Annotated in this window: 104 protein-coding genes and 1 tRNA gene (2 of these 105 cut by a window edge); 75 read left to right on the forward strand and 30 right to left on the reverse strand. The window is 52.9% G+C overall.

Features of this window, described 5'->3' with window-relative positions; all coding sequences use genetic code 11:
- The 3 genes in view from FCS97_RS09900 to FCS97_RS09910 are tightly spaced (at most 13 nt apart) and all read left to right on the forward strand, a layout consistent with a single transcriptional unit that may run on beyond the window.
- Window positions 1-2,335 carry the final stretch of a two-partner secretion domain-containing protein gene (locus FCS97_RS09900; protein ID WP_138518284.1) on the forward strand. The gene continues 2,924 nt to the left of window position 1, outside the view, so 2,335 of the gene's 5,259 nt are visible here — the last part of the coding sequence; its start codon lies off the left edge, out of view; the stop codon is at window positions 2,333-2,335.
- An 11-nt stretch (window positions 2,336-2,346) separates the two neighbouring features.
- Complete coding sequence (locus FCS97_RS09905) at window positions 2,347-3,801, forward strand: FecR family protein (RefSeq protein ID WP_171035259.1); 1,455 nt, start codon at window positions 2,347-2,349, stop codon at window positions 3,799-3,801.
- Between the two features lie 13 nt (window positions 3,802-3,814).
- Window positions 3,815-6,079 (forward strand): CHASE2 domain-containing protein, encoded by a 2,265-nt coding sequence (locus FCS97_RS09910; RefSeq protein ID WP_138518286.1) that lies wholly within the window; start codon window positions 3,815-3,817, stop codon window positions 6,077-6,079.
- 30 nt (window positions 6,080-6,109) lie between these two features.
- Here FCS97_RS09910 and FCS97_RS09915 read toward each other — a convergent pair whose 3' ends face one another.
- The 7 genes from FCS97_RS09915 to FCS97_RS09945 form a co-directional block, all read right to left on the reverse strand.
- Window positions 6,110-8,572 (reverse strand): cyclic nucleotide-binding domain-containing protein, encoded by a 2,463-nt coding sequence (locus FCS97_RS09915; protein WP_138518287.1) that lies wholly within the window; start codon window positions 8,570-8,572, stop codon window positions 6,110-6,112.
- Window positions 8,573-8,575: 3 nt separating this feature from the next.
- The gene (locus tag FCS97_RS09920; RefSeq protein WP_138518288.1) at window positions 8,576-9,910 is read right to left on the reverse strand and encodes a multiheme c-type cytochrome; all 1,335 of its coding nucleotides are present in this window, start codon (window positions 9,908-9,910) and stop codon (window positions 8,576-8,578) included.
- A 3-nt stretch (window positions 9,911-9,913) separates the two neighbouring features.
- Entirely contained in the window at window positions 9,914-13,813 is a 3,900-nt protein-coding gene (locus tag FCS97_RS09925) for an LVIVD repeat-containing protein (RefSeq protein ID WP_171035260.1), read from the reverse strand.
- Window positions 13,814-13,829: 16 nt separating this feature from the next.
- Window positions 13,830-16,055, reverse strand: coding sequence for an SH3 domain-containing protein (locus FCS97_RS09930; protein WP_138518289.1), 2,226 nt, complete (start codon window positions 16,053-16,055; stop codon window positions 13,830-13,832).
- On the reverse strand, window positions 16,052-18,034 hold the full coding sequence (locus FCS97_RS09935) for a heme-binding protein (RefSeq protein ID WP_212746474.1): 1,983 nt from the start codon (window positions 18,032-18,034) through the stop codon (window positions 16,052-16,054). Before FCS97_RS09935 ends, FCS97_RS09930 begins: the two co-directional genes overlap by 4 nt.
- 103 nt (window positions 18,035-18,137) lie before the next feature.
- Window positions 18,138-19,604 (reverse strand): cytochrome c3 family protein, encoded by a 1,467-nt coding sequence (locus FCS97_RS09940; protein ID WP_138518290.1) that lies wholly within the window; start codon window positions 19,602-19,604, stop codon window positions 18,138-18,140.
- Window positions 19,605-19,610: 6 nt separating this feature from the next.
- Entirely contained in the window at window positions 19,611-20,426 is an 816-nt protein-coding gene (locus FCS97_RS09945; protein WP_138518291.1) for a hypothetical protein, read from the reverse strand.
- Window positions 20,427-20,555: 129 nt separating this feature from the next.
- Here FCS97_RS09945 and FCS97_RS09950 point away from each other — a divergent pair, with 129 nt between their 5' ends.
- Genes FCS97_RS09950 through FCS97_RS09980 form a run of 8 tightly spaced genes read left to right on the forward strand, consistent with a single transcriptional unit; the run spans window position 20,556 to window position 27,352 of the window.
- On the forward strand, window positions 20,556-21,803 hold the full coding sequence (locus FCS97_RS09950) for a tetratricopeptide repeat protein (RefSeq protein ID WP_212746475.1): 1,248 nt from the start codon (window positions 20,556-20,558) through the stop codon (window positions 21,801-21,803).
- Window positions 21,800-23,116, forward strand: a complete 1,317-nt coding sequence (locus FCS97_RS09955) for a heme exporter protein CcmB (protein ID WP_138518293.1) — start codon at window positions 21,800-21,802, stop codon at window positions 23,114-23,116. The genes FCS97_RS09950 and FCS97_RS09955 overlap by 4 nt, the downstream gene beginning before the upstream one ends.
- 2 nt (window positions 23,117-23,118) lie before the next feature.
- Window positions 23,119-23,811, forward strand: coding sequence for a heme ABC transporter permease CcmC (gene ccmC, locus FCS97_RS09960; protein ID WP_138518294.1), 693 nt, complete (start codon window positions 23,119-23,121; stop codon window positions 23,809-23,811).
- Window positions 23,812-23,829: 18 nt separating this feature from the next.
- Entirely contained in the window at window positions 23,830-24,003 is a 174-nt protein-coding gene (locus FCS97_RS16550; RefSeq protein WP_171035261.1) for a hypothetical protein, read from the forward strand.
- Complete coding sequence (ccmE, locus tag FCS97_RS09965) at window positions 23,996-24,403, forward strand: cytochrome c maturation protein CcmE (protein WP_138518295.1); 408 nt, start codon at window positions 23,996-23,998, stop codon at window positions 24,401-24,403. The genes FCS97_RS16550 and ccmE overlap by 8 nt, the downstream gene beginning before the upstream one ends.
- Entirely contained in the window at window positions 24,400-26,391 is a 1,992-nt protein-coding gene (locus FCS97_RS09970; protein ID WP_138518296.1) for a heme lyase CcmF/NrfE family subunit, read from the forward strand. The genes ccmE and FCS97_RS09970 overlap by 4 nt, the downstream gene beginning before the upstream one ends.
- Entirely contained in the window at window positions 26,388-26,957 is a 570-nt protein-coding gene (locus tag FCS97_RS09975) for a DsbE family thiol:disulfide interchange protein (RefSeq protein ID WP_008251126.1), read from the forward strand. The genes FCS97_RS09970 and FCS97_RS09975 overlap by 4 nt, the downstream gene beginning before the upstream one ends.
- The gene (locus tag FCS97_RS09980) at window positions 26,954-27,352 is read left to right on the forward strand and encodes a cytochrome c-type biogenesis protein (RefSeq protein WP_138518297.1); all 399 of its coding nucleotides are present in this window, start codon (window positions 26,954-26,956) and stop codon (window positions 27,350-27,352) included. The genes FCS97_RS09975 and FCS97_RS09980 overlap by 4 nt, the downstream gene beginning before the upstream one ends.
- Before the next feature lie 12 nt (window positions 27,353-27,364).
- Here FCS97_RS09980 and FCS97_RS09985 read toward each other — a convergent pair whose 3' ends face one another.
- Together FCS97_RS09985 and FCS97_RS09990 are read right to left on the reverse strand one after the other, a co-directional pair.
- Complete coding sequence (locus FCS97_RS09985) at window positions 27,365-28,693, reverse strand: type II toxin-antitoxin system HipA family toxin (RefSeq protein WP_138518298.1); 1,329 nt, start codon at window positions 28,691-28,693, stop codon at window positions 27,365-27,367.
- Entirely contained in the window at window positions 28,690-28,992 is a 303-nt protein-coding gene (locus tag FCS97_RS09990; protein WP_212746476.1) for a helix-turn-helix domain-containing protein, read from the reverse strand. The genes FCS97_RS09985 and FCS97_RS09990 overlap by 4 nt, the downstream gene beginning before the upstream one ends.
- A 721-nt stretch (window positions 28,993-29,713) precedes the next feature.
- On the opposite strand from FCS97_RS09990, the gene FCS97_RS09995 reads away from it, so the two are divergent.
- From FCS97_RS09995 to FCS97_RS10015, 5 genes are all read left to right on the forward strand, one after another.
- Window positions 29,714-30,190, forward strand: a complete 477-nt coding sequence (locus FCS97_RS09995; RefSeq protein WP_138518299.1) for a hypothetical protein — start codon at window positions 29,714-29,716, stop codon at window positions 30,188-30,190.
- 106 nt (window positions 30,191-30,296) lie between these two features.
- Window positions 30,297-31,136: a hypothetical protein gene (locus FCS97_RS10000; protein WP_138518300.1), complete on the forward strand. Its 840-nt coding sequence runs from the start codon at window positions 30,297-30,299 to the stop codon at window positions 31,134-31,136.
- Window positions 31,137-31,224: 88 nt separating this feature from the next.
- Window positions 31,225-32,280, forward strand: coding sequence for a hypothetical protein (locus FCS97_RS10005; protein ID WP_138518301.1), 1,056 nt, complete (start codon window positions 31,225-31,227; stop codon window positions 32,278-32,280).
- Between the two features lie 12 nt (window positions 32,281-32,292).
- On the forward strand, window positions 32,293-32,856 hold the full coding sequence (locus FCS97_RS10010; RefSeq protein ID WP_138518302.1) for a DUF4153 domain-containing protein: 564 nt from the start codon (window positions 32,293-32,295) through the stop codon (window positions 32,854-32,856).
- A 115-nt stretch (window positions 32,857-32,971) separates the two neighbouring features.
- Window positions 32,972-34,165 (forward strand): hypothetical protein, encoded by a 1,194-nt coding sequence (locus FCS97_RS10015; protein WP_138518303.1) that lies wholly within the window; start codon window positions 32,972-32,974, stop codon window positions 34,163-34,165.
- Window positions 34,166-34,342: 177 nt separating this feature from the next.
- Here FCS97_RS10015 and ettA read toward each other — a convergent pair whose 3' ends face one another.
- Entirely contained in the window at window positions 34,343-36,004 is a 1,662-nt protein-coding gene (ettA, locus tag FCS97_RS10020) for an energy-dependent translational throttle protein EttA (protein WP_138518304.1), read from the reverse strand.
- Between the two features lie 38 nt (window positions 36,005-36,042).
- On the reverse strand, window positions 36,043-37,185 hold the full coding sequence (locus FCS97_RS10025; RefSeq protein WP_138518305.1) for an NAD(P)/FAD-dependent oxidoreductase: 1,143 nt from the start codon (window positions 37,183-37,185) through the stop codon (window positions 36,043-36,045).
- Window positions 37,186-37,447: 262 nt separating this feature from the next.
- On the opposite strand from FCS97_RS10025, the gene FCS97_RS10030 reads away from it, so the two are divergent.
- Window positions 37,448-38,287 (forward strand): outer membrane protein assembly factor BamE, encoded by an 840-nt coding sequence (locus FCS97_RS10030; protein ID WP_138518306.1) that lies wholly within the window; start codon window positions 37,448-37,450, stop codon window positions 38,285-38,287.
- A gap of 73 nt (window positions 38,288-38,360) precedes the next feature.
- Here FCS97_RS10030 and FCS97_RS10035 read toward each other — a convergent pair whose 3' ends face one another.
- Window positions 38,361-39,416, reverse strand: a complete 1,056-nt coding sequence (locus tag FCS97_RS10035) for a saccharopine dehydrogenase family protein (protein ID WP_138518307.1) — start codon at window positions 39,414-39,416, stop codon at window positions 38,361-38,363.
- A gap of 53 nt (window positions 39,417-39,469) precedes the next feature.
- Complete coding sequence (locus tag FCS97_RS10040; protein WP_138518308.1) at window positions 39,470-39,934, reverse strand: SRPBCC family protein; 465 nt, start codon at window positions 39,932-39,934, stop codon at window positions 39,470-39,472.
- A gap of 387 nt (window positions 39,935-40,321) precedes the next feature.
- Between FCS97_RS10040 and FCS97_RS10045 the strand changes: the two genes are divergently transcribed.
- From FCS97_RS10045 to FCS97_RS10070, 6 genes are all read left to right on the forward strand, one after another.
- The gene (locus FCS97_RS10045; protein ID WP_138518309.1) at window positions 40,322-42,817 is read left to right on the forward strand and encodes an acyl-CoA dehydrogenase; all 2,496 of its coding nucleotides are present in this window, start codon (window positions 40,322-40,324) and stop codon (window positions 42,815-42,817) included.
- A 115-nt stretch (window positions 42,818-42,932) separates the two neighbouring features.
- Entirely contained in the window at window positions 42,933-44,732 is a 1,800-nt protein-coding gene (locus FCS97_RS10050) for an MFS transporter (protein ID WP_171035262.1), read from the forward strand.
- Between the two features lie 199 nt (window positions 44,733-44,931).
- Complete coding sequence (locus tag FCS97_RS10055) at window positions 44,932-46,896, forward strand: PrkA family serine protein kinase (RefSeq protein WP_138518311.1); 1,965 nt, start codon at window positions 44,932-44,934, stop codon at window positions 46,894-46,896.
- Window positions 46,897-46,924: 28 nt separating this feature from the next.
- The gene (locus FCS97_RS10060; RefSeq protein WP_138518312.1) at window positions 46,925-48,178 is read left to right on the forward strand and encodes a YeaH/YhbH family protein; all 1,254 of its coding nucleotides are present in this window, start codon (window positions 46,925-46,927) and stop codon (window positions 48,176-48,178) included.
- A gap of 10 nt (window positions 48,179-48,188) precedes the next feature.
- Entirely contained in the window at window positions 48,189-49,655 is a 1,467-nt protein-coding gene (locus tag FCS97_RS10065; RefSeq protein WP_138518313.1) for a SpoVR family protein, read from the forward strand.
- Window positions 49,645-50,622 carry an aminotransferase class I/II-fold pyridoxal phosphate-dependent enzyme gene (locus tag FCS97_RS10070; RefSeq protein ID WP_138518314.1) on the forward strand — a complete coding sequence of 326 codons (978 nt, stop codon included), beginning with the start codon at window positions 49,645-49,647 and terminating at the stop codon, window positions 50,620-50,622. Before FCS97_RS10065 ends, FCS97_RS10070 begins: the two co-directional genes overlap by 11 nt.
- A gap of 3 nt (window positions 50,623-50,625) precedes the next feature.
- Here FCS97_RS10070 and FCS97_RS10075 read toward each other — a convergent pair whose 3' ends face one another.
- The 5 genes from FCS97_RS10075 to FCS97_RS16790 all read right to left on the reverse strand — a co-directional run bounded on the left by FCS97_RS10075 (window position 50,626) and on the right by FCS97_RS16790 (window position 52,978).
- Complete coding sequence (locus FCS97_RS10075; RefSeq protein WP_138518315.1) at window positions 50,626-51,093, reverse strand: RDD family protein; 468 nt, start codon at window positions 51,091-51,093, stop codon at window positions 50,626-50,628.
- 61 nt (window positions 51,094-51,154) lie between these two features.
- Window positions 51,155-51,562: a DUF3106 domain-containing protein gene (locus FCS97_RS10080; protein WP_138518316.1), complete on the reverse strand. Its 408-nt coding sequence runs from the start codon at window positions 51,560-51,562 to the stop codon at window positions 51,155-51,157.
- A 19-nt stretch (window positions 51,563-51,581) separates the two neighbouring features.
- Entirely contained in the window at window positions 51,582-52,070 is a 489-nt protein-coding gene (locus tag FCS97_RS10085; RefSeq protein ID WP_171035263.1) for a DUF3619 family protein, read from the reverse strand.
- Window positions 52,067-52,627, reverse strand: a complete 561-nt coding sequence (locus tag FCS97_RS10090) for an RNA polymerase sigma factor (RefSeq protein WP_008251156.1) — start codon at window positions 52,625-52,627, stop codon at window positions 52,067-52,069. The genes FCS97_RS10085 and FCS97_RS10090 overlap by 4 nt, the downstream gene beginning before the upstream one ends.
- Window positions 52,628-52,846: 219 nt before the next feature.
- Window positions 52,847-52,978 (reverse strand): hypothetical protein, encoded by a 132-nt coding sequence (locus FCS97_RS16790; protein WP_008251157.1) that lies wholly within the window; start codon window positions 52,976-52,978, stop codon window positions 52,847-52,849.
- Window positions 52,979-53,018: 40 nt separating this feature from the next.
- Between FCS97_RS16790 and FCS97_RS10095 the strand changes: the two genes are divergently transcribed.
- The 28 genes from FCS97_RS10095 (at window position 53,019) to FCS97_RS10230 (ending at window position 79,940) form a co-directional block, all read left to right on the forward strand.
- Window positions 53,019-54,731, forward strand: a complete 1,713-nt coding sequence (locus FCS97_RS10095; protein WP_138518318.1) for an acetolactate synthase 3 catalytic subunit — start codon at window positions 53,019-53,021, stop codon at window positions 54,729-54,731.
- Window positions 54,732-54,747: 16 nt separating this feature from the next.
- A complete protein-coding gene (gene ilvN, locus FCS97_RS10100; RefSeq protein WP_138518319.1) occupies window positions 54,748-55,239 on the forward strand; it encodes an acetolactate synthase small subunit in 492 nt (163 codons plus the stop codon).
- A gap of 38 nt (window positions 55,240-55,277) precedes the next feature.
- Window positions 55,278-56,294, forward strand: coding sequence for a ketol-acid reductoisomerase (gene ilvC, locus FCS97_RS10105; protein WP_138518320.1), 1,017 nt, complete (start codon window positions 55,278-55,280; stop codon window positions 56,292-56,294).
- 177 nt (window positions 56,295-56,471) lie between these two features.
- Window positions 56,472-57,116 (forward strand): phosphatidylserine decarboxylase, encoded by a 645-nt coding sequence (locus tag FCS97_RS10110; protein WP_138518321.1) that lies wholly within the window; start codon window positions 56,472-56,474, stop codon window positions 57,114-57,116.
- 2 nt (window positions 57,117-57,118) lie between these two features.
- Window positions 57,119-57,937, forward strand: coding sequence for a CDP-diacylglycerol--serine O-phosphatidyltransferase (gene pssA, locus FCS97_RS10115; RefSeq protein ID WP_138518322.1), 819 nt, complete (start codon window positions 57,119-57,121; stop codon window positions 57,935-57,937).
- 110 nt (window positions 57,938-58,047) lie between these two features.
- A complete protein-coding gene (locus FCS97_RS10120) occupies window positions 58,048-59,589 on the forward strand; it encodes a 2-isopropylmalate synthase (protein WP_138518323.1) in 1,542 nt (513 codons plus the stop codon).
- A 134-nt stretch (window positions 59,590-59,723) separates the two neighbouring features.
- Window positions 59,724-59,987, forward strand: coding sequence for a 30S ribosomal protein S15 (rpsO, locus tag FCS97_RS10125; RefSeq protein WP_008251166.1), 264 nt, complete (start codon window positions 59,724-59,726; stop codon window positions 59,985-59,987).
- A gap of 132 nt (window positions 59,988-60,119) precedes the next feature.
- Window positions 60,120-62,264, forward strand: coding sequence for a polyribonucleotide nucleotidyltransferase (gene pnp / locus FCS97_RS10130; protein WP_138518324.1), 2,145 nt, complete (start codon window positions 60,120-60,122; stop codon window positions 62,262-62,264).
- Window positions 62,264-63,280, forward strand: a complete 1,017-nt coding sequence (locus FCS97_RS10135; RefSeq protein WP_212746477.1) for an NAD(P)H-quinone oxidoreductase — start codon at window positions 62,264-62,266, stop codon at window positions 63,278-63,280. The genes pnp and FCS97_RS10135 overlap by 1 nt, the downstream gene beginning before the upstream one ends.
- An 8-nt stretch (window positions 63,281-63,288) precedes the next feature.
- A complete protein-coding gene (gene tpiA, locus FCS97_RS10140; protein ID WP_171035264.1) occupies window positions 63,289-64,074 on the forward strand; it encodes a triose-phosphate isomerase in 786 nt (261 codons plus the stop codon).
- A 7-nt stretch (window positions 64,075-64,081) separates the two neighbouring features.
- Window positions 64,082-64,444: a preprotein translocase subunit SecG gene (gene secG, locus FCS97_RS10145; protein ID WP_138518325.1), complete on the forward strand. Its 363-nt coding sequence runs from the start codon at window positions 64,082-64,084 to the stop codon at window positions 64,442-64,444.
- Between the two features lie 36 nt (window positions 64,445-64,480).
- Window positions 64,481-64,566: transfer RNA gene (locus FCS97_RS10150), tRNA-Leu, on the forward strand.
- Window positions 64,567-64,653: 87 nt separating this feature from the next.
- Window positions 64,654-65,013 carry an NADH-quinone oxidoreductase subunit A gene (locus FCS97_RS10155; protein WP_008251186.1) on the forward strand — a complete coding sequence of 120 codons (360 nt, stop codon included), beginning with the start codon at window positions 64,654-64,656 and terminating at the stop codon, window positions 65,011-65,013.
- Window positions 65,014-65,078: 65 nt separating this feature from the next.
- The gene (locus FCS97_RS10160) at window positions 65,079-65,555 is read left to right on the forward strand and encodes a NuoB/complex I 20 kDa subunit family protein (protein ID WP_008251188.1); all 477 of its coding nucleotides are present in this window, start codon (window positions 65,079-65,081) and stop codon (window positions 65,553-65,555) included.
- 12 nt (window positions 65,556-65,567) lie between these two features.
- Entirely contained in the window at window positions 65,568-66,179 is a 612-nt protein-coding gene (locus FCS97_RS10165) for an NADH-quinone oxidoreductase subunit C (RefSeq protein WP_138518326.1), read from the forward strand.
- A 2-nt stretch (window positions 66,180-66,181) separates the two neighbouring features.
- Entirely contained in the window at window positions 66,182-67,435 is a 1,254-nt protein-coding gene (locus FCS97_RS10170; RefSeq protein ID WP_138518327.1) for an NADH-quinone oxidoreductase subunit D, read from the forward strand.
- Between the two features lie 15 nt (window positions 67,436-67,450).
- Window positions 67,451-67,930: an NADH-quinone oxidoreductase subunit NuoE gene (gene nuoE, locus FCS97_RS10175; RefSeq protein WP_105028778.1), complete on the forward strand. Its 480-nt coding sequence runs from the start codon at window positions 67,451-67,453 to the stop codon at window positions 67,928-67,930.
- On the forward strand, window positions 67,927-69,222 hold the full coding sequence (nuoF, locus tag FCS97_RS10180; protein ID WP_138518328.1) for an NADH-quinone oxidoreductase subunit NuoF: 1,296 nt from the start codon (window positions 67,927-67,929) through the stop codon (window positions 69,220-69,222). The genes nuoE and nuoF overlap by 4 nt, the downstream gene beginning before the upstream one ends.
- Window positions 69,223-69,242: 20 nt before the next feature.
- Window positions 69,243-71,519, forward strand: a complete 2,277-nt coding sequence (gene nuoG / locus FCS97_RS10185) for an NADH-quinone oxidoreductase subunit NuoG (protein ID WP_138518329.1) — start codon at window positions 69,243-69,245, stop codon at window positions 71,517-71,519.
- Window positions 71,520-71,533: 14 nt separating this feature from the next.
- Window positions 71,534-72,583 carry an NADH-quinone oxidoreductase subunit NuoH gene (gene nuoH / locus FCS97_RS10190; protein ID WP_425460745.1) on the forward strand — a complete coding sequence of 350 codons (1,050 nt, stop codon included), beginning with the start codon at window positions 71,534-71,536 and terminating at the stop codon, window positions 72,581-72,583.
- A 13-nt stretch (window positions 72,584-72,596) separates the two neighbouring features.
- On the forward strand, window positions 72,597-73,088 hold the full coding sequence (gene nuoI, locus FCS97_RS10195; protein WP_138518331.1) for an NADH-quinone oxidoreductase subunit NuoI: 492 nt from the start codon (window positions 72,597-72,599) through the stop codon (window positions 73,086-73,088).
- A gap of 30 nt (window positions 73,089-73,118) precedes the next feature.
- Window positions 73,119-73,751: an NADH-quinone oxidoreductase subunit J gene (locus FCS97_RS10200; protein WP_138518332.1), complete on the forward strand. Its 633-nt coding sequence runs from the start codon at window positions 73,119-73,121 to the stop codon at window positions 73,749-73,751.
- Window positions 73,752-73,767: 16 nt separating this feature from the next.
- Window positions 73,768-74,073 (forward strand): NADH-quinone oxidoreductase subunit NuoK, encoded by a 306-nt coding sequence (gene nuoK / locus FCS97_RS10205; protein ID WP_008251215.1) that lies wholly within the window; start codon window positions 73,768-73,770, stop codon window positions 74,071-74,073.
- 7 nt (window positions 74,074-74,080) lie between these two features.
- Window positions 74,081-76,066, forward strand: a complete 1,986-nt coding sequence (nuoL, locus tag FCS97_RS10210; protein ID WP_138518333.1) for an NADH-quinone oxidoreductase subunit L — start codon at window positions 74,081-74,083, stop codon at window positions 76,064-76,066.
- A 39-nt stretch (window positions 76,067-76,105) separates the two neighbouring features.
- On the forward strand, window positions 76,106-77,587 hold the full coding sequence (locus tag FCS97_RS10215) for an NADH-quinone oxidoreductase subunit M (protein ID WP_138518334.1): 1,482 nt from the start codon (window positions 76,106-76,108) through the stop codon (window positions 77,585-77,587).
- A 22-nt stretch (window positions 77,588-77,609) separates the two neighbouring features.
- Window positions 77,610-79,079 (forward strand): NADH-quinone oxidoreductase subunit NuoN, encoded by a 1,470-nt coding sequence (gene nuoN, locus FCS97_RS10220; RefSeq protein WP_246066243.1) that lies wholly within the window; start codon window positions 77,610-77,612, stop codon window positions 79,077-79,079.
- Window positions 79,080-79,127: 48 nt separating this feature from the next.
- Window positions 79,128-79,430: a DUF2818 family protein gene (locus tag FCS97_RS10225; protein ID WP_040513257.1), complete on the forward strand. Its 303-nt coding sequence runs from the start codon at window positions 79,128-79,130 to the stop codon at window positions 79,428-79,430.
- An 81-nt stretch (window positions 79,431-79,511) separates the two neighbouring features.
- On the forward strand, window positions 79,512-79,940 hold the full coding sequence (locus FCS97_RS10230) for a hypothetical protein (protein ID WP_138518336.1): 429 nt from the start codon (window positions 79,512-79,514) through the stop codon (window positions 79,938-79,940).
- Window positions 79,941-79,993: 53 nt separating this feature from the next.
- Here FCS97_RS10230 and FCS97_RS10235 read toward each other — a convergent pair whose 3' ends face one another.
- Window positions 79,994-81,646 (reverse strand): electron transfer flavoprotein-ubiquinone oxidoreductase, encoded by a 1,653-nt coding sequence (locus FCS97_RS10235; protein WP_138518337.1) that lies wholly within the window; start codon window positions 81,644-81,646, stop codon window positions 79,994-79,996.
- A 210-nt stretch (window positions 81,647-81,856) separates the two neighbouring features.
- On the opposite strand from FCS97_RS10235, the gene FCS97_RS10240 reads away from it, so the two are divergent.
- The 6 genes from FCS97_RS10240 (at window position 81,857) to ftsB (ending at window position 87,566) form a co-directional block, all read left to right on the forward strand.
- Window positions 81,857-82,561: a CoA transferase subunit A gene (locus tag FCS97_RS10240; protein WP_138518338.1), complete on the forward strand. Its 705-nt coding sequence runs from the start codon at window positions 81,857-81,859 to the stop codon at window positions 82,559-82,561.
- Between the two features lie 12 nt (window positions 82,562-82,573).
- On the forward strand, window positions 82,574-83,218 hold the full coding sequence (locus tag FCS97_RS10245; RefSeq protein ID WP_138518339.1) for a 3-oxoacid CoA-transferase subunit B: 645 nt from the start codon (window positions 82,574-82,576) through the stop codon (window positions 83,216-83,218).
- 111 nt (window positions 83,219-83,329) lie between these two features.
- Window positions 83,330-84,976 (forward strand): CTP synthase, encoded by a 1,647-nt coding sequence (locus FCS97_RS10250; protein ID WP_138518340.1) that lies wholly within the window; start codon window positions 83,330-83,332, stop codon window positions 84,974-84,976.
- Between the two features lie 25 nt (window positions 84,977-85,001).
- Window positions 85,002-85,859: a 3-deoxy-8-phosphooctulonate synthase gene (gene kdsA / locus FCS97_RS10255; RefSeq protein ID WP_138518341.1), complete on the forward strand. Its 858-nt coding sequence runs from the start codon at window positions 85,002-85,004 to the stop codon at window positions 85,857-85,859.
- A gap of 47 nt (window positions 85,860-85,906) precedes the next feature.
- Window positions 85,907-87,190 (forward strand): phosphopyruvate hydratase, encoded by a 1,284-nt coding sequence (eno, locus tag FCS97_RS10260; RefSeq protein ID WP_138518342.1) that lies wholly within the window; start codon window positions 85,907-85,909, stop codon window positions 87,188-87,190.
- Window positions 87,191-87,236: 46 nt separating this feature from the next.
- The gene (gene ftsB / locus FCS97_RS10265) at window positions 87,237-87,566 is read left to right on the forward strand and encodes a cell division protein FtsB (RefSeq protein ID WP_138518343.1); all 330 of its coding nucleotides are present in this window, start codon (window positions 87,237-87,239) and stop codon (window positions 87,564-87,566) included.
- Here ftsB and hslO read toward each other — a convergent pair.
- The gene (hslO, locus tag FCS97_RS10270) at window positions 87,563-88,510 is read right to left on the reverse strand and encodes an Hsp33 family molecular chaperone HslO (protein ID WP_138518344.1); all 948 of its coding nucleotides are present in this window, start codon (window positions 88,508-88,510) and stop codon (window positions 87,563-87,565) included. The two genes, ftsB and hslO, sit on opposite strands and share 4 nt — an antisense overlap.
- A gap of 3 nt (window positions 88,511-88,513) precedes the next feature.
- Entirely contained in the window at window positions 88,514-89,038 is a 525-nt protein-coding gene (locus FCS97_RS10275) for a gamma carbonic anhydrase family protein (RefSeq protein ID WP_138518345.1), read from the reverse strand.
- 79 nt (window positions 89,039-89,117) lie between these two features.
- Between FCS97_RS10275 and FCS97_RS10280 the strand changes: the two genes are divergently transcribed.
- From FCS97_RS10280 to FCS97_RS10320, 9 genes are read left to right on the forward strand one after another with little or no spacing between them, the layout of a single operon-like run.
- Window positions 89,118-89,927 (forward strand): ferritin-like domain-containing protein, encoded by an 810-nt coding sequence (locus FCS97_RS10280; protein WP_138518346.1) that lies wholly within the window; start codon window positions 89,118-89,120, stop codon window positions 89,925-89,927.
- Between the two features lie 15 nt (window positions 89,928-89,942).
- Entirely contained in the window at window positions 89,943-90,842 is a 900-nt protein-coding gene (locus tag FCS97_RS10285; RefSeq protein ID WP_171035266.1) for a 3',5'-nucleoside bisphosphate phosphatase, read from the forward strand.
- Window positions 90,843-90,853: 11 nt separating this feature from the next.
- Window positions 90,854-91,510, forward strand: coding sequence for an L-threonylcarbamoyladenylate synthase (locus tag FCS97_RS10290; RefSeq protein WP_138518347.1), 657 nt, complete (start codon window positions 90,854-90,856; stop codon window positions 91,508-91,510).
- Entirely contained in the window at window positions 91,510-92,166 is a 657-nt protein-coding gene (locus tag FCS97_RS10295) for a site-2 protease family protein (RefSeq protein ID WP_138518348.1), read from the forward strand. The genes FCS97_RS10290 and FCS97_RS10295 overlap by 1 nt, the downstream gene beginning before the upstream one ends.
- 6 nt (window positions 92,167-92,172) lie before the next feature.
- Window positions 92,173-93,210 (forward strand): tryptophan--tRNA ligase, encoded by a 1,038-nt coding sequence (trpS, locus tag FCS97_RS10300; RefSeq protein WP_138518349.1) that lies wholly within the window; start codon window positions 92,173-92,175, stop codon window positions 93,208-93,210.
- 1 nt (window position 93,211) lies between these two features.
- Window positions 93,212-93,799 carry a class I SAM-dependent methyltransferase gene (locus FCS97_RS10305; RefSeq protein ID WP_138518350.1) on the forward strand — a complete coding sequence of 196 codons (588 nt, stop codon included), beginning with the start codon at window positions 93,212-93,214 and terminating at the stop codon, window positions 93,797-93,799.
- Window positions 93,800-94,678, forward strand: a complete 879-nt coding sequence (dapA, locus tag FCS97_RS10310; RefSeq protein ID WP_138518351.1) for a 4-hydroxy-tetrahydrodipicolinate synthase — start codon at window positions 93,800-93,802, stop codon at window positions 94,676-94,678.
- A 24-nt stretch (window positions 94,679-94,702) separates the two neighbouring features.
- Window positions 94,703-95,860, forward strand: coding sequence for an outer membrane protein assembly factor BamC (gene bamC, locus FCS97_RS10315; RefSeq protein ID WP_138518352.1), 1,158 nt, complete (start codon window positions 94,703-94,705; stop codon window positions 95,858-95,860).
- Between the two features lie 5 nt (window positions 95,861-95,865).
- Window positions 95,866-96,684, forward strand: a complete 819-nt coding sequence (locus FCS97_RS10320) for an MBL fold metallo-hydrolase (protein WP_171035268.1) — start codon at window positions 95,866-95,868, stop codon at window positions 96,682-96,684.
- 63 nt (window positions 96,685-96,747) lie between these two features.
- Here the strand turns inward: FCS97_RS10320 and FCS97_RS10325 are convergent, their stop codons facing one another.
- Together FCS97_RS10325 and FCS97_RS10330 are read right to left on the reverse strand one after the other, a co-directional pair.
- Window positions 96,748-96,972, reverse strand: a complete 225-nt coding sequence (locus tag FCS97_RS10325; protein ID WP_138518354.1) for a hypothetical protein — start codon at window positions 96,970-96,972, stop codon at window positions 96,748-96,750.
- 238 nt (window positions 96,973-97,210) lie between these two features.
- Window positions 97,211-98,362 (reverse strand): cupin domain-containing protein, encoded by a 1,152-nt coding sequence (locus tag FCS97_RS10330; RefSeq protein WP_138518355.1) that lies wholly within the window; start codon window positions 98,360-98,362, stop codon window positions 97,211-97,213.
- A gap of 100 nt (window positions 98,363-98,462) precedes the next feature.
- Between FCS97_RS10330 and FCS97_RS10335 the strand changes: the two genes are divergently transcribed.
- On the forward strand, window positions 98,463-99,011 hold the full coding sequence (locus tag FCS97_RS10335; protein WP_138518356.1) for an FKBP-type peptidyl-prolyl cis-trans isomerase: 549 nt from the start codon (window positions 98,463-98,465) through the stop codon (window positions 99,009-99,011).
- A 9-nt stretch (window positions 99,012-99,020) separates the two neighbouring features.
- Here the strand turns inward: FCS97_RS10335 and FCS97_RS10340 are convergent, their stop codons facing one another.
- The 3 genes from FCS97_RS10340 to FCS97_RS10350 all read right to left on the reverse strand — a co-directional run bounded on the left by FCS97_RS10340 (window position 99,021) and on the right by FCS97_RS10350 (window position 103,436).
- The gene (locus tag FCS97_RS10340) at window positions 99,021-100,028 is read right to left on the reverse strand and encodes a metallophosphoesterase family protein (RefSeq protein WP_138518357.1); all 1,008 of its coding nucleotides are present in this window, start codon (window positions 100,026-100,028) and stop codon (window positions 99,021-99,023) included.
- Window positions 100,025-102,589, reverse strand: coding sequence for a DNA mismatch repair protein MutS (gene mutS, locus FCS97_RS10345; RefSeq protein WP_138518613.1), 2,565 nt, complete (start codon window positions 102,587-102,589; stop codon window positions 100,025-100,027). The genes FCS97_RS10340 and mutS overlap by 4 nt, the downstream gene beginning before the upstream one ends.
- Window positions 102,590-102,668: 79 nt before the next feature.
- Window positions 102,669-103,436, reverse strand: coding sequence for an inositol monophosphatase family protein (locus tag FCS97_RS10350; protein ID WP_171035269.1), 768 nt, complete (start codon window positions 103,434-103,436; stop codon window positions 102,669-102,671).
- A gap of 43 nt (window positions 103,437-103,479) precedes the next feature.
- On the opposite strand from FCS97_RS10350, the gene FCS97_RS10355 reads away from it, so the two are divergent.
- A complete protein-coding gene (locus tag FCS97_RS10355) occupies window positions 103,480-104,289 on the forward strand; it encodes an RNA methyltransferase (protein WP_138518359.1) in 810 nt (269 codons plus the stop codon).
- A 70-nt stretch (window positions 104,290-104,359) separates the two neighbouring features.
- The gene (gene cysE, locus FCS97_RS10360) at window positions 104,360-105,127 is read left to right on the forward strand and encodes a serine O-acetyltransferase (protein ID WP_171035270.1); all 768 of its coding nucleotides are present in this window, start codon (window positions 104,360-104,362) and stop codon (window positions 105,125-105,127) included.
- Window positions 105,128-105,131: 4 nt separating this feature from the next.
- Here the strand turns inward: cysE and FCS97_RS10365 are convergent, their stop codons facing one another.
- From FCS97_RS10365 to FCS97_RS10380, 4 genes are all read right to left on the reverse strand, one after another.
- Complete coding sequence (locus FCS97_RS10365) at window positions 105,132-105,959, reverse strand: UDP-2,3-diacylglucosamine diphosphatase (RefSeq protein ID WP_138518361.1); 828 nt, start codon at window positions 105,957-105,959, stop codon at window positions 105,132-105,134.
- A gap of 66 nt (window positions 105,960-106,025) precedes the next feature.
- A complete protein-coding gene (locus FCS97_RS10370) occupies window positions 106,026-106,517 on the reverse strand; it encodes a peptidylprolyl isomerase (protein WP_138518362.1) in 492 nt (163 codons plus the stop codon).
- 122 nt (window positions 106,518-106,639) lie between these two features.
- Entirely contained in the window at window positions 106,640-107,908 is a 1,269-nt protein-coding gene (locus FCS97_RS10375) for a L,D-transpeptidase family protein (protein WP_171035271.1), read from the reverse strand.
- A gap of 27 nt (window positions 107,909-107,935) precedes the next feature.
- Complete coding sequence (locus FCS97_RS10380) at window positions 107,936-109,036, reverse strand: L,D-transpeptidase Cds6 family protein (RefSeq protein WP_138518364.1); 1,101 nt, start codon at window positions 109,034-109,036, stop codon at window positions 107,936-107,938.
- Between the two features lie 191 nt (window positions 109,037-109,227).
- Between FCS97_RS10380 and cysS the strand changes: the two genes are divergently transcribed.
- The 6 genes in view from cysS to FCS97_RS10410 are tightly spaced (at most 9 nt apart) and all read left to right on the forward strand, a layout consistent with a single transcriptional unit that may run on beyond the window.
- Window positions 109,228-110,634, forward strand: a complete 1,407-nt coding sequence (gene cysS, locus FCS97_RS10385; RefSeq protein ID WP_138518365.1) for a cysteine--tRNA ligase — start codon at window positions 109,228-109,230, stop codon at window positions 110,632-110,634.
- Entirely contained in the window at window positions 110,619-111,272 is a 654-nt protein-coding gene (locus FCS97_RS10390; protein ID WP_138518366.1) for a DNA-3-methyladenine glycosylase family protein, read from the forward strand. Before cysS ends, FCS97_RS10390 begins: the two co-directional genes overlap by 16 nt.
- Window positions 111,273-111,281: 9 nt before the next feature.
- Complete coding sequence (locus FCS97_RS10395; protein WP_105028816.1) at window positions 111,282-112,244, forward strand: acetyl-CoA carboxylase carboxyltransferase subunit alpha; 963 nt, start codon at window positions 111,282-111,284, stop codon at window positions 112,242-112,244.
- Window positions 112,245-113,231 carry a tRNA lysidine(34) synthetase TilS gene (tilS, locus tag FCS97_RS10400; RefSeq protein ID WP_138518367.1) on the forward strand — a complete coding sequence of 329 codons (987 nt, stop codon included), beginning with the start codon at window positions 112,245-112,247 and terminating at the stop codon, window positions 113,229-113,231. It abuts the gene before it with no gap.
- Window positions 113,224-114,162 carry a 3'-5' exonuclease gene (locus FCS97_RS10405; RefSeq protein WP_171035272.1) on the forward strand — a complete coding sequence of 313 codons (939 nt, stop codon included), beginning with the start codon at window positions 113,224-113,226 and terminating at the stop codon, window positions 114,160-114,162. The genes tilS and FCS97_RS10405 overlap by 8 nt, the downstream gene beginning before the upstream one ends.
- A 3-nt stretch (window positions 114,163-114,165) precedes the next feature.
- A protein-coding gene (locus FCS97_RS10410) for an ATP-binding domain-containing protein (RefSeq protein ID WP_138518369.1) crosses the window boundary here: on the forward strand, window positions 114,166-115,343 show its 5' portion. 502 nt of this gene lie beyond the right edge of the window; 1,178 of the gene's 1,680 nt are visible here — the first part of the coding sequence; its start codon is at window positions 114,166-114,168; its stop codon lies off the right edge, out of view.

The raw sequence follows: 115,343 nt of genomic DNA on the forward strand, positions 1-115,343 counted from the left end.
AGTTCAGTTTTCCGAGACGCTGAACTCTGATTTTGAGGCAGTGGTGGATCTTGATTTCAATGGGTCGTTAACTGTGAACTCAGGCAGTGTTCGCCTTGAGGGCAAGAATGTCTCAACCACGGACGGTAATCTGACCGTAAATGGCCCCAGCGCCTTGATTGAATTGTCTGGTGACTTCACCTCGGCTGATTTGTTCAATGTGAACCGCACAAACGGTGGTCTATTGGCTGCGGAAGGTTTGTGGGACAACAGTGCGGTTAACGCCGCCAATGCGGCAACGTCTGCACCATTGAGCAAAGGCGATATTCTGGTCGGTGACGACCTGGCGGTTACGGGTGGCTTGCTCACCAGTGCAGGCACTGCCAATTCAATCAATATTGCGCCAGATGGCTTCCTTGAACTTCGCAACACTGAAGTAAGCTCAACCATCAATGTATCGCCCACCGCTGGCGTTTTACTGGCAACTCAAGACGAAAATGGTGCACCAGTAACGCCGGCAGTACTGAATGGTGCCAACATCAACATGGGTGGCGATTCCTTCCTTATTGTAGAAACAGATGCAGCAGGTGTGGCCAACTTGAATGGCACAGCCACAATCAGCTCGGGCACACAGGGCAATCTGATTCTTGCCGGTCGCCGGGCTTACGACCCCATGGCGGTGGACTCAATTCCTGATTCCATGACCCTGAATGTCGGCAGTGGAATCACGCTCAATGTGACGGGTGACGCAGCCAGCTTGCCCGAGGCACTCCAGTTTTACTATGCTCAACCGGGCGCAGTTCAGCCAGCCAGCAGACCAGTTTTTCTGGTGGGTCAATTAACGCCAGAGGTAGTGGCGATTGCAGAGTATGAGGATTTCGACGGATTCTCAACACCTGTCACCACAGTGCTTTCTGGCTTTGCCAATCCGTCTTTTGTGATCGACGGTACAGCCGATTCGCAGACCAGTGGGCTGACCTGTTCAGTGTCTGATTTCTGCGTGAAGTTTGATGTAAGTCAGGCTGTGAACTATTCAGGGCTGGTAATGACCTCACTGGGAGAACCAGCGCCAACCCTGGCCAACAGCGGAGTTGCCTTTGCCCCCGGTGCCGATCTCAGTGGTTTGCGCTACGCATTCCAAAGCATTGACGAGATCCGGTTCATGATGGGTTTGAACATCGTGAACATTGCTGATCTTCAAAGTGGTCGCCGCATTGTCAACGGTGCTTCTTCTACTGTGCGCTTGGGGCCCAATCAGGCCAACGAGACAATCGCCAACAACATTGAAAACAATGGTTTGGTTGAACTGCAAGGCAACTACACCTTCAGTGGTTTGCTCACTGGCACGGGTACGCTGAGCAACAGCGGTAACTTGGTACTCACCAACAACACGGGTAGCCTGATCCAGAACAACATCATGAACAGTGGCTCCATCAGCAACACTGGTGCGTATGTTCTCAACGGCCTGGCCTCATCTGGCACAGCAGGCTTTTTCAACAGCGGCAGCTTGACTTTCAATGTGGGCCAGTTCTCCTTCGGTAGCGGAGGCTATGTTCAGACCGCAGGCAATCTTAATGTGCAACCCGGCGCAGTCCTGAACGGCAATGTGAATATCAACGGCGGTGCCTTGCGCGGGTTTGCCAGCATCAACGGCAACTTGAATGCACAAGGCGGTCGAATTGTTCCTGGCGCGTCTCCAGGTTTGATGACGGTGAGCGGTGATTTGAATCTGGATGCGAACAGCATTATCGACATTGAAATTGCCGGTAACGGAGGCGTGCAGGGCACTGATTTCGACTGCATCATTGTGCAAGGCAATGCCAACCTGGCGGGGCAGCTGAATTTGATCGATATTTCCGAGGGCACTTTGACCGTTGGAGGACAGTACGCCTTCCTCGAAGCCAACACCATCAACGGTGCTTTCGCCGGTGTAGCAAGTTCACCAGCCAGCTCGGCCTACACATTTTCTTCCCCAGCGGTGGCCAACGCCCTGAATGCGCAGCAAGCGCCGATTCAGCAAATGAGCACATCCACGGTTGCTTTAAGCTCACCGCCACCTGTCATGCCAGAACCAACCTCACCCACCAGCCCGACTACCCTGACTCAAACCACAGGTACTTCGGGCTCAACTGTCGGGCAGAACTTGAACCAGGCTTTCACGCCCACTTCGACGTCTACGTCCACAACTTCGACCAGGTCCAGTGGCGCCACCACCACGACCACTCAACAGGAAAAGCAGGCTGTGACAACAGCGAATCAAAGCACGGGCGGAACAACATTCTCCCAGCAGTCCAATGACATTGAGTTGAAAACCACGCAAAGTAATCCACAGCGTGCTTCGGCGGTGTGCAAATGAGGACCCACAACATGCATCAATTATTGGCCCTTGGACTTTTCGCCTTTGCAATAACAGGCAGCCACACCGCATTGGCCCAAAATATTCAATCCAAAGACCTGGCACCTGCGGGTGCTGCGTCATCAAGTCAAGCAGCCAAGGCGGTTGTTGGTACCATCAAAGTAGTCACTGGCCTGGTCAATTTGCAAACTGCCGAGGGCAAAAACAAATTTGCCAGTGCGGGTACCAAGTTGAACGTGGGCGATGTCATCAACACCCAGGCAAAAAGCACCACGGTGCTGGAGTTTATAGACACCACGCAGGTGGCACTGCGCCCAAACACGCGCTTTGTGGTTGAAAATTATGAGTACCAACCCGAGCAACCGATTGCCGACAAAGCTGAATTCAAACTGGTCAAAGGTGGCTTGCGTACCCTGACCGGTTTAATTGGCAAACGTGGCAGTGCCGATGCATTTGCGCTGAAAAGTGAAACAGCCACCATTGGTATCCGTGGCACCGATTTCTCCGCTCGAATTTGCAAAGGCAATGAGTGTAATCGTTTGGCCAAAGGCGAGGCTGAAAAAGCCACAGCAACAAATACCTCCACAGCAGATGTTGCAGGGCGAGTCTCTCAATTGACTGGTGAATCGTTTGCTGTGTCTGCGGAAGGCAAACGCCGTGCTTTGCAAAAGGGCTCGGCTGTGTTTGCCGGGGAAACCGTCGATGTGTCTGAAGGGGGTTATGCGGTGCTCAGCATGGCTGACTCCACTCGCCTCACTTTGCCGGGCGGAAGCTCCATGCAAGTGGCTGCCTATCGTTACGCGCCTGCATCACCACAAACCTCAGTGGCTTCGTTCAAGTTACTGAAAGGGGCTGTGCGTGCAGTAACTGGGGCAATTGCCAAAGCCGAACCCAACAACGTGAAGTTTTTCACTGAAACCGCCACAGTGGGTATTCGGGGTACAGCGGTGGATATCGCGTGTACCTCGGTTTCCGGTGGTTTGGTGGTCTGCTCCGGCGGTGCGAACCTGACGGTTGAGCTGCGAAACGGACAAATCGTGGTGACCTCCGCAGGCGTGAACTCAATCATCGATGCCGGGCAATCTGCGGTCATTCCAGCAGGTGGCGTGAACATTCAGGTGATTAATTCTCTGACAAACGTATTGGGCAATGTACCCAATGCAGGGCCTTTACCTGAAACAACACCAGCGAATTTCGAAACGCTGTCGTCTACACCGGTTCAGTCACTGACTCAGGGCAGCGGTTCTTCCGATGAAGGTTCCCAGTTGTTTGTCGCTGTGAACGACGGCACCATTGTGATCAGTAACTCCAATCAGGCGCCGCTCGAGGTGAACCGGGGTGAAGGTGCATTTGTTCAAACTCAAAGCAATTTGCCGCCGCAATTGTTGACAGCTCCGCCCGATGTGATTGTTCAAGACATTACGCTGTCTGCCCCGCCATTCTCGGCGCCCCAGTGTGCGCCCTGATGGTAGGTAAGGCATGAGCAAATTGATCAAGTCCTGGCGAAAAATCGCCGGCAAGGCATTTCGAATCGGTGTGGGTTTTTCGTTCACGGCAGTGGCCCTGTTGCATGTGCTGGGCTTCGCGCCCAGCGAAGTGGTGAAGCGCCTTGATTATCTTATCTACGATGTAAGGCTTCGGGCAGAGGCACAGCTGCCCGAGCTTGACCCGCGCATCGTGATTGTCGACATTGATGAACAAAGCTTGAGCGAAGTGGGGCGTTGGCCATGGTCTCGAGATGTGGTGGCCAAACTGATTGTTGAGCTGACCGACAGGTTGGGTGCTGCATCCGTCGGTTTCGATATTGTGTTTGCCGAGCCACAGCAAAGTGATGCGCTTCTGGCCTTGGACACCATTATTGAAAACAAGCCAGCGCTTAGCAATCAGCTTCAGCAATTGCGATCAGGAATACAGGCGCGATTTGATCGAGATGCCCAATTGGCCGACATACTGGCTGACCGGCCCGTGGTATTGGGGTATTACCTGAATCAGGATGCAACTGCGCTATCTGGCGCTTTGCCGCCTGCCTTGTTCAAGAAAAGCCAGTTGGGAGATTTAACCCTGGACAGCACCAGCTGGCAGGGCTATGGCGGCAATATTCCCGTGCTTCAGAAAAATGCAGAGGGTGGTTACTTCAACCCGATTGTGGACGAGGACGGCACAGTTCGTTCCATTCCGCTGCTCGCTCAATTCAACGATGCCTATTATCAAAGTTTTGCGCTGGGCACACTGCGGCGGGCCTTGGGCAATCCACAAGTGATACCTGTGTTTCCGGAAGGTGTACCCGATGACTACGGCGCAGTTGAATTAATTGCATTGAGGTCTCCAGATGTCGAGTTGGACATTCCCGTTGAACGCGGCTTGCTAACCCGAGTTCATTTCCGGGCCAAGGGCGGTCCCAAGGCGGGCGGCTACCGTTATGTCTCAGCGGCCGACGTACTTGCCGGCACATTGAAGCCCGAAGACATTGAAGGTCGAATCGTGCTGATTGGCACCACGGCACCAGGCCTGCTCGATTTGCGAAGCACGCCCGTGAACCCGGCCTATCCCGGTGTGGAAGTGCATGCCAATGTAATCAGCGGAATGCTCGACAGCATTTACAAACTTCGGCCCGAGTATTCGCAGGGCTTGCTGTTTATTACAGTGTTGGCCGTGGGTTTTGTGCTGAGTGTGATGATGCCCATTCTTAGCGCCACCTGGTCGCTGTTGGTTGCACTTGCCGTGCTGGTGGCCAGCATCGCGATCAATTCTTTGTTGTACTTTCAGGCTGGTCTGGTGTTGCCCGTGGCGGTGGTGTTGTTGCTGGTGCTTGCCATATTCATGTTCGACGTTGCCTATGGATATCTGGCCGAGTCGCGCAGCAAGCGGCAGATGGTGGATTTGTTCGGAGAGTATGTCGCCCCGGAACTGGTGTCTGAAATGGCCGCCGACCCCACACGCTATTCCATGGAAGGTGACAGCCGTGAACTCACGGTGCTGTTTTCCGATGTGCGTGGTTTCACCACCATTTCCGAATCACTCAAGCCCAATGAATTGCGCGAGTACATCAATGAATACCTCACGGTGATGTCCGAGATCATTCGCTCTCACCGTGGCACGCTGGACAAGTACATTGGTGATGCCATCATGGCCTTTTGGGGGGCACCCATTGCCGATGCCGAACATGCTGAGTTGGCCACCAAAGCAGCCATTGCCATGCAGGAAGAAGCTGTGCGTTTGAATGAGCGGCTTTTGGCGCGAAATTGGCCAACGCTGGCCATCGGGGTGGGTGTGAATACCGGGCAAATGCGCGTGGGCGACATGGGCTCTAAAATTCGCCGTGCTTACACCGTGATGGGCGACGCTGTGAACCTGGGTTCTCGCCTGGAAGGCATCACCAAAACTTATGGTGTGGGCGTTATCGTGGGTCCACAAACCAAAGCCGCTGTGCCAGGCATGCTGTTTCAAGAATTGGATGCCGTGAAAGTGAAGGGAAAGAACGAGCCGGTTTCAATTTATGCGCCTTTGGGCGAGCGCACCGCACTGAACCAAGCCAGCCTCGATCAGCTGGAACAATGGAACGCATTTCTCACTGCGTTTCGCGCCCAGAAATGGCAGTTGGCGCGTGAACAATTGGCTGGATTGCAGGGCAGCGCTGTGACCAACGCTACCTTGCATACCCTCTACGAAAACCGCATCGAGTATTTTGAGTTGAACCCCCCACCTGAAAACTGGGACGGCGTTACCCAGTTTGATACGAAGTAAAACGAACCGATTCAAGCCAACCTGGTCGGCTTAGATCAGTTCGTTTTGCTGGTTCAAATACACCTCGGGTGAAATCCGGAATGCCGCGCCAGTAGGGCAGGCACGAACACACGCCGGGCCACCTTCTTTGCCGTGGCACAGGTCACACTTGTACGCTTTCTTGATCGAGTTTGCATCGTACTTGGCTGGGCGTTCACCCAAAGGGCCACCCGCGCCAAACAGCAGCCAAGACAACAAGCCGGTTTTTCTGGGGGGCGGTTTAACCCGCAATTCGATGGCGTTGTAAGGGCAGTTTTTGGCGCAGTTGCCACAACCAATGCAGGTGTCTGCAATCATCACTTCGCCTTTTTCATTTCGGCGAATGGCATCGGGTGGGCAGTCTTTCATGCAATGTGGCTGTTCACAATGTCGACAGGAATGTGCCAAGTGAATGTTCTGGAAGGTGGGCCCAGCGTCGCGGTCCAGGCGCGGTATTCCATCGTGTGTTTCTGCGCAGGCACGCTCGCAATTGTCACAATGCACGCACAGGTTCTCATCAATCACCAAGGCGTTGGTTGCATCTCCCAAACCTTGCTTCATCAGGAAGTGAATCAAATCGCTTTCGCGTTTCGCAGTGCTTTCCCGGAAAATGGCATCGTGAACCCGTTTGCCAATTTTGGCCTGCAGGGCTTTTTTCCAATTGCTGTTTTTGCTCAGTACGTCGATCACCGCGTCGGCCTGAATCAACAGCACTTCAGTCAGTACCGTCGCGGTACACGTTGTCTGTCGGTCTGTTCCATCGACCAGGTCAATTTCCCCAACATAGCTGCCTGCGGACACATAAGAAAGCACCGAATCCTGATCATCAATCAACTTGGACACTGCAACAGATCCGCGCCGAATCAAATGCAAGCCATCGGTTTTGTCGCCTTCACTGAACAGTTTTTCACCCCGTACATAGCGGGTCACGCTGATGCCTGAGGCAATCAATTGTTCGATTTCATCAGGCTCAAGTTGCGGTGCAAGGTGAGTCGACAAGGCGCGGCGCACGAATGTTTCGTCGAGAGTACGGCGCACCGCATCCACCGAGGCAATCAGCTTCAGCATGGCCTTGCGGGGCGTTTCAATCAACACGCAGTTTTCACCTGCATACACCGTGGCAGTGCGGCGTCGACCGGAGATCAGGCCCATCTCACCAAAGTAATTGCCTGTCTCGAGGTTGAGAATAAATGGCTTGCCTTCCTTGTTCACCAATTCAATGCCAACGCCACCCTGCACAATCGCAAAGAAGGTGCTGGTGTAGTCACCTTTGTGGAAGATGACAGAACCTTTCTTGGGTTGGTGAAGCGTTGATTCCAGCATGAACTCACGCAATTGAAGGCGGGTCATCTGGTTGAACAGGGGAACATTCTCGAGGATCATATCGAGCACGGCCGAGACGGAAACATCACCCAAGGGTTTGAATTTCTCAGCCAGCAGTGGCTCGTCTGCGGGTACCACCGGCAAGCCCATGATGGAGTCCACTACCTCATGGCCTTGGTTCATCGCTTGCTTGATCAAGGGGTAGCCACCCAAGGCACCAACAATAAACAAACCAGGCACATTGGATTCATAAGTTTCGCTAAGCGCAGGCACGGCGTTGGGGTCGCTGTTGGGGAATGTCACCCCAAAACTTTCTACGAGGCCACGGGGCGGTGTCGCGCCCAAACGGGCGATAATGCGGTGCACAGGCATGGCCTGCTCACCTTCCGGGCCTTTGTAGCGGTAGTTCAGGGTGGGTTCGCCTTCTTTGGCCTCCGGTATTTCCTCCACTGCACTGGTGCTGGTGTTGTAGAAAATGCGTAAATCTTCATTCCTGTCTGCCGAGAGAATCTGATTCAGGTTGCCTTCTTTACACCGGGCAAATTCATCTTTGCGGTTGATCAGCACCACCGTGTTGTTCTTCATCAAGGCGAGTGCGTTTTCAATGGCGGCATCACCCGCACCAATCACAATGATGGTTTCATTGTTGAACTCGTCAGGGTCAGCCAAGGTGTATTGAACATTCGGAAGATCGTCGCCAGCAGTTCCAATTTTTCGGATATTGCCTTGCAGGCCAATCCCAAGAATCACGGTGCGTGCTGTGGTTGTAGTGCCATCCTCGCAGGTCAGCTCGAACGGCCCGGCACCATCATTCAGTTTGACTATTTTGCTGACCGTTTTCTTGTACTGAATATTGATTTTTTGATTCAGCAGCTGAGAATCCCAGGTGCCTAAAATGCTTTCCCGCTTTCCTGCTTCAAAGGACATGCCACTGCGAAGGGGCAAAAAGCCGGGCTCAGCCATCACATGCTTGCCCTTTTGGTACTTGTAAATTGTGTCCGATGCATGGTTTTCTGATTCGAACAACACGTACTTGCAACCCAGTTGCTGCGCACGCGCCGCGGCGGATAAGCCCGCAGGGCCAGAACCCACAATGGCAATGTCGAGTTCGGCTGCAATGTCGGCAAACATGGGTTTGAGGTTGTCTTGCATGGTTTACGCTCCCACCGCTGCTTTCAGGGCCAGCAGTTCGGATTGAAATGCTTCGCGATCGTAGGCTTCATCATTGCTGAGCAATTTCAGCAAACGGTCCATTTTCGAGTTCACGGTTTGCGCAATGCGCGAATTGCCTTTGCGGGCCAAACCGTTGGCCACACTGCTGATCGACATATAGGCTTGCTCCGCACCCGCGAAATCGGCGTACTGGTTGCTGGCCGCCATGTTCACAAGGTCTTTCAGAATTTTTTCCAAAACTTGTTCATTGAATGGCACGGTGGCAACCACTTTGCGCACGGTGTTCAGTTGTGCGTGCAGCACGTTTGCTGCGCGTTCAACTTCAGTAAAGTTGGCCGCTGGCGAGGTGCTTGAAATGTGCAACTGATTCACCAGTTTGGCAATGTCACTGCTGTGCTGTGGTGCTGCCGCGCGAACAATGGCTTGAACCATGATGAGGCTGGAGTTATTGATGCGCGCCTGCCCCGGGCTGCGGGCGAGGTCTTTCGACCAGTCTTTCTTGCTCATGGGCGAATGGCAGGCGTGGCAGTCGAACATCATCAGTTCAGGCATGATGCCTTGGCGATTTCGCTTCGGGTCAGCAATCAATTCCAGCAGGTTTGCACTGCTGGCGAACTGGCCCATCGCCCAAATTTTTCCTGCATCATAAGCGCCTTTGCGCTTGACCCAATCCTCATCAATTTTGTAGTGCGGTGGTTCCAGCGCCATGAAGGTTTCAACTTCAATGGAAATACGCGGGTGGCCTGCACCCATAATTTGATGGGTAATGGGGCGGCTTGAATCGCCCACATGGCAACTGGTACACAGCTTGGCGGCAGCATAGGGGTCGCTGGTGGGGTATAGGCCATTTTCAATGTTCTTGGCATGGGTGGCTTTCGGTTCGACGTGGGTTTTAATCCACTTTTCGGCTGGGCCATGGCAGGCCTCGCAGTTCACGCCATCGCTTTTGTCAAAGCGGGGGCCTTGTTTGCTTGCAGGTACATTGTGGCTGTGGCAATCCAGGCACACCTTGGCTTCGTGTGCCGGTTGGGCTAGGCCCAGGTTTTTTGCAATGCGTTGCGATTGCGCATTTTTCAACACCGCATAGGCCTGGGTGTGTGGGTCTTCGCGCAGCCAGGTGGTGTATTCATTTTGCAAAACAGGCGTGGCCGTGCGTTCGGCAATGCTGCCATGGCAGGTGCTGCTGGCACAGTTCACCGTGCCCACCGATTGATGCGGCGACTGGTGTGGCATTGTTTGGGCGGCACCAGTCAGGGGCATGGTCAGCATGCCTACCAAAAGGGCAAGAGCAGACGAGGATAGAATGCGGGCTGTCATGGCTTAGTCCTTTCTGAAAGCCACAGAATTCACTTTGGGCTTGGGCAAGTAGTTTTCCTTTTCAACCTTGTCAGTCACCGTCCACAAACGGCCATCCGGGCGCAGGTAAAACGCTTCCATTTCCTTGCGTGTAAATGGGCGTGAACCAATGCGGCCGAACACCGCAATTTGTCCGCCAGTTTCATCCACCGCACGGTCACGGTCCAGTCCCTTCGACACCGACAGCGCCGGGCTTGGCGTTTTGCGCCATGCAATCAATTCAGGCATGGGCGCAGGCGAAAAGCCATAGAACTTGGGCTGGGTGTCTGGCGAAGTCAGTTGCAACACTTTCAAACCATTCACCCCATCGGCCACATAGGCAAACAACGATGCATTGGTAGAACCCACCACCACATCATGCGCGTCATTCAGTTGGCCGTCAGCAGTAAATTGTTGGTACACCACTGGCTTGCGTGGGCGTTCAATGTCCACAATCACCAAGCCCTGTTTTTTCGCCGCCACATAGGCGTAGGTGCGTGCCAGGTACACGCGTTGTGCGTCGGCCAGTGGCACCACTGCGCCGGTGTGTTCGGGCTTCTCTGGGTGGGTAATGTCAATCACTTCCAGGCCTTTTGCTGTGGTGGCAAACAGGTAACGGAATTGCACCGCAGTTGCGCGGGCATCCTGCAAGGGCAGGGTGGTAATGTGGCGCGGCTTCAAGGGGTTGTTGATGTCAACAAACACAAGCCCCTTGGGCGTGGTGATGTAGGCATAGTGCCCACCCAAGGTAATGTGGCTTGCGCCAGTCAGTACCCCGTTTTCATTCCAGGTTACAGCGCGTTCAAAGAAGTTGTTGCGGGGTTCACCATCGGCCAGCGTGTTCACATTCACTGCAATCAAACCTTCTTCACTGTCGGTGATGAAGGCGTAGTTGTAAATGGGGTGAAAGGGCTGTTCCATATTGGTAATGCGCATCAAATCGCCCTGGTTTTTCTCGGGGTTGATGGGCTGGTTGGTGGGCAGGGCCATGCAGGTGGCGTTTTTCGTGGCCACATGGGTGTCGTGGCCCAGCGGGCTGAACGGCGCCGTAATCACGCGTTGCCCATAGCCTTTGTTGGCCACGCTGGCTGCGTCGTAGGCGCGGAAGCCGCCTTTTCCTTCAGCCACAAACACATACTCGCCACGCAGTTGAAGGCAACTGGCCACGCCTTTGGTGGTGTGGTCCATCAGCGCTGGCACCACAGTGTCGGCCAGCTCCCGGTTGCGGTTCAAATGGTTTTGATAGAAATCAGGGTAGGCGTATTTGTGCAAGTAACTGCCCAGCACCGCTTGGGGTTCATCCCATTCGGTCACGGTCACTGCTGCAATGTGTTCTGTGCCACCCAGCCAGGCATTGAATCCGATGAAGTTCACGAAGTTGGTGCCCTGTAACAACAGCTGCGCCATGATGGCGTTGTTGTCATCCTCGCGTGACAAATGGCAATCGCTGCAGGTTTTGGTTTCTTCCTTGCGCTCGGTGTGCGGGTAATGCGGTGCGAAAGCTTGTGAAGAAAAACCACTGGCTGCAATCGGTGGCTGCTGAATGTAAATACGCTCGCGGTTCGCGTTCATTGACGACAGAATCAAAGCCGAGCTTGAACGAATTGGCGCTATGCGGTTGCCTTTCACCGGGCCATGTACGCCAAGCTGGAACATGTCGTCGCGTGCCACTTGCGGGTTGTAGGTGGCGTAATTCCGGGTTTCTCCACCCTCATAGTGCAGGCGTTCAGTTTTCCAGTTGGCTTGAATGGGCAAGTGGCAACCCGCGCAGCTGGTGGTCCAGCTCAAGTGACAGGTGAAGCAGGTCATCTTGTCGTTGTCGTGTGCCAGTTCTTTTACGCCCGGGCCCCATTTGCCATCCTGGCCCTCTGCGCCTGCACCCATCAATTTGGCGCGTGCTGCTTTGGCGTTGTACTCAGGGTGGGCCGGGTTCATGTTGTCTTTCACCAGACTCATTTCCCATTCTTTGTTGGGGTCCAGTGCCGCGCGCTGGTATAGCTTTCCATCGCGCCACTCGAAACGCTTACGCCCGTCTTGCGTTCGCAATTGGGTCAAATCGCTGCCGCCGGGTGGTGCGGCAGGCCCGCTGGTGCGCAAGGTGGGGTATTTGGTGGCAGTGCCATGGCAATCGGCACAATCCACTTCAACTGCGGCAGCCACTTCGCCGTAAATGTGGCCATTGCCGTGCATGTCTTGCGCAAAGTGGCAATCCACGCAGTGCATGCCCACGTCCAGGTGAATGGAGCTTAGGTGTACTGCCTTGTCGAATTTCTTGGGGTCGTCGTCGGCAACAACATTGCCCTCGGCATCCAGCAATGCGCCTTTGCGGTTGCGCTTGAACACCGCGCGGAAGTTCCAGCCATGGCCATGGTAATCAGCAAACTGGGTGTCTTTCAATTTGCTGTTCAGTGTGGACACGTTTTTAAGAAACTCAGGGTCGCTCCACTTGCCACGCACCGCCGCTTCTTCGGGGTTGCGATCCAGAATTTCGCGCATTTCCGAATCGGTGGGGTAGCGTTGCTTTTCTGGCCACATGTGCGGCGCATCGCTTTCGTAGTCCCACATGATGTAACCGTAATAGCTGTTCACAAACACGTTAGGCTGGTGCATATGGCACACCATGCACTGCGAGCTTGGAATGGCGCGGGTGAATTCATGCTTCACCGGGTGGCCACTTTCATTTTTTGCAATGGTTGGGTCAATGGTTTGTGTGGTGCCATCGTGACCAAACTTGGCGTAGGGTCCTGCGTGCTTTGGGTCGCGGTCGTTGGTGTAAATGGTGTGGCAACCTGTACAGCCTGATGAACGGTAATCGCCCGGTTGCTCATTGGTGCCCAGAAACCACAGGTGCGGGTCGTTCAAACGGGTTTTCGTCACGTTAATCAAAGGTACCGCAATTCGCTGGCCCGTGCCAGGACCCCGGTTAGACTGTTTGATGTCGGGCCGCCCTGGTTCATCCAGGCGCTGAATTTGACCCAGCACGTTGGGCAAGCCCACCTCGGGAAATATGCTGTTAATCACCTTCCCACCGCGTTCAAATACGCGGAATATGTCGCCCGGGGGCGTGGTTTCCCACGCGGGCAATGGCGCCAGTTCATTGAGAATACCCTTGTGAACAAACAGCTCGTTGTTGGCCTCCACCGGGTTTTTCAGCAAACCAGGTTGACCATCTTGCGTGTAAGCCTCGCCAAGAATGTAGCGCTTGTAAGGCAAGATTCCATTGTTATAAGAAGCACCGCCCCACAGCATGGCCGAGGTGCTCATCAGGCTACGTTCCTGGGCTTGAATGACCGGTAAATGACATGCACCACAGGCCTCGCGTGCAACACGCAAATCGCCCGGGTTGATGAAACGAATGTAAGCAGGGTGCTCTTTGTTCAGCTTGGCATAAGAACGTTTTGGGTTGGCTGACGAAGGGTAGTTCCAGAATTTCTCGTTGCGTGGCGCAATGTGCGCTTTGTCCAGCGCGGCACGGTATTCGGGTGCAAAGCCTTTTTCACGCGCAGCGCGGGTGTGGTCGTATGCCAACGAGCCTTGCTTGTCTTCTTTGCCGTTCCATTTCACGGTGGCGTCACCGCCATGGCAATCGGTGCAGCCCAACACCACGCCAGGGTTGGCATGCATGGTGTGTTGGTCGGTTTGTGTGTGGCAGGTCATGCAGCCTTCGGTTTTTGCAAAGGCCTGTTGCGCCGTTTGGCGTTCAGGCGCTGCAGGCGCCATGGTGTAACTTTTTTCAGGCAGCTTTTCACTGGCGGCATGAGCCACCGGGGCGATACCCAGAGTGGAAACAGCGGCCACTGCGAAACCCAATGCAAACAGCCAGCCCTTCCAGCGATTGTTGCTGGCGGGCTTTGTTGGAGGAGCAATGGCGGTATTCAAATTCATCAACAAACAACCTGCTTTAGAAACTCAAAATCACGTTAAACAGAAAGGAGTAAGGGTCCTTGTCTTCCGGAAACAATTCTTTGTAGCCCTTGCCAGGCAACAGCTTGGCAAACGACCCGTTCACCACCACGTTTTGCGAGAAGAAAGGCCGGTACTGAAAACCCACTGATGCATCAATGCCCAAATCAGTGGACGGTGGGCGTTGCTGGCGCAAAGTACCCAGCACATTGGTGTTGTCGAATTCAAGCTTGTTCAGGTTGGCCACCAAACGCAGCTCGGGCAATACATCAATATCGGCACCAACACCCACCAACAACAGGCCTGGGTTGATGAAATTGGATTGCCCTTGTTCCTTGCTTGAACGAAGTGAGGGCAGCACGCCATTTCTGCCCGATAGAAACACGCCGCCGCCACCGATCAAAGGAATATTCTGACGGATGAAAAAGCTGGTGTCGGCCCCTGCAAATTGGGGGTTCTCGAATATGGCATCAAAGCCTTCCGCCTTTCCGTCGAACGGGTCTTCATCGCCCGATGCATACAGGAAGCTGCCGCGCAAACGGAACCAGTCAAAGTCGCGCGACAATTCCGTGGCATGAAAGAATGCATCAATGTCTTGTTCGCGCTGGGCAAGCGGGTGCCTGTCTGTTTTACCTGTGGCGTAATAGGTGGAGGTGGTGATGTTCATGCGGCCATAGTGGCCGTCACCGCTGAGACCAAAATAGTCCACATGGTAGCCAAAGGGTTTTTGATCGCCCAATGAAGAGGGGCGCGCTAAAAAGCCGTTGGCATCGAAGTAACGTTCACCGTCCTCATCGTTGCGGTTGTGAATATAAGAAACCTGGCTGGTGAAACCCAAAAACGGAAAGTCTTGCCGGTACAGATTGGCCACGAAAAAATCATCGTCGCGCAGGTCTTGACGAATGTCGTTCAAGCCACTGTTGGTGTCTTTTTCAACCCGCTTGAAATAGCCGATGTTGTACTGGTAAATGTTGTTGTTGCGGTTGCCAAACAGGCGAATGCCCATGGGCAGGTCTTGGAACAGAAAGCCCCGGAAATCGCTGATGAAGGGCTGAATGCCCACGCGCAAGCTGTCGAAATCATAGCGATCCGACACGTTGCGAAGGTGCACGTCCACAAACGCTTCCTGAATGCCCACAAATCCTTCCCGGCGAACATCACCGGAAGAAGATGCGATTTTCAGCAGGCGGTCTTCATTCACCCGCACATCGGTGTAGTTGAACACCGGGGTTAAACGAAATTCGTAGTCTGGTGGTTTGAAGGTGGTGTTGCCCTTGGTCAGCGACAAACTGACGATCAGGTTGTGCGCAAAAATGGATTGCTCACCGTCGCCAAAAATATTGGCTTGCCCAGAAGTGCTCGATGTGGCTGGTGGCACTGGCACAGGAAAATTGCGTTGCTCGTACAGCGTGTCGGCAATAATACCCAGATTAAAAAACCAGTCGGGCCCCAGTGTGTTTTGCAACACAGGCAAGTCGCCCTTGATCACGTTCTGGTTGTAGGGGTCGAACAGCGGAAACTTGAAACCCAGCGACTGCATGATACGCCAGCGATCGGGCACTGCCACGGTTTCACGGGGCAGGTTGGGCAAGGGTGGTGGCACCTGGCTGGGGTCGATTACCGGAATTGCAATGTCGCGCGGCACAATGGGTGTGTCGCGCCCGGGAATGGCCCGTTGCACTTGCGGTGTTTGCGGAACCAAACCCGGTGTGGCTGTGCTCGATGGGCGTATGCCTGTGCCGGGCTGGTCTTGCAACACATCGGCCGAAAATGCGCGGGGTGCAAACACGCCCAAGGCTTGTTCGCCGTATTGGCCCGTGCCTTGTTGAACCCAGCCGTCGGTACTGCCCAAGAGGCTGTCCTGAATGCGCACGCGATACCAGCCGTTCTTTTCTTCAAACGCATCGACCAACTGGCCCTTGAAAAACTCGCCAATGGCGCGCGCGTTTTTTTGTGGCTGTGAATACACCACTGTTCGGTTGTCGAAAACCTGCAGCAACACCAGCGGGCGTTCCGCGTTTTCCAGTTCAGCGATTTCCGGTATACCCGCCACTTTGCGGGAAACCCGCTCAACAGTTTCCGATACCTGGGCAACAATGCTGGGCTTCGCTTCACTTCGAATATCAGCCCGAATTTGTGCCATGGCGGGCAAGGGCAGCAAGCCGGCCAAAATCAGCCCAACAGCCAGGGGTTTCAAACGCATGATGTGGTTGTTCTTGTTCATGGTGTCGGGCACACGTTTTGTTCACTGCTGTTGTTGAACGGAGTTTGCGGGCACTGCACATACTTCAAAAATTCGCCGGAGTTGGACAATTCATTGGCGGTGAGCAAGGTTGATGGGAATGGGCGCATGGCGCTGCCCACTGCTGCAGCCCCGTTGATTACGCCGAGGTAACCCACCATGTCATCCTGGTCCACACCATCGCCCGATACCCCGATTGCACCCACCAGTGTGTCGCCTTTGTAAATCGGGAAACCACCGGGGAAAATTTGCAGCCCGTTGGAGAAACGGCTTTGTCGACCAGCGGGAATATTGGCGTCGTCAACACAGGTGAGCGCTGCCGACGGTGAAAACTGGTTTGCCGCGCGGCCTGTGCCCGTGAGGGTGCCTAGTACCTTGTTGGTCACAATGTTCAGCTGAAAGCCAACGTTGAAAGGGCTCCACTGTGAAATGGGGGTTGAAAGCGGGCCTGTTGGGGTACCCACTTCACCGTCGGGAAACAAGGGGCGGTGCACATTGCCAATTGCGCGCGCTGAATAAGCCGCCGAGCCGTTCAAGGCATTTGAAGTTTGTGTGAAGAAGGTATTCATGGCGTTTGCAAAGGCGGCATGGTTGCCTGCATCAATTGCTGTGAAATCAGTCAAGGCTTCAGCCGAGCTGAATGCAAGTGCGGAGCGCGCTTTTTGAACAGACACATCAGTGCCAAAAATAGGCGCATCCGATGATCGTACCAAGCCCAAAACCTGGCCTGTGGTGTCCACCACACTAACAGTCACTTGCGCGGCTGCTCCCAGAGGAATACGAATTTGTGCTCGAGCCCGGTTGGCAATCTTCATGCCTTCAACCAGAATGTTTTGCACCTCAGGCTGCGTCAGGTTACCGCCAGCGCTTGGAGGGAAACGAACCGAGGTGTTGTCTGCCGGGTTGGTGATTAAGGTGAAGGTGTCCAGGCCATTAAAGGCGGGCGCCGTGGTGGCCACATAACCAGATTGGCTTGTGCCATACGATGTTCCTGCAATCACACCCGCAACTGCTTTGTAGCCAGCCACCGCAACAAAGCTTCCATTGCCAGCCAGCGATGCAGCACCTGCCACGGCGGGCGTGGTGTTGGAAAACTGGAAGGTTTGTCCGTTTGCAGTAATGCGGTTTGCCCGAATTTGCTCAGGCGCACGGAAGGCCTCGGGCAGTGCGGCAAAGGCAATTTCTTCTTCAAGGTCAACTTCATTGGTCAGAATGTCACGGTCCAGTCCGTACACGCCCTGCGTGCCAGCATCGGTCGATGCGATCACGCCAATACCACCTACCACCCGGCCTTCCTGATAAATCGGAAAACCACCAGGGTCTGCGGACAAACCCAAGGGCGATCGTTTCGGGCCAATGGTGGCATTTTGAGAAAGCCACACATTCAGATCAGAGCAGGGCAGTTGGCTGAACTGCACACCATACAGTGGGCCGCTGGGCTGGCCTGTTTCACCCGGTTGAAAAAATTCCTGAACAATTTGGCTGGCCGTTCGCGTGCTGAAAGCATTCCCTGTTGAAGACAGGTAAGCCCCGGTAATGGCTTTGGCAATTGCAGCCAATTCGCTGGGCACAGACTGCCCATCCAGACCCATGCCGTCGGCACCACTTAGTCCACTTGTAATGATTACGGAGGGGCTGGAATTGGTCATTTGATAAACCGCCAGCACATTGCCCACCCGGTCGGTGATGGCAATGGTTGATTGCACGCCGCGAGAAATGGATGCCTGCACCGCGCGGGCCACAATGTCGTTGACCTCTGCAATGGACAGGCTTTGCGTGCCCAAGGGTTCAATATTGAAACTGGGTTCAGACGAACTTCCGCCACCACCCCCACCACCGCAAGACACCAACACCAAAGGCGTTGCAAGGCAAACCGCCACCGCCATGGCGATTCGTTTCAGTTTTGTTGCTGTGCCTGTTACGGCATTAGGGCCGCTTACTGCATCTGTGCGTTTGCGCATCGACTTCTAACTCGCTCATCTTTGTTTTTCAATGGACCTGCTTGCCTGCAAGTCCCCAGTTCACTGCTGGTCTGTCTACTCAAGTTACTGCGTCGAATGGCGATTACTTCGCTGCCAGTTCTTTGTTATGTATATGGTATTCGTGGCACACGCCACAGTCCGATTGAACTTTGTTCAGCGCGGGTTTGCTGCCTGCATGGCAAGTTTGGCAACCGTCAATTGCGGGCATCAGCACATCGCTGGCTTCCTCGGACTTGCTTGCTTTGTGGCAACTTTCGCAACTTTCAAAGGCGTGGGCTTTGTGGTCGAACTTGGCCATGGGCATCCACGGGTGTGCCGGGTTAATGTCTGCAATTTCGTACTGCGGCATTCTGGAGCCCGAAGTTTTTGTGTTGCCCAAACCATCCACCGCTTTCACCTCGTGGCACACCGCACAGGCGGTATTTTCAAACAATTCCACTGTTGCAAAAGAGGCCTGCGCACGCGGGTTGCCGCTCAGGTTTCGAAGGTTGGAGCGGTTCGGGTTTTTCTCGCCGGGGCGTGCACGCAGCACCGCGCGTTGTGCATTCACTTTGTTGCGTTCTTCGGGGTGCAGTGCAAGGTAACTGTAAAACTCTTCCACTGTGCTTAGCACCGCATCAACCGGTCCGTGGGGCACCTGGCGATCCGGCAAAGCCGGTTCAAAACTCAGTTTGTGGCACTCTTGGCAGTGGCTTTCCATGCTCAGTGTTTTAAACCCGGTTGCCGTGTCTGCGGGTTCGTGGCAGTTGGCGCATTCCATCACCACTTTCTTGCTCGGGCTGTCGATGCCCTTGGGGTCAAGGTGAACGTCGTGGGGGAATTTCAGGCTGGTTTTTTCCACAATCGGTGTGTTGGCCGCCATGCGAATTCTGCGTAAATCGCTGGGTTCTGGCCCTGTTGCAACAGTAATTCGAAATGCCGGGTGTTTGTCGCCCGCAAAGTCGCTAACCGCAAGTGTTTCAGTTTTTGGGGCCACGGTTTTGATGTCGGTGTGACAAGCCGCACAATCGGCACCCACAAAATGTTTGTTCTGCTCTGCAAGGCTCTCGCGCCCTTTGTGGTCGCGGTGGCAGCTAGCGCAGCGGCCCTCTTCAAAAGAAGTATCCGGCACGGTTTGCTCGGCCACATGCAGCCCCATATTGCTGTGGCACACCAGGCAGCTTTCATCCTTCACACGCGAAAAATTACCTGCGTGGCAAGCCTGGCAATCACCTTCAAGGTTGGCGTGGGCTGAAGCCAGTGGGCCCGGGTTCCAAATCGAATCCAATGCCAGTGCCGTTGTGTTGCGTGTGCTTGAAACCGGTGTGCTTTGTAGGCTGGGGTGTGCATTCACAGGCAAATTTTCAATAGCCACGGTTTGTGGTTTTTCATCTGTGCTTGTGGGCTCAACACCAAAAAGCTCGGGTGCTTGCATGGCCAGCAAAGGCAACACAAGAAATGCGAAAAGAATGGGTACAAAAAGAATCCATGACAGCGGGCGTTTCAGCCCCAGGGGTTTTTGCAGTGCCTGTTGCTCACGTTGAAGCGGGCTTTTTTCTTGTTCGGCCATGTTCGCTTACCAGTAAATGAAAACAGACAACACGTGTGCAATCAGCGCTGCCAACAAACCAAACGACAGGGGCACGTGCACAGACAACCAAAGTTCAAGCCAATACCGCAAGTGATAATATCGGCGCAATTGTTTCAAAGCGCGCAATCGCTGCACCTGGTTTTTGTAAATATCTGAAAGGCTGTCCACCCGCGTCATCTCCTGCTGCAGGTATTCAATCGCTTTTTCGGTGGCACAGTTTTTCACAGTTCCCTTGCGCTGGCTTCTGCGGTCTGGGTAAATGTTTTGCTTGTGCGAAGAAGCGATAATTCGCCCCACCAGGTCAGCAGAATTTTTGACCAGTTTTTGAGCTTCGCGGTCGAGCGTTTGTATTTGCTCCACAATTTGTTCCGGGCTTTGTCGGTTCAACACGTTCGACATTTCGGTGGGGTAACGCAAATAAAAGCTAAGCCCCCACACACCTGTGCCAATCGTTGCCATGGTCAACACATAAGCTAGGGAATGCACGTTCCAGCCAATTTGAAAACCGGTGTGCAGTGTAGCCACCACCGACAGGGCCAGCCCCAAATAAATATGTGCTGAAACCCAGCCGCGCAAGTTGCCCGTTTCATTGGCGTATTGGCGCTTGCGAACCCCAAACCACATCAGCCAAAGAATGAGCAGGGCACCAATGGTTCCCAGGGTGTAACCCAGCCAGGTTCCGCCATTGGCATTAATTCTTGGTTGATCAAAAAGGTAGGCAAACGATGAAACGAGTGTCAGCAACAAGGCCCACTTCAGGAAAACAAATCGTTTGTAGTTGAACAGGTTGTCCTGAATCATGTGTTCAGCGCCTTGGCGAATAGTCAGAGGTAATGCTGCTCAGGGTTTACGCTTATTTCTGTATAGCCATCAATGTTACGTGATCATTGGTAATGTTAGTATCCCTACTTCATGTCTGGGGGTTAACAATTGAGTCTTGGCGTGGCCTTTGTAGGCTTTATCTTCCTGTTTTTTCTAGTATTTTGCCTGTATTTTTCGTGGAATGAATTTTTTTTCTCCAATGATCAAAAAACCACGAACGAGGTAGGGGCTCTGGAAGAAAGTCCCGAGTGGCGCGCGTTTTTGAACCGACGCCAGGAAATTGAAACAGACCCCACTCTCGATGCTGCAAGCAAGCAGGTGTTGATCGACAACTGGCTGACCATGGCCAGCGAGAGCAAGCCGCACATGGTTCCGGAAGGCTCATCTGCCGCACGCCTTGTGTGGGCCCGGCCAGCAGCCATGCCTTGGCTGATTGCAGGCAGCCTGGGGTTCGCGGTTCTGTTCACCTATTTGATTGGCGCAATGCACCCCGGCGCATTGAAGTGGCCCGACATGAATTCAAGCAACGCGCAGGCTCCCAGTGTGGACCAAGCCGTTGCCGCTTCAGCCGGGCATCCCGGCGACGGTGCCAATTTAGAGGACAGGCTGGCGGGCTTGCAGGCCAGGCTTGCAGAGCAGCCCGATGATTTGCGGGGTTGGGTATTGCTGGCCCGCACACATGCCTCCATGTCGAATTACCTTGAAAGTGCAACTGCCTTGAAAAAGGCCTTGGAATTGACACCCGGGCACCCGGACATTCTGGCCGATTTGGCCGACATGACCGCCATGGCACAAGGTCGCCAACTGGCCGGTGAACCGGAAACCTACATTGCCGCTGCCCTGCAAAGCGACCCACGGCATGAAAAGGCGCTTGCACTGGCCGCCAGCGCTGCCGAGCAAGCCGGCGACCAAAACAAAGCGCAGGTTTACTGGCAACTGCTTAGCCAGGTTCAACAAGCGAGTTTGAAACAATCGAACCCGGCACCCGAGGACATTCTCACCACGGTCAACGTAACCGTTCCTGAGGCCGCATTAAAAAGTCTGAAGGAATCATCGGCATTGTTTGTGTTCTTGAAGGCGCAACCCGGCCCCGGCATGCCACTGGCTGTGGTTCGCGTGCCAGCCTCCCAATTGGGTGCGGGTACGCTGGCGGTGCGTATTGGCCCAGGCGACTTTATCCAGGAAGGTGGTGTTGGCAGTTTGCCCGACACCGTGCACATTCAAGCGCGCTTGTCGATTCAAGGCATGGCCCAAACAGGCGCTGGAGATATCGAGTCAGCCTGGCAAACGCTTGCCCGCAACCAATTGGCCTCGGGTGTTGATTTAAGTTTGCCGGAAGTTCCGGCCAATCCATGATGCACGTTTCACTTTCCGCCGCGGGTTTGCATGTAAAAACGCCGGCGCTGGAAGCAGCGGGTGTGGTGTTGTCAGGCCCAATCGGGTTTGAATTGAAGCCGGGTGAAATCAATGTAATTCGGGGTGGTAATGGTGTTGGAAAATCAACCCTGCTGAGGTTGATGGGCAATGCATTGCCGGGCCAGTGTGTTTTGTTCAAACCCGAGTTCGGTCTGCGTGATGAATTGTTGGTTCACACACACTTGCAAATTGTGTTGAGTCATCTGGGTAGCAATGCCCACGGCGTTGAATCATTGCTTGAACAGGTCGGGCTTGCCAATTGGCAATACGAGCGCATCGGCACCCTTTCTTCCGGGCAGCGTGCACGTTTGGGTTTGTGCACTTTGTTGGCGGGGCCATTCAAAGTGTGGTTGCTCGACGAACCCTTGAACGCGCTTGATGATGAAGGTGTGGCTACACTGGCCAAGGCAGTGGCCACCCACTTTGCGCGCGGGGGCATTGTGTTCATGGCCACGCATGTGGATGCAGCAGTGTTAACGCAACACCTGCCGGGTGTGCCGGTGAAAGAGGGCAGGCTTGAACAAGGCTGCCTGCTGGGCGATTTTTCAACGAATGCTGATGCAGGCCCTGCGCAGCCCCGCAGCCATTCAGCAAAGGTGGCTTTGCCTGCACTGCTTAAGCGTGATTGGGCCGTGGCTTTGGGCAATCCGCAAGCCTTGCTGTGGGGTGCTTTGTTTCACTGGATGGTGCTCAGTTTTTTTGGAATTGGACTAGGCAAGCCCAGTGCAGAATTTGCGCAAGTGGCGGTGTGGGTCAGCTTGCTGCTGGCCCTGATGCTGGGTGCCAAAGACTGGTTTGTAGAAGATCACCGCACAGGCTGGCTTGGTTTTGTTGCAGGCCTTAATCCTGACAACATGGCCTGGTATTGGTTGGTGCGGGTGGTTTTTCTCGCGCTGTGCCAAGCCTTGGTGCTGGTGCCTGTAACAGGTTTGGTGGCCTTGCAGCTGGGTTTGTCTGGCGCTCAAACCTTTGATTTAACCCTGGCATTAAGCGCAGGCATATGGGCTGTGGCACCCTTGCTGGGCCTGGTCGCGCTGTTGGTGATGTTAACCCGGGGCGGCGCGGTGTTGGTTTACTTGCTTGCTTTGCCTTTGCTGGTACCAGTGCTAATTTTTGGGCTTGAGGCCAGTCAGGCCAGTGGTTTGGGCCGCAGTGCATTTGCACCGCTTTCCGTGCTGGCAAGCCTGGGTATGTTGGGTTGTTTGCTTGGGCCATTTGTGGCCAAGCGCCTAGTGGCTTTAATACAGGAATAACGATGTTTGCACAGTTGGCTTCACCCCCAAAATTTCACGCCCTGGCTAGTTGGCTATGGGTATGGCTACTTGCGGCCGGTGTGCTGTTGATGGGTTTTGGTTTGTACACGGGTTTGTTTTTGGCACCTGTAGACGTGCAGCAAGGCGAGGTTTACCGCGCCATTTACGTGCATGTGCCCGCCGCCTGGATGTCGATGTTTCTTTATCTGGTGGCCTGTGGGTATGCTGGGTTGAATTGGGTGTACCGCAGCGATGTGTCCGCCGTCATGATGCGGGCGCTACTGCCCACCGGGGCCTGGATGACTGTGTTGGCACTAATCACCGGCGCACTGTGGGGCAAGCCCACGTGGGGTACCTACTGGGTGTGGGATGCGAGAATGACTTCCGAGCTCTTGCTGCTGTTTATTTATCTTGGCCTGATCGCTTTGGGGCAATTGACCACCAACCCGGCCAAGGCCGATCGGGTTCTGGCGGTTGGTTTGTTGATTGGGGCCGTGAATATTCCGCTGATTTACCTCTCAGTGGTTTTCTGGAATACGCTTCACCAAGGTTACAGCGTGTCGATGAGTGGCAGCAGAATTCATCCTGACATTGCCATGGGCATGTGGCTTAGCGTGTTGGGATTCTGGTTGATTTGTGCCAGCACAGTGTTGAACCGTGCTCGGCGTTTGTTGGTACAAAGGCGTTGGCTTTAACGGGTAAAAGGCAAAACAATGATTCTTGATGCATGGCAAACAATTTGGGCTTGTGTGGGTTTAAGCCTTTTGGTTTTGTTGTTGGATGGCGTGTTGGCTGGCCGTGCAGGCCCCAGCAAAAACGATTTGGTTCGTCAGCAAAAGCGCGACAATCGAATGGCAGCAGTTGGCAAGGGAGCAGGCAATGAGTAATGCGCGCGCGCACAGGGCCGCCTGGCTGGCAGCCATTGTGGTGGTGGCTTTGGGTTTTGGCATTGCCCTGGTCAAAGTGTTCAACGAGAACCTGGTGTTTTTCTACACACCCACGCAAATTCTGGGCGGTGAAGTGCCCACCGGAGAAAAAACCTATCGCCTGGGCGGCATGGTTGAAGTGGGCAGCGTTCAACGCGAGACCGATTCGCTCAAAGTTCGCTTCGTGGTCAGCGACATGAACAACAAGGTACCCGTGGAATTCAACGGCATTGTTCCCGATTTGTTCAAAGAAGGTACCGGGGTTGTGGCTGATGGCCAATGGGATGGCACCACTTTCGTGGCCAGTGAAGTATTGGCCAAACACGATGAAGACTACATGCCGCCAGGGGTTCAACAGTGATCGCTTTTGTCTCGCAGTTTAGCCTGGCCCTGGCCACGGTGTTGGCCCTGTTCGGCGCAGTGGCTGGTTTTGCAGCTGTGCGCGGTGTGTACAACCATGCCCCGGCAGTGCCTTTGCTGAAATCGATTCAGCGCAATGTGTTGTTGGTTTCTGGTCTTGTATCAGTGGCCTTTTTGGGCCTTATCTATTCCTTTGTGATCAGCGACTTTTCAGTTCGCAACGTGGCAGAAAATTCGAATTTGGCCTTGCCCGTGTTTTACAAAGTGGCAGCCAGTTGGGGATCGCACGAGGGTTCATTCCTGTTGTGGGTACTCATGTTTGCGGGTTGGACGCAGGCTGTTGCATGGGCAAAATTCGAGGTGTCGGCCTGTTTCAAAGTACGTGTGTTGGCCACTTTGCAATTGGTCTTGGTGGGTTTTCTGCTTTACCTGTTGGTTGCCAGCAACCCGTTTGAATACCTGTACCCCACACCCGTGGATGGTCGGGATTTGAACCCGTTGTTGCAAGACATCGGCATGATCATTCACCCGCCTTTGTTGTACATGGGCTATGTGGGCTTTGCGGTTACCTTTGCCTTCGCCGTGGCCGGTTTGCTCGAGGGCCGTTTCGACATGACCTGGGCCCGCTGGAGCAGACCTTGGACCAATGTGGCCTGGGCCTTCCTGACCATGGGCATTGCCTTGGGCAGTTGGTGGGCTTATCGCGAATTGGGTTGGGGTGGCTGGTGGTTTTGGGACCCAGTCGAAAATGCATCCCTGATGCCTTGGTTGGCTGGTACGGCACTAATTCACTCGCTGGCCGTGTCTGAAAAACGTGGTGCCTTGCGCAGCTGGACTTTGCTGCTGGCACTCACCACTTTTGCTTTGTCCCTATTGGGTACATTCCTTGTTCGCTCTGGTGTGCTTACCTCGGTACACGCATTTGCAACCGACCCCGAGCGCGGTGTGTTCATTCTCGCCTTGTTGTTCATCGTTGTCGGTTCTTCCTACATTTTGTACGCGCTTAAAACAGGCGAGGTGGGGCAGGGCGGTAGTTTCAAAGCCACCGGGCGAGAATCGCTGCTGTTGTCAAATAACGTGTTGATGAGCGCAGCACTTGTGGCGGTGATGTTGGGCACGCTTTACCCCCTGGTGGTTGAAGTAATTGGTGGGCGAAAAATGTCGGTGGGGCAACCTTATTTCGAGGCCATGTTTGCGCCCATTTTGTTGCCTGCCGTGTTGCTGATGGCCTTGGGTCCCGATTCACGCTGGCGCGAAACCCGCCTTGCGCAATATGTAAAGCCGGGCGTTGTGGCCATGGGTGTGGCGCTGCTGGTGTTGGTGGGTGCTGCGCTGCTCAATGGTTATTTCAGCCTGTTGTGGGCCATTGGTGTGGTGTGCGCGGTGTTCATGGCGGTGGCTACTTTGGCCCACGCGGCGGTGGCCACACGCAAGGCCGGTACTGCCGTGCCTGAAAGTGGTTTGCTGTATCGCATGCGCCGTTTGTCACTTTCCTACTGGGGCATGGTGCTTGCGCATTTGGGTGTGGCCGTGTTCGTGGTGGGCGTTAGCTGGGTAAAAACTTTCGAGACAGAAACCGATGCTGTGTTAAAGCCGGGAGAAACTTCTGAAATTGGCCCATGGCGTGTCACCTTCATCGGTGTTGATTCCGTGCAGAGACAAAACCATGTGGCCGCACTGGGCGTGTTTGAATTGACGCGCGGTGACGGCACGGTAATCCACTTGCTGGAGCCCGAGAAGCGCCGCTATCAAAGTTCTGAACAAATCATGACCGAAGCCGCCATTCACAGCGACTGGTTTTCTGATGTGTATGTGGGTTTGGGTGATGCAGTACAAAGCAGCAGCAACGTAGGTGCCTGGGGTGTGCGGCTGTATTACAAACCCTTGATCAACCTGATTTGGTGGGGCTGTGCGCTAATGGCACTGGGTGGTTTGGTCACCGTGTTTGATCGCCGCTACCGCCCCAGAAAAAACGCGGTGGCAGCATGATCAAAAAACGCTTGCGCCTTTATTTGCCCATTCTGGTTTTGTTGTTTCTAGGTGTGTTTTTGCTACGCGGTTTGTGGCTTGATCCAAAAAAATTGCCCTCTGCCTTGATTGGCAAACCTGCACCAGCTGTGGTGTTGCCTGTGCTCAGCTTTACCGGGCCTGAGGCGGGTGCGGTGCAAATTGCCGACATTCAAACATTGCAAAATATTGATGCCCTAAAAGGCCAGCCCTGGGTGCTGAATGTGTTTGCATCGTGGTGCCAGGCTTGTTTGGTTGAACACCCGCATTTTATTGCCTTGGCCAAACAGAAAAAAATCAAGTTGGTGGGTTTGGCCTATAAAGACGACTTGGCCAACACCCGCCGCTGGCTGGCACAATATGGCAACCCCTACGATTTGATTTTGGTAGACCAGCAAGGCCAGTACGGCATTGAATTGGGTGTGTATGGCGTGCCCGAAACTTTTTTGATGAGCGCCAACAACACCATTATTCACAAGCAGGTAGGCCCCATACCTGCCGATTATTTTGACAGCATGGCACTGCCCGCCATTGAGGCTTCCCGATGAATGTGAGCGACCTGAATGCAGTTGAAAAAGAACAGTACAAAGAAGTGGCCAGCGAGCTGCGCTGTCTGGTGTGCCAAAACCAATCGCTGGCAGATTCACATGCTTCGCTTGCAGTGGACTTGAAAGAAAAAATTGCTGAGCAAATTCGTGCGGGCAAAACCAACGAAGAAATCAAAAGCTATATGCAAGACCGCTATGGCGAATTTGTAATCTACAAGCCTGCCTACAGCATGGAAAATGCGGTGCTGTGGTTGGGGCCTTTTGTGGTGCTGCTTATTGCCGTGGTGTTGGCGCGCAGGGTAGGGAAGAGCAAGGCCAACGCACCTGCTGCTGATGCAAGTGCGCTGTGGGCAGAAAACTTGTACACCAAGACAAAAAACAAAAAAGACGACTAATTGTTGGTGGAGCTATAGAATCAGTAGCTGCTCGTTAATTTTTTTTGCCTGCGCAGGCGGTACTCCCGCCAGCGATGCGAATTCAGGCCAGCGTTCAATGGCCTGGCGAACTTCTCGAATAACTCTGGGTGCGGAACCTATTGCAAAGCGCTCCGCCTCTTCCAGCAAATCAAGCTCTGCGAAATTCTTGAATTTTCCATTCACCGACATCAAGTGTTGGTGAGTCCATTCACCGTCAGGGTTGTGTGCAAAGGTAATGTCGTAGGCTGGTGCCAGTTCCCAGCTTGATCCTTCCTTCAGCAAAAACGAAAAATTCTTGCTGTGATCGTCGCAGTTCCTTCCCATCACATTGAATACCATGCGTCGAAATGCTTCCTCCTTTTGTTCATAAGGAAGTTGCAGTTTCACAATGCATTCGAATAATTGCGCGTAAGCATTCGTGCCTTTCTTTTTGTAGTCCAGGTGGTTGAATGCGCACAGCGTTTGGATGTGATGCCGCAGATTGTTTGCAGCCCGGTCAAAACGGCGTGTCATGAAGTGCGCACGGCCGTTTTCTTCAAGCAAGCGGCATTCTGAAATGCCAATATTTGCTGCCTTGGCCATCAAATAATAGGCATATTCAATTCGGCCATAGCCACCTGATGCACCCAGTTCATTGTCTTTGCCCATGCCGTCGAATTTCAGTAGCCAGTGTTCGAACCCTGGCGGTGTATCCACTTGTCCGGAACGAATTTCATGAGTGTTCCGGTTCCAAGCAATTACCGCCTTGGCACGGGCCCCACCTGCTGAAGTGCCCACATCAATAATGCTGCGCAAGGCGGCGTTGGTGTATTCATCTTCATCGTCGTCAAACTGACCAGTAACCGCTTTTCTGGCGTGTTCTACCAGGCGACTCAATTCAATTGATGTGGCCACACGTTTTGAAGGCCCGCGGCTTGGTTTGAATGTGAGTGCACCCATGGCGCGGTTACCCATGTAGGCCAGGCGATCAAGTGCAGTAATGTCGCTTTTGGACAAGCCACGCTCGGCCATATAACGGTCAATCAATGCATTGCCAAAATCATCGGGCAGGGCATCGGCCAGCATGGCTGGCAACCGTTTGTAGGTTTCAACGGGCAGGTCGGTGAACAAATACGGATCGCCGTTGTTCAAAGGCATTTGCAGGGGGGCAGGTTCAATGCCGGTTTTCAGAAAGGCAGGTGCGTAGGCAAAGGCGTAGTAGCCATACACAGGGTCTAGCGCTACCGCGCCCACTTGTTTGCCCCAAAGAAATACCTCAACACGATCCACGCGTTGATAAGCCGTGCTTTTTGTGCGTGCGGTTTTCTTCTTGATATTCATGGCTTGCTCACCTTGCGCCTTGCGCGCTGGCGAGGTGCTGCTTTGGCCACCATGGCCATGGGGTTAATGGTGGCAACAGGCGCAATGGTGTCGAACCAGCTTTCACGCCCCAAGGCGCGAACAACCTTCACCAGTGTTTGCAATGATGAACCTTCCCCGTTTTCCAGACTTTGCAGCGCACGGGTACTTACACCGGCTTGTTCAGCCAGTGTGCGTTGGTCGGTGTTTCGGCTAAGGCGAAGCTGTTTCAGGTTTTCGCCCAAAGCGGTTTCCAGTTCTGCAAGCGTTTTTTGAGTCAATTTATATAATTCCTAAAACGTGTTATTTCGCGTTTTAATCAATTTATCGTATTTTATGCGCGTTATTGAACGTATTGTAATAATTTGAATTTATTCGGTCAATGTGATGTTGTAAGCCGCGTATAAGCGCGCATTGGTATTTTATTATAGTTTTAAGCGCGTATTTCTGCGTAAAAAGATTATTAAATTTTATTAGGCTTGCTTGGTGCAGTTTTGCATGCTTACCCCGCAAATGCAGGGTGGCGCGTGTTGCCTTGTTGCGTACAACAAGGCTGGGCGGGCCTTTGGCTATTGCTTACTTCCCAAGAAATAGGGTGAACGGATCAGCTTGCTTGCTGTTGCATACTAATTAATTTACATTTTGAAACTATTGAAATTGCATCCCGAATACCTTTATTGGCTTTGGCACCGGCCTGCGGTAGCCATGGTGGGTTGGGAAAATGAGTACAAAACAAAACCCGGTACACATAAGCCTCTTTGGCTGTACAGGAAAAGTGTTTAGAGCGAATCACTGTACGCAATTGGCTAAGCAAACGCGGCGAGTTTTGGGTTTTGGTTATACTGTTAACTTGTACAGTATATTTCCTAGTCTTCGCTATGTGCAAAGGGCTCAGTTGGTTGAGGGGCTTCTAGGAGTGATGTTCGGATAAATGGATATCGCCGTTATTGTTCGATAAAACTAGTTACGTAATTTCGAGTTCAACGCATTTGGAGGAAACTAATGGCACGCAAACCTAAGGTTCTCGGCCTTGATGGGAAGTACCACCCTGCTGACTGGTTCTTAGGGCAAGATGGCAAATACCACGCGCCCGGTTCATTCTTAGGTCTTGATGGGCAGTACCATCCAAAAGGCCATCAACTTGGTCTTGATGGGAAGTATCACAAGCCAGGATCTACTCTCGGGCTTGACGGCAAATACCACGATAAAGGGACAACCCTAGGGCTTAACGGCAAATACCACAAACAAGGTGAGGTGCTAGGCTTAGATGGGAATTATCACCCTAAAGACCATGTCTTGGGCCTTGATGGACAATATCATCCCAGGAGCAGCACACTCGGAATGGACGGCAAGTACCATCCTCCCGGTTACTTCTTAGGTGTGGATGGCAAGTACCATCCTCCCGGTTACTTCTTAGGTGTGGATGGCAATTATCACCCTCCGGGATCTATCCTCGGAGTGGATGGCAAATATCATTGAGAGCCACATAACAATTCGTTCAAGCAGACGCCGCTTCGCCGCGCGACTTAACTCAGCCGTTAGATTTTCAACCTCATTCCGCAGCGTAGTTTTTGGCAACCATAATATGAGCGATCAAATGCAAACTAAGACAAAAGCCTCGGGATTTTTAAGCCTGCTTGCGCTGAGAGATTTCTTGATCGTCATGTGCATAGTTATTTTTGCGTGGAAATTAATTAACTCAGACATTCAAATTGATATGTCTGAATTTTCCTTTTCTGAATTATTAGCCTTATTGCTTTCGCTTTTTTCAGTTTGGTTATCAGTGGCTTTCTATTTCAAAGCGGGTGATACCAGCAATCAGTTTTATGACAATTCGTATAAATTCACTAAAGAAATGTCTGAAATTTTGGGTCGAATTGAAGCTGGCTTTGGGGAGAGATTAAGACATCTGGACGAAGGGTACAGTGGGATCCGCGACAGGTTTGATCGCTTGCCACATTACAGTAGCGCAACAGGCGCCGAAGTAAAACGCGAGGAGGAAGAAATCAAGAAGCGAGAAGATGAACAGCGTGCGCTTCTAGAAAACCTAGCCACAAGAGCAAAGCTAGCTGAAGGCGAAAAACAGGAGATATTCGCTAAGCTGGCCGAGAAGAACGAAGAGTTAGAGCAAGCTCGTCTTGAGCTTAGACACCTTCGTCTAAGAAATGAAGACCTATCCCCAAGTGAGCGCGAACTCAAACGAATGCTGTTTCGTTATGTTGCAGAGAAAATCAGAGAGGGAACGCCTGCTGATGCTGCCTTAGGCTCACCACTGGTTTCCGTGAACAGTATTTTTCGACGCATTCAAGATGGGCTATCTAGCGAAGCAATTCGCGATTTAAAGCGGTTTGATTTATTGGATGAAGAAGGAAACTTGACCCGTGATGCAGTTATGCGCATTCGAGTAGAGATGAAACGAATCTAACTAGTCATTCCACCGGACTGCCCGTAAAGCGCGGCCAACCGCTGAATTCAAACGTTAGCTCTCAATTGCAAAAAACCAAGGGGGAACCATGATCGAAACCGCAAGCCTGAGATTTCACAAAGTGAAGCATTGTGGTCTCTACAAGCAGCTTGGTCGGAAAGCTGAATTTGGCTCGTTCAAAGAGATTGTCGAGAACGTTAAGAATTGGTCGTCACACAGTAATCGACTAGTGCATAACACATGCACTTATGAGGTGTCCGCAGACGCTGATATGGATTTTCTCGAAACATACCTCGTTTCCGCAAAGCACGAATCTTCTACGGGGGACTACGTATTTGCTACGTGGAATCGAACCCATAACTCTGGTGATTCTGTTTACGGTCTCGATCCTAGTACTGCAGTTGATTCGGTAAGCAAGGGAGCTCTTCACAAGGGAAACCTCCCGGCCAAGTCCATTCCTGGGTACGCGTCATATTTCTGGTTAATACCGTCATCAAATACTATCGCTACGATTACTTTTGGGGTGCCAAGAACTGGGATGAAACCATTTGCCTACTGGCTGGAGAGTTTCATTCGCGCTGAAAGCAGATATGTACGTTTCGATAAAGAAGATAAATTTCTTGGGTACGCGGCGGGAACTTCCGCCCCCAATCCTGATCTGCATCCTCGTTTTGAGAGATCGCTGCACAGAAATCTTCCAAAGCGAGACATCATCATTAAATACAGGTCGCACATAACCGGCGTAGTGCGCAGGATCAACCTGACGCGAACAAAGGCGGCGCACCTCACTGTTCTCGAAAAGCTGGGGAGCTTAATGGGGGTAAGCTCCCAAACGTCCAACCAGATTGATGTGCCCCTCACATATGAGCTCAAGTATACTCCTAGTGAAGCAGACTTAGATGCGATAATCAAAGCTTATGAGGGAGATAGCAGCACCAGCAACTGGGAAGATGTGGGTTTCAAATTTCCCGCGAGCAACGCTTTTGGAGCAAATCAGATTGAGTGGTTGAGCAAGTCTTATGCAAAGGGCCAAGCTAGCATAGATGTGGCCTGGGTAGTTCCTGGCCAACTGCTCGATATGCAGGTTCTATTGAACACGCTAACGAAGCGGCGCAGCGAACTGGTTGCGTTGTTTGCAAGCTGATTTGGCATGCTCATGAAGTCAAAAGCATTTCGCTTCGTAGTCATTCTGTTCCTAGCCGTTGTAGTTCTGGGTGTTGCATTCATTCTCTTTACAGCGGGCATGCATATTCCCTACGAGTCACAGGAGAAATACTTCGAAAGTATCCGAAGTATCGCCGCAATAATATTTGGCGTTAGTGGTGCCTGGCTTGCGATAACGTACCCAAAAGCTATAACTTCGGCGGATAAGGCGCGGCAGTCGAGCGCTGAGGATCGAAAAAAAGCAATTCAAGATGCTGGAAATGACACCGAAGTCTTGCTTGGGTTCATCCACACCATGATCGTTTCTATATTGGTGATTTCCGTCTCGTTAGCTGTTCCATTTTTCAAAGAGGGACTATCGCAGTGGGGTTGGGCACTAACTTATAGGGAATATTTTCGTGGCGGACTTTATTCACTGCTTTGGATTCTGGCAGTCGTACAGTTGTCGTTGCTCTTTATTACGCTAAGAACAACAAATAGGGCGTTGCGCGAGCTTAAGCGACACATGGCAGAGGCAGAAGTAAAAGCAGACCGCGATGCGAACACCGACCATTGAGAGCTAACAACACGTTGCAGGTGACGTTTGACCCCCGCTGTCCACTTTTGCTGCAGCAAAAGCAGGCATCGCCTCAAACGCACCTGAACGTGGGTGTTAAGCGTTGTAAACACACATGACACTACCCTCAGATTTTCTCTCGGCTCTACGTGCACCGTCAATTGACGAACTGATAGAAGAGCAGAGGGTCACCTCATCTAAAGACCCGGTTGCCCCTACAACCTCTCGGGGTGCATACCTTTCACTCGAAAACGAAATCCCTCCGGCAGAACTGTTCTGCTACCTCGGTGCAAGGTTCGGACCTCCAAATGGAATACAGAACATATTGCGTGCGAATCACTCCGACAACATCGTTCATTGGGACTGGAGTCTCAAGTACCAATCGACATCCATTTATTTCTGGGGCACCAATTTCCGCACTGATCTCATTGTGGGATCCGGAGTTGAGTTTGGCGAGATCGAGAGAAAGCAACTAGTCGAACTCATAAAGGCGGACCTTAAATCGCACGGCTCTAAAATGAAAGAAGTACGAGGGCTCCTCCAGGATTGGGTCGAGTTCGTCAATCCATTCTGGCGTCTGACCAGAGCCATCCGCAACCTAAATAATGAGCTCTTGTCGATCGATCTAAAGGAACCGTCACGTAACGAGTATTACTCACCGTTTGACCTCTCAGCACGTGAAGCTGAGTGGAAGGCGCTTGGAGAGAGAATCAATCAAGCATTTGGTCTGTGCTTCGGCATCCGTTCAATGCTTCCAGTACGAGCTGAGTCATTTGTCAATCTATTGATCTTCGTGCTTGCGCGGCAGGACATTCGATCCGACACTCGCCTTATGGAGAACGCATACAGGCAGCAAATTGATATCCGGATTAAATCATTGCATATCACGTGCCAGGGATTTCACACTGCCGTTGACTATTCGAATGACATCTGCCGCAAGTTTCATACACTTATCAATGAACGCAACGATCTTCTGCATGGCAACGTCCTGCCAGACAAGATGAGCTTCAACGAGGTCTATTTTTTGGATAAGGTGCCAGTCTTCAAAGAGTACAAGAGCGTTTGGGAAAGAACGCTTGCTGTCGACATGCAGGCGATTGGACTGCGCAAAGTTGAGAACGAACTTCAGGTGGTAAATCACTTCATCGAGTACGTCATCTCTTGCCTAGAGCCAGAGCTTCAGGGGCAGATGCGAATGATCATGGAACGCAGAGATCTCGCAAAGAATAAGAAAACTGGACGACTTGGAATCCTGTTTCCAGAGCACTTAGTCGATAGTCGTCCGGTATTCACCAAGACAGATGAGTAACATAACGATGCCCAACCCCTCGCTGAACCTGACCCGCGAAGGCGATCGGGCAGGTTAGCTCAAATGTTTGGGCTTCCCCGAATACTTAGCACAAATAATCCCCCCAACCCACCAATAAAAAAACCGAACCCTAGTCACCCAAGGTTCGGTTTTTCAACCAAATCTATCCAACAACAATCACTTCAAAGGCTTGTAACGCACTCGCTTGGGCCGCGCACCTTCCTCACCCAAACGCTTCACCTTGTCGGCTTCGTATTCCTGGAAGTTGCCATCAAAAAACACCCACTGTGAATCGCCTTCACAGGAAAGAATGTGCGTGGCAATTCGGTCCAAGAACCAGCGATCGTGCGATGTAACAAGCACTGTGCCCGCGAATTCCAGCAGCGCGTCTTCCAGCGAACGCAGTGTTTCAACGTCCAGGTCGTTCGAGGGTTCGTCCAGCAGCAACACGTTGCCACCGGAAATCAAGGTTTTGGCCAAATGCAAGCGGCCACGTTCACCACCCGACAAATTGCCGATCAACTTTTGCTGATCGCCACCCTTGAAGTTGAAGCGGCCCAGGTAGGCGCGCGATGGCATCTCGAACTTGCCCACGGTCAAAATGTCGGCACCGTCGGCCACGCCATCAAACACGGTTTTGTCGTTGGGCAGTGAATCGCGGGCCTGGTCCACAACAGCCATGCGCACTGTAGATCCAATCTTGATGTTGCCGCTGGTGGGTTCTTCCTTGCCTGCAATCATTTTGAACAGGGTCGATTTACCCGCACCGTTGGGGCCAATAACACCCACAATTGCGCCGGGTGGAATTTTGAAGCTAAGGTTGTCAATCAGCAAGCGGTCGCCGAAGGCTTTGCTCACGTTTTCAAACTCGATTACTTCATTGCCCAAGCGCTCGGCCACGGGAATGAAAATTTCCTGTGTTTCGTTGCGCTTCTGGTATTCATGGCTGGACAATTCTTCAAAGCGTGCAATACGCGCTTTGGATTTCGCCTGGCGTCCCTTGGGGTTTTGGCGAACCCATTCCAGTTCTTTCTTCAAGGCTTTCTGGCGCGCGCTTTCGCTGCTTTCTTCCTGCTTCAGGCGATCCTGTTTCTGGTCCAGCCAAGAACTGTAGTTGCCTTTCCATGGAATGCCAGACCCACGATCCAGTTCCAGAATCCATTCAGCAGCATTGTCCAAAAAGTAGCGGTCGTGGGTAACAGCCACCACGGTGCCCGGAAACTTATAAAGGAATTGCTCAAGCCAATGCACCGATTCCGCATCCAGGTGGTTGGTGGGTTCGTCGAGCAACAGCATGTCGGGTTTGCTCATCAGCAAACGGCACAGGGCCACGCGGCGTTTTTCACCACCGGACAAGTTGGCCACGTTGGCTTCCCAAGGTGGCAGGCGCAGCGAGTCAGCCGCAATTTCCATCAAGTGTTCTGCATCATTTCCAGCTGCGGCAATCACGGCTTCCCACTTGGCTTGTTCTTCAGCCAGTTTGTCAAAGTCGGCTTCTGGGTCAGCGTAGGCGGCGTAAATTTCTTCCAGCTTTTGCTGGGCCATGCCCAGTTCACCCAAGCCTTCTTCAACCGCTTGGCGCACGGTGTGCTCGGGGTTCAGTTCTGGTTCCTGGCTTAGGTACCCAATGTTCAAATTGGGCATGGGCACGGCTTCGCCTTCAATGTCTTTGTCCACACCCGCCATAATTTTCAGCAAGGTGGATTTGCCAGAGCCGTTCAAGCCCAGCACACCAATTTTTGCGCCGGGGAAAAAGCTCAGCGAAATGTTTTTCAAGATCTGGCGCTTGGGGGGAACAATTTTCCCCACGCGGTTCATGCTGTAGACGTACTGGGCCATTCGGTTTCCAATTCAATAGGTTTAACGTTGCCGCAATTTTAAATCATCGCAGGCAGTTGGGGGGTTAAAGCTTGGCGTTCTTTGCTGGCCTCACCCAGCAAGGCCATGCCCAGCAGTGCGCCATCCTTGCCTTTGAACAAGGCCTTCACGCCATTCTCGTCGGCTGTAATTTCCCATTCACCTTCGTGTTCCGGCAGGGGTGGGTTGACCACGGCAGGGCAGTCGGGCGTTTTAATGCTCACCGGCATTGCGGGGAATTTGATGTCAGTGGGTTTGCCAGCCAGTGTTTGTGCCATGGCACGTGCGGCTTGCATCACCGGCATAATGTAAGGCAACACAAACTTGCCCAGGTATTCGGCGCAATCGCCAAGCGCGTAAATGTTTTCGTTGCTGGTTTGGCCAAGGCCATTCACCACCACGCCACGGGCCACATTCAAACCTGCGTTTTTGGCCAGTTCTGTGCGTGGTTTCAAACCCACTGCGCTCAACACCAAATCAGCCTGTGTGGTTTCGCCTGTGGAATCGGTCAATGTGTAGCCTGTGCCGGTTTTTTCAATGCGGCTTACGGTGCGGCCCAGCTTCCAGCTCACGCCTTTTTCGGCCAGCTTGTTTTGCATGAAGGTGCTGGCTTCTTCTGGCAGCAGTCGCGCCAGTGCGCGGTCGGCCAAGTCAAACACGGTGGTGTGAATATCGGCTTTCAGCAAGTCGTTCGCAAATTCGCAACCAATCAAACCCGCACCCAACACAGCCACTTCTTTTTTGCCATCCAGCAGTTTTCTGAATTCAGCATAGTCGTTCAGGTCGTTCACGCTAATTACATCGGCAGCGCTATTGCCTTCAATCGGTAGTTTGATGGTGTCTGCACCCAAGGCCAGCACCAAGTTGTCATAGCTGAATTCGCCCGCAGTGCTGGTTACTTTGCGTACAGCAGCATCGACGGCACTTACTGTGGTGTTGGCCACCAGCTCAACTTTCTGTTGCTCGGCAAATTTGGCGGCGGGTGTCATCACCAGGCTTTCTGCTGTTTTGCCACTGGCCAATGCGTTGCTCAACATGGGCTTGGAATAGAAGTCGCCGCTGTCGGCGGTAATCAGGCGAATTTCCGCTTCGGGGTCGGCTTTGCGAAGTTCTCGAACCAAAGTCCAGGCGGCCACGCCGCTGCCAATGATGGTGGTGTTCATAGTGTCATTCCTGTGTGTTGCACGTGAATTGCAATAGTCAATTTCTATGATTAATCTCCATCAACCATGAAAACGCTATCGTAAATATTGAGTACTGGCATTGTAAGCGCAATCCAAATGTATACGGGTGTTTACCAAACAGAGTGGCATTGGTTAAGATGCGCGTAGACATTCGATTTTCAAGCCACATTCTCAGTTAGGCTTGCTACATTCCTTTATTATCAGACGACTTCTACACAATACACATCAAAGGGAGACAACTTTGAGTACATTTGATCGCATCGGCACTTCTCGTTTTATCAAAACTGCGGCCTTGGCGCTTTCAGTCACTGTTCTGGCCGCTTGCGGATCAATTACAGGCGTCAAAGACATTCCCGAGTATCTGGATTCCGATTTTGAACATGTAGGACCACGCGAATTCATCACCAACATCGATCTGGCCCGAATCAAGCTGGGCATGTCGCCGCTTCAGGTACAAAACCGCTTGGGCATGCCCATGCTGAGCGCGAAAGATCAAGACGATCGCTGGGACTATGTATTGAAAAAAGGGCAGGGCGCTGAAGAAGAATTCGTGCCATACGCTGTGTACTTTAAAGATCAAAAAGTGGTGCGCTTGGCACCACTAACCCCACCTCCACCACCCGTGGCTGATGCAGCTGCCGAGGCACCGGCAGTGGATGCCTCTGCGGTTGCAGCACCTGAAGCCAGCGCTGGCGAAGTAATGGCACCCGAACCCAGCTTGGCTGTTGGCGCCGATGTGGGCGACGCAGCAGCAATTAATGACATGCTGAGCAACTGGGCTGCGGCTTGGTCTTCCAAAGACGTGGAAGGTTATCTGGGCTTCTACGCAGACACCTTTGAGCACGGCAAGAAGTCTCGTGCTGCTTGGGAGAATCAGCGACGTGCGCGTTTGTCCGACAAGGAAACAATTTCAGTCAGCGTGTCTGATGTGCAAATTGATGTGCAGTCCGAAGCCTTGGCCACGGTCAAGTTCAAGCAAGACTATTCATCGAATCGCTACAACGACTCGGGCACAAAAGTGCTGACCCTGTCCAAGGCCAGCGGCGCCTGGAAAATTCAAAGCGAAGAATTCCAGAAGTAATTTTTGGATCAAAGAAAAACCCCTTGCTGCATCAAACAGCAAGGGGTTTTTTTATTGTGTTCACAAAGAAGATTTACTGCTCGAAGATCTGGATTTTTCCGCAACCGTCCAAGCGCTCTACCAAATCGCTGCCCATCAACTTCGAGGGCGTGTAGGCACCGCCTGCCACATTCTTTTCCATCAAGATAAAGCTGGCCACAGCCAGTGATCCCATTACCGTCAGCGAATAACCGTTGGCAGTTTTTACCCGGGCAACCACTTTTTTACCTTCGGCATTGGTGGCTTCACCCCAAACATAAGCGGGCATTTTTGCGCGTTGCTCCTCATTGGGGCCTTCCACTTTCGCGGCTTGCTTTTTCAATATTCCCTGCACCAGCGACATGCCCAGAATAGGACGGGCCAGGTTGGCAGCGCGCATCATGCGTACCGATTTTGGAGAGGAGGGAATGTACACCTCGATGTTGCGAATGCCCGTGCTGTGAAATGCCGTGGACACATCGCCCCAAGGAATCGTGACCGCAAACTTGGTGCCATTGCCAAAGTTGATTTCGCGGGTGCTGTAGCCCAGGCCAACTGCCTTGATTTCACCGTCTTCACGCACCCGGCCACCCAGTTTCATGGCTTCCACAGTGGTTTTGGCGGTACCGGCTGAAAGACCGCTTCTGGAATCGAAACCCAAAGCCAGGTGTGTGGCGTCAGGCAGCATTTCATGCAGGCGGGCGGCCACGCAATCGGTTGGAATCACATCGAAACCCACGCCGGGGCACAGCACAATTTTCTGTTTGCGTGCCTTGCCGCTGAGCGACTGGGCCAGCTCAAACACCGAAATTTCACCGGTGATGTCCAGGTAGTGCGTTTTGGTTTGCAGGCAAGCCATCATCATGGGCTCGGCGGTTTCTGAAAACGGTCCTGCACAGTGCAGCACCAGGTCTACTTCATTGAGGCCTTCCAAAACCGCGGCTTCGTCGCTCAGGGAGAAAACCCGGCTGGGCAAACTCAGCTTGTTGGCCAATGCGGTTACTGCTGCTTCGTTTCGGCCGGCCAGAATGGGGCGCATGCCGCGTTTGGCAGCTTCACGAGCAATCATTTCACCGGTGTAACCATTGGCACCGTAAATCATCCAGGGCATTGCGTCTCCTAAAGCGCGTTGGAGCCCTCAGTGGGGCTCCCATGTTGTTTTGTTCAAGATTCCAGTTTGGCTTTGACACGGTCAAGAAAGGTACCAACCTGCGCATCAAATTCTGACTTCACAATGCCCTCGGCAATGCCTTTCATCAGGCGTGGCACTGGCATTTCGAACTCGCCAGTGGAACGGAACGAAATTGTACATGCCTTGGGGCTGTCTTCTTTGATCACCCAGCCGCCAGACACAGTGGCATTGCCTTCACCAGGAACCGGGTTCCAGTCAATTTTGGTTTTGCCATCGTTGGTGTACTTCACGGCGTACTTCACTTGGTGAGAAATGCCAGCTGCACCAATCTTCGCCATTTCCCAGCGCCACACCGCATCACCCAGGTCAACAATTTTGTCCAGCTTGGGGAACAGGGCCACGGTGTCCGCAACATCTGCCAACTGGTCAAATGCTTTTTTGGCACTGCAAGCCACTTTGAACGATTTTTCGATTTTCACATTCACGTTAACTGCCATATGTCCCTCGCTTTTTATTGTGGATGTTGTACTGCATGGGATGAAGTGTATCGGTTAATTGGCGCGCTTGTTAGCCCGATGAGGCAACTGGGTGGCGCTTCATTGGGGGCTTGTGAATTCTGGTGAATTACAGGGTTCAACTAAAAACAGTCGTGTTGCGATGCACTTTGTTGTGAATCTTTCAAAACGCCTGCCTGTGCTTATTCTCGGGCGTTGTTCAAAAATTTCATGTTGCAATGCAATGTAAATCATTGATTTTTTTCGAATTGAGGCTCTAGAAAAGTCGCTGTTTTTTTGGTGCAATGAGGTTGACAGTTGTTCACTGAAAGCGCATGTTACGCCTAAGTAACTTAGAAGTAACTTTGATGACATTCAAGGGGTATAACCATGTCAAATTCACTTTTCGCCGTTTTTTCAGCCATTGTGCTGATCGGCCTCATCTACAGCGGTGCAAACCTGCTGACCTTCACCGCCGCCATTGGTGCTGCAGCTTTGGGCTTCTATGCTCTGGGCGGCCTGGGTGAACTGGGTCTGATTGTGTTTGCCGCAATTTACCTGCCCATCGCAGTGGTGCTGAATGTGCCTGGCCTGCGCCGTGGCGTGCTGACCGCACCAATTTTCAAGGCCTTCAGCAAGGCGCTGCCCGCCATGAGCCCAACCGAGAAGGATGCGCTGGAAGCAGGCGACACTTGGTGGGAAGCTGAAATGTTTGGCGGCAAGCCAGATTGGTCCAAGCTGATGAACGTGAAGTACACCGAGCTGACAGCCGATGAAAAGTCGTATCTCGAAAACGAGACCGAAGAGCTGTGCAAAATGCTCGACGACTGGAAAATTACATTCGAGTTGAAAGACCTGCCACAAGAAGTGTGGGACTTCATGGGCAAGAAGAAATTCTTCGCCATGCTGATCGCCAAGGAACACGGCGGCTTGGGTTTCTCCCCCTATGCACAAAGCTGTGTGGTCGCGAAAATTGCAACCCGCTCTTTGACTGCATCCGTTACCGTGATGGTTCCAAACTCCCTGGGCCCAGGCGAGTTGATCATGCACTACGGCACGCAAGAGCAGAAAGACTACTGGCTGCCACGTTTGGTGGACGGTCGTGAAATTCCATGTTTTGGTTTGACCGGCCCTGAAGTGGGTTCTGATGCCTCTGCAATTCCAGACACCGGCGTGGTTGTAAAGCGCGTGGTAAATGGCAAAGAAGAACTGGGCATTGTGCTGAACTTCAGCAAGCGCTACATCACCTTGGCACCTGTGGCCACTGTGGTTGGCTTGGCCTTTAAACTGAAAGACCCCGATGGTTTGCTGGGCGACAAAAACAAGGTGGATTACGGCATTACCTGTGCCTTGCTGCCAGCCGACACACCCAATGTACAAATTGGTCGCCGCCATTTCCCCGGCGCGGTGTTCATGAATGGTCCAATCATTGGCCACGATGTGTATGTTCCCTTGACCTCCATCATTGGTGGCCGTGAAATGGCCGGCAAGGGTTGGAGAATGCTGGTTGAGTGTTTGTCAGCAGGCCGTGGCATTTCCTTGCCAGCCCTGTCTGCCGCTTCTGGTTGGGGCATGTACCTGGCCACTGGCGCGTATGCACGCATTCGTCGCCAGTTCAAAATGCCAATTGGCCGTTTTGAAGGCGTTCAGGAAGCAACCGGTAAAATCGGTGGCCTTACCTACAAACTGGAAGCATCACGCGTGTTGACTGCAACTGCGTGTGCCGAATGTGCACCTTCAGTGGTCACCGCAATGATGAAGTACCACATGACCGAAATGATGCGCGAAATCATCCTGCGCTCCATGGACGTTCATGGTGGTCGCACTGTCATTCTTGGCCCACGCAACTACCTGGGTCAGGCCTACCAGGCCATGCCAGTGGCTATTACGGTTGAAGGCGCGAACATCATGACGCGTAACCTGATCGTGTTCGGTCAGGGTGCAATTCGTTGCCATCCTTGGGTGCTGAAAGAAATGCAAGCTGCCCAAAACCCCAACAAAGAAGAAGGTCTGCGCGATTTCGACACTGCATTCTTTGGTCACTTGGGTCATATTTTCAACCGCGCCATGCGTGCCCTGGTGTTGGGCTTGACTGGTAACCGCTTGGCGAAAAGCCCCGTAAGCGGCCCCATGGCCGACTATGCAAAAGCGATTGAGCGCCGCTCTGCCGCCCTGGCATTCACAGCCGACGTGGCCATGGGTGTACTGGGCGGTGAACTGAAGCGCCGCGAGCGTTTGTCTGCCCGTTTGGGTGACGTGCTAAGCCACCTGTACATGGCCACAGCGGTGTTGAAGTACTTTGAAACCAACGGTCGTTTGGCCGATGAGCTGCCACACGCACAGTGGGCGATTGAAGATTCATTGTTCGAAATCGACAAGGCCTTTACCGAGTTCAACCGCAACTTCCCCAATAAGGCCATTGGCAAGCTGCTGAATTTCGTGGCTTACCCATTGGGCATGGGCAAAACCAAAGGCCCAAGCGACAAGGTAAATGCCGAAGTGGCAGAACTGCTGATGACTCGCAATGCGTTTGCCAACCGCTTGCTCGACAAAGTGTTCGTGGGTGAAGGTTTGTCCGACCCAACAGGTCGCATTCTGGAAGCTGCTGACAAGTTGTTGTCCATCGAGCCTGGTTACAGCAACTTCCTGAAAGCCGTGTCTTCAGGCAAGGTGGTGGGTGAAGGTCTGGAAGCCCAGTTGAAAGACGCTGTGGCCAAAAACCTGATCAGCCCCGACCTGGCCCAAGGCATTCGCGAATACGAGCCAATTCGTTTCGACGCGATCTTGACCGACGACTTCAGCAAAGACTATTTGCGCACCAATGGTGAAATTCCTGACGAGATCATTGAAGCCAAGCCAGTCACTGAGTACAAGGCAGCTGCTTGATTTTAAAGGGCAAGTTTTTCGGGACAATTTTGTTGTAGCGAAAACATCGAAAGGCCTCGCGAAAGCGGGGCCTTTTTTGTTACTCGTTCAGAATTTTTTGCGCTATGCTGAATGCATGGCAATTGAATTGATTCGTGACAATCGCTTTGGTGCATTTTTCTGGACGCAGTTTCTCGGCGCGTTCAACGACAACCTTTTGAAGTTCGCGGTTACGCTGGCAGTTACCTACAACGACGCGCTTCGCGGCAGTTTTTCTCCAGGCCTGCTGATCAATTTAATTGCGGCGCTGTTCATTCTTCCCTTTGTTATTTTCTCAGCCACCAGTGGTCAACTTGCCGACAAATTCGACAAAACCAAAGTGATGCGTTTGGCCAAGTGGCTGGAACCACCCATCGTGCTGATTACCGCAGCCGGCTTTCTGCTGAATTCGGTTGAATTGCTGATACTCGGCGTGTTTTTGCTGGGCACACAGTCTGCATTTTTTGGCCCTGCGAAGTACGCTTACTTGCCCGAACAACTGAAATCCAGCGAACTGGTCATGGGCAATGCCTTGGTTGAATCTGCAACCTTCATGGCGATTTTGCTGGGCACAATTGCCGCCGGTAGTTTGATGAGCCAGGAGGCTGGCAATGTTGCGGTTTACATCGTGTGCGGGTTTGGTTTTCTGGTGGCCTTGTTGGGCGTGTATCAAGCGCGGCGCATGCCACTGACCCCCTCGCATTCACCCGATTTGAAAGTGAACTGGAACCTGTTCACAGAAACCTGGCGCAACGTGAGCTTTGCGACCAATTTGCCGAAAGTTTGGCCCGCTTTGTTGGGCATTTCATGGCTTTGGTTTGTGGGCGCAACCTACTTAACCCAGTTCCCGCTGTTGTCAAAAACCCTGCTCAATGCCAGCCCGGGTGTGGCCACTGTGCTGTTGTTTGCATTCACCGTCGGTTTGGGTATTGGGGCGTTTTTGTGCGAGAAATGGTCGCGCAAGCGCATTGAAATGGGCTTGGTGTTGTGGGGCCTGGCCGTGATGATTGTGGCCGGTGGCCTGTTGCACTGGGTGTTGGTGGCTTATCAAACCAATCCCGATCAACAAACCGTGGTCGATTTCTTCAGTCAACTGAGTAACCTCGCGGTACTTGGTCTTTTTGTGCTCATCAGCATCGGCGTGGGTTTGTACAGCGTGCCCCTGTACGCCACCATGCAGGCTTTTGCGCCCAAGGAAAGCCGCTCGCGGGTGGTGTCAGCCAACAACATCATCAACTCATTTTTCATGGTGGTGTCTGCTGGCTTCGCCATTGCCATTTTGCTGGCCATGAAAGGCGAAGTGCTTTGGGTGTTCACTGCGGTCACTGCCATCAATGTGGTGGTTTTGGGCCTGTGGCTGTTCAAGCAGCCTTACGTGGTACTGCGCGCCCAGTTGCTTTTGAAGGTGCCGGGCAAACACCTGCCCCGCATTGAAAACATGGATCATCTTGGCGATTCGGGCGGCAACCTGATTGTGTTCCCAACCTTGCTTCATGAAAATTATTCGCAACGCATGGCCGGTTTGCCCATCGAGATGACGGTTGTTCTCTCTGGCCGCCTGAAGCAATCCCGGTTTGTGAACCGATTGCGCAAACATGGCTTTGTGCTCGAGTTCAGCAAACTGTCTGAAATGGACACCCAAAAGGAATTGATCAAGGCAATTGCGTCACACATACAGCAAGGCAAGTCGATTGCCATCGACAAGCCCATGTTCGAGTTGTTGCGCAAACAGTACCGCCTGGATGACATGCCCGGCGTATTGGCCAAAAAAGGTGTGGTGATGAATGTGCTGGAGTTTCTGGAAGAGCAGACACAACAAAAATTTGAAAAACGTGCAATTTCTCAAACAGTCTGGCGTCTAAATAAAAGGGAAGCTTTAACCGCTTCAGGGGTGTAATACCCCACTTGATAGGGAGATAGTGGTAACAGCACAGTTAACCAGAAAGTGTTGCAAGCACCAAAACAGCACAAAAATGTAAACAAACAAGCTGGCCTGTTTTTTGCAACTTTTTCGAGAGATGAAATTGATTGTTTTGGGCGCGAAATAGGTTCACGGCCGAAACAAAAGGCAAAGAAGCGTTGTGCAGGAGGACATCATGAACACAGAGCTTGAACCGCGTGATTTAAATTCCAGCGATTCTGACATTTTCGGTCAGTTTCAGTCTCGTTTTGCAGCGTTGCAGCAAACCGAGATGAGTCTCGAAGAGTACCTCGACCTGTGCAAAGTCGACCCGCTCACCTACGCCAGCGCTGCCGAACGCATGCTGCACGCCATCGGCGAGCCCGAAGTTATCAACACCCGCCACGATCCGCGCTTGTCCCGAATTTTCGCCAACCGCGTGGTGCGCCGTTACCCCTCGTTCAAAGAGTTCTACGGCATGGAAGAGGTGATTGAAAACATCGTTGCCTATTTCCGCCACGCCGCGCAGGGTCTTGAAGAGCGCAAACAGGTACTTTACCTGCTAGGCCCCGTGGGCAGTGCCAAGTCTTCACTGGCTGAACGCCTGAAAGCCTTGATGGAGCAACAGCCCATTTATGCACTCAAAGGTTCGCCCATCAACGAATCGCCACTGGGCCTGTTTGACCCTGCCCAATTTGGTGCCTCGCTCGAGGACAAATATGGCATTCCGCGCCGCTACCTCACCGGCATTGCCAGCCCATGGGCCACAAAGCGCTTGGCCGAGTTCGGCGGTGACCTGCGCAAATTCCGCGTGGTTCGCTTGATGCCTTCCACCTTGAATCAAATTGCGATTGCCAAAACTGAACCTGGCGACGAAAACAACCAGGACATTTCAGCCTTGGTGGGCAAGGTCGACATTCGCATGTTGAACCAGTTCAGCCAGGACGATCCCGATGCTTACAGCTTCAGTGGCGGCCTGTGCCTGGCCAACCAGGGCTTGCTTGAGTTCGTGGAAATGTTCAAGGCACCGATCAAAATGCTGCACCCCTTGCTGACAGCCACGCAAGAACGCAACTTCAAAGGCACGGAAGGCTTCGGCTCCATTCCCTTTGACGGCATAATTTTGGCGCACAGCAACGAATCGGAATGGCAACAGTTCCGCAACAACAAAACCAACGAGGCGTTTCTGGACCGCGTTTACATCGTGAAGGTGCCTTACTGCCTGCGCGTGTCCGAAGAGGTCAAGATTTACGAAAAGTTGCTTGAGCATTCTTCCCTGAACAAGGCACCGTGCGCACCCGGAACACTCAACATGATGGCGCAGTTCAGTGTGTTGACCCGCCTGAAAGAGCCTGCCAACAGCAACCTGTTCAGCAAAATGCGCGTGTACGACGGTGAAAACCTGAAAGACGTGGACCCCCATGCCAAGCCCATTCAGGAGTACCGTGACCAGTCCGGGCCCGACGAGGGCATGAATGGATCGTCTACTCGCTGGGCTTACAAAGTGTTGTCCAAAGTGTTCAACTTTGACCACCATGAAGTGGCCGCCAACCCCGTACATTTGCTGTATGTGCTTGAGCAGCAGGTGATTAAAGACAACCTGCCCGAGGAACAAACCCGCAAGTACCTTGATTTCATCAAGAGTTACCTGACACCCAAGTACGCCGAGTTCGTGGCCAAGGAAATTCAAACCGCCTACCTCGAAAGCTACAGCGAATACGGGCAAAACCTGTTCGAGCGGTATATTCAGTTTGCGGATAAGTGGATTCAGAATGAAGAATTCCGCGACCCGGCCACTGGGCAAATTTTCGATCGCGACTCACTGAACGAAGAACTGAACCGCATTGAAAAGCCTGCGGGTATTGCCAACCCCAAAGACTTCCGCAATGAGGTAGTCAACTTTGTGTTGCGTGCACAGGCCAGCAATTCCGGCACCATGCCGGCATGGACCAGCTACGAGAAGTTGCGTGAAGTGATCGAGCGAAGCATGTTCTCGAAAACTGAAGACCTGCTGCCCGTGATTTCTTTCGATCACAAAGGTTCGAAAGAAAGTCAGGAAAAGCACGACAACTTTGTGGACCGCATGGTGGCCAAGGGTTACACCGAGAAACAGGTTCGTTTGTTGGTGGAATGGCATTTGCGCGTGAAAAAGGCGTCTTGATCACGCAATACGCATAGAGGAGTTTGCCATGGGCGATTCAACCATTATTGATCGCAGGCTCAACGGCAAAAACAGAAGCTTGCCCAACCGCGAGCGCTTTATTCGGCGTTACAAAACGCAATTGAAAAAAGCGGTCGCGGATGTGGCCGGTGAGTCTTCCATTTCCGATGTCAGCGGCGACGGGCGCGTGAAGGTGCGTATTCCCACCCGTGAAGTGTCCGAGCCCACCTTTATTTTCGGACAAGGCGGCGATGTCGAGCATGTTGTACCGGGCAACCGCGATTTCGTGCCGGGCGACCGCATTCCACGACCCAGCGGCGGTGGCGAAGGGCAGGGTGGTGGTAAGCCGGGCAAGGGTGAAGGTGAAGACGGATTTACCTTTGTGTTGTCGCGTGAAGAGTTCTTGAACCTGTATTTCGACGACCTTGAATTGCCTGAACTGCTGAAGCGTGAAATTTCTTCGGTAAAGCGCATGAAAAGCCGCAACGCTGGTTATTCACGCACGGGCGCGCCCACCTCGCTTTCTGTGTTGCGCACCATGAAGGCCTCGCTCATGCGCCGAGTGGCGCTTGAGCCCCGCGACGACGATGAGGAAGAAGACGACGAGAAGGGTCAGCTGGATTTGCTCGATGATCCCAAGAAAAAGCCGTATGTGCCCTTTCTCGACGAAGTCGACCTGCGTTATCGCAACCGCGTAACCTACCCCGAGCCTTCCACCAATGCCGTTATTTTCTGCCTGATGGACGTGTCTGCCTCGATGGACGAAGCCAAGAAAGATTTGGCCAAACGCTTTTACACCCTGCTGTACCTGTTCCTCACCCGCAAATATGAAGAGGTGAAGCTGGTATTCATTCGTCACACCGATGAGGCGGAAGAAGTAAGCGAAGAAGACTTTTTCTATGGCAAAAAAAGTGGCGGTACAGAAATTATGCCCGCCATGGAGTTGATGCATCACATCATCGAGACCCGCTACCCTGGCAGCGCCTGGAATGTGTATGTGGCGCAGGCCTCGGATGGTGATGCCACCTCGCGCGATGCGCGGGCCAGCGCGGAGTACCTCTCTTCCAAAATCATGCCGCATGTGCGTTACTACGCGTATGTGGAAACCATGCCCACGCCCATGTTCGGCATGGCCCGTGCTTCTGATTTGTGGGAAAGTTTTGAACGACTGGAAGACAGCTTTGCCGGGCACTTTGCCATGCGCAAGTTGTTCAACCGCCGTGACATTTACCCTGTGTTTCGCGGTTTGTTTGAGAAAAAAGAAGTCGCCTTTGGGCGCTAGGAGTAGCAACATGGCCCAGCAACTTGACCTGGCCGGCAATGAATGGACGTTCGATCTGCTGCGCGACATTGACACGCAGCTTCACGACATTGCCGCCAACAAATACAAACTAGATACCTTCCCCAATCAAATTGAAGTGATCAGTGCCGAGCAAATGCTGGATGCCTATTCCAGCGGTGCCATGCCTGTCATGTATCCACACTGGAGCTACGGCAAATCCTTTTCGGTTAACGAGCACCTGTACGAGACTGGTCAACAAAACCTGGCTTACGAGGTGGTGATCAACTCCAACCCCTGCATCTCTTATCTCATGGAAGAGAACACCATGACCATGCAGACATTGGTGATTGCGCACGCCTGCTACGGCCACAATTCTTTTTTCAAGGGCAACTACCTGTTTAGGCAGTGGACCCAGGCCGACGCCATTATTGATTACCTGGTGTTTGCCAAAAAGTACGTGATGGAATGTGAGGAAAAATTTGGCATTGATGCGGTTGAAGAAGTGCTCGATGCTGCCCACGCCATACAGTACTTTGGTGTGGATCGTTACAAGCGCCGTTTTGAGTCCGAGGCCGCATTGAAGGTGAGGCGCGACGATCTCGCTGAAGAAAAGCGGCGGCAGTATGATGAAATCATGGCCAAGGTATCGCCGGTTGAGGCCGCTCAAATAGAGCGCCGTCAGGACAACTACCCCCGCGAGCCCGTCGAAAACATTTTGTACTTTATCGAGAAGGAAGCGCCCAAGCTGCGCGACTGGGAACGCGAACTGGTTCGCATTGTTCGTAAAATGTCACAGTACTTTTATCCGCAGGGGCAAACCAAGGTGATGAACGAAGGTTGGGCCAGCTTTTGGCATTACACCTTGCTCAATACCCTGTACGACGAAAAGCTGGTGTCCGACGGTTTCATGCTTGAATTCCTCACTTCGCACACCAATGTGGTGTTTCAACCCGATTCACGCGACGGGCGTTTTAGGGCCTTGAACCCTTATGCCTTGGGCTTTGCCATATTCAGCGACATTCGCCGCATGTGCGAAAAGCCCACTGAAGAAGACAAGCGCTGGTTTCCTGAATTGGCTGGTAGTGGCAATTGGTTGAAAGCGGTTGATTTCGCCATGCGTAATTTCAAGGATGAATCATTCATACGCCAGTTTTTGTCACCCAAGGTTATTCGCGATTTCCGTTTGTTCACGATCGCGGATCACAAAACCGAAAGCGAATTGTTCATTGACAGCATTCACAACGACGAGGGTTACAAACGAATTCGTACCCTTTTGGCCAACCAGTATTCGCGCGAAAGCATGGTGCCCGACATTCAGGTCACCTCGTATGCCCGAATGACTGACCGGTCTCTCACCCTGACTCACATGAGCCGCCGTGGCAGGCCTTTGAACACCGATGAGGCCGAGAAAACCCTGGCACAGGTAGAACGCTTGTGGGGATTCCCTGTGCATCTGGAAACTTCGGATGCGCATTGAAACCCATGTGCAGCAGCAGGCCAAGCTCGATCTCTCGGGCTCTGTTGCGCCATTCGAGCTGGAACTGCCAGACATGCCAGCTTCTGTTTGGGCCAGCCCCGACCTGTTGAGGTCGCGCTTTCACCTGGAAGCAGCGCGTTATTTTGAGTGTGAATCTGTACTGGCGGTTACCGGTATAGAAAGCGGTATTTCTGCGCTGGCGCGTCTGTTTCAAACCTGGTACGGATCGATGCGGGTGGTTTTGGCCGAGCCCAGTTTTGATCAATGGGACAAACGCTTTCGCCGTGCCAACCATGTGGTGCTCGATTGGCCCGTTGAACTGGTTCTCGAAGGTGAAATTCCAGAATGTGATGTTGTGGTGCTGGGCCGACCGGTCAACCCGACCTGCCAAATGATCAGTATCAAGCAGATCAAGCCTCTTGCCCGAAAGCTTCGGGAGCAGGGCGGCTGGCTTATTCTGGACGAGGCTTATCTGGACTGGACCGGTGAAGAATCTTACGCCTCCTTTATTGAAGCCGAGCCCGCCATTGTGCTTCGCTCGGTGGCGCCTTTTTCCGGTTTGGCCGGAGCAAACCTCGCGTTTGTGTGCGGCCCCAAGGCTGTGTGCACAGCACTGCTCAATGAAGTGGGCACGCAAGCGGTGTCTTCGCCACAATGGTGGCTGGCGCTGCAATATTTCGCGGCAGAAGAATGGAGAGCCGAGCAGTTGATTCGACTGGAGGCGGTGTGTGGTCGGCTCGAATCACTTTGGCGTGTTCGATTGGGCGAACATGTTCAAATTCACAAGGGCGGTTACTTCATCAGTTTTGCCCATCCAAGCAACGAGAAATGGGCTGCTGATCTTGAACAAATGGGCATTCTGGTCCGCGCCTACCCCACGGAGGTCAGCATTTTGCGGTGTGGCGCACCCAAAGCCGAAGTGGATTGGCTGCGCCTGGAGAATGCCGTGAACTCGCTGTGTGACTAGCGACTAGTCGTGACGCATCACTTCTTCGATGCCTCGTTCACGTGGTTTGGTAGACACCAGCAGGGTTTTGGCCAGGCGGTCTTGAGGAAATTGCCCGTTCTTGTCAAAAAACGAGTAAATGAAGGCAATGCCTGTCAGGTTGAAAAACCAGCAAAGCACGTAACGCAGCATGGCTTGCACCAATCCGACGCGTTCCCCGTTCTCCTTCACCAGTCGAATGTGCCAGGTTTTCATGGCCAGAGTTTGCCCGCCATGCCGCCAAAACCACACAAAATACAAGCCCAACACGGCAAAAAACCACCACTGGCGTGCTTCTCGAAGGTACAAGGCATGTCGGCTTTGGGTAAGGGTGTCGAAAAAGTAGCCCGCGATGAACAAAACACCGAACAGCAGCATGCTTTCATACAGCATGCTTGCAAATCGGCGTTTTCGGCTGGGGCTGATCAGCCCGTTGGTGAGTAGTCGTTCCATACCGGTATTTTATCGCCACCAAGAAGCAGGGCTTGCCCCTTATGCTTGAATGAGCACCGGTTTATTGCTTTTTGCCTTTGAATTCATCCCGCTTTTTGGGATCCAGGCTTTGATAGCTGTTCCAGCTTGAATTTCGTTCGCCTTGCCGTTTTTCCTTCAAGGCTTTGTAGTTTTCTCGCGCAGCTGCTTTTTCCCGGGGGCTAAGCTCGCTCCAGCTGCTGACACGTTCGCGCATGATGGCTTGGCGCTCGGCAGGTTCACCTTCGTATTTGCGCCCCACCTTCAACCAACGTTCTTGCTGGGCGTTGTTCATTGAATTCCACTCATTTTTAAGCGGAGCCAACAATTCCTGCTGTTTGGGCGACAACTCAGACCATTCAGTGTCTGCAAGTGCCTCGGCACTTTGCAGGGCCAGAACCAGCGCAAGCCCCAGCGTCAACAAACCGGAATAAAGTCGAGTCGCAACCATACCTGTCAATCCTCAGTCACTAGATCGATGTGGTGAAGTCGGCCGGCAGGGAGTCCATCCACTGCTCAATACCGTCTTCAGCCGGAATTGGATTGTTTTTCTCCAGTTCCGTGGCGTAGTTGATAAAACCGTTGTCCAGATAGGCATCTGGTGGCAAATCATCAGACAGAATGGCCGCGTCCAGGTCTGCTGTTTCGGAAATTCGGAGGTCGTAATTCTCGAGACCAAACTGCGCCACGCCAAATGCGGCACCTGCGATAAACAGTGCACTGACCGCCATCGACAAGGCAGGGCGATTGAACCATTCGGAAAATTGCTGGAATAAACCACTGACTTGGCCACCCAGGCGGCCAGCACTGGCTTGCTTGGTGCCGTGCTTTTCAGCGTGAAGCTGCACCGATTTGGTGATGGCCAGGTTAAGGCGATCCTGAATGTGGGGCGGAACTTGACCTGCCGACTCATCAAGTAGCCTTTTTACTACATTTGCGGTTAGCCGATCTTCATTCATTCCCGAAACCCCTGTTGCCTCAATACCTGTGCCAATGCCTTTGTCGCCCTGGAGCAATGCGTTTTTACACTGCCTTCCGAGCATCCCATGATCTCGGCAGTTTCTGCCAAGTCCATCTCTTCCCAATAACGCAAGATGAATGCCTGGCGTTGACGCTCCGGCAAATTTGCGATGGCTTCCTCGATGGCTGCCATGTTTTGTGATTGTTCAATCTCGTCCTGCGCGCTCGCATTCTGAGATTCATCCTGTGCGAGAAGGTTCTCAAGCACGTCGTAATCTTCTTCATCTTTCTTCTGAAAGCTCGAAAACAGCGTAGTCCAAGTGTTTCGAACCTTCTGGCGGCGATGGTAGTCCAGAATTGTGTTCTGCAAAATGCGGGTAAACAGCATTGGCAGTTCTTCTTTGGGTTTGTCGCCGTATTTGTCGGAAAGCTTCATCATGCTTTCCTGCACCAGGTCCATGGCGCTTTCTTCATTTTTTACGGCAAAAAATGCTTGGCGATAAGCCCGGTGCGACACCTCTCTCAAAAAATCCTCTAATTCTCGCGTGCTGGCCATAAATGTGTGTGTCGAGGTGGTGTCAGAGGGGTGTAGGGGTCGAGGCGAGAATGATTCGCAATATTTAACAATACGGCATGATATCAAAGCCGCGAGCTTTTTTCTTGACCCACAGCGGGCTTCGCACTAAGATCTCGTTCTACCCTGTTTTTGTCTCTAGTTAATCAGCATACCCTTGTTGTTTTAGCGAAAGACGCGCTAGGGCGCTGAACTTGTGGTTCAGAAGCCCATGGCCAACCTGCCCGACATAATCGGGTTGTGATCGCCAGCGCTTTGCGACATGTCCACACCCACAAGGTTGTTCATTTTCAAAAAGCCTGTGCCCCACGGCAATGCGATCCAGGACGGCATCCGACCAATGTCCCGTGGATTTTGTCAGGATTTTTTTAAAATGGAATATACCGGCGCGGAAATCGTTGTCAAATGTCTGGAAGAAGAAGGCGTCAAGCACGTTTTCGGTTACCCAGGCGGAGCAGTACTTTACATCTACGATGCCATCTTCAAGCAAGACGGTTTCGAACACATTCTGGTACGTCATGAACAAGCTGCTGTGCATGCAGCCGATGCCTATTCGCGTTCAAGCGACAAGGTGGGTGTTTGTCTCGTTACTTCAGGCCCAGGCTTGACCAATGCTGTAACCGGCATTGCCACAGCCTACATGGATTCAATTCCCATGGTGATTTTGTCTGGTCAAGTGCCCACGCACGCGATCGGTCAGGACGCATTCCAGGAATGCGACACCGTGGGTATCACACGCCCTTGCGTCAAACACAACTTCCTAGTGAAAGATGTGAAAGACCTGGCGCGTGTCATGAAAGAAGCGTTTTACATCGCGCGCACTGGCCGTCCCGGCCCAGTGTTGGTCGATATCCCCAAAGACATCACCATTCACAAAACCACGTTCGATTACTCCGAGCCCGTGAAAATGCGCTCGTACAACCCGGTGGTCAAAGGCCATCAGGGTCAAATCAAGAAAGCCGTGCAAATGATCCTGGAAGCCGAGCGCCCCATGATCTATTCCGGCGGCGGCGTCATTTTGGGTGATGCATCGGCCGAGCTGACCCGCTTGGTTGAATGGGTGGGCGCACCCACAACCAATACCCTGATGGGGCTGGGCGCATTCAAGGCCAGCGACAAGAAATTCGTCGGCATGCCAGGCATGCACGGTACCTACGAAGCCAACCTGGCCATGCAAAACTGCGACGTACTGATCGCAGTGGGTGCCCGTTTCGACGACCGCGTGATTGGTAACCCCAAAGATTTCGCGTCCATTCCCCGCAAAATCATTCACATTGATATCGACCCATCCTCCATTTCCAAGCGCGTGAAAGTGGATGTGCCCATCGTTGGCAACATCAAAGACGTGCTCGTCGACCTTATTCAACTGCTGGAAGAAAGCGGCAAGCGCGTTGACCAAGGCAAGCTGCAAGGCTGGTGGGAGCAGGTCGAAAAGTGGCGCGGCCGCAAGTGTCTGGACTACGCCAAGTCCGATGAATTGATCAAGCCACAATTCGTGGTTGAAAAGCTGTGGGAAGTCACCAACGGCGACGCATTCATTACCTCGGATGTGGGCCAGCACCAAATGTGGGCTGCCCAGTACTACAAGTTTGACAAGCCTCGTCGCTGGATCAACTCCGGTGGTTTGGGCACCATGGGTGTGGGCTTGCCCTATGCCATGGGCGTTCAAATGGCCAACCCCGATGCCCAAGTGGCCTGTATTACCGGTGAAGCGTCTATTCAGATGAACATCCAGGAATTGTCCACTTGCTTCCAGTACCACTTCACGCCAAAAGTCGTGAACCTGAACAACCGTTACCTGGGCATGGTTCGTCAGTGGCAACAATTGGATTATGGCTCACGCTATTCCGAAAGTTACATGGACGCCTTGCCTGATTTCGTGAAGCTTGTTGAAGCATATGGTCACATTGGCATGCAAATCACCAAGCCATCTGATGTTGAGCCAGCATTGCGCGAGGCCTTTGGCAAGTACAAAGACCGTTTGGTGTTCATGGACTTCATCACCGACCGCACCGAAAACGTGTGGCCCATGGTGAAGGCTGGCAAGGGCTTGTCCGAAATGCTGCTGGGTTCGGAAGAACTTTAACAAGGAGATGGCAAATATGAGACACATTATTTCCGTTCTCCTCGAGAACGAACCAGGCGCGTTGTCCCGTGTGGTTGGGCTGTTTTCTGCCCGCGGCTACAACATTGAAACGCTCACTGTGGCCCCCACAGAAGACGAAACCCTCTCGCGCATGACCATTGTTACAGTGGGTTCAGATGACATCATTGAGCAGATCACCAAACACCTTAACCGCTTGATTGAAGTGGTGAAAGTGGTCGATCTAAGTGATGGTGCGCATATTGAACGCGAGCTGATGCTGGTAAAATTGCGCGCAGTTGGTAAAGAGCGTGAGGAATTGAAGCGCACCGCTGATATTTTCCGTGGTCGCATCATTGATGTCACCGAGAAAAGCTACACCATCGAATTGACTGGCAACAAATCCAAGCTGGATGCCTTTCTGGACGCAATCGACCGCACCGCCATTCTTGAAACTGTCCGCACGGGCAGTTCCGGTATTGGCCGAGGCGAACGCATCCTTCGCGTTTGAACAATGAATTTAAATACCTGAATCAAAAGGAAAATGACATGAAAGTTTATTACGACAAAGACGCGGATCTGTCCCTGATCCAGAAGAAGAAAGTATCCATTATTGGTTACGGTTCACAAGGCCATGCCCATGCGCAAAACCTGCGCGATTCAGGCGTTGAAGTGGTTGTTGGCCTGCGCAAGGGTGGTGCTTCCTGGTCCAAAGCCGAAGGTGCTGGCCTGAAGGTGAAAGAAGTGGCTGACGCCGTGAAGGAAGCCGATGTAGTCATGATCCTGCTGCCCGACGAGAACATTCCCGACGTGTACAACAAAGAAGTGGCCCCCAACATCAAGGCTGGCGCTGCTTTGGCTTTTGCCCACGGTTTTAACGTGCACTACAACCAGGTAGTTCCACGTGCTGATATCGACGTGATCATGATCGCCCCCAAGGGCCCAGGCCACACCGTGCGTTCCGAGTACCTGAAAGGCGGCGGCGTGCCCTCACTGATCGCGATTTACCAGGACACAACCGGTAACGCACACGACATCGCTTTGGCCTATGCGGCTGCCAACGGTGGTACAAAAGGTGGCGTGATCGAGACCAACTTCCGCGAAGAAACAGAAACAGACTTGTTCGGTGAGCAGGCTGTGTTGTGTGGCGGTGCGGTTGAGCTGGTAAAAGCCGGTTTCGAAACTTTGGTTGAAGCAGGTTACGCACCTGAAATGGCTTACTTCGAATGCCTGCACGAGTTGAAGTTGATTGTTGACCTGATGTACGAAGGCGGCATTGCCAACATGAACTACTCCATTTCCAACAACGCGGAATATGGTGAATACGTAACTGGTAACCGAGTAATCGCCGACCAGGCTCGTGCTGCCATGAAGGAATGTCTGGCCAATATTCAAAACGGTGAATACGCCAAGCGTTTTATTCTGGAAGGCAAAACCAACTATCCAGAAATGACTGCCCGTCGTCGTTTGAATGCACAGCATCCCATTGAAATCGTGGGTGCTCAATTGCGCGGCATGATGCCCTGGATCAGCAAAAACAAGCTGGTTGATCAGTCCAAGAACTAATCAACTGCTTTTCTGCTGCAAAAGAAAACCCACAGTGCGAAAGTGCTGTGGGTTTTTTGTTTTCTGGCAAATTGGGGGCGCTGTTCAGATTCTTATTGAGCAATTCGCACAAAACTCACCACGCAGAGCCTTTTTGGCTTATAAAATCGGGGTCATAACCATTCACAACAAAGAGCTATGAACTACCCACATCCCATCATTGCCCGCGAGGGTTGGCCTTTTCTTGCAATCGTTGCCATTCTGGCGCTTGCGCTTCAATCGTTTGGCCTCACATTCCTGTCGGTCGTGGCGTGGATTCTGTTCGTCTTTGTGTTGCAGTTTTTCCGTGATCCTCCCCGTTACATTCCTGCACAAAAAAATGCGGTTGTATCGCCAGCCGATGGCCGCATCGTGGCTGTTGAGCGCGTGGAAGATCCCTATGCCCAGCGTGAAGCCTTGAAAATCTCCGTGTTCATGAACGTGTTCAACGTGCACTCCAACCGTATTCCGATTGGTGGTGAAATCAAATCCGTGGATTACTTCCCCGGTCTGTTTGTGAATGCCGACCTGGACAAGGCCAGTACGCAAAACGAGCGCAATGCGATTGTGATTCACACGGAAAGTGGTGCTACTGTGACAGCCGTTCAAGTGGCTGGTTTGATCGCTCGCCGAATTCTTTGCTACGTAAAGCCAACCGAAACAGTCGAGAAAGGTCAGCGTTACGGCTTCATCCGTTTCGGCTCTCGTGTGGATGTGTATTTGCCCACCGATTCCGTTCCCAAAGTTGCCATCGGTGACAAAGTTTCTGCCTCTTCAACTGTATTGGCCGAGTTGGTGTCCTGACTATGCGATTCAAGCGCAATAAAAACCGTTTTGGGGCACCACGTGCATTCTCAGCTGCGGCTGCGCGGCCAGCTGGTAAGCCCCACAAGGGTGTCTATTTGTTGCCGAATTTGTTTACCACGGCGGCCTTGTTTAGCGGTTTTTACGGCATTGTCATGGCGATGGGCCAGCAGTTCACCACCGCTGCAGTTGCAATTTTTGCGGCTTTGGTGCTCGATAGTCTCGATGGTCGTGTGGCCCGAATGACCAATACCCAAAGCGCATTTGGTGCTGAGTACGACAGTTTGGCCGACATGGTGTCTTTCGGCGCAGCGCCGGCACTGATTATTTATGAATGGTCACTCAGCGGCATGGGCAAGCTGGGTTGGGTTGCGGCCTTCGTGTACCTGGCTGGCGCGGCTTTGCGCTTGGCGCGTTTCAACACCAATGCTGCAGTGGTGGACAAAGCCTGGTTTCAAGGCCTGCCCAGTCCTGCCGCAGCCGCCTTGGTCACCGGGTTTGTGTGGGTGATGGACGATGCCAAAATGGCTGGGGCTGAACTGGACTGGTTGGCGTGGGGAATTACCTTCTACGCGGGTGTCACCATGGTGTCTAATGTGCCTTTCTTCAGTGGCAAAGACTTTCACTTCCGTCGCAGCGTGCCTTTTCTGGTGCTGGCCTTGATCCCCTTGGTGTTTGCGCTGGTGTCTCAAGACCCGCCCAAGGTATTGTTCGGTGTGTTTGTGTTGTACGGCTTGTCAGGCTATGTCGTTTACCTGGTTCGAAAGGTGAAGGGGCAGGGCTTGAAAGGCTTGGACATTGAACGAGACGAGCACTTTTAATCCATCTTGATTTTAGGCCGGGTACGTCGTATTCGGTCCCTCCCGGGTTCCCCGCAATACCGCTTCAGGCCTGCATTGTTGTATCCTTAGAGCATATTCAGGAGAACAACATGTCAGACCGCCTCATCATATTCGACACCACCTTGCGCGACGGCGAACAAAGCCCCGGCGCGTCCATGACCCGCGAAGAAAAAATCCGCATTGCCAAGCAGCTGGAAAAGCTGAAAGTGGATGTGATCGAGGCTGGTTTTGCTGCCTCCAGCAATGGCGATTTCGAGGCAATCAAATCCATCGCATCGGTCATCAAAGAGTCCACCGTGTGTTCTCTGGCCCGTGCCAATGACAAAGACATCACGCGCGCAGGCGATGCCTTGGCGCCAGCGGAACGTCGTCGAATTCATACCTTCATTGCCACGTCGCCCCTGCACATGGAAGTGAAACTTCGCATGACGCCTGATCAGGTTCTGGAGCAGGCCGTGAAGGCTGTGAAGCTGGCTTTGCAATACACCGACGATGTCGAGTTTTCTGCTGAAGACGGCTACCGCTCTGAATTGCCATTCCTGGCAAAGGTGTGTGAAGCGGTCATCAAGGCGGGTGCAAAAACCATCAATATTCCCGACACCGTGGGTTACGCCGTGCCTTCGCTGTATGGCGAATTCATGCGCGACCTTCGCACCTTGACCCCCAACAGCGACAAAGCTGTGTGGTCGGTGCATTGCCACAACGATTTGGGCATGGCGGTGGCCAACTCGCTGGCTGGTGTGGCCATTGGCGGTGCGCGTCAGGTGGAATGCACCATCAATGGCTTGGGCGAGCGTGCAGGCAACTGTTCGCTGGAAGAAATCGTAATGGCGGTGAAAACCCGTCGGGATTTCTTCAATATGGATGTGGGCATCGACACCACGCAAATTGTGTCGGCCAGCCGCTTGGTCAGCAACATTACCGGTTTTGTGGTTCAGCCCAACAAGGCCATTGTGGGGGCCAATGCGTTTGCGCATGCTTCTGGCATTCACCAGGACGGTGTACTCAAGGCACGTCAAACCTACGAAATCATGACAGCCGAGGATGTGGGCTGGTCGGCCAACAAAATTGTGCTGGGCAAGTTGTCGGGTCGCAACGCATTCAAGCAGCGCCTTGAAGCCCTGGGCATCGAGATGGACAGTGAGCAGGCCTTAAACGATGTATTCCAGCGATTCAAAGACCTGGCCGATCGTAAAGCCGAGATTTTCGACGAAGACATTCATGCGTTGGTGTCGGGTGATGGCGCTGGCGGTGAGTCTGAGCACTATCGCTATGTGTCTTTGGTTCAGCATTCCGAAACCGGCGAGCGCCCCAAGGCCAGGGTGGTGTTTTCCATCGAAGGCCGCGAGGTTGTCTCCGAGAGTCAGGGCAACGGGCCTGTGGACGCCACAGTGAAAGCAATCGAGGCTGAAGTGCAAAGCGGTGCAGAGCTTTTGCTGTTCTCAGTCAACGGCATTACCTCGGGTACCACCGAATCGCAGGGCGAGGTCACGATGCGCTTGCAAAAGGGCGGGCGAATCGTCAATGGCGTGGGTGCAGACCCCGACATTGTGGTTGCCTCGGCCAAGGCTTATTTGTCGGCCTTGAACAAATTGCAGTCAAAACACGAAAAGTTGAATCCACAGGTTTGATTTTTATTCAATTTCCCCTACAATAGCGGGTTCAGGCGACCACCTTTTGTCAAATTGAATGAAAGGGTGGTCTTTTTACACGGAACTGCGGTCATCAATTCAGGCTGCAAGTTCACGCAAGTGGAGTATTAAAGATGTCAGAAATCAATAAAGCGGCAATTCTTGCCGAATATCAACGCGCCAAGGGCGACACAGGTTCTCCCGAGGTTCAAGTGGCATTGTTGACAGCCCGAATCAACTCGTTGACCGATCACTTCAAGGCCAACGCCAAAGACCATCACTCACGCCGCGGTTTGCTGCGCATGGTGTCTCGTCGTCGTAAGCTGCTTGATTACCTCAAGCGCAAAAACGCAGATGCTTATCGCAACCTGATCAGCAGCTTGGGTCTACGCAAGTAATTGGTCGCTGCTACAAGCCGTTGATTTGACTCAAATGCCTGCAACCCCGGTTGTGGGCATTTGTGTTTTAAAACTGACGGGCTCTCGCATCCGGGTATTGTCCTGGCGAGATTACTAAAAGGAAAAGACAAAGTGTTTGAAATTCATAAAGAAACCTTCCAGTACGGTCAACACACAGTGACTCTGGAAACTGGTGAAATTGCCCGTCAGGCGGGTGGCTCTGTAATCGTTACTGTTGACGATACCGTAGTGCTGGCCACTGTTGTGGCTGCCAAGTCTGCCAAGCCAGGCCAAGACTTTTTCCCATTGACTGTTGATTACGTTGAAAAATTCTATGCCGCTGGCCGTATTCCCGGCGGTTTCTTCAAGCGTGAAGGCAAGGGCACTGAGCAAGAAACCCTGAATGCACGCCTGATCGATCGTCCATTGCGTCCCTTGTTTCCTGAAGGCTTCTTCAATGAAGTGCAGGTAACCCTGACTGTCATGTCGATCAACCCTGAAGTGAACCCAGACATTCCAGCCATGCTGGGTGCCTCTGCTGCGCTGTCAATCGCCGGCATTCCTTTCAATGGCCCGGTCGGTGGTGCGCGCGTTGGTTACATCAACGAGCAGTATGTACTGAACCCCACAGCCACACAGTTGAAAGACAGCAAAATGGACCTGATTGTTGCGGGTACCGAAGCTGCTGTGCTGATGGTTGAATCTGAAGCGCATGAGTTGTCTGAAGAAATCATGTTGGGCGGCATCATGTTCGGTCACGAACAAATGCAAACCGCAATCAATGCCATTCACGCACTGACCGCCAAAGCTGGCAAGCCTGAATGGGACTGGAAAGCTGCACCTGCAAACGAGCCACTGGTGGCTGCTGTTACCGAATTGGCAGCCGAGAAACTGGCCGCTGCTTACAAAATGACTGAAAAGCAGGCCCGTAGCCAGCGCCTGAAAGAAATTTCCGCTGAAGTGGCTGCTGAATTGCCCTCCAAATTGACTGAAGAACAACGCGCTGGCATTACCAATGCGGACGTTAGCGACATCATGTTCGGTCTGGAAGCCAAAATTGTGCGTGGTCAAATCCTGAATGGTGAACCACGTATCGATGGCCGCGACACGCGCACTGTACGCCCAATTACCGTACGCACCGGCGTATTGCCACGTGCCCACGGTTCCGCCTTGTTCACGCGTGGTGAAACCCAGGCCCTGGTGGTCACAACTCTGGGTACTGGCCGTGACGAGCAAATGATCGATGCGGTGGCTGGTGAATACCGCGACCGTTTCATGTTCCACTACAACATGCCTCCCTACGCCACTGGCGAATGTGGTCGCATGGGTGCGCCAAAGCGTCGCGAAATCGGCCACGGTCGTTTGGCTCGCCGTGCAGTGGAAATGATGCTGCCCGCGCCTGAAGACTTCCAGTACACCATGCGTGTGGTGTCTGAAATTACTGAATCCAATGGCTCTAGCTCCATGGCTTCGGTTTGCGGCGGCGCATTGTCGCTGATGGATGCGGGTGTTCCCTTGAAGCAGTTGGTGGCAGGTATTGCCATGGGTCTGATCAAGGAAGAGAACAAGTTTGCCGTGTTGACCGACATTCTGGGTGACGAAGACCACCTGGGCGACATGGACTTCAAGGTTGCCGGTACAGAAAACGGCGTTACTGCGCTGCAGATGGACATCAAGATCCAAGGTATTACCAAAGAAATCATGCAGGTTGCACTGGCGCAGGCCCGTGAAGGCCGCATGCATATTCTGGGCATCATGAAAGAAGCCACAGGTGGCAGTGTGGGCGAGTTGTCTGCCTACGCGCCACGCATGATCACCATGAAGATCAACCCTGAAAAAATCCGTGACGTGATTGGCAAGGGCGGTGCAACCATTCGTGGCATCACCGAGCAAACCGGCGCTAGCATCGACATCAAAGAAGATGGTTCAATCACCATCGCCTCGGTTGATGGTGACGCAGGCGAGCGTGCCAAGAAGCTGATTGAAGACATTACGGCTGAAGTGGAAGTGGGTGCCGTGTACGAAGGCACTGTACTGAAGCTGCTTGATTTCGGCGCCATTGTGAGCGTACTGCCCGGCAAAGATGGTCTGTTGCACATCTCTCAAATTGCCAACGAGCGCGTGAACACGGTCGGCGATTTCCTGAAAGAAGGCCAGGTTGTGAAGGTCAAAGTGCTGGAGGCCGATGAAAAGGGTCGTCTGCGCTTGTCCATGAAGGCCTTGCTGGTTCCTGAAGCGTCTGCCGAGCAGGCAGCCGAAGGCTCCAGCGAAGGTTGATGCGCACTACGGCTGCACACCTGCCCGTCAGCATGAGGGCAGTGGGCGTGAAGGCACCTGGTGGTGTCGACCAACTTGAGTTGGTCGAGTTGCCGGTGCCATCACCCAAGCCAGGTGAGGTACTTGTTCAGGTGAAGGCTGCTGGGGTAAATCGCCCCGATGTCCTTCAACGCCTGGGTTTGTACCCACCGCCCCCAGATGCCAATCCAAATCTTGGCTTGGAAGTGTCTGGCGTGGTTGTGGCTGTGGGGCAGGGTGTTTCTGAAAGTATGCTGGGCAAACCTGTCATGGCTTTGTGCAATGGCGGGGGGTATGCCGAATATGCGTGTGCGCCCGCAGGGCAATGCATGCAAATTCCGGAAGGCTTGAGTTTCACCGAGGCGGCCAGTCTACCCGAGGTGTACATGACCGTTTGGCAAAACCTGTTTTTGAAAGGTGGGGCCAAGGCGGGTCAAACAGTGTTGATTCACGGGGGCAGCAGTGGCATAGGCACAGCTGCCATCCAGTTGTGTAAAAAGCATGAATTGCGAACCTTGGTTACCGTGGGTAACCAGGAAAAAGCTGACTTTTGCTTGGGGCTTGGGGCTGAGAAAGCCTACCTTTACAAAACCCAGGATTGGGAGCAGCTGGTTTTGCAGGATACGCAGCAGCACGGTGTCGATTTGATTCTCGACATGGTGGCAGGCGAATACCTGAACAAGGATTTAAGTTGTGCAAAACCGCAAGGCATGGTGATTGTCATCGCCTTGTTGGGCGGGCGCTTTGCGAATATTGATGCTGCCAAATTAATGACCAAGCAGGTGGTGCTGACAGGTACTACATTGCGGCCGCGTTCCGCTGAATTCAAGGCGGAGCTTGCTCGTCAGGTCGAGCAGGAATTGAAAGAAGGTTTTTCCTCGGGTGTTTTGAAATCCCAGGTTCAAGCCACTTTCAAGCTTGATGAGGTGGCTCGGGCCCATGAATTAATGGAGTCGGGCAGCTCGCTTGGAAAAATAGTGTTGGAAATTAATGAGTAAGGTAAAAAATGAGCGAAACCACTGAAAAACAGATCAGAAAAAAGCTGGTGGCTGGTAACTGGAAAATGAATGGCAGTTTCGATGCCAATGAAGCATTGATTCTCGGTTTTTTGGCCGAGGTCGATGATCAGGTGGATGTCTCTGTGTTTTGTCCTTTTCCTTATCTTGCCCAGGTCGGCAAGCTTCTCGATGGTCAGTTGGTCTCCTTTGGTTCTCAGGATGTGTCAGCCAAAGCCAGTGGTGCCTACACCGGTGAGGTGTCAGTCGACATGCTCAAAGAGTTTGGTGTGAAGCAGGTGCTGGTGGGCCATTCCGAGCGTCGTCAATACCATGCTGAAAGCAGTGTAACCGTCGCTGAAAAGGCCGTTGCAGCCATTGAAGGCGGAATTACCCCGATCGTGTGTGTGGGTGAAACCCTGGCAGAGCGAGAGGCAGGACAAGTTGAGGCAGTGATTGCTTCTCAGTTGGACCCTGTGGTGGAACGCTGCTCGAAGTTTGTTGAGAATGGTGCCTGGAACCTGGTTGTGGCCTATGAACCTGTGTGGGCGATTGGAACCGGCGTAACTGCCAGTCCGGAGCAGGCTCAAGAGGTGCATGCCATGATTCGCGCCCGATTGAACGCCATGTTGGGGCCAGAAGTGGCCCAAAGTACCCGAATTTTGTACGGCGGAAGTGTGAAGCCGGGCAATGCAAGCGAGATTTTTGCAAAAGTTGACATTGATGGTGGCCTAATTGGTGGTGCTGCTTTGTCTTCTGATGATTTCTCTGGAATAATACGCGCCGCGAGAGGTTAAATAATTTATGAGCATTTTCAATACATTTTTGGTGGTCATGCAGATCATCTCTGCAATCGCCGTAATCGTTCTAGTTTTGCTGCAGCACGGCAAGGGCGCAGACATGGGCGCAGCCTTCGGCAGCGGCTCATCTGGCAGCCTGTTTGGTGCAACTGGATCGGCGAATTTCTTGAGCCGGGCCACAGGCTTTTGTGCTACAATCTTTCTGCTTTGCACACTGGGTTTGGCCTTTTATTCAAGGGCTGGCGTCGAGTCAGAATCCGGTGGTGTGATGGAGGCCATTCAGGCTTCTCCAGTAGAGGGAACGGCAACCCCTGCGGAGAGTAAGCCGGCTGAACCAAAAACGCCCGTGCAGGATATTCCAAAGTAATTTGTTGTGTGTCAGCTTGTTGCACAGCAGTGATATGCCGACGTGGTGGAATTGGTAGACACGCTATCTTGAGGGGGTAGTGGCCACAGGCTGTACGAGTTCGAGTCTCGTCGTCGGCACCAAGGTTTAAATCAAAGCCGGTCTTGTACATAACGACCGGCTTTTTTTCGGGCTAATCGAAGGCCATTAGGGTTTACACGGGAGTCACAGTGAATTTAGAGTCTTATTTTCCAGTGTTAATGTTCATCCTCGTGGGGATCGGTGTAGGCGGTGGTGCCATGCTGGTCGGCCGAGTTCTCGCCCCCCATCGCCCAGACGGGCAAAAACTTTCCCCCTATGAATGTGGTTTTGAAGCCTTCGAAGATGCGCGCATGCAATTCGATGTGCGCTACTACCTGGTGGCCATTCTTTTTATTCTGTTCGATCTCGAAATCGCCTTCCTCTTTCCCTGGGCTGTGGCCTACCGGGAAATTGGTCCAGTCGGTTTCTGGGCCATGATGATTTTCCTGGGTGTTCTGGTGGTGGGCTTCATTTATGAATGGACCCGCGGTGCGCTGGACTGGGAATAAATTGGCCAACAAGCGGGCTATTTACGGGCAATTGATCGCCCCACTTTCGTGAAGGTAGTGAGCAAATGGGTATTGACGGCGTTTTAAACGAAGGTTTTATCACCACCACGGCTGATAAGTTGATCAACTGGGGTCGCACCGGCTCGTTGTGGCCGATGACATTTGGCCTGGCCTGCTGTGCGGTGGAAATGATGCATGCCGGTGCCAGCCGTTACGATCTGGACCGTTTCGGCATTATTTTCCGCCCCAGCCCGCGTCAATCTGATCTGATGATTGTTGCAGGCACGCTGTGCAACAAAATGGCACCTGCCCTGCGCAAGGTATATGACCAAATGGCCGAACCACGCTGGGTGCTGTCCATGGGTTCTTGCGCCAACGGTGGTGGTTACTATCACTATTCTTACTCGGTGGTTCGCGGTTGTGATCGCATCGTGCCGGTTGATGTGTATGTGCCAGGCTGTCCTCCCACTGCGGAAGCCCTCATGTATGGGCTACTCCAGTTGCAGAACAAAATCAAAACCACTTCAACGATTGCGCGATAAGGGGTTCTCTTTATGACACAGAACCAGACTTTGAGCCTTGAGACATTGAGTACCGATTTGGCGGCCGCCTTGGGCGATCGAATCGTTGAATGCAAAATTGCGTTCGGCGAAGTTAACCTGACCGTGAAAGCCGATTCTTATTTTGAATCCTGCTTGATTCTTCGCGACCATGAAACCCTGCAGTTCGAGCAGTTAATCGACCTGTGTGGTCTTGACCGCAGCGAATATGGCAATGAATTGAACGAATCCCAGCGTTTCTGGGTGGTGTGCCAGTTGTTGTCCATCTCCAAGAACATGCGTTTGCGCTTGAAGGTGTGCTGTCCCGATGACGATCTGCCAACCGTGGCTTCGGTAATCGATGTGTGGTCTTCGGCCAACTGGTATGAACGCGAGGCCTTTGATTTGTACGGCATCGTGTTTGAAGGGCACCCTGATTTGCGCCGCATTTTGACCGATTACGGTTTTGTGGGCCACCCGTTCCGCAAAGACTTCCCCTTGTCTGGCCACGTAGAAATGCGTTACGACCCAGAGCTGGGTCGCGTGGTGTACCAACCGGTCACCATTGAGCCGCGTGAAATTACACCCCGCATCATTCGCGAACCTCAATACGGTGGAGCGAAATAATCATGGCTGAAATTAAAAATTACACCCTGAACTTTGGCCCCCAGCACCCTGCCGCACACGGCGTGTTGCGCCTGGTGCTTGAATTGGATGGTGAAGTGGTGCAACGCGCAGACCCACATATCGGTTTGCTGCACCGCGGTACTGAAAAATTGGCTGAGCACAAAACATTTATTCAATCGTTGCCCTACATGGACCGTCTTGATTACGTGTCCATGATGTGCAACGAGCATGCATACTGCATGGCCATTGAAAAGCTGTTGAATATTGAAGTACCGGTGCGTGCGCAGTACATCCGGGTCATGTTCGACGAAATCACCCGCATTCTGAATCACTTGCTGTGGTTGGGTGCGCACGGCCTTGACGTGGGCGCAATGGCGGTATTTCTCTACGCCTTCCGTGAGCGTGAAGACCTGATGGACTGCTATGAAGCAGTCTCGGGTGCCCGTTTGCATGCAGCCTATTTCCGCCCCGGTGGTGTGTATCGTGATCTTCCAGATCGCATGCCCCAGTACAAGCCGTCCAAGGTGCGTTCTGCCAAGAAAGTGGACGAGTTGAACAAGAACCGCCAGGGTTCTCTGCTCGATTTCATCGACGATTTCACACAGCGTTTCCCCAAGTACGTGGATGAATACGAAACCCTGTTGACGGACAACCGCATTTGGAAACAGCGTTTGGTTGGTGTGGGAGTGGTGACGCCTGAACGCGCTTTGTCCATGGGCTTTACCGGCCCCATGTTGCGTGGCTCCGGCATTGCCTGGGACCTGCGCAAGAAGCAGCCTTACGAAGTGTACGACCGTCTGGACTTCGACATTCCAGTGGGTAAGAACGGTGACTGTTACGACCGCTACTTGGTGCGCGTTGAAGAAATGCGCCAGTCCAACCGAATTATCCAGCAGTGTGTGCAATGGCTGCGCGCCAACCCTGGCCCGGTGATGAGCGACAACCACAAGGTGTCGCCGCCCAAGCGCGTGGACATGAAAACCAATATGGAAGAACTGATCCACCACTTCAAGCTGTTCACCGAAGGCATGCATGTGCCTGAAGGCGAATCGTATGCAGCGGTAGAGCACCCCAAAGGTGAATTCGGTATTTATCTGGTTGCCGATGGTGCAAACAAGCCTTATCGCTTGAAGATTCGGGCGCCTGGTTTTGCACACCTGCAAGGATTGGACGAAATGTCTCGCGGCCACATGCTGGCCGACGTGGTGACCATTATCGGTACCCAAGACATTGTGTTCGGTGAAATTGATCGCTAAGGATTGAATTGAATCATGAAGTTGAGCGAAAACGCCTATCGTTTGATAGACAAAGAACTGACCAAGTACCCAGCCGATCAGAAAATTTCTGCGGTGATGGCTGGCCTGCGTATTGCGCAGGTGGAACTGGGCTGGTTGCCCACCGACGCCATTGAGGCGGTGGCCGAGTACCTGGAAATTCCGCCGATTGCAGCCTACGAAGTGGCCACGTTTTACAACATGTACGACACCAAGAAAGTGGGCAAGTCGAAAATTGTTGTGTGTACCAACCTGCCATGTGCATTGTCAGGCGGTACCGATGCGGCTGAATATTTGAAGAAAAAACTGGGTATCGATTACAACGAGACCACCAAAGACGGCTTGTTCACCCTGAAAGAAGGTGAGTGCATGGGGGCTTGTGGCGATTCCCCAGTCATGTTGGTGAACAATCACCGCATGTGCAGTTTCATGAGCAACGAGAAAATCGATGCGCTGGTAGAGGAGTTGAAGTCATGACTTGTTTGCACGGACGACACATTAACCCGGTGATTCTGGCTGGTCTTGATGGCAGTAACTGGGACCTGAAAGGTTACGAGGCACGTGGTGGTTACAAGGCGCTGCGCAAAATCCTGACCGAAGGCATTTCTCAGGAAGACGTCATTGCCGAAGTGAAAAAATCGGGATTGCGTGGTCGTGGAGGCGCAGGCTTCCCCACTGGTTTGAAGTGGAGTTTCATGCCTCGCCAGTTTCCTGGTCAAAAGTATTTGGCCTGTAATTCAGACGAAGGCGAACCCGGTACATTCAAAGACCGCGATATTTTGCGTTACAACCCACATTCCGTGATCGAAGGCATGGCGATTGCCGCCTACGCCATGGGTATCACTGTGGGTTACAACTACATTCACGGTGAAATCTGGGAAACCTACGAGCGCTTTGAAGAAGCGCTGGAGCAAGCGCGCGCTGCGGGTTACCTGGGCGACAACATCATGGGCTCCAACTTCAGTTTCCAGCTGCATGCGCATCAGGGTTACGGTGCGTACATTTGTGGCGAAGAAACTGCGCTGATTGAGTCGATTGAAGGCAAGAAAGGCCAGCCCCGCTTCAAGCCGCCATTCCCGGCCTCTTACGGTATTTATGGCAAGCCCACCACCATCAACAACACCGAAACATTCGCTGCGGTGCCGTTCATTATCCAAAACGGTGGCGATTGGTTCCTTGAATTGGGCAAACCCAACAACGGTGGTACAAAAATTTTCTCGATTTCCGGTGACGTTGAAAAACCCGGCAATTATGAGATTCCATTGGGAACACCTTTTGCAACCCTGCTTGAAATGGCCGGTGGCATGAAGGGCGGCCGCAAGATCAAGGCCGTGATTCCCGGCGGCTCATCCATGCCTGTGTTGCCTGGCGACGTGATGATGGCGACCGACATGGATTACGACTCGATTGCCAAGGCAGGTTCCATGCTGGGTTCCGGCGCTGTAATCGTGATGGACGAAACTCGCTGCATGGTGAAAAGCCTGTTGCGCCTGTCGTATTTCTATTACGAAGAAAGCTGCGGTCAATGTACGCCATGCCGGGAAGGTACGGGCTGGTTGTATCGAATCATCAATCGCATTGAACACGGCGAAGGTCGTCCGGAAGATCTGGACATGCTGAACTCGATTGCAGACAACATTCAGGGCCGCACGATTTGCGCGCTGGGTGATGCTGCGGCCATGCCGGTTCGCGCCTTCCTGAAACATTTCCATGAAGAATTTGAGCATCACATCACACACAAGTCGTGCATTGTGCCGGCTTACGTTTGATTCCCTGCGGGTAGATACAAATGGTTGAACTAGAGATTGATGGTGTAAAAGTTGAAGTGGCCGAGGGCAGCATGCTGATGGACGCCGCTGAGAAGGCAGGCAGCTATGTGCCTCACTTTTGCTATCACAAGAAATTGTCGATTGCGGCCAACTGCCGCATGTGCCTCGTCGATGTCGAGAAGGCGCCCAAGCCCTTGCCGGCGTGTGCCACGCCAGTGTCGCCCGGCATGATCGTGCGCACCAAAAGCGAAAAAGCGGTGAACGCCCAAAAAAGCGTGATGGAGTTTTTGCTGATCAACCACCCTTTGGATTGTCCAATTTGCGATCAAGGTGGTGAGTGCCAACTGCAGGACATCGCGGTGGGATACGGCGGCGTGTCTTCCCGCTATCAGGAAGAAAAGCGTGTGGTGTTCTTTAAGGACATCGGGCCGCTGGTTTCCGCTCAGGAAATGAGCCGCTGCATTCACTGCACACGTTGCGTGCGTTTTGGTCAAGAAGTAGCCGGCGTGATGGAATTGGGCATGGCCAATCGCGGTGAGCATTCCGAAATTCTGAGCTTTGTGGGCAATTCGGTAGACTCTGAATTGTCGGGCAACATGATTGATCTGTGCCCAGTGGGTGCGCTCACATCCAAGCCTTTCCGTTACAACGCCCGCACTTGGGAAATGGCGCGTCGCAAATCAATTGCAGCGCACGACAGCCTTGGTTCGAACGTGGTGGTCCAAGTGAAAGCCGACAAGGTCATGCGCATTGTTCCGCAAGAAAATGACAGCGTGAACGAGTGCTGGATTTCGGATCGTGATCGTTTTAGTTATGAAGGCTTGCAAGCCGCAGATCGCTTGACTGAACCAATGATCAAGAAAAATGGTCAGTGGGTAAGCAGCGATTGGCAAACAGCCTTGAATGTTGTGTTTGAAGGTTTGAAAAAAGCCCGCCGTGAATCGACTGACTTGAATGGCATTGCCATGCTGGTTTCACCGAACAGCACCTTTGAGGAAATGGCCTTGGCCAAGGCCTTGATGGCAGGCATAGGTTCAACAAGCATTGATGCCGGCCTGCGCCACAGCGCAAACTTTAACCTTGCCGGCGCAGCGCCTTGGTTGGGTGCTTCAATTCAAGAACTGGCAGATGCCGAATCCATCGTTGTGGTGGGTGCAGACCCGCGCAATGATCAGCCTTTGCTGACCCAGCGAATTCGTCAAGCCGCAAAGCAGGGCGCCCGTGTGGTGCTTGTGAATGCGGGCGGACTCGATCCCTTGATGCCCAAGGCTGTGTGGCTGAAGGCCGCGCCTTCCAAGTGGGCTGACACTTTGAGCCATGATGCTGTTGGCAACGCACTGAGTGCGCCCGAAGGCGGCAAGTTCATATTGATTGGCCAACAGGTGTTGATGAGCCCGTTTGCGGGTCAGGTGTTGGCCAAGGCGGCTGAATTGGCGAAGTCCACTGGTTCGACATTGGGCTTCCTGGGTGATGGTGCCAACTGGGTTGGGTCGTTCGTGGCTGGTGTTCAAGCCAGCGCGCATGGTGGCAAGAACGCCCAAGCCATGCTGGAAGGCAAGGCCAAGGCAGCCATTGTTTTTGGTGCCGAACCCGATCTGGACAGTGTTCAAGGTCAGAAAATTGTACGTGGCCTGATTGATGCTGAATTTGTGGTGCAAGCCTGCGCATTCGTAGGCAATGCCAAGCAGTACGCCGATGTATTGCTTCCGATTGCGCCCAGCACTGAAACTTCGGGTACGTTCATCAACATCGCGGGCACTGCGCAAACATTCAAGGCAGCGGTTCGTCCCTTGGGTGAAACACGCCCAGGCTGGAAGGTGCTGCGTGTACTGGGCAACTTGCTGGGGTTGGATGGTTTCGAGTTCAACAGTTCCGATGAAGTTCTCAAGGCATTCTTGCCAACCGATCTTTCCTCCGTCTTGAGCAATTCCGTTCCAGACCAGGCAGTGGCGGGTGTGGCTTTGACTGGCCAACTCGAACTGGCTGCCTTTGCGCCAATTTATGACACCGATGCACTCGTTCGCCGGGCAGACTCACTGCGTAAAACCAAAGCAGCCAAACCAGCCTTGGCTCAAATCAGTGTGAAAACTGCTGAATCATTGGGCATTAAAAGCGGTGACAACATCCAATTGACTGACTCTGAGGGCGGCACGCTGCGGGCCGCAGTTCTAGTGAATAAAACAATTGCTGAAAACACAGTGTTGGTGCCCATGGGACGCGCTGATTCTCAAAGCCTGCGCACCGTGTTTGGTGGCGTTGCGCTTGAAGCTGCGGTAGCCAGCGAGGTGCAGGCATGAGCTCGCCAGTTGACATGATCACTGCCTTTGGATCCGACTTGCTCGGCCCAGCTTGGGTGCCTGTGTGGACGCTGATTAAAATCCTGTGCATTACCTTGCCTCTCTTGGGGCTGGTAGCCTACCTCACTTATTGGGAACGCAAAATGATTGGTCGCATGCACATTCGCATGGGTCCAAGTTATGTGGGTCCCATGGGTTTGCTGCAACCGATTGCTGATGCGGTCAAGATGATGTTCAAGGAAATCATCGTGCCGATGAATGCCAACAAAGGCTTGTTCATCATCGCGCCGATCATGACCATCATGCCGGCCCTGGCCGCATGGGCAGTTATTCCTTTTGGCCCGGAAACTGTTTTGGCCAATGTGAACGCAGGCTTGTTGTACCTCATGGCGATTACTTCGCTTGAGGTGTACGGCGTCATCATTGCGGGCTGGGCATCGAACTCCAAGTACGCCTTCCTGGCTGCCATGCGTGCTTCTGCACAAATGGTGTCCTATGAATTGGCCATTGGCTTCGTGTTGGTGACTGTGTTGTTGGTGGCCGGTAGCCTGAACATGACAGACATCGTCATGACACAAACCACGGGCCAGTTTGCTGACATGGGGTTGAACTTCCTGTCCTGGAACTGGTTGCCCTTGTTGCCACTGTTGGTGATCTACATGATTTCAGCTGTGGCCGAAACCAACCGCCACCCCTTTGACGTGGTGGAAGGCGAATCGGAAATCGTAGCCGGTCACATGGTTGAGTATTCAGGCATGACCTTCGCCGTTTTCTTCCTGGCTGAATACGCCAACATGATTTTGCTGTCCTGTCTGGCTGCAATCATGTTCTTCGGTGGCTGGGACGCACCCGTTGCATTCCTCAGCTTTATTCCGGGCTGGATCTGGCTGGGCATCAAAACCTTCCTGCTGGTGTCCATGTTCATCTGGTTCCGCGCGTCATTCCCGCGCTACCGCTATGACCAAATTATGCGTTTGGGCTGGAAAGTGTTCATTCCGCTGACCCTGGTGTGGCTGGTGGTGGTTGCCGCCTGGATGCAGACTCCCTGGAACATCTGGAATTAATTGAGAGCGAACCATGTTTCAAGTTGTTAAAGAATTTTTGAACAGTTTGTTGTTGCGTGAAATGCTCAAGGGCATGGCATTGACGATGGGCTACATGTTCACCCAGCCGATCACGGTGTTGTATCCCATGGAGAAAACACCAATGTCGCCGCGCTTTCGTGGCTTGCATGCCCTGCGTCGCTATGAAAACGGCGAAGAGCGTTGTATTGCCTGCAAATTGTGTGAAGCGGTATGCCCGGCCTTGGCGATTACGATTGAATCGGAACAGCGCGAGGATGGCACACGCCGAACCAGCCGTTACGACATTGATTTGACCAAGTGTATTTTCTGCGGCTTCTGTGAAGAATCGTGCCCGGTGGATTCGATTGTTGAAACCCACATTCATGAGTACCACGGTGAGAAGCGCGGTGATTTGTATTTCACCAAAGAAATGCTGCTGGCTGTGGGCGATCGCTATGAGGCTGAGATTGCAGCCAATCGCGAAGCCGATGCGGCCTACCGTTAAACCGATACAAAACTTAGAAGATTAAATGCAATGGATGCAATAACCGGTTTCTTTTATGTGTTCGCCGCCATTTTGGTGTTTGCTGCGGTGCGCGTAATCACTGCCAGCAATGCTGTGCATGCGGCTTTGTACCTCGTGCTCTCTTTCTTTTCAGCCTCTGCACTGTGGATGTTGTTGGAAGCCGAGTTCCTGGCCATTTCACTGGTGCTGGTGTACGTGGGCGCAGTCATGGTGTTGTTCCTCTTCGTCGTCATGATGGTTGATGTGAACATGGACAAAGTGCGCGCGGGTTTCTGGAAGAACCTGCCAGTGGCTGCAATTGTTGGTTCACTGATCGCCTTCCAAATGTCGGTGATGTTGTTGCGTGGTTTCTGGGATCCCAATCTGGAAACACCAGAGCAGGCTGCCAACAACACTGAAGCTTTGGGCAAGTTGCTGTACACCGAGTATTTGTATCCGTTTGAAGTGGCTGCCTTGATTTTGCTGGTTGCGATGGTTGCTGCGATTGCACTTACGTTGCGCAAGCGCAAAGACACGAAAGGTCAGGTGCCTTCAGACCAGGTTCGCGTGAAGTCCACAGACCGCGTGAAGTTGGTGAGTATGCCTGCTGACCTGGACCGCAAACAAACCAAGAGCGACACCAATAGCGGTCGCCAAGCCTAACCGGGAATAGACAACAATGATTTCACTATCTCATTACCTCGTGCTGGGCGCGATTTTGTTCTCGATCAGCGTGATAGGCATTTTTTTGAACCGCAAGAACCTGATCGTGATTTTGATGGCCATTGAACTGATGCTTCTGGCCGTGAACATGAACTTTGTTGCGTTTTCTCACTTCCTGGGCGATTTGTCCGGGCAGTTGTTCGTTTTCTTCATTCTCACAGTGGCTGCTGCCGAGTCCGCAATTGGTTTGGCAATTTTGGTGGTCCTTTTCCGTAACATGAATTCAATCAACGTCGAAGACCTCGACCAGCTAAAGGGGTAACAAGCGAATGAATCCCTTGTATTTGATCGTTCCGTTCGCACCGCTGGTTGGCGCAATTCTCGCCGGTTTTTTCGGAAAGCAAATTGGTAGAGCCGGTGCCCATACAGTGACCATCGCGGGTGTGGCCATTTCCTTAATTGCCTCCATCATGGTGTTCATGGATGTGATGGAAGGCAACACGTTCAACGGCACCCTGTATGAGTGGGCTGCGGTGGGCACTTTGGTGTTCGAGGTTGGTTTCCTGATTGACACACTGACCGCCACCATGATGCTGGTGGTCACCAGCGTTTCATTGATGGTGCACATTTACACCATTGGCTACATGGAAGAAGACGATGGCTATCAGCGCTTCTTTTCCTACATTTCGCTGTTTACATTCTCGATGCTGATGCTCGTGATGAGCAACAACTTCCTTCAGCTGTTTTTCGGCTGGGAAGCCGTGGGTTTGGTGTCCTATTTGCTGATCGGTTTCTGGTACAAAAAGCAAAGTGCGATTTATGCCAACTTGAAAGCGTTTTTGGTCAACCGTGTGGGTGACTTCGGTTTCATCTTGGGTATCGGCTTGGTCATGGCAGCCACTGGTTCTATGAACTACGCCGAGGTGTTTGCGCAGGCTGACAGCCTGGTGGGTCAGACCATGCCTGGGACTGATTGGCCTTTGCTGGCGGTTGCTTGTATTTGCCTGTTCATTGGTGCCATGGGTAAATCAGCGCAGTTTCCCTTGCATGTTTGGCTGCCCGATTCCATGGAAGGCCCGACACCAATTTCTGCGCTGATTCACGCGGCCACCATGGTGACCGCCGGTATTTTCATGGTCAGCCGCATGTCGCCGCTGTTTGAACTCAGCGACATCGCCTTGAACTTTGTGTTGGTCATCGGTTCGATTACGGCCTTGTTCATGGGCTTCCTGGGCATTATTCAAAACGACATCAAACGCGTGGTTGCTTATTCAACCTTGTCGCAGTTGGGTTACATGACTGTGGCACTGGGTGTGTCTGCTTACCCAGTCGCTATTTTCCACCTGATGACCCACGCATTTTTCAAAGCGTTGCTGTTCCTCGGCGCAGGTTCCGTGATCATCGGCATGCATCACAATCAGGACATTCGCCACATGGGCGGTCTGTGGAAATACATGCCGATTACCTGGCTGACTTCTTTGTTGGGTTCGCTGGCACTGATCGGTACGCCATTCTTTTCAGGTTTTTACTCGAAAGACAGCATCATTGAAGCTGTGCACTTCAGCAACTTGCCCGCTGCAGATTTCGCTTACTTCGCCGTGGTGGCTGGAGTATTCATTACCGCGTTTTACAGCTTCCGGATGTATTTCCTGGTGTTCCACGGCAAAGAACGTTTCCATGACATTCAACACCATGATGACCACGGCGACGATGATCATCATGCGCACCATGGCCCTGTGCAGCCGCACGAGTCACGTTGGGTAGTTACATTGCCTTTGATTTTGTTGGCGATCCCCTCAGTCATCATTGGTTATATCGCGGTTGAGCCCATGTTGCACGGCACCTTCTTCGAAGGCGTGATCACGGTCAATCCCGAACATGGGGCAATGGCTGGACTGAGCAGTATTTTCCACGGTGCTGCCGCCATGGGTGTGCATTCCTTGCAAACTGCGCCGTTCTGGCTGGCCTTGGCTGGTGTGGTTGCCGCTGCTGTGTGCTACCTGTGGGTGCCTGCAATTCCTGCCGCCTTTATGAAGGCGTTGAAGCCAGTGCACACTTTGCTGGACAACAAGTACTACATGGACAAATTCAACGAAGTGGTGTTTGCAGGCGGTGCGCGCGGCTTGGGTGAGGCACTTTGGAAGTTTGGTGACCGCATGTTGATTGATGGTTTGTTGGTCAATGGCAGCGCGAAGCTGGTGGGCTTGATCTCAGGTGTGGTTCGATTCGCGCAAAGCGGTTTCATTTACCACTATGCGTTCGCGATGATCCTTGGCGTGTTGGCCATGATCATTACTTTCATCACACTCAAATAAACAGGGCGGAACTTCGGTTCTTACGATTGGAAAATATCAATGTCTAACAATATTCCTTATCTAAGTTTGGCGATCTGGCTGCCAATCGCCTTTGGTGTTCTGATCATGGCCTTGGGCAATGACAAGAATGCGGGCGCTGTGCGTGGAGCGTCCTTGATCGCGGCGCTGATCAGCTTCGCCGTCACGCTGCCTTTGTATTTTGGTTTTGATACAAGCACCGCTCAATTGCAGTTCGTCGAAAACATGCCCTGGATTGAAGCCTTCGGCGCATCCTACGGTTTGGGCGTAGACGGCTTGTCAGTCTGGTTCGTTATCCTGACCGCGCTGATCACCATTTTCGTGGTGGTTGCTGCCTGGGAAGTGATCACTGAGAAAGTAGCGCAATACATGGCGGCTTTCCTGATCCTTTCTGGCTTGATGGTGGGCGTATTCACTGCCACCGACGGTTTGCTGTTTTACGTATTTTTCGAGGCCACCCTGATCCCGATGTACATCATCGTGGGTGTGTGGGGCGGCCCGAATCGCATCTACGCCGCATTCAAGTTCTTCCTGTACACCTTGCTGGGTTCTTTGCTCACCTTGGTTGCAATCATCTATTTGCAATTTCAGTCAGGTACCTTCGAGATCGCGGCATGGCACAAACTGCCGCTGGGCATGACCGAGCAAATATTGATATTCGTCGCATTCCTCATGGCGTTTGCGGTGAAGGTGCCCATGTGGCCAGTGCACACTTGGTTGCCTGATGCGCACGTTGAAGCCCCCACGGGCGGTTCTGTGGTGCTGGCTGCCATCATGTTGAAATTGGGTGCTTATGGCTTCCTGCGTTTCAGCCTGCCGATTGCGCCAGATGCGAGTCAGGAACTGGCCGGTTTCATGATTACCTTGTCACTGATTGCGGTGGTGTACATCGGTGTAGTGGCCTTGGTTCAGAAAGACATGAAAAAACTGGTGGCGTATTCATCGATTGCGCACATGGGTTTCGTCACACTCGGTTTCTTCATGTTCCAGGATTTGGCAGTGCAGGGCGCCATCATCCAGATGATTTCGCATGGTTTCGTATCAGGCGCGATGTTCATTTGTATCGGTGTGCTTTACGACCGAGTCCACAGCCGTGAAATTGCCGCCTACGGCGGTGTGGTCAACACCATGCCAAAGTTTGCTGCTTTCTTCCTGCTCTTCGCAATGGCCAATGCCGGTTTGCCTGCCACCAGTGGTTTCGTCGGTGAATTCATGGTGATTCTTGGCGCGGTGAAGTACAACTTCTGGATCGGTTTGTTGGCTGCAACAACCCTGATTTTTGGTGCAGCTTATTCGCTGTGGATGTACAAGCGGGTTGTGTTTGGCGAGGTGGCCAACGATGACGTGAAAGAGTTGACCGATGTGAACACCCGCGAATTCATGATGCTGGGTGCCTTGGCAGTTCTGGTGATGGCCATGGGCCTGTACCCCAAACCCTTTACTGATGTGTTGCAGGTGTCTGTCGATGCCTTGTTGCAACATGTGGTTCAGTCCAAGCTTTAATTGAGGAATGTTCGTGGATCAGATGAATCTCTCACTCGCTATTCCTGAAATTGCCCTGGCGCTATTCGCCTGTGCATTTCTGATTGCTGACAGCGTGACCAAGGGCCGCATTTTGCCAATGCTGCACAACATTGTGGTGTTGTTCTGTATCGGCTTGGGTGTGTATTGCCTGGCGCAGGTACCCACTTCGGGCACCGAGCTTGCGTTCAGCAATATGTACATTGCTGACAGCATGGCCTTGGTACTGAAAGGCTTTTCAGCATTGGCCATTGCATTCACCTTGATCGTAGGTGCCAACTACGCGAAAGACCGCGACATGTTCAAGGGCGAATTGCATGCCTTGGTGTTGTTCGCCTTGCTTGGTCAAATGATCATGATTTCTGCCAACAACCTGCTGCTGGTTTACCTTGGCGTTGAATTGCTCTCGCTTAGCCTGTATGCAGCGGTGGCCATGCAGCGCGACAATGTGCGCGCAACCGAAGCTTCAATGAAGTATTTCGTGCTTGGTGCTTTGGCCTCGGGTTTCCTGCTGTACGGCATGTCGATGATTTACGGCGCGACTGGTTCGCTGAATCACGCTGACATCGCATTTGCTGCAACCGCCGCAGTGTCGGGTCAAAAGTCGATTATTTTCGTATTCGGTATCGTGTTTCTGGTGGCTGGCCTGGCGTTTAAACTGGGTGTGGTGCCATTTCACATGTGGGTGCCCGACGTGTATCAGGGTTCACCATCCATCTCCACGCTGCTGATTAGTGGTGCGCCCAAGTTGGCTGCATTCGCAATGATGATGCGCCTGTTGGTGGACGGTCTGTTTGTAATGGCCTTTGACTGGCAGAACATGCTGATGGTGTTGGCGATTGCCTCGCTGGCCATTGGCAACCTGACTGCGATCGCCCAAACCAGCTTGAAGCGCATGCTGGCGTACTCAACCATTGCTCAAATGGGTTTCATGCTGCTGGGCTTCCTGTCGGGTGTAACCGGGCAGGACACTGGCAACGCTGCGCAGGCATACTCCTCAGCCATGTTCTACAGCATTACTTATGTACTGACCACTTTGGGCACTTTCGGCGTGATCATGGTGATGTCGCGCAAGGGCTTTGAAGTCGAGAATATCAGTGACCTGAAAGGCTTGAACAAGCGCGCGCCCTGGCTGGCCCTGATCATGTTGTTGCTGATGTTTTCGTTGGCAGGTATTCCACCCATGGTTGGTTTTGCGGCCAAGCTGTCAGTGCTCAAGGCCTTGCTGGCCACCGGGCAGATTTGGCTAACTGTGTATGCCGTGATGTTCAGCCTGGTGGGTGCGTTCTATTACATTCGCGTGGTAAAAGCGATGTATTTTGAGGCACCTGCGGATGAAACTGAAATCGTGATGGGCAATGATGCGCGCGCTGTGTTGGGTTTGAACGGCTTGGCCGTGATTGCACTGGGCTTGTTACCAGCCCCGTTGATGGCGTATTGCATGACAGCCATTCAGCAAACGCTGGCCGGTTAATTGGTTTTTTAAACACTTGAATTTTTTGATGATTCACAGGGGTGGGTTTTGACACAGACGATTGGGCATTGGTTGTTGTTTGGCTTGGCCTTGCTGTTCGCGAACCTGCCTTTTGTGAGTAACCGCATCATGGGTGTTCTGCCCGTGGCCAAAAAAGGTGGCTGGACTCGGGTGCTGGAAGTAATCGCTGGTTACTTCATTGTGGGGCTAATTGGTTTTGCAATTGAAGGCAGCTTAAGCCAGGTAACCCCTCAACGCTGGGAGTTTTACGCACTAACAGCCTGTCTGTTCCTTGTGTTTGCTTTTCCCGGATTTGTATACCGCTTTCTGTGGCGTTCTCCCAAGGGCTGATCCTCTCAGCAACACGGTGTTTGTACTCCCTCAACCGCTTTCCCGCGTTCAAAGTAAATCTCCTTTTCAGGAAATGACACCATGAAACGCTCGATTGTTGCTCTTGCTGCTTCGTGCGCAGTTCTTCTGGCTGCGTGTGGCAATTCACCGGAAATAACAACTCGCAAATTGCAGTTTTTGGCCAAAACGGATTGTGAGTTGGTCTACAAGTCGGCTGGCGCTCAGGTGATTGAGAATTTCTGTGAAACCGAATGGAAGCCGGTCACGGTTTATATTGCTGACCAGAAATATTCCGTAGACTGGATTGACGAGGAAACCAGCCGCAGGCTGTTTGAGCAAGGATGCGGGCAAACAGCGGCTTGCTACTACGAATTGACGCTGGATGGTGTAACAGTCAATGGCCGCTTTGCCTATGTGACTGATTTGATCAAAGGCGAATACACTTTCGAAATCGACGCGAATGAAAACTCCAAACTGTTGGACGAAGCAAGCAGCGATTTGACGTCTTGATTGCTGCCTCACCAACAAAAACGCCGACTTGAAGGTCGGCGTTTTGCATTCAATTACATATTGGGGTAGTTCGGACCACCACCACCTTCGGGCGTCACCCACACGATATTTTGTGTGGGATCCTTGATGTCACAGGTTTTGCAGTGCACGCAGTTTTGTGCGTTGATCTGCAACTGGTCTTTGCCATCTTCCTTCTTCACATATTCATACACACCGGCCGGGCAGTAGCGCTGCTCGGGGCCTGCATAAGTGGTCAGGTTGGTGGCCACTGGCACATCTGCATTCTTCAAAGTGAGGTGTGCAGGCTGGTTTTCTTCGTGATTGGTGTTGGAGATGAACACTGAGCTCAAGCGATCAAATGTAATCTTCCCATCGGGTTTTGGATAGTTGATTGGCTGAAACTCAGAAGCAGGGCGCAGGCATTCATGGTCTGCGTGCTTGTGGTGCAGTGTCCAAGGCACCTTGCCCTTGAACAGCTTTTGTTCAATGCCCACCATCATCGTGCCGGTGTACAAGCCTTTGCTCATCCATTGCTTGAAGTTGCGGGCGCGGTACAGTTCATCGAACAACCAAGAGTCATGGAAGGCTTTTGGATAAGCTTCCAGCTCGTCGCCAGCGCGGTCTTGAGCCAAGGCATCCGCAATCGCTTCGGCGCACAACATGCCACTCTTGATGGCTGCGTGTGAGCCTTTGATTCTGGATGCATTCAAAAAGCCGGCATCGCAGCCGACCAGCGCGCCACCTGGGAACACCAGTTTTGGCAGGCTCATCAAGCCACCTGCAGCAATTGCGCGGGCACCGTAGGAAATGCGCTTGCCACCCTCGAAATATTTGCGAATTTCAGGATGGGTTTTGTAACGCTGGAATTCTTCAAAGGGTGACAGGTAGGGGTTTTCGTAGGCCAGACCCACCACGAAGCCCACTGCAACCTGGTTGTTTTCCAGGTGGTACAGGAAAGAGCCGCCGTAGGTGCTTGAGTCGAGCGGCCAACCGCCAGAGTGAATGACCAACCCTGGCTTGTGTTTGGCGGGGTCGATTTCCCACAATTCTTTCAGGCCAATGCCGTACACCTGCGGGTCACGACCTTCGTTCAGGTTGAATTTTTCAATGACGCGTTTGCCCAAGTGGCCGCGTACACCTTCTGCAAACACGGTGTACTTGGCGTGCAGTTCCATGCCGGGTTGGTAGGCGTGGGTGTGTTCGCCGTCTTTGCCAATGCCCATGTCGCCGGTTTGCACGCCTTTTACGGCACCTTTGTCGTCGTACAAAATTTCCGCACCGGCGAAACCAGGGAACACTTCTACGCCCAGTGCTTCGGCTTGTTCACCCAACCAGCGAACCACATTGGCCAAGCTGATGACATAGTTGCCATGGTTTTGAAAGCATTCCGGCAACAGTGCGTTGGGCACTTTCTTGGCGGAAGTTTCAGTGAGAAACAAAAACTGGTCTTCAGTCACTTCGGTGTTCAATGGCGCGCCGCGCTCTTTCCAGTCGGGAAAAAGTTCGGTAATGGCGCGTGGGTCCATGACCGCGCCTGACAAAATATGGGCGCCAACTTCAGAGCCTTTCTCCAATACGCACACATTGATTTCCTGGCCTTTTTCTGCGGCCACTTGTTTCAGGCGTATTGCAGTTGAAAGGCCGGCAGGGCCTCCACCAACTACCAATACGTCGTATTCCATCATGTCTCTTTCGACAGCCGACATTGGGTGCGTCTCCTTAAAATTTGTCGCAGGTACTACAGCGAGGTGCAGCTTTGATTTTAAGCCGAAAGCTTATTGCATATCGGGAAAAAATAGTTGACTTTGATCTCTAGTCTGAGAAACTTGATTTTGTGCGCCGCAGCAAGAAGTTTGTAAGCTCATAAACGTTAAACTATCGGCACAAATTCAAAAGCATGAGGAACAAGAATGGGGATGAACAAAGTATCAGCCAGTGCCACAGAGGCTTTGGCAGACAAGATCAAGGACGGGATGACACTGGCCGTGGGCGGTTTTGGCCTGTGCGGTATTCCAGAGGCTTTGATTGAAGCAGTTCGCGCATCAGGTGCAAAAGACCTCACCGTGATTTCGAACAACGCGGGTGTGGATGGCTTCGGCTTGGGCCGCTTGCTGGAAACCCGCCAGGTTCGCAAGATGATTTCGTCTTATGTGGGTGAGAACAAGGAATTCGAGCGGCAGTACCTCAGTGGCGAGCTTGAACTTGAATTCACACCACAGGGCACTTTGGCCGAAAAGCTGCGTGCAGGTGGTGCCGGCATTCCCGCATTCTTTACCAAGACTGGCTTTGGAACCGTGATCGCCGAAGGCAAGGAAACACGGGTGATCGATGGCGAGAATTATGTGCTGGAGCGCAGCCTGAAAGCCGACATTTCACTGGTGAAAGCGTGGAAAGCCGATACTTCAGGCAACCTGATTTACCGCTTGACCGCGCGCAACTTCAACCCCGAATGCGCGGCGGCCTCGAAATTCACTGTGGTGGAAGTAGAAGAGATTGTGGAAGTGGGTGTGCTTGATCCCAACTTCATTCATACCCCAGGTATTTATGTGCAGCGTGTGGTGTTGAACGCCAATCCTGAAAAGCGGATTGAGAAACGTACTTTGGCGACCCCGGCACAATAAGGAGAACAAAAAATGGCTTGGAATCACGATGAAATGGCAGCACGCGCAGCGCGTGAGTTGCAAGACGGTTTTTATGTGAATTTGGGCATTGGTTTGCCCACACTGGTGAGTAATCACATTCCTGAGGGCATGGATGTGATGCTGCAAAGTGAGAATGGTTTGTTGGGCATTGGACCATTTCCCACCGAGGAGCAGGTGGATGCCGATTTGATCAATGCGGGCAAGCAAACCGTGACCACTCTGGATGGGTCAGCTTTTTTCTCAAGTTCAGAGTCGTTCGCGATGATCCGTGGTGGGCATATCAATTTGGCCATTTTGGGTGCCATGCAGGTGAGCCAGGGTGGCGACTTGGCCAACTGGATGATTCCTGGCAAGCTGGTGAAAGGCATGGGCGGTGCCATGGATTTGGTGGCTGGTGTGTCTCGTGTAATCGTGCTGATGGAGCATGTGGCGCGCAAGAAAGACGGCACAACGGACTTGAAAATTCTGCCGGAATGCACCTTGCCGTTGACTGGTAAGGCGGTGGTGAATCGCATTATCACCGACTTGGCGGTCATGGATGTCACCCCGCAAGGACTCCAGGTGCTGGAAATTGCACCGGGTGTGTCTAGAGAAGAACTCCAAGAAAAAACCGGGTGTGAACTGAAGTTTAATTAAGATCACTGGCATAGACCAAGCGCGCTCAGGTTATAATTCTGCTTTCAAACAGCGCACAATTCGCCCAATTGTGCGCCCTACTGAGCGCCGAACAGAGCGCCGCCTGGCACTATGACCAAATATGTATTCGTTACCGGCGGGGTTGTCTCGTCCCTTGGCAAAGGTATTGCCGCAGCATCTTTGGCCGCGATTCTCGAAAGTCGTGGTTTGAAAGTCACCATGCTCAAACTGGACCCGTACATTAACGTGGACCCAGGTACCATGAGCCCATTCCAACACGGTGAAGTGTTCGTGACCGAAGACGGCGCGGAGACAGACCTTGATTTGGGCCACTACGAGCGTTTCATCTCCACCAAGATGAAAAAGTCGAACAACTTCACCACAGGTCAAATTTATGAATCCGTGTTGCGCAAAGAGCGTCGCGGTGAATATCTTGGCAAAACGGTTCAGGTCATTCCGCACATCACCAATGAAATTCAGGCTTTCATTGAGAAAGGCGCGCGCGCGGCCTGGGGTGGTGAAACCGATGTGGCCATTGTAGAAATTGGCGGCACGGTGGGTGACATCGAGTCGCTGCCATTCCTTGAAGCCGTGCGTCAAATGAGCTTGCGCTTGGGGCGCAACAGTGCCTGTTTTGTGCACCTCACATTGGTGCCATTCATTGCTTCTGCTGGTGAATTGAAAACCAAGCCGACCCAGCACAGTGTGCAAAAGCTGCGTGAAATTGGTATTTATCCCGATGCCTTGTTGTGCCGCGCTGATCGCCGTATTCCCGATGATGAACGCGCCAAAATTTCCATGTTCTCGAACGTGCAACTGGAAGCGGTTATCTCGGTTTGGGATGCCGATACCATTTACAAAATTCCAGCCATGCTGGAAGCCCAGAAGCTCGATGACATTGTGCTTGAGAAATTGAACATTGAAGCGCCTCGTGCCGATTTGTCCAAGTGGGCCGAGATTGTGTACGCTCAGGAAAATCCTGAGCAAAACATCACCATTGGCATGGTCGGCAAGTACGTCGATTTGACCGAGTCGTATAAATCCCTGATCGAAGCCCTGAATCATGCTGGTTTGCACACGCGAACCAAGGTGAACATCAATTACATCGATTCGGAAGAAATTGAAGCACATGGCACTGAAAGCCTGAAAAAACTGGATGCCATTCTGGTGCCCGGTGGTTTTGGCAAACGTGGCACAGAGGGCAAAATCAAGGCCATTCAATATGCCCGTGAAAACAAGGTGCCTTACCTGGGCATTTGTTTGGGCATGCAGCTGGCTGTAATCGAATTTGCGCGCCATTGCGCAGATTTGCCCAAGGCCAACTCGACCGAATTTGACAGCTTGGCTGATACACCGGTAGTGGCTTTGATCACTGAGTGGAAAGACAGCACAGGCAAGCTGGAGTTGCGAAGTGACCAAAGCGATTTGGGTGGCACCATGCGTCTTGGCTCGCAGCGCTGCCCGATCAAGCCAGGCACTTTGGCTGAATCCATTTATGGTCCCGAAGTGAATGAGCGCCATCGTCACCGTTATGAGGTGAACAACAATTACGTGCCGCAGCTTGAAGAGGCTGGCCTGCGCATATCGGCTCGTACGCCCACCGAAAACTTGCCTGAAATTATGGAATTGCCAGACCATCCTTGGTTTTTCGGTGTGCAGTTTCACCCCGAATTCACCAGCACCCCACGGGACAGCCACCCCTTGTTTTTGGCGTATGTGAAGGCCGGTTTGGCCCACAAATTGGCCAAAGCGTTATAAGCTGAACCCAACAGGAGGACACCTCATGAAACTATGCAATTTTGAAGTGGGTTTGGATAAGCCTTTTTTCCTGATCGCGGGCCCGTGTGTCATTGAAAGTGAACAAATGGCCATGGACACGGCTGGTCAGCTCAAGGAAATCTGCGAGTCGCTGGGCGTTCCGTTCATCTACAAAAGCTCGTACGACAAAGCCAATCGCAGTTCAGGCAAAAGCTTCCGTGGCTTGGGTATGGACAAAGGGCTGGATATTCTGGCCAACGTCAAGAAAACCTTGAACGTCAATATTCTGACCGACGTGCATGCAATTGAAGAAATTGCGACTGTGGCCAGCGTGGTTGATGTGTTGCAAACCCCCGCGTTTTTGTGTCGCCAAACCGATTTCATTGAAGCGGTGGCCACGTGTGGCAAGCCCGTGAATATCAAGAAAGGGCAGTTTCTGGCCCCCGGCGACATGGTCAATGTGGTGGACAAGGCGCGCGCGGCTGCCATTGAGGCAGGCGGCGACGGCAAGAACATCATGGTGTGCGAGCGCGGTGTCAGTTTTGGTTACAACAACCTGGTTTCAGACATGCGAAGCCTTGCCATTATGCGCAACACTGGTTGCCCGGTGGTGTTTGATGCCACGCACAGTGTGCAACTGCCCGGAGGGCAGGGCACAGCCAGTGGTGGTCAGCGTGAATTCGTGCCTGTGTTGGCCCGTGCTGCCGTGGCAGTGGGCGTGGCTGGTTTGTTCATGGAAAGTCATCCTGATCCCGCCAAAGCAATGTCGGATGGACCCAACGCCTGGCCTTTGCCCCGCATGAAGGCTTTGTTGGCCACTTTGCAGGAACTGGACCGTTTGGTGAAGTCCGGCCCGTTGGCCGAAACAGACCTGATGAAATAAACAGGCCAAGTATTCAAAACAGAATTTAATCCATCCAAGAGGAAACTATGAGCGCAATTGTTGACGTGATTGGTCGTGAGGTTATTGATTCTCGCGGCAATCCCACCGTGGAATGTGATGTGTTGCTGGAAAGTGGTGCAATGGGCCGTGCGGCCGTGCCCTCTGGCGCGTCTACAGGTACCCGTGAAGCGGTTGAACTGCGCGACGGTGACAAATCCCGTTATTTGGGCAAAGGCGTATTGCGCGCGGTTGAAAACATCAACACCGAGATTTCCGAAGCAATTTTGGGTCTGGATGCGCAAGAGCAGGTGTTTCTGGATCAAAACCTGATCGATTTGGACGGCACTGAAAACAAGAGCCGTTTGGGCGCCAATGCCACCTTGGCGGTGTCCATGGCGGTGGCCCGTGCGGCAGCCGAAGAAACCGGCTTGCCTTTGTACCGTTACTTCGGCGGTATGGGTGGCATGAGCCTGCCAGTGCCCATGATGAACGTGATCAACGGCGGCGCGCATGCCAACAACAACCTCGATTTGCAAGAGTTCATGATTTTGCCGGTGGGTGCACCTTCTTTCCGTGAAGCAATTCGCTACGGTGCTGAAGTGTTCCATGCGCTGAAAAAGATTATTCATGACAAGGGCATGTCGACTGCTGTGGGCGATGAAGGTGGTTTTGCGCCTTCTGTGGCCAATCACGAAGCTGCCATTCAAATGATTATTCAGGCGATTGAAACTGCTGGTTTCGAACCTGGCTCCCAGATTGCCTTGGGCCTGGATTGCGCCGCATCCGAATTCTACAAAGGTGGCAAGTACAAGCTGGCCGGCGAGGGCATGGAGCTGAGCTCACAGGAATTCGCACACCTGCTGGAAAGCTGGTGCAACAAGTACCCGATTATTTCGATTGAAGACGGCATGGCCGAGGATGACTGGGACGGTTGGGCTTACCTGTCAAAAACCCTGGGCCGCAAGGTGCAGTTGGTGGGTGATGACCTGTTTGTAACTAACACGAAGATTTTGGCAGAAGGCATTGAGAAGAAAATTGCCAACTCCATTCTGATCAAGATTAATCAAATTGGCACATTGACCGAAACATTCGCTGCCATCGAGATGGCCAAGCGTGCACGTTACACCGCAGTTATTTCTCACCGTTCAGGCGAAACTGAAGACAGTACCATTGCTGACATTGCTGTGGGCACGAACGCCATGCAGATCAAGACTGGTTCCATGAGTCGTTCAGACCGCATTGCGAAGTACAACCAGTTGTTGCGTATTGAAGAAGATTTGGGTGACATTGCTTACTACCCAGGCCGTTCAGCCTTCTACAACCTGGATTAATCGGTATTAATCGAAGGTGGCCCCGCAGTGCGGGGCCTTCTTGTATATGAACCCCAGGCTGATTTCACTTGTCCTTTTTGCCTTGCTGATTTTGCTTCAATACCCACTGTGGTTTGGCAAAGGCGGGATGCTGCGCGTCAGCGACCTTGAGGATCAGCTTGAACAGCAAAAGCAGGTGAACGAGGCGCTGCGTTTGCGCAATCAACAACTTGAGGGCGATGTACGCAGTTTGAGCGAAGGCGTTGAGGCGATCGAAGAGCGCGCCAGAAATGACTTTGGCATGATCAAGAAAGACGAGGTATTCATTCAGTTGATTGAGCCGCGTAGCCAGCCCGCCACCACACCACCGGGTGCAGGGGCGGAGCCTTCAAATTAGTGCAAGGTTGGTGGCTGACTAGTCGATGAACCTTCGTTGTCAGCACCTTCGGTAAACAGTGCATTGCACTCGGCTCGAGTGAATGAGTAATTCGCATTGCAGAAATCACATTGAATTTCCACTGTCGGGTTTTCTGACAAAGCATCGTCCAGTTCGGCCTGCCCCAAGGTCACCAGCATTTTTCCCACTTTGTCGCGCGAGCACGTGCATTCAAAGTGCGCTTGGCGTTCGGCCAATCCATCCGGATCTTCTTCCCAAAAAAGACGCTTGGCCAATTCATCGGTTTCGGTGGTCAAATGCTCTTCGGTTTGCAGCGTATTGATCAAGGCCTTCAAGCGGTCCCAGCCATCGGCATCGAATTCTTTGCTTGACACTACACCGCCGTGCTGAGGCATTTGCTGAAGCATGACACCAGCTGCGGTGGTTGCATCGGAATTCAGAATAAGGCGGGTTTCCAGCTGTTCGCTGCTGTGCATGTAGGCTTCAAGCGAATCGGCCACTGTGGTGCCTGCAAGCGGCACAATGCCTTGGTAGGGGGCCTGGCCAGGCAGGCGGTTTCGAGGATCGAGAATAATGGCGCAAATACCCTTGCCTGTGGCGTTGACCAGGTCTTTGAAGTTGGCATTTTCTGGAATTTCGGCCCCTTCAGCCAGTTTCACCGTGGCACGCAAACCCAGGCGGCTGTTGCATTCCGCGACCAGCAATCGAATGGGGCCATCGCCCTGAATTTGAATGATCAGGGAGCCTTCAAACTTCAACGAGGCAGACAACATGGTACTGGCCGCAACCAGTTCACCCAGCACTCTTTGCACAGGAGCCGGGTAGTTGTTGTTGGACACCACGCGTTGCCAGGCGTCTGTCAGGTGTACCAAGTGCGCGCGGCAGCTGGATTGATCAAATATCAGGGTGCGTAGTGTGTCGGTCATGCGTACAAATTTGGGCAAAAATTAATCGTCGATTCGTTCAAGTGTTTCTTTGAACAGTTTGGCTTTTTGCACGTAGAAAGCAGCGCCAATCAGGCGGGCCACTTCATCGTCGTTCAAGGTTCGGATTACTTTTCCGGGCGACCCCACCACCAGCGAGCGGTCAGGAATTTCCTTGCCCTCGGTGATCAGGGCGCCGGCGCCGATGATACAGTTTTTTCCGATCTTTGCGCCGTTCAGAACCACAGAACGAATGCCAATCAAGCTGCCTTCGCCCACCGTACAACCGTGCAAGCAGGCCTGATGTCCTACGGTTACATTTTTGCCCACCACCATCGGGTAGCCGATGTCGGTGTGCAATACCGCACCTTCCTGCACATTGCTGCCTTCCATGATGTGGATCAGTTCGTTGTCGCCACGAATGGCCGCGAAATCCCAAACCGAGGTGTTTTCATCAAGCTGTACTTTGCCAATGATGCTGGCCATTTCAGCCACATAGGCGCTGGCGTGCACGGTGGGGGCTTCGCCGTTGATTTTGTACTTGGCCACAATTGTCTCCTGTGTCGGGGTGTTGCCAGGGTGTCTTTGCCTTAAAATAACATGCATCGAACCCTTGTGCAGTGTGGTTATGGGCAGTGAACTGGAACAAACTTTAAGACATGCCGCTTTGCAGGCTTTGGTGTGTAAAAACGCCGTGGAAAAGGTGCGTCTGGTTTTGGCGATTGATGAAAGCCTGCCAATTGGCAGTGAAGCGGAGTTTTCGCCGGGTGTGGGTCGTCCAGACAAGCCGGAATTGGTTCACCCTGCACGGGTGCCCACACGCAAAGTCAGCCAGCCGGTGGGGCGGGGCATGTTGCTGCACTCACTGGCGCACATTGAGTTCAATGCAATCAATTTGGCGCTCGACCTTCTGGTTCGGTTTTCCTCCATGCCTGATCAGTTTTATCTGGATTGGTTGAAGGTGGCCAAGGAGGAGGCCTACCACCACACCTTGCTGTGCGACCGATTGGCTGCCTATGGTTTGACTTATGGCGACTACCCTGCGCATGACGGCTTGTGGCAAATGGCCGAAAAAACCAAACACAGCCTTTTGGCCCGGCTTGCCTTGGTGCCGCGGCTTCTGGAAGCGCGCGGGTTGGATGTATCGCCCGCCATACGCGAGAAATTGGCTGCAGCTGGCGACTCCGAGAGTGCCGAAGTGCTGGACATTATTTTGCGTGATGAAATTGGGCATGTGGCCATTGGCAACCGCTGGTTCAATGAAGTGTGTAACAATGAATTGCGCGATCCCATTGAAGCGTTCGAGCATTGCTTGCGAGAGTACACCGCTCCCCAGCCTCGTTCACCTTTCAATTTCAAGGCTCGTGCCCAAGCCGGTTTTTCTGAAGAAGAATTGGCCTGGTTGATGCAAGTTGAATTGGAGCAATCGGCCCAATAAGCGGATTGCAAAGGTATGAGTACAGCAGCACCACTTTTAGCAAACAAACTGGACTGGAACGACCCGCACTTGATCAATGCAGATTTGCATTGCCATTCCACTGTGTCGGACGGCACCCTGGCGCCTGAGGAGCTTGCCGCGCGTGCAGCCGCCAATGGCGTGCAAATTTGGTCTTTGACCGACCACGACGAAGTGGGTGGTTTGGCCCGTGCAGCCAAGGCGGCTGCCGAGCACAATATGATTTTCATCCCCGGTGTTGAAATTTCGGTGACCTGGTCTGCAGTAACCCTGCACATTGTGGGTTTGAATGTTGACTACGAGAATTCACCGCTTGAAAAGGGTTTGGCCAGTGTGCGCCACGGGCGAACCGAGCGGGCCATGGAAATGTCGCGACAGCTGGAAAAGGTGGGTATTGAGGGTGTGTACGAAGGTGCGCTGAAGTATGTGGGCAACCCCAACCTGATCAGCCGAACTCACTTTGCCCGCTGTTTGGTCGAGCGCAAGGTGTGTACCGATATTCGTGAAGTGTTCGAACGTTTCCTGACCCCTGGCAAGCCGGGTTATGTGCCCCATGAATGGGCCAGTTTGAAGCAGGCAGTGGACTGGATTCTGGATTCAAACGGTTTGCCGGTGATTGCACACCCGGGTCGCTACGATTTGAACCCCATGCAGATGGATGAACTGGTTGAGCAGTTTGTGAAAATGGGTGGTGTTGGAATTGAGGTGGTTACAGGAAGCCACACCACGGACCAGTACGCCACCTATGCGCGCAAATCGGTTCGATCCGGGCTGAAGGCTTCGCGTGGATCGGATTTTCACGGTCCCACTGAATCCAGGGTTAATTTGGGTGAATTGCCCCGGCTGCCCGATGGTTGCGTGCCAATCTGGGATAATTGGGGCAAGTTGTTCAGCTAACAGGATCCCCATTGGCGCAGTTATTCAACGTACATCCTCAAAATCCGCAATCGCGTTTGTGCAAGCAGGCCGCTGACCTGATCAATTCTGGAGGCATTGCCGCCATTCCCACAGACAGTTGCTATGCGCTTGTTTGTCACCTGGATGATAAAAACGCAGTAGAGCGTTTGCGCAGGCTGAAAGGGATTTCCGAGAAGCAGCACTTGGCCTTGCTGTGCAAGGACTTGAGTGAACTGGGCAGCTACGCCAAGGTGAACAATGTTCAATACCGTTTGTTGAAATCGGTTTTTCCCGGGCCTTACACCTTCATTCTTGAAGCCACAAAGGAAGTACCCAAGCGGGTTTCGCACCCATCCAAGAAATCCATTGGTTTGCGTGTGCCGGCCCATGCCGTGGTGCAAGGTTTGCTCGAACACATTGAAGGTGCCTTGATTGCCACAACGCTGCAGTTGCCTGGCATGGAAGAGCCAGCACGCAGCGGTTGGGAGGCCCAAGAGGCTGTGGGCAATGATGTGGATTTGATTGTGGACGACGGCGAGTACTGCGGTGCATTTCCCACCACAGTGATTGACTGGACCGCCGAAGAACCCGTGGTTGTGCGCATTGGTGCAGGGCCATTGACCGGCTCACTTGAACCAGTGAACGTTGAAGAACAGGAAGAGCTGTGATGGATGCAAGCATTATTCAAACCATTGCGGTGTACGCCTTGCCGGTGTTGTTTGCAATTACCCTGCATGAGGCAGCGCACGGTTATGTGGCGCGCATGTACGGAGACAACACGGCGATGTACGCAGGCAGAATCACCTTGAACCCGATCAAGCACATAGACCCAGTGGGAACGATACTGGTGCCAATCGCAATTTTGGTTTCGTCAAGCCTGATGGGGGTTGGCGCCTTTTTGTTTGGCTGGGCCAAGCCTGTGCCCGTGAATTTTGGTAACTTGCGCGACCCGAAAAAAGACATTCGTTTTGTTGCCTTTGCCGGGCCTGGTGCCAATTTCGTCATGGCTTTGATGTGGGCGCTTAGCCTGAAGTTGCAAATTGTCACCGGATTGAACGAGCCCTTTTTCGCCGAGATGGCCAAGGCAGGCATTGTGGTGAACCTGGTGTTGGCTGCCTTGAACCTTCTGCCGATTTTGCCGCTGGATGGCGGTCGAATTCTGTTCAGCTTCCTGCCAAGTTCTGCAGCCTACAGTTTCAGCCGCACCGAGCCCTATGGCATGATCGTGCTCATTGCACTCCTGATGTTGGGTATCTTGCCCATATTCATTCAGCCCATTGTTAGCGCCGGGTTGAGCGTGCTAACCCTTTTGTTTAATTTCTAAGTCACCATGTTTGCTGAACGCGTATTGTCGGGCATGCGCCCAACCGGTTTGTTACACCTTGGCCATTACCACGGTGTGTTGAAAAACTGGGTGAAACTTCAAGACGAGTTTCCCTGCCTGTTTTTTGTCGCCGATTGGCATGCGCTGACCACGCACTACGAAACCCCCGAAGTGATCAAGGAAAACGTGTGGGACATGGTGGTTGACTGGTTGGCTGCCGGGGTTGATCCCGAGAAGGCCACTCTGTTTGTTCAGTCCAAAGTGCCCGAGCATGCCGAACTGCATTTGCTGCTCTCGATGAACACGCCATTGAGCTGGCTTGAACGCGTGCCCACTTACAAAGACCAGCAGGAAAAGCTCAGCGACAAAGACCTGGCCACCTACGGCTTTTTGGGCTACCCATTGCTGCAATCGGCCGACATTCTCATCTACCGCGCAACACAAGTGCCCGTGGGTGAAGACCAGGTGCCGCACATTGAGCTGACTCGAGAAATTGCGCGGCGTTTCAACCACTTTTACAGCAAGGAAAAGTTGCTGGATGCAAAGGGTGCCGAAATTGGTCGCAAGCCGATTTTGCTGGAACCCAAGGCCTTGTTGACCGAAGCCAGCAAAATGCCGGGTCTTGATGGCATGAAAATGTCCAAGAGCTACCAGAACACCTTGGCCTTGCGCGAAACACCCGAGAATATTTCCCAGAAAGTGCGAAAAATGCCCACAGACCCGGCCAGAGTGCGCCGCACCGACCCGGGCGATCCTGCCAAGTGCCCGGTGTGGCAGTTGCACGAAGTGTATTCTGACGCCAGCACCAAGCAGTGGGTGCAAGAAGGTTGCAAATCGGCCGGCATTGGTTGTATTCAGTGTAAAGAACCAGTTATTCAAGCGGTGACTGACGAGTTGGCGCCCATGCGCGAACGCGCAGCGATGTACACCGAGAACCCGACGCTGGTGCGCAAAATAATCAGTGAGGGTTGTGAGCGCGCGCGTGCCATGGCCAACGACACCATGCAGGATGTGCGCAAGCACATGGGTCTGGATTATTCCTGAAATGAGTGAACCTCACGCTAACCCTGCCATGGCACCTTCGCCATGGGTGCGCCTTTGCCTGGGAAGTCTTCTTGAATCGGGCTTGGTCAAGCCTGGTGCAAGAGCACTCGACCTTGCCTGTGGCGGTGGACGACATGCGTTGTATTTGGCCAGTCTGGGCTACATGGTGCATGCGGTCGATAAACATTTGCCCGATACCGATTGGCCCGCGAATGTGGATTTTGAGGTGATGGACCTGGAGCAGGTCGACTGGCCCCTGGCTGGGCAGCTATATGACTTGATCGTGGTGACCAACTACCTGCATCGCCCCCATTTTGAGAACCTTTTGGGTAACTTGAAGTCTGAAAATGCAGTGCTGGTTTACGAAACCTTTATGGACGGGAATGCGCAATTCGGTTCGCCACGCAGCCCACAGTTTTTGCTGCAGCCGGGCGAGTTGCTTTCCCGCATGTCTGCATTGAATATTCTGCGATTTGAACAAGGGCTGCGAAGCGTTCCAAGCCCTGCAATGATTCAACGGGCCATGGGCATTACAGGCGCTTGGTCTGAGATACAATCTGGAACAATAACACTCACTCAAAGGGACTAAATGATCACTGGCAGCATTGTCGCGATTGTTTCGCCGATGTTTGAAGACGGGTCGCTGGACTATGACAGCTACCGTCAGCTCATTGATTGGCATATTGAACAAGGCACCGACTCGATTGTGGCGGTAGGAACCACTGGCGAATCGCCCACTGTGGATGTGGAAGAGCACGGGGAATTGATCCGTGTGGCGGTTGAGCAAGCTGCTGGACGCATACCAATTATTGCGGGTACTGGTGGCAATTCAACCACCGAGGCCATCGAACTGACCGAGTTTGCGCGCAAGGTGGGTGCTGCTGCCAGCTTGCAGGTGGTACCGTACTACAACAAACCAACCCAGGAAGGCATTTACCTGCACATGCGCAAGGTGGCCGAAGCTGTTGATTTGCCGGTAATTTTGTACAACGTGCCCGGCCGCACGGTGGCCGACATGGCACATTCCACGGTGGTTCGCTTAAGCCAGGTGGATAACATCGTAGGTATCAAGGAGGCCACTGGCAATCTTGAACGTGGTGCCTGGTTGATTCGCGACACCGCGCCCGATTTCGCCGTGTACAGTGGAGACGACCCCACAGCAGTTAATTTGATGCTGATGGGCGGGAAAGGCAATATTTCGGTGACAGCCAACGTTGCCCCGAAGTTGATGCACGAGCTTTGTGCAGCGGCCATTGCAGGCGACGCGAAAACTGCACATGCCTTGAATTTGAGTTTGCTGGATTTGCACCAGGCCATGTTTGTACAGGCCAATCCAATTCCCGTGAAGTATGCATTGAGCAAAATGGGCAAAATGGCACCCGGCGTTCGTTTGCCTTTGACCCGACTGGAATCCAATTTTCACCAAACCGTGGACGCCGCCCTGCGTGCGCACCGGTTGATCGACTAAAGACGACTTAAGGCTGTGAAACACATGGAATTGAACAAGATGACCCCTTTCAAGCTGTTGCTGATTGCTGCGGCAGTATCCACTGCTGCAGGCTGTGCCTCCTACAAAGAGGCCGTGGAAGGACAGAAAACAGCATACCGCACCGCTGAAAAGCGTGAGCAGGGGCTTGAAGTGCCCCCCGACTTGACTGCGCAGTCGGCCGATGAGCAATTCCTGATTCCAGGCGAGTCAGGTTCCGGTTCCGTGTCTGCCTCGTCGTTCTACAGCGGAGGCGGTACTCGCCCAGCGGGTGCACGGGCTCAAGCGCAAGCCGAGCCTGTTTTGGTGTCTTCTGATGACGTGAAAATAAAACGCGTGGGCAACCTGCGTTCTCTGGAAGTGAAAATGCCTCCGGAGCAACTGTGGCCCAAGCTTCGCGAATTCTGGAAAGACACTGGGTTCGAGTTGGCTGTAGATGATCCCAAAATTGGTTTGATGGAAACCAACTGGGCTGAAAACCGGGCAAACATTCCCTTGGATGGAATTCGCAAGGTTATCGGTACCGTGTTTGATGGTTTGTATTCCAGCAACACCCGCGACCGTTACCGTACCCGGGTGGAGCCCATTGACGGTGGTGTTGAAATTTTCGTGACCCACCGTGGCATGGAAGAAAACTACACCGATCAGGCTCAATCCAACCTGGTGTGGATGAATCGCCCCTCTGATCCCGAACTTGAAGCCGAAATGCTGAATCGCCTGATGGCGAAGCTGACAGGTGATGAGCAGGCTGCTGCTGCGGCTGGTCGTCCCGCCACCCAAGAGTTGATTTCAGTTCAGAAGAAACCGGATGGAACGTCGATCCTCTTGGCCGAAGATTTCCCGCTGGCCTGGCGCCGTGTGGGTTTCGGGCTTGATCGAGCTGGCTTTATCGTCGAAGACCGTGACCGCTCCAACGGCGTGTACTACGTGAAGTACACTCCCGATTCGGCCTCGGCTGAAGGCGAAAAGAAAGGTTTCTTCGGAAAAATTTTTGGTGGTGCCTCGGACGACAAGTCACTGAAGGCTGATCAACGTTTCCAGGTGGTGGTTGCGCCTGAGGGCAACAAATCAACCTCGGTGAAGTTTACTTCCGAGCGTGGTGCGGCTGTTGATGCGGCAATTTCCGAAGAGGCTGCGACGAAGCTGGCCGGCAAACTTCGGTAATTGGTGTGCGTTTTGCAAGTTTGGGCAGTGGCAGTGAAGGCAATAGTTGGCTGTTCGAATGCAGGCTGACTGAAAGGCCGACGCGCTTGATGGTGGATTGCGGTTTTGCTGTCAAGGAAACTGTGGGTCGCCTGGAGCGGGTCGGGCTTACCCCCGACGATGTGGATGCCATTGTGGTTACGCATGAGCACGGCGATCACATTGGTGGGGTTTTCAAGTTCAGTCGCAAATTTGGCACGCCCGTGTATCTGACGCACGGCACCTGGCGTGCAGCATTGCGATCAAAATTAAGCGACCAAGATTACTTGGAGTCGGGGCGGGTGGTGCTGATTGACAGCCATTCAACGTTCCAAGTGAAGAATCTCACCCTGCATCCCTTTCCTGTGCCCCATGACGCAGCCGAGCCCATTCAAATGTTGATTGAGTCGGGGTCAGGGTTTGTTACGGGCATTCTCACTGATTGTGGAAGTGCCACACCGCACCTGATCAGCATGTTGAACAGGGCTCATGCCCTGATTCTGGAATCCAACCACTGCCCTGAGATGTTGTCCAATTCGCCTTATCCGCCTAGCTTGAAAAAGCGGGTAGGAGGGGATTATGGTCACCTCAGCAACCAGGTGGCTTGCGATATTCTGCGAAAGCTTGATTCTGGAAATCTGCAGTTCGTGGTGGCCGCACATTTAAGCCAAACTACAAATTGTCCCAAGGTGGTTCAGCAAATGTGGGCTGAGGTTCTAACCCCACGTGGAATTGCATTTGACATTGCCTGCCAAGAGGCAGGCTTTGGCTGGACCAGCCTTGATTCAAGGCAAGTGGCAGCATAAAAAAAGCCCCAAATTTTTATTTGGGGCTTTTTACTTTCAATCGCTTTTACAAGCGAATTGAATTTACTTCTTTTCTTCTTCAGCTGGAGCTGCTGCTGGCTCAGTAGCGGCTGGCTCAGTTGCTGCTGGCTCAGTTGCTGCTGGTTCTGTAGCCATTGGCTCAGCAGCGGCAGGAGCTTGCTCAGTTACTGCAGGCGCTGCTGGTTCAACAGGCGCTGCTTCTTCTTTCTTGCCACAAGCGGCCAATGCTACTGCAAACAAAGATGCGATCAAAATTGAGTTTTTCATGTTTATTCCTTTTGGGGTCACGAACTAGACGCCGATTCAAGCGTCTTTTTTAGAGCAAATAGGCTCACAAGAGAACCCAGAATCACCCATTTTCCTGCTGGGTGTTCAAGCACTCAAGCGGAAAACTCTGCAAATTCTAACGAATAGCCTGTCAAATTCAAGTCATTGTTTCGACCTTATTTTCGAAGCAAAATTCTATTGACTTTGCCGAGTCGTTTCAAATTCTAAATGAAATTAATCATATTAGGGTTTCTACCCAACCGGCTTTTGCAAAACCAATCAAAAAATACTGGAATTCAGGATTTTTTAAAGCCTCTGCAGCGTCGATTGGCTCCATTTCACGCTGGTTTGCGAGCATTTGCAGCTGTTTAACGGTGTGGGCATCGGTGGGGTTGACAGCGTCGCCGTTGATGTAGAAAACCCCACCCTTGAACAACATTTTAGTTTTCATGCTTAATGCAATGCCGCGCTCGCCAAGTACACTAATTATTTCCGGTGTTTCTTGGTCCTCGGTGTTGTTTACAAAATACACATGTGGCTTGGGTTCTGTGAGCAAAATCCCCATGCTGCGCTGGATTTGGGGCGATTGCGCTGAAAATTGCTGAATCAGATCGCGACCGAAATTCAGCAAATCGTCAGGAATTTCTGCAGGGTTTTTCTGTAACCCTCGGGCGGGGTCAGAAAACAGTGTTTGGGTCATGGTGGGATCCTGATCAATTTGATCAGCCATGTCGCGCAAGATGCCGCTGAGAACCTCTGCCTGCGTGGGTGCCCTGAAGCCGATGCTGAGGGTTGAGCAGGTGCCTTCAGCAATGCCATCGTGCCCATAGTTCGGGGGCAGGTAAAGCATGTCACCCGGCTCGAGTACAAACTCTTCTGTCGGCTCAAAGTTTTTGAGAATCTTCAGTGGCACGCCTTCCTCGAGTTCCTTGTCTGGAAGTGGTCCAATCTTCCAGCGTCGTTTGCCGTGCATTTGAAGCAAAAAGACATCGTAGGAGTCATAGTGCGGGCCCACGCCACCACCATCGCTGGCCAGGCTCAACATCACGTCGTCAAGGCGCGCATCGGGAATAAACCGGAACAGTTGTAGCAGGTCATAGGCCTCGGGCAGGTGGTGATCAATGCCTTGAATCAGCACAGTCCAAGCTTTTTTCTTCATCGATGGCAGCTCGTCGAACGGGCCATGCTCAAGCGTCCAGCCTGTTTTGCTGTGTTGGATCAGTCGGCTTTCAATGTCTTCATCCGACGCCATCTCGGCGATGGTGTCCAGATCGCACAGTGGTTCAAAACCTGGAAATGCCTGGCGAAACAAGTATGGTTTGAGATGCCAGTGCTCGGTCATGAACTTCTGTACAGAAAGCTCGGCGATGTGGGTGAGGGGTTTGATCATCTGAGGGGGCTTTATTTGGGTGATTTATCGATTACGGGTATCATAGGCCACCTTAAAAGACTGCCCACTGTTCGGGCGCTGATTTCTGGAGTTAAGTACGATGATTGTTGAGCACGGCACGGTGGTTACCCTTGATTTTGAGCTGCGTGATGCGCAGGGTGAACTGATTCAGGAACACGGTGGCGAGCCGATCATTTACCTGCAGGGCAGCGAGAATGAAGTGTTTCCGAAGTTGCAAGAGGCGGTCGAAGGCAAGGTTATTGGCGATGAAGTGTTTGTTCAACTTGAGCCTGAGGATGCATTTGGTGACTTCGACCCAGAGCTGATGCGGGTTGAAGACATTGAAATGTTTGGCGAAGAACTTGAAATTGGCATGCAACTGGAAGAAGTGCCTGTTGATGACGAGAACGAGCCAGATGAGCAGGCCACAGAGGAAAACACGGGTTTTGGCCGGGTTTGGACAGTGACCGACATTGCCGAAGGCAAAGTGGTGCTGGATGGTAACCACCCGTTCGCCGGCATGGCATTGCGCTATCACTTGAAGGTGCTGGACATTCGTGCAGCCAACGAAGAAGAGAAAGCGCAAGGCGCTGCTGCACAGTCGTTGTTCAGTGTTGCGCCCAATCCGGGTGCGGGCAAACTGAATTAATTATCAAATTCAGTTTTGTGCGGTGGGGCTTGGCAGCGAGATGCTGCGGGCCTCAAAAGGCTGTGCACTGCCTGGCGTGATCTTCACCTGTACCCAGGCATTCATGAATGGGTGCCCCCAGCCCTCGACCCGATAGAACAATGCGTCTGTCTCGGGTGTTCCCCCAAATCGTTCAAGACTGGGTTTGTCCCATTTGAACCGGTGGGTGTCGCCATGGGCCAGCAGTACTGGTCGCCCAGTGGCCTTGATGTACTTCACCAGCCTGATCATAAAGCTGGTATAGCCATTCTTCGCAGGGTTGGTACTTGCACCACCTGAGCCGTCAATTGGATTGCCCTGAATGGCAATCACGGTTTCTGTGGGGCGTGTGTCAGGATTGTTGAACAGTGCCTCAGCTTCGCCAAGCCAGGCATTCATCGCTTGATCACGCGCTTTGAGCAATTGCTCCGCTTTTTTTGAAGTGGTTTTTCTGGATTTGGGGTTGAGCAAGTCGTTGTTGCTACCGGGAATATTCAAACTCACAAAGAGCGTGCTGCCTTGTGTCCACATCAAATGCTCGGGGTAGGGGTGGCTGCTTTGTTGCCTGACCTTGAAATTTGTTTTGCCCAGTGAATTGGGCTGTGAGAATGCTTGCTGGCGCAAAAAATTCAGGCGTTCCTGGGTGTTGAAATTTCCATTGGACGGCCTGTGGCAGTCGGTCCACTCATTGTCACCAGGCACATACACCAATGGTTTCTCGCTACGCTGCAATTGAGCAATGCGACGTGTGATCAATTCGTTGTTGCATGGTTCATTGCCACCCTTGATGTCACCAACATGCAAAATCCAGTGAATGTCGGTTTCTTGCGCAAGGTATTGAATCAGGCTGTCAGTGGCTGGCTCGAAAAAGTCGTTGTAAGGTTGATCACCGATGAGTGCAAAGCTGAAAGTATTTTGGTGCTCATTGGCTTGCGCCGCGGCAATCCATGTGGCCAGGGCGACCGCACAGGCTTTGATGGCTGCGCGGCGCAAGTTCATGTCTGTAAACCTTTCAACTGAAAGATCAACTGCAGTGCTTCTCGGGGGCTGAGTTCATCGGGGTCAATCTCGTTGAGTTTTTCGAGAATCAGGTTCACATGCTGTGCGTTGGCTGGTGCTTCTGTGTCTGTTTCGGCTGGCGGGTCGAACAGGTCTACCTGGGCGGTCATGGCCCGCTTTTCAGCTTCAAGCTGATCTAGGCGCTTTTGTGCATTTTTCACAACCAGGGCTGGCAAGCCGGCCAACTTGGCCACTTGCAGGCCATAACTCTGGCTTGCAGGGCCTGCCTCAATGCGGTGCAAAAACACCAGCTTGCCTTGGTGCTCGGTGGCTGACAAGTGAACATTAAATATGCTGTCCAATTCATGGCCCAGCCCTGTGATTTCAAAATAGTGTGTGGCAAACAGCGTTAAACACTTGTTGGTGTTGGCCAATCGTTTTGCAATTTCCCAGGCCAGGGACAAACCGTCGAATGTCGAGGTGCCGCGTCCGATTTCGTCCATGATCACGAGGCTTTGCGGCGTGGCCTGGCGAACAATGGTGGCGGCTTCAGTCATTTCAACCATGAAGGTGGAGCGGCCACCTGCCAGGTCATCGGATGCGCCAATGCGCGTAAAAATTCGGTCGAGTACACCAACTTGCGCACTGGCTGCCGGCACAAAACTGCCCATGTGAGCCAGAAGCGCGATGAGTGCGGTTTGGCGCATGTAGGTGCTTTTGCCGCCCATGTTGGGGCCAGTGATCAATGCCATGTGTTTGCCGGGGTGCAAGGCGCAATCATTCGGTGTGAATTGCTCCACTTGCACTTCCAGCACTGGGTGGCGGCCTTGCTGAATATTCAGCAGGGCGTGAGGCAACATGTGTGGTCGTACCCAGTTGGCTTCAAAAGCCACGATCGCCAATGCGGCCAAGGCATCGAGTTCAGACAACTCCCGCGCGCAGCGCTGCAAAAACGGGGTGAACTGACCAAGCCACGTCATCAGGTTTTCATAAATGACTTTTTCTAGGTTCAGGGCCTTGTCTTTGGCCGACAGCGCTTTTTCCTCAAAGGCTTTCAGTTCTTCGGTAATGTAGCGCTCGGCATTTTTCATGGTTTGCCGGCGAATGTAATGCGCGGGCACCTTTTCGGCCTGCGCGCTGCTCACTTCGATGTAAAACCCGTGCACCCGGTTGAATTCAACCTTCAGGTTGGCAATGCCTGTGGCTTCGCGCTCCTGTTTTTCAAGCTCAATCAAAAACTGCCCGCTGCCTGTTTGAATGTTGCGTAATTCGTCCAGCTCGACGTGATAGCCGTCGGCAATTACACCACCGTCACGAATCAGCACAGGCGGATTTTCAGCCAGTGCCTGCATCAATTCAGCCAGCAGTTCGGGTGGGGCCTGAAGGGCCAGCAAGGCAGAGTTGAATTCGCTGTCGCCAAAGCGGCTGATTAATTCAGCCACTTGGGGCAGGGCTTGCAGGCTTTCCCGCAGCGCCAGCAAGTCGCGGGGCTTGGCAGTTTGCATCGCCACGCGGCTGCTGATGCGTTCAATGTCGGCCATTGCCCGCAATGTTTTAACCAGGTTGAAGCAGGCAGGTTCTGGCGCCTGGCCCAAAGTAGAAAGCAGATGCTGTATTTTGTTTTGCCGCGCTTCAATGCAGGCAATGCTGCGAAGGGGCTCTAGCAACCATTGGCGCAAGCGCCTTGCACCCATGCCGCTGCCTGTGCGGTTGAGGCGTGAAAACAGGGTGGGGGCGGGCTCGCCCCTCAATGTTTCAGTCAGTTCCAGATTGCGACGTGCCGCCTCATCCAGCACCAGAAAGTCTTGCTCGTGCTCTACTTGGATGTCGGACACGTGTTTGAAGGTGTCGATGCTGAGGTGAGTTTCCTTGGCATATTGCAACGCCGCGCCCATGGCTGGAATGGCCAACCGGGCTTTGTGCAGCTCGAGGCTTTCAAGGTTGCTTGCCTGCAACACGGTTTGCAAATGGGTTTGGGCAAAACCGGCATCGAAGTGCCAGGCCGGGCGCTCAATACAGGCTGGAATTTGGCTTTGCTGTGCCCATGTGCGGTTATTCACCAGCACCTCGGCGGCATTGAAACGGCTGATGTGCGCTGCCAGTGCCCCTGCATCACATTCCAGCAGGCGTATTGAACCTGCCGACAGTGCAAGACAGGCTACGCCCCAGTATTTGCCGTCCTCGGAGAACAAGCTGAGCAGTGTTTTGTTTTCCTGGTCGGGCAACAGCGTGGATTCGGTGAGTGTGCCGGGTGTAACCACTCGCGCCACTTTGCGTTCCATGGGGCCTTTGGTCAGGCCTGGTGTGCCCACCTGTTCGCAAATGGCCACTGAGTGACCCAGTGCCACCAATTTGGCGAGGTATTGGTCGGCTGCATGAAATGGCACGCCCGCCATGGGGATGGGTTGCCCTGCAGATTGACCGCGATGGGTCAGGGTGATTCTTAACAGCTGTGCAGCCAGTTGGGCATCGTCGAAAAACAGCTCGTAAAAATCGCCCATGCGATAAAACAGCAGCTTGTCGGGGTATTCGGCTTTCAGCGTGAGGTACTGCTGCATCATCGGCGTGTGGCTTTCAAACGCCTGTGATGCAGTCTGGTTGTTTGTACTCGCTTGTTTGCTCAACTGGGTCTCTGTTGGTTTATTTGAAGCTCAGCAGGTATTGAAGGGCTTTGGGGTTTCCGGCCACGGCGTCGCCGCTTGCCATGAATGTGTCATTGCCTTGGGGGTCGGTGATCAAGCCGCCTGCTTCAGAAACCAGCAACACGCCTGTTGCCAAATCCCAGGGCTTCAGGCCAAAACACATGTAGCCATCCAGGCGACCGCAAGCCACATAGGCCAGGTCGAGAACGGCTGAACCTGATTTGCGAATACCCGCGGTGCTCTCGGTCAGGGCCAGCATTTTGCGTTTCACGCCGAGTGAGCCCTCATTCTGACCACTGGGGAATGCAAAACCGACCAAAAATTCATTGGGTTTGCTGCGCTTGGAAACCCGGATACGGCGGTTGTTCAAAAATGCACCTTCGCCCTTGGATGCGGTAAACAGGTCGTTGGTGGCCGGGTTATACACAACCGCCTGTTGTACATTGCCATTGACGCGGAGTGCAATTGAAATGGCGTAGTGCGGGTAGCCGTGAATGAAGTTGGCAGTGCCGTCGATAGGATCGATGACCCACTCGTACTCGGATTTGCCGGAGGCGCCACTTTCCTCGGCTAGAATGGCGTGATCGGGAAAAGCCTGCTTCAGTACATCGATGATGGCGCTTTCGGCAGCCTGGTCAGTTTCGGTGACGAAGTCATTGGGCCCTTTAACTCCGATTTTTACCTGATCGAGGTCAAGCTCCGCTCGGTTGATGATTTTTCCCGCAGCGCGAGCGGCTTTCACCGCCACGTTCAACATCGGATGCATGGCCTTTCCTTTCAATTTGAATACGTTTAACCCGACATTATAAATGACCGCAGCCATTTCCCTCGAATCCATTTCAATAGTTCTCGTAAAAACAAGCCATCCAGGCAATGTTGGGTCGGTGGCGCGTGCCATGAAAACCATGGGTTTGAGTGATTTGCGATTGGTGGAACCCAAAACCAAAGAAATTTGCAGTGCTGAAGAGGCGATTTCACTGGCCAGCGGTGCGAGCGATGTGCTTGAACAGGCCCGTGTTTACGACTCCTTGCCCGATGCCTTGGCTGATCGAAGCGTGGCATTTGCTTTGTCTGCACGTTTGCGCGATTTGGGCCCAAGTTTGCAAAGCCCGCAGGAGGCAGCAAAAGAGGCTTTGTGTTTGACGGAAAGCGGCATCGGTGCAGCTTTTGTGTTTGGTGCCGAGCGCACGGGTTTAAGCAACGATGAACTGCTGGTGTGCAATCGGCAGGTGACGATTGCCGCCAACCCGGTTTACAGCTCGCTGAACTTGTCACAAGCCGTGCAAATTGTGGCCTATGCCTTGCGCACGGAATGGGCGACTGGTGAATTGGCCGTGGCTGCCGAAGGCTCCCTAGCTGACAGTGTGAGGCAGGGTGGCAAGCTGGCCACTGTGAAGGCGGTGGCGGATTTACAGGCCCATTGGCTGCAAGCCATGGAGGCGGTTGATTTTATCAATCCCGACAAGCCGAAAAAGGTGGTGCAGCGTTTGGCCAGAATGTTGGCCAAAACGCCTTTGGAGCAAGAAGAAGTGGACATGCTTCGAGGCTTTTTTTCTGATGTGATACGGGTGGTGGACAATCGCCTTTATCCGCATGAATTTGAGCGCAAGAAGCCTTGATACAGCCGTGATACACTGCGGCGACCAGCGTTTGACGCATCAATAACAATTGATTCAGGGTTTTCCGCGCATGTGGATTCGACTACAAGAAGACATTGACACGATTTTGAGAAAAGACCCGGCAGCCCGAGGGCGTCTGGAGGTTTTTCTGTGCTATCCCGGTTTGCATGCCCTGATTTGGCATCGCCTTGCCCATAGGGCATGGTCGCTTGGCTTGACCACTCTGGCGCGTTTCCTGTCGCATTTGGGCCGTTTTTTCACTGGCATTGAAATTCATCCTGGTGCCAGCATTGGCCGGCGTGTGTTTATTGATCATGGCATGGGCGTGGTAATTGGCGAAACCGCAGAAATTCATGACGATGTCACCATTTACCAGGGCGTTACCTTGGGTGGCACTTCACTGGCCAAGGGCAAGCGCCACCCCACGCTTGAAAAAGGCGTGGTGGTGGGCGCAGGTGCGCAGGTTTTGGGACCTTTTACAGTGGGCGAGGGTGCCAAAATTGGGTCGAATGCAGTGGTGACCAAACCAGTGCCCGCAGGTGCGACGGCGGTGGGCAACCCCGCACGCATGATTCTGAAAGCCGAAGAACGCGCACCGGGTGAAGAATTGACTGGGGCCGCCAAAACCAAGGAAGAGTTTTCGGCCTATGGTGTTTCCAAGAATGGCGATGATCCGTTGATCAAAGCCATGCATGGTTTGATTGATCAAGCGATTGCGCAGCAGCAGCGAATTGAACAGCTTGAACAACAGTTGAGCAAGGGGAAAGCGCAGCCTGATGCCGGCGACTCTGTGGATTGTGAGGAATTGAAAGCCCTGAACAAACTGGTGGACAACTAATCGATTAACTGAACAGGTTAAGGCTGAATTCTCCGCTGCTCAGTAGTTTCAAGAAGCCGCCCTTTGGGCGGTTTTTTTCTGGCGCATCAAAATTCCAGTCGGGCAACACAATGCGCTGGCCTTTTTGAAGCCTTTCCTGAGTCGATTCAGGTGTGGCCGGTGCAAGGGAGTTCAAGGTGTTGTGTATGGCGCAGCGGTGCGTGTGGCCATGCAATATGACATCGCTTTTTCCCACATAGTAACCATCGGGCCAATTGCCCTTGAATGTTTCAGCCACGGCTTGCAGATTGGCGTCCATAATGCTCATGGCACTGTTGGCTTTGTGCATTTTGCTTTCACTGCGAATGGCCTTGGCCATTTCAATGCGTTGCGCAAGTGGAAGTGCCAAAAAGTTTTTTTGCCATTTTTCATCCCGGCTTTGAAGCCTGAATTTTTGATAGGCTTTGTCATCCGTGCAAAGTTGGTCGCCGTGGGTAATCAGCACCACCTGGTGGTTGACCAGTAAAAACTCTGGGTCGGGAAGAATGTCGAATCCTGCCGCTTCGGCAAATTGATCACCGAGCAGAAAGTCACGGTTGCCGTGCATGAAATACAGTGTGGCACCCGCAGCTTTTGCGGCTTGAACAGCCTGGATGACGCGTTCGCTGGTGCTGTCGCTGTAGTCGTCTCCATACCAAACCTCCAACAGGTCGCCAAGCAAAAAGATAAGCGTATTTTCCTGGGCCACGCTTGCCAGCCAATTTTCGAAGGCGTCCAGCGTTTTTGGAGAGTGTTCGGACAGGTGCAGGTCGGAGGCAAAGAATGCAGCACCTTGTTGCGGAATTTCAATCAACTTGTTACCTGATTAAAAAGTCGTAAAAAAAGCCCTTCAGTAAGGGCTTTTTTAGTTGGGGCCAGCTTAGAGTACTTCAACACCCTGAATCACCACGTCTTCCAGTGGTACGTCCTGGTGAAAGCCTTTCGAGCCAGTTTTAACGCCTACAATTTTGTCGACAACTTCTTTGCCTTCAGTCACTTTGCCGAATACGCAATAGCCCCAGCCTTGTGGTGTTGGGCTTTTGAAGTTCAGGAATTCATTGTTTTCCACGTTGATGAAAAACTGGGCAGTGGCCGAATGCGGGTCGTTGGTGCGGGCCATGGCAAGGGTGTACTTTTCGTTTTTCAAGCCATTGTCAGCCTCGTTTTTCACGGGGTCCTTGGTGGGCTTTTGTTTCATGCCGGGCTCAAAGCCGCCGCCTTGAACCATAAAACCCGCAATGACGCGGTGAAAAATGGTGTTGGTGTAGAAGCCGCTTTTTGCGTACTCCAGGAAATTGGCCACAGTGGCGGGGGCTTTTTCAGCGTCCAGGGCGATGGTGATGTCGCCGAAATTTGTTTTAAGTTTAACCATGGTTCGTTTTTTCGCTTTTGCAAACGCAGAGGAGATTGAAGAATTACCGATGCTAACAGCAATCGCCGAGAACATCGACCACTTGAGAAAAACACGTTTGCCTTGAGTCACAGACTTGTTCCTTACAGTTTAAAAGTGTCTTCCTGGACAATTTGCCAACGGGTGCCAACTTTCATCCAGTATTGTTGTTTGCGAATTTCACCCGACAGCTTGTCCTCTTGTTTGAAGGACACGAGCATCATGTCTTTGTCGCTGGGGTAGCGCATCACCGTGAGGTCGTCGATGGCAATTTTTCCGAACGACTTGTTGCCAATTTGTTGGTTTTTTTGCCATTCGATCAAACCCTGCCCATCAATTTTTACATCGCTTGCATAGTGGTAAATGCCTTTGGAGAAGCCCTTCTCTAGGTCTTTCTTCCAGGTGTCTACCATGCGCAAGGCGGCTTTGCGGTGGCTTTTCCAAACATCGATTGGTACGAAGTCTAGCCTTTCGCTGATTACAACCTGTGTGCTGCCAATGTCGACAAATTTTTTCAAGGCGAGCAAGTCTTGGTTCGCCAGCACCACACAGCCATCGCTGGCCTTGGGGGGGCGGCTTACATAATGCTTGGGCATGCCATGCAACCAAATGCCATATCCGGTTTTGCCCAAGCGCTTGTCCCACGCGTTTGGATAATCGATGGGCAGGGCGATGGGGCCATAAAAATCGGTCAGCTTTTCTTTGGGCAGCAACTCCGTAATCGTGTAGACACCAATGGGTGTTCTCTTGTCACCTTCGCGTACTTTCACCGCCCCCATTTTTCCTTGAGACACATAAAAGTCGGTCACCAGGCGGGGTTGCGGAAATGCATTTTCGTACAGGAAAAGCCGTGACCGTGTGGTGTCCACCAAAATCACGTAGCGCTGATCGTCGTTCAATTCCACCAGTTCAGCAGGCAGCAAGTCGCGTTGTGGGCGGTCTTTCACGGCTTTGAAGCGTGCAATGGCTTCCTCTCGCAGTTCAGTCAGTTCCTCTTGCTTGCCTTTCGGTACGTTTGGCATGTCCCCGATTTTATTGAGGGGGCGCCCAGCTTTCAGGGACAAAATGTCGCCCTTGAGCATGTGGCCAAGGTAAAAATTTGGAAATTCACTCAACAAGCGGTCGGTCAATTCAAGCGCTTTGTTCAACTCATGATTGCTAAGCGCCAGGTAAATTTCTTCAACCGCGGTGTCGATCACCGGTTGATAGCTGGCCGACTCAAACAACTTGCTGGCCAGTGAACCCTTTTTGGGTTCAGGGTTGCTGTAGGCCGCAAGGTCGAACGATTCCTCGGCGCCAGATTTCACAAAAGTGGGGGCTGCCGTGAATGCCCAAAACATCAGGGGTGCGGCCAGGCGCAACCCTTTGGACATTCCACGAAGCCTGCTTCTAAACCACATTTAGCCGCCCACCCTCTCGCTGGTAATTTTCCAGGTACCACCTTCCTGTTTCATGGTCAGGGTCTTGCTGGACACGTTGTTCAGGCGGTTGGAGAAGTAGCTTTGCTTGAATTTCACCACGGCTTCATTGCCTGTGATGGTGATCAATGGGTTTTCAACCACCACGCGAATGGTCTCTTTGCCAACAATGCGTTGCTCACGCATTTTTTCCCAGTTGGTGCGGTTCATCTTGCCCGGTGTTTCAAAGTCTTGGCTATAGGCACCCAGGTAACCGGCCATGTCCTGATCAGTCCATGCCTTGGCCCAGGCTTCCACGGCTGCCAGCACTTGGCTGTCCATGCCGATGGTGTTGGGTTTTGGTTCAACTGGTTTGCTAGCAGTAATAGCGGGCTCAGCGGCTGGTGCAGGTTTGCTGGGTGCTACTTCCACGGCAGGTGGGGTTGCGGCAACCACAGGTGGAGTTGGCACCACTGCTGGCGCAGTTTTGGCTGGTGCTGGCTTGCTGGCTTGTGCTGCCGCAGGTGCAGCGGCCACTGCCACAGTTTCGGGTTTGCCAGCAATCAGGTTGCGCACCAGTGACAGTTTGGTTTGTGCTGTCGAGTTGCGGCCATCCAGTTGAAGTGCTTTGTCGTAAGACTGGCTTGCCAGCTTGGCGTACACATCACCCAGGTTCTCGTGGGCAGTGGCATAACTGGGATGGGTGCGAATGGCCATTTCCAGAGATTCACGTGCTTTTTCGTATTCACCACGTCCCGCATACAACACGGCCAGGTTGTTGTAGGGCTCGGGCAACTCGGGAAAATCTTCAGTCAACTTGGTGAAAACCGTAATGGCTTCAGCAGTTTTGTTGCGCTCAGTAAGGATCAGGCCTTTCAGGAAACGCATTTGGGCGTCGTTGGGCCTGTTGGCCAGGTAGGCATCTGCGCGGGCCTGTGCCTGTTCAAATTGTCCACTCTGAATCAGCTTAGACACTTCATCCGATTCGTCGGCATAGCCGGGTGCGCCGGCAAATGCCAGGCCCATGAGAGCGATCAGCAAAGCGTATTTGCTTTTCTTGAATTTGCCACTGATTGACGACGTGATTGTTTTTTTAGCCTGCATTCGGTTGCGCCTTTGCGGGGTTACCCGTTTCATCTGATTGGTAGGGAAAAACTCGATCATGCGTAATGATATACTCGACCGCTATTGTAGCAAGCCCCAGAGCGGGTTGGCTTCTGAGCTGGGTTTCCTGAAGGTTCCAGTGTCAGATTGTACCGTTTTGGCCGGCTGGGTCCGCTTTTTTTCTGAGTCCAATGAAATCGTCTCTTCAAATTTACAATTCAATTCTAAGGAAAAAGCAGGCTTTTTCACCGCTTGATCCACAGAACGTTCGAATGTACGTGTGTGGCATGACAGTCTATGACTTCTGCCACCTGGGTCATGCCCGGGTCATGGTGGTGTTTGATCTGCTCAAGCGCTGGTTGCGTGCTTCGGGCTATCCGGTCACTTATGTGCGCAATATCACTGACATTGATGACAAAATTATTCGCCGCGCTGTTGAGAACGGGGAAAGCATCCGTTCGTTGACCGACCGGTTTATCGCAGCCATGCACGAAGATGCCGATGCCTTGGGCATTGAGCGGCCCGACCACGAGCCCCGTGCTACGGAGTATGTGGCAGAAATGCAGGACATGATCCACACCCTGATGAACAAAAGGCTCGCTTACCGGGATGATTCGGGCGATGTGAACTTTGCAGTGCGTTCGTTTCCGGAGTACGGGCGCTTGTCGGGCAAAAGCCTGGATGAATTACGTGCTGGTGAACGGGTGGGCGTGTCTGGCAGCAAGAATGACCCGCTCGATTTTGTGTTGTGGAAAAGTGCGAAGGCTGAAGAACCCGAAGACGCCAAGTGGGAGTCTGATTTTGGTGTGGGGCGCCCGGGCTGGCACATTGAGTGTTCGGCGATGAGTTGCAAGTTGCTGGGCAATACGTTTGATATTCACGGCGGGGGAGCAGACCTGCAATTCCCACACCATGAAAATGAAATTGCCCAAAGCGTGGGGGCCACCGGCGAAAGTTTTGCCCAGTACTGGATGCACAATGGTTTTGTACGCGTGGAGACCAATGGGCAGTCCGAGAAAATGTCGAAATCGCTGAATAACTTTTTCACGATTCGGGATATTTTGAAAGTCTACGATGCCGAGGTGGTGCGGTTTTTTATTCTTCGCGCACAGTATCGCAGTCAACTCACGTATTCCGAAGGCCATGTTCAGGATGCGAAGGCAGCCTTGGGCCGTTTGTACACAGCTGTGGGCGATGTGCAGGCCGCAGCGACCATCGACTGGAGCCAAGACTATGAAGCCCGTTTCGCTGAAGCGATGAACGACGACATGAACACGCCGATTGCGGTTTCTGTGTTGTTTGAAATGGCCAACGAAGTGAACCGCAGCGCCGATCAGACACTGGCCGCGCGCTTGAAAGCCTTGGCACAGGTGTTAGGCTTGTTGGGTCGAACCGCCGAGGCTTTCCAGAAAGCGGAAGTGGGGGAGCAGGCAGGTTCGCTTGACGAGGCCGCGATTCAAGCCTTGATTGACGCCCGCACCCAGGCCAAAGCCGATCGGGATTTCTCGAAGGCTGACGCAATACGCCAGCAGTTGCTTGACATGGGCGTGGTGTTGGAAGACAAACGGGGCGGTGCCACTGAATGGCGGCGAGCCTGAGGCTGAACCTGGATCCCCATGCGCCTGCCTACTGGCAGGAAGCGTGCGAGGCTTTGGCTTCGCAAAGCCCGGTGTGGGCCAATTTGCTTGCCCGCCACCCGGACCGGGCCTTGCGTTCTCGCGGGGCACCCTATGAAACCATGTTGCGCTCGCTGGTGGGGCAGCAAATTTCGGTCAAGGCAGCGGATGCAGTGTGGGCCAGGGTGGTCGATGCCTTGAACGGGCAAATCAACAGTCAGGCCTTGCTCGCTCTAAGTGATGACACATTGAAAGCCACCGGCCTTTCTCGCCAGAAAATTGCGTATTCCCGTGCCTTAAGCGAATTTGAACAGCAAGGCCGCCTTGAACTGGCACTGCTGGACGGCATGGACGACGAAGCCTGCACACGCCACCTGTGTGAAATCAAGGGCGTGGGGCGTTGGACGGCGCAGATGTTTTTGATGTTTTGTTTGCGCAGGCCTGATGTGTGGCCTGTGGATGACATTGGTGTGCAGCGCGGTATCTCGCGCCAATTTTTCGAAGGCGAACCCATCGGACCGAAAGAAGCACTACAATTCGGGGAAAAATTAAAACCTTGGCGAACTGTGGCAGCGTGGTATTTGTGGCGCAGCCTGGACCCAGCCGTGGTGGACTATTAAGAGAACCTCATGAAGCAAACATTTCTAGATTTCGAAGCGCCCATTGCCGAATTGAAAGGCAAAATCGAGGAGCTGCGCCTGGTTCAAGATGGCTCGGCTGTTGATTTGTCAGAAGAAATTCGACGCCTGGAAGGCAAAAGCGATGTGTTGACCAAAGAGCTGTACAGCAAGCTGACCCCCTGGCAAGTTTCGCAGGTGGCGCGTCACCCACAGCGCCCCTACACCCTGGATTACATAGCCCACGCATTCACCGATTTCCACGAGTTGCATGGCGACAGGCACTTTGCCGACGACCCTTCAATTGTGGGCGGGCTGGCTCGCCTCGATGGTGAAAGCGTGATGGTGATTGGTCACCAAAAGGGTCGCGATGTGAAAGAGCGCACCTTGCGCAACTTCGGCATGCCACGGCCGGAAGGCTACCGCAAAGCCCTGCGTTTGATGAAAACTGCTGAGAAGTTCGGTATTCCCATCGTGACCCTGGTGGACACCCCGGGGGCCTACCCCGGCATTGACGCCGAAGAACGTGGGCAATCCGAGGCGATTGGTCGCAATTTGATCGAGATGGCGCAAATTCAGGTGCCCATTGTGAGCGCAATTATTGGTGAGGGTGGCTCAGGTGGTGCTTTGGCCCTGGCTGTGGCCGACCATGTGATCATGATGGAAAATGCCACTTACTCTGTTATTTCTCCTGAGGGTTGTGCCTCCATTTTGTGGCGCAGCGCGGAGAGGGCCTCGGACGCCGCCGAGGCCTTGGGCATTACCGCCAAACGCCTGCGAGATTTGGGCCTGATTCAGGAAATCGTCAAAGAGAGTTTCGGTGGAGCACACCGCGACCACGCGCAAACTGCCAGTAATTTGAAAACAGCCATCAAGGCTGCCTTGAACATGCTGGTGACCTACAAGCCCAAAACTTTGTTGGATGCTCGCCATGACCGTTTGATGAGCTACGGCCACTTCAAGGTGAGCAAGTAATTGAAACAGTCGCTTGAAGCCTTTTTAAGCGACTTCAAGCGCCACGCCCCGGCCCCGGCCAATTTCGTGGTGGCTTACTCTGGCGGGGTCGATTCAACGGTGTTGCTCCATGCTATGCATACAATGGGCTTGCCGCTGCATGCGGTGCATGTGAATCATCAAATTCAGGCGCAGGCCAATGCCTGGGAAACGCACTGCAAAAACCAATGCGAACAGTGGGGTGTGCCGTTCACCGCTTTGCGGGTTGATGTGGAGCCCGGTGATCTCGGCCTTGAAGGCCAGGCCCGTGTGGTGCGCTACCGTGCCATTTTCAACTGGATGAAGGCCAATCAACACCATGTTTTGCTGTGTGCCCACCACCGGGATGATCAACTTGAAACCGTGTTGCTGCAATTGCTGCGCGGCTCTGGCTTGCGGGGTGTGGGCGGCATGCGCGCAATTGGCCAGGTGGGTGTAGACCGCCACCTGCACCCCGAGCTTCTGTTGTGCCGCCCTTTGCTCAACTGCAGCAAGGCCAGCCTGCTGGAGTATGCGCAAGTGAATCGCTTGCCGCACATTGAAGACCCCAGCAATGATGACACCACGCTGCGCCGCAACTGGGTGCGCCATGAACTATTGCCCAGTCTGGAAGAACACTTTCCTCAAAGCCCGAAGGCCTTGCTGCAACTGGCTGAATTTTTTCAGGCACACTATTCAGAAGAGGATTCAAACACAGAGGCGAATGCACCGGAGGTAATTCGTTCCACAGGTGCCCTGCATTTGCTTGCGTGGCGAGAACTCGACGAAACGACCCAGTTAAATACCCTTCGGCATTGGTTGCTGGGGCAGGGCGTGCGTTGTGGCAAACTGAAATTGATCGAGTTGGCCCGCCAATTGCGCATTAACAAAGGTGGAATTCGCGAGGTTAAAAAAGGCTGGCAGGTGAAGGTAAGCCGACAACAGGCGCACTTGCTGCGCGCTGAACCAGAGGACAAAGCGTTTGAATAACGATGAATTGAACAACAGCATTTGCAAGATTGACCCGGAAACAGTCGCCCAATGGCTGGAAAGTACCGGCAATTACAAAGTGCTGCGCCGCATTCAAATGCGTGATGGTTTTGGTGGGCAAATCAACAGCCCAGTGAAGGTGCTGGTGGTCGACACCGAAACCACAGGCCTTGATTTTGCGACATGTGAAGTGATTGAGGTGGGGGCGGTTCTGATCGAGGTCGATCAGGACACCGGAGAAATTGGCGCGGTGTTGGGCAGCTATGGCGGGCTTGAGGAGCCCAAGGTACCGATCACTCCAGAGAATTCAGCCATTCATGGCATTAGCAACGAGATGGTCAAAGGTCGGCGGTTTGATGAAGCCGCCTTGAAAGCCCTGTGCGCGGAAGCTGCCTTGTTTGTGGCTCACAATGCGGCCTTTGACAAGCCTTTCATGCTTCGCCGTTTCCCTTGGCTTGAACAATCGATTTGGGCCTGTACGTTTCGGGAGTTGCCCTGGACCCAGGAGAATTATTCAGGTCGCAAACTGGAATATTTGTTGTCCGATTGTGGCTACTTTCACGGCGCGCACCGCGCGGTGGAGGATTGCAATGCCTTGATTCATGTCTTGGCCGAGCCCTTGAAAACATCGCAGCGCATGCCGTTTCAGGTGTTGTTCGACAGTGCCAATGAGTCGATTTATCAAATTGCTGCCCTGAAAGCACCATTCGAGAAGAAAGATTTTTTGAAGTCCAAAGGTTTTCGCTGGAATGCGGATGACCGTGTTTGGGAATTCGAGGCGGTGGGTTTTTCCGAGGGCAAAGAGGTCATTGAATGGCTGCGCGAGCAGGTGTACTGCACCACTGGCAAGATCATGCTGGGCTTTCGCATTCAGGCTGGTGTTGATCGTTACTCTGGCACCACGCTGAAGCAACAGTTCAAAGAGGTGTAAGGCGTGCCAGCCAAGGTTTATCCCTCTGACACCAGCGAGCTTGCCCTAGACGGCGCACAGGCCCGCGAGCGGGATGTGTTGTTGCAGTTGCAAGCACAGTTGCCCGACAGCTACACCATTTATCACGGCATTCATTGGTCTCGTATCGAGCATGGGTTAACTGTTACCGGGCGAATTCAATTTTTGGTGCTGGGTCCCAGTGGCATCGTTTACAGCATTTTGATGAAAACCGGCTTGATGAAAGTGGATCAAGGCCGTGTGCTCAAACAATTGGGCGAGCAGCGCCAAGACGTGTTCAATGCCTTGGCTGAACAGGGTACTTTGCTGAATCAAAAATTCAGGCAGCAACACCAAGGCACTTTGCGGGTAGAGCCAATTTTTTACTGTCCCGATTTCACAGTGCCGGACCCGGGCGGGCTTACAGTCAATGCTGAGCGGGTGGTGGATGCCCGTCACAAAGACGAACTGGCTGCCTTGATACAAACCATCGACATCACCGCCGACCTGTTTAGCAGCAACTCCAATCCCAAAGCAATTCATTCCTTCCTGTGCAACGAGCTGAATTTGGTTCCTGAGGTGGGTGCATTGTCGCAAGCTGCTGAAACCTTGGTGACGCGCCTGTCGCATGGTTTGGAGCAGTGGGTTTCAAGGCTCAGTTTCGAGCCTTTTCGCTTGCGAGTTACCGGCACCGCAGGCAGCGGTAAGTCGCAATTGGCTTTCAGTGAATTGCAACGCAACCATGCCTTGAAAGCGCGAACCTTGTATGTGTGTTACAACCGTCCACTTTCTTCGCACATGGCGCAGCAGGTGCGTGAAGCAGGTTTGATGGGCGCTGTGGTATTTAACTTTCATGCACTGTGCGACCGCATGCTGCGAGATGCAGGGCAGGAAGTGGACTATGCATCGCCAGGGGTATTTGGCCGACTGGCCGAACAAGTATTGGCAACGCCCTTGGACAAACGCTGGGTGTTTGATTCCATTGTGGTGGATGAAGGCCAGGACTTTGACCAAAGCTGGTTGCCTGTGCTTCAGCGTTGCGCCCATTCCGGTACACGCTGGCTGTGGCTGGAAGACCCCATTCAAAACCTGTACGCCAAACCGGTGGTCAGTTTACCGGCCTGGGTCAGCTTGCACACGCCCATGAATTATCGAAACCCCAAGCGCGTAGTACAGGCCTTGCA

It is taken from the genome of Limnobacter alexandrii, assembly GCF_005871185.1.
Taxonomy (GTDB): Bacteria; Pseudomonadota; Gammaproteobacteria; order Burkholderiales; family Burkholderiaceae_B; genus Limnobacter; species Limnobacter alexandrii.

Bases quoted from the DNA above. Each gene is read 5' to 3' on its own strand.
- FCS97_RS09905 (WP_171035259.1), top strand. From the start codon at position 2,347: ATGCATCAATTATTGGCCCTTGGACTTTTCGCCTTTGCAATAACAGGC.
- FCS97_RS09910 (WP_138518286.1), top strand. From the start codon at position 3,815: ATGAGCAAATTGATCAAGTCCTGGCGAAAAATCGCCGGCAAGGCATTT.
- FCS97_RS09915 (WP_138518287.1), bottom strand. From the start codon at position 8,572: ATGCAAGACAACCTCAAACCCATGTTTGCCGACATTGCAGCCGAACTC.
- FCS97_RS09920 (WP_138518288.1), bottom strand. From the start codon at position 9,910: ATGACAGCCCGCATTCTATCCTCGTCTGCTCTTGCCCTTTTGGTAGGC.
- FCS97_RS09925 (WP_171035260.1), bottom strand. From the start codon at position 13,813: ATGAATTTGAATACCGCCATTGCTCCTCCAACAAAGCCCGCCAGCAAC.
- FCS97_RS09930 (WP_138518289.1), bottom strand. From the start codon at position 16,055: ATGAACAAGAACAACCACATCATGCGTTTGAAACCCCTGGCTGTTGGG.
- FCS97_RS09935 (WP_212746474.1), bottom strand. From the start codon at position 18,034: ATGCGCAAACGCACAGATGCAGTAAGCGGCCCTAATGCCGTAACAGGC.
- FCS97_RS09940 (WP_138518290.1), bottom strand. From the start codon at position 19,604: ATGGCCGAACAAGAAAAAAGCCCGCTTCAACGTGAGCAACAGGCACTG.
- FCS97_RS09945 (WP_138518291.1), bottom strand. From the start codon at position 20,426: ATGATTCAGGACAACCTGTTCAACTACAAACGATTTGTTTTCCTGAAG.
- FCS97_RS09955 (WP_138518293.1), top strand. From the start codon at position 21,800: ATGATGCACGTTTCACTTTCCGCCGCGGGTTTGCATGTAAAAACGCCG.
- ccmC (WP_138518294.1), top strand. From the start codon at position 23,119: ATGTTTGCACAGTTGGCTTCACCCCCAAAATTTCACGCCCTGGCTAGT.
- FCS97_RS16550 (WP_171035261.1), top strand. From the start codon at position 23,830: ATGATTCTTGATGCATGGCAAACAATTTGGGCTTGTGTGGGTTTAAGC.
- ccmE (WP_138518295.1), top strand. From the start codon at position 23,996: ATGAGTAATGCGCGCGCGCACAGGGCCGCCTGGCTGGCAGCCATTGTG.
- FCS97_RS09975 (WP_008251126.1), top strand. From the start codon at position 26,388: ATGATCAAAAAACGCTTGCGCCTTTATTTGCCCATTCTGGTTTTGTTG.
- FCS97_RS09980 (WP_138518297.1), top strand. From the start codon at position 26,954: ATGAATGTGAGCGACCTGAATGCAGTTGAAAAAGAACAGTACAAAGAA.
- FCS97_RS09985 (WP_138518298.1), bottom strand. From the start codon at position 28,693: ATGAATATCAAGAAGAAAACCGCACGCACAAAAAGCACGGCTTATCAA.
- FCS97_RS09995 (WP_138518299.1), top strand. From the start codon at position 29,714: ATGGCACGCAAACCTAAGGTTCTCGGCCTTGATGGGAAGTACCACCCT.
- FCS97_RS10000 (WP_138518300.1), top strand. From the start codon at position 30,297: ATGAGCGATCAAATGCAAACTAAGACAAAAGCCTCGGGATTTTTAAGC.
- FCS97_RS10005 (WP_138518301.1), top strand. From the start codon at position 31,225: ATGATCGAAACCGCAAGCCTGAGATTTCACAAAGTGAAGCATTGTGGT.
- FCS97_RS10010 (WP_138518302.1), top strand. From the start codon at position 32,293: ATGAAGTCAAAAGCATTTCGCTTCGTAGTCATTCTGTTCCTAGCCGTT.
- FCS97_RS10015 (WP_138518303.1), top strand. From the start codon at position 32,972: ATGACACTACCCTCAGATTTTCTCTCGGCTCTACGTGCACCGTCAATT.
- ettA (WP_138518304.1), bottom strand. From the start codon at position 36,004: ATGGCCCAGTACGTCTACAGCATGAACCGCGTGGGGAAAATTGTTCCC.
- FCS97_RS10025 (WP_138518305.1), bottom strand. From the start codon at position 37,185: ATGAACACCACCATCATTGGCAGCGGCGTGGCCGCCTGGACTTTGGTT.
- FCS97_RS10035 (WP_138518307.1), bottom strand. From the start codon at position 39,416: ATGCCCTGGATGATTTACGGTGCCAATGGTTACACCGGTGAAATGATT.
- FCS97_RS10040 (WP_138518308.1), bottom strand. From the start codon at position 39,934: ATGGCAGTTAACGTGAATGTGAAAATCGAAAAATCGTTCAAAGTGGCT.
- FCS97_RS10045 (WP_138518309.1), top strand. From the start codon at position 40,322: ATGTCAAATTCACTTTTCGCCGTTTTTTCAGCCATTGTGCTGATCGGC.
- FCS97_RS10050 (WP_171035262.1), top strand. From the start codon at position 42,933: ATGGCAATTGAATTGATTCGTGACAATCGCTTTGGTGCATTTTTCTGG.
- FCS97_RS10055 (WP_138518311.1), top strand. From the start codon at position 44,932: ATGAACACAGAGCTTGAACCGCGTGATTTAAATTCCAGCGATTCTGAC.
- FCS97_RS10060 (WP_138518312.1), top strand. From the start codon at position 46,925: ATGGGCGATTCAACCATTATTGATCGCAGGCTCAACGGCAAAAACAGA.
- FCS97_RS10065 (WP_138518313.1), top strand. From the start codon at position 48,189: ATGGCCCAGCAACTTGACCTGGCCGGCAATGAATGGACGTTCGATCTG.
- FCS97_RS10070 (WP_138518314.1), top strand. From the start codon at position 49,645: ATGCGCATTGAAACCCATGTGCAGCAGCAGGCCAAGCTCGATCTCTCG.
- FCS97_RS10075 (WP_138518315.1), bottom strand. From the start codon at position 51,093: ATGGAACGACTACTCACCAACGGGCTGATCAGCCCCAGCCGAAAACGC.
- FCS97_RS10080 (WP_138518316.1), bottom strand. From the start codon at position 51,562: ATGGTTGCGACTCGACTTTATTCCGGTTTGTTGACGCTGGGGCTTGCG.
- FCS97_RS10085 (WP_171035263.1), bottom strand. From the start codon at position 52,070: ATGAATGAAGATCGGCTAACCGCAAATGTAGTAAAAAGGCTACTTGAT.
- FCS97_RS10090 (WP_008251156.1), bottom strand. From the start codon at position 52,627: ATGGCCAGCACGCGAGAATTAGAGGATTTTTTGAGAGAGGTGTCGCAC.
- FCS97_RS16790 (WP_008251157.1), bottom strand. From the start codon at position 52,978: ATGCCGTCCTGGATCGCATTGCCGTGGGGCACAGGCTTTTTGAAAATG.
- FCS97_RS10095 (WP_138518318.1), top strand. From the start codon at position 53,019: ATGGAATATACCGGCGCGGAAATCGTTGTCAAATGTCTGGAAGAAGAA.
- ilvN (WP_138518319.1), top strand. From the start codon at position 54,748: ATGAGACACATTATTTCCGTTCTCCTCGAGAACGAACCAGGCGCGTTG.
- ilvC (WP_138518320.1), top strand. From the start codon at position 55,278: ATGAAAGTTTATTACGACAAAGACGCGGATCTGTCCCTGATCCAGAAG.
- FCS97_RS10110 (WP_138518321.1), top strand. From the start codon at position 56,472: ATGAACTACCCACATCCCATCATTGCCCGCGAGGGTTGGCCTTTTCTT.
- pssA (WP_138518322.1), top strand. From the start codon at position 57,119: ATGCGATTCAAGCGCAATAAAAACCGTTTTGGGGCACCACGTGCATTC.
- FCS97_RS10120 (WP_138518323.1), top strand. From the start codon at position 58,048: ATGTCAGACCGCCTCATCATATTCGACACCACCTTGCGCGACGGCGAA.
- rpsO (WP_008251166.1), top strand. From the start codon at position 59,724: ATGTCAGAAATCAATAAAGCGGCAATTCTTGCCGAATATCAACGCGCC.
- FCS97_RS10135 (WP_212746477.1), top strand. From the start codon at position 62,264: ATGCGCACTACGGCTGCACACCTGCCCGTCAGCATGAGGGCAGTGGGC.
- tpiA (WP_171035264.1), top strand. From the start codon at position 63,289: ATGAGCGAAACCACTGAAAAACAGATCAGAAAAAAGCTGGTGGCTGGT.
- secG (WP_138518325.1), top strand. From the start codon at position 64,082: ATGAGCATTTTCAATACATTTTTGGTGGTCATGCAGATCATCTCTGCA.
- FCS97_RS10160 (WP_008251188.1), top strand. From the start codon at position 65,079: ATGGGTATTGACGGCGTTTTAAACGAAGGTTTTATCACCACCACGGCT.
- FCS97_RS10165 (WP_138518326.1), top strand. From the start codon at position 65,568: ATGACACAGAACCAGACTTTGAGCCTTGAGACATTGAGTACCGATTTG.
- FCS97_RS10170 (WP_138518327.1), top strand. From the start codon at position 66,182: ATGGCTGAAATTAAAAATTACACCCTGAACTTTGGCCCCCAGCACCCT.
- nuoE (WP_105028778.1), top strand. From the start codon at position 67,451: ATGAAGTTGAGCGAAAACGCCTATCGTTTGATAGACAAAGAACTGACC.
- nuoF (WP_138518328.1), top strand. From the start codon at position 67,927: ATGACTTGTTTGCACGGACGACACATTAACCCGGTGATTCTGGCTGGT.
- nuoG (WP_138518329.1), top strand. From the start codon at position 69,243: ATGGTTGAACTAGAGATTGATGGTGTAAAAGTTGAAGTGGCCGAGGGC.
- nuoH (WP_425460745.1), top strand. From the start codon at position 71,534: ATGATCACTGCCTTTGGATCCGACTTGCTCGGCCCAGCTTGGGTGCCT.
- nuoI (WP_138518331.1), top strand. From the start codon at position 72,597: ATGTTTCAAGTTGTTAAAGAATTTTTGAACAGTTTGTTGTTGCGTGAA.
- FCS97_RS10200 (WP_138518332.1), top strand. From the start codon at position 73,119: ATGGATGCAATAACCGGTTTCTTTTATGTGTTCGCCGCCATTTTGGTG.
- nuoK (WP_008251215.1), top strand. From the start codon at position 73,768: ATGATTTCACTATCTCATTACCTCGTGCTGGGCGCGATTTTGTTCTCG.
- nuoL (WP_138518333.1), top strand. From the start codon at position 74,081: ATGAATCCCTTGTATTTGATCGTTCCGTTCGCACCGCTGGTTGGCGCA.
- FCS97_RS10215 (WP_138518334.1), top strand. From the start codon at position 76,106: ATGTCTAACAATATTCCTTATCTAAGTTTGGCGATCTGGCTGCCAATC.
- nuoN (WP_246066243.1), top strand. From the start codon at position 77,610: ATGAATCTCTCACTCGCTATTCCTGAAATTGCCCTGGCGCTATTCGCC.
- FCS97_RS10230 (WP_138518336.1), top strand. From the start codon at position 79,512: ATGAAACGCTCGATTGTTGCTCTTGCTGCTTCGTGCGCAGTTCTTCTG.
- FCS97_RS10235 (WP_138518337.1), bottom strand. From the start codon at position 81,646: ATGTCGGCTGTCGAAAGAGACATGATGGAATACGACGTATTGGTAGTT.
- FCS97_RS10240 (WP_138518338.1), top strand. From the start codon at position 81,857: ATGAACAAAGTATCAGCCAGTGCCACAGAGGCTTTGGCAGACAAGATC.
- FCS97_RS10245 (WP_138518339.1), top strand. From the start codon at position 82,574: ATGGCTTGGAATCACGATGAAATGGCAGCACGCGCAGCGCGTGAGTTG.
- FCS97_RS10250 (WP_138518340.1), top strand. From the start codon at position 83,330: ATGACCAAATATGTATTCGTTACCGGCGGGGTTGTCTCGTCCCTTGGC.
- kdsA (WP_138518341.1), top strand. From the start codon at position 85,002: ATGAAACTATGCAATTTTGAAGTGGGTTTGGATAAGCCTTTTTTCCTG.
- eno (WP_138518342.1), top strand. From the start codon at position 85,907: ATGAGCGCAATTGTTGACGTGATTGGTCGTGAGGTTATTGATTCTCGC.
- ftsB (WP_138518343.1), top strand. From the start codon at position 87,237: ATGAACCCCAGGCTGATTTCACTTGTCCTTTTTGCCTTGCTGATTTTG.
- FCS97_RS10280 (WP_138518346.1), top strand. From the start codon at position 89,118: ATGGGCAGTGAACTGGAACAAACTTTAAGACATGCCGCTTTGCAGGCT.
- FCS97_RS10285 (WP_171035266.1), top strand. From the start codon at position 89,943: ATGAGTACAGCAGCACCACTTTTAGCAAACAAACTGGACTGGAACGAC.
- FCS97_RS10295 (WP_138518348.1), top strand. From the start codon at position 91,510: ATGGATGCAAGCATTATTCAAACCATTGCGGTGTACGCCTTGCCGGTG.
- trpS (WP_138518349.1), top strand. From the start codon at position 92,173: ATGTTTGCTGAACGCGTATTGTCGGGCATGCGCCCAACCGGTTTGTTA.
- FCS97_RS10305 (WP_138518350.1), top strand. From the start codon at position 93,212: ATGAGTGAACCTCACGCTAACCCTGCCATGGCACCTTCGCCATGGGTG.
- dapA (WP_138518351.1), top strand. From the start codon at position 93,800: ATGATCACTGGCAGCATTGTCGCGATTGTTTCGCCGATGTTTGAAGAC.
- bamC (WP_138518352.1), top strand. From the start codon at position 94,703: ATGGAATTGAACAAGATGACCCCTTTCAAGCTGTTGCTGATTGCTGCG.
- FCS97_RS10325 (WP_138518354.1), bottom strand. From the start codon at position 96,972: ATGAAAAACTCAATTTTGATCGCATCTTTGTTTGCAGTAGCATTGGCC.
- FCS97_RS10330 (WP_138518355.1), bottom strand. From the start codon at position 98,362: ATGATCAAACCCCTCACCCACATCGCCGAGCTTTCTGTACAGAAGTTC.
- FCS97_RS10335 (WP_138518356.1), top strand. From the start codon at position 98,463: ATGATTGTTGAGCACGGCACGGTGGTTACCCTTGATTTTGAGCTGCGT.
- FCS97_RS10340 (WP_138518357.1), bottom strand. From the start codon at position 100,028: ATGAACTTGCGCCGCGCAGCCATCAAAGCCTGTGCGGTCGCCCTGGCC.
- mutS (WP_138518613.1), bottom strand. From the start codon at position 102,589: ATGATGCAGCAGTACCTCACGCTGAAAGCCGAATACCCCGACAAGCTG.
- FCS97_RS10350 (WP_171035269.1), bottom strand. From the start codon at position 103,436: ATGCATCCGATGTTGAACGTGGCGGTGAAAGCCGCTCGCGCTGCGGGA.
- FCS97_RS10355 (WP_138518359.1), top strand. From the start codon at position 103,480: ATGACCGCAGCCATTTCCCTCGAATCCATTTCAATAGTTCTCGTAAAA.
- cysE (WP_171035270.1), top strand. From the start codon at position 104,360: ATGTGGATTCGACTACAAGAAGACATTGACACGATTTTGAGAAAAGAC.
- FCS97_RS10370 (WP_138518362.1), bottom strand. From the start codon at position 106,517: ATGGTTAAACTTAAAACAAATTTCGGCGACATCACCATCGCCCTGGAC.
- FCS97_RS10375 (WP_171035271.1), bottom strand. From the start codon at position 107,908: ATGTCCAAAGGGTTGCGCCTGGCCGCACCCCTGATGTTTTGGGCATTC.
- FCS97_RS10380 (WP_138518364.1), bottom strand. From the start codon at position 109,036: ATGCAGGCTAAAAAAACAATCACGTCGTCAATCAGTGGCAAATTCAAG.
- cysS (WP_138518365.1), top strand. From the start codon at position 109,228: ATGAAATCGTCTCTTCAAATTTACAATTCAATTCTAAGGAAAAAGCAG.
- FCS97_RS10390 (WP_138518366.1), top strand. From the start codon at position 110,619: ATGGCGGCGAGCCTGAGGCTGAACCTGGATCCCCATGCGCCTGCCTAC.
- FCS97_RS10395 (WP_105028816.1), top strand. From the start codon at position 111,282: ATGAAGCAAACATTTCTAGATTTCGAAGCGCCCATTGCCGAATTGAAA.